Here is a 115077-nt window from a genome sequence, read left to right as displayed (position 1 = left end):
CCTTCGGAGAAGCGGCTGTAGCGGTAGGTGGCAGTGGGTGACCAGGGCAGTTCGGAGAAGGTCCAGTTGCCCTCCAGGTACCAGGCATTTTCGCGCCCGCCGGTCTTGTCCTGGGTCACGTACTCGGCAGCCAGCTCGAGGTCTTTCACGCCCAGGTTGCCGCGCCCGCGCAGGCTGGCGGTGTCCATGCCGTCGCGGTGCTCCAGGCCCATGATCTGCGCGTAGCGCTGGTCCACGTCCAGGCCGCGGATCCAGCTGAGGCCAACGGTACCGGCGTCGGCAACGTGTTCCAGGTTGGCCACCGCCAGCGAGGTGTCGGCCTGGTAGTGGTTGTCGGACTTCAACCACATCAGGTCGCCGCGCCAGCCCTGTTTGCCGCCCAGGCGCAGCACGGCGGTGCGGTCGAAGGCCTTGCGGGCAGCCAGGTAGTAGGCGCCGCCGCGGTCGAAATTGGCGCCCAGGTCGACCTTGCCCAGGTTCACCGGGTCGCCCTGGATCAGGAAGCCGTCACCCAGCGTCACCACCTGGCGGCCGCCGGAAATATCCACGCCGTCTTCGCCCAGCGCCGGGAACAGGTTGGCTGAGCGCCAGCCCAGGTACAAATCTTCGATGGCGGTGCGGCGCTCATCGCCCAGGGTCAGGCCGGCGGCGTCGCCATCGCCCCAGGTGGCGGAGCTGAGCAGGTTGAAGGCGCCGTAGAGGGCGCCGCTGTCGGCCAGGACCTGGCTGGCGCTGAGGCCGTATTTGACGTAACCCTCCTGCCAGGCGGTGCTGCCGGGTTGGCGGTTGCCGGCCTGGTTGAAGCTTTCGTCGCTGTGGAAGACACCGAACAGGGCTTCGAGGTCGGCGTTGAGAGTGGTGCCGTTCTGGTTGTACAGCTCAAAGGCCTGGCTGGCGGGTGCGGCGAGCAGCAGGGCCAAAGTGCAGGCGAGTGTGTGCCTCATGGGGTGCTCCATGGTTTTTTTAATTGTTGTTTTTGAGTTGCCTGGGCCGGCCTCTTCGCGGGCTTGCCCGCTCCCACAGGTTTTCCTCAGGTCGTCAGAGGAGTGCAATATCTGTGGGAGCGGGCGAGCCCGCGAAGAGGCCGGTGCAGGTAAATGATCAGAGCTTGATCAGCACCGACTTGAGCTCGGTGTAGTGCTCGATGGCAGCAGCGCCCATCTCGCGGCCAACGCCAGACATCTTGTAGCCACCAAACGGCAGCGCCGGGTCCAGCGCGCTGTGGCAGTTGACCCACACCGACCCCGACTTGATACGCGGGATCATCCGGTGCACGGCGGCCAGGTCGTTGGACCAGATGCTCGCGCCCAGGCCATAGGGGTTGTCGTTGGCCATGCCGATTACTTCGTCCAGGTCATCGAACGGCATCGCCACCAGCACCGGCCCGAAGATTTCTTCCTGCACCAGGCGGTGGCGCTGGTCGACATCGACGATCACCGTCGGCTTGACGAAGTAACCCGGCCCAAAGCCTTCGCCGCCGCAGGCGATGGTCGCACCCAGTTCGCGGCCAAGCTCGATATAGCCGGTGACGCGGTCCTGCTGCTTGGCCGAAATCAACGGGCCCATCTGCACGGCCGGGTCCAGCCCGTTACCCAGTTTCATGCCGTTGGCGATGCTGGCGATGTCGGCCACCACGTTGTCGAAGTGCTTGCGGTGTACGTACAGCCGCGAGCCTGCGCAGCACACCTGGCCCTGATTGAAGAAGATCGCCGTGGCGGCGCCGGCAGCGGCTTCCTGCAGGTTGGCGTCGGGCATGACGATGGTCGGCGATTTGCCGCCCAGCTCCAGGGTGACGCGGGTCATGTTGTCCATGGCCGCCTTGCCGATCAGCTTGCCCACTTCGGTGGAGCCGGTGAAGGTCAGCTTGTCGACGCCGGGGTGGCGGCTGAGCGCGGCGCCGGCATTCAGGCCGGTGCCGGTGACCACGTTGAACACACCTGCCGGGTAGCCGGCTTCGTCTACCAGTTCAGCCAGCTTCAGCACGCTCAGCGGGGTTTCATCGGCGGGCTTGAGCACGATGGTGCAGCCGGTGGCCAGGGCCGGGCCGAGCTTCCAGCAGGCCAGCAGCAGCGGGAAGTTCCAGGCGACGATGGCGCCGACCACGCCGATGGCCTCACGGCGCACAAAGCCGTGGAACTGGTCGTTGGGCATCAACGGCATGGAGGCTTCGACGGTGCTACCCTCGATCTTGGTGGCCCAGCCCGCCATGTAGCGCAGGAAGTCGATGGCCAGTTGCACGTCCATCACCTGGGCCACGGCGGCGCTCTTGCCGTTGTTCAGGCATTCCAGCTCGGCCAGCTGGCGGGCGTCACGCTCCATCAGGTCGGCCAGGCGCCACAGCAGGTTTTGCCGTTCGCGCGGGCGCAGGCGGCTCCACGGCGAATCGTCGAAGGCCTGGCGTGCGGCGCGCACGGCGCGGTCGACATCCTCGGCGTCGGCGGCGGGCACCTCGCCCAGCACTTCGCCCGTGGCCGGGTTGCGGAACGACAGGGTGCGACCGCTGGTGGCGTCCTGCCAGTCGGCGCCGATGCGCATCTTCAGCTTGCGTTCGAGAAAGGCGCGGGTGGCGGGCAGGATGGGCAGTTCGGAAAGCATGGGGCTGTGCCTCTTGTCATTGGGTGTGACAGGGACAGGCGCAATGGGCGTGCCAAAGTGGGCAGATGGCCGCAAGGCTTTGAAGGCGTTAGGTTTTGCCTGGGTGCAAGGTTGTGATTGCAGACGTGCGCTGTTGCACATTGAGACGGTGTGAGACGGTGGTGCAACAGTGGCAGTAGCGGCCTCTTCGCGGGCACGCCCGCTCCCACAGGTAACGCACAGACTTGATGCCGGGAGAATTCCTGTGGGAGCGGGCAAGCCCGCGAAGGCCTGCATGGCAGGCCCTTGTCTCAGGATGAAACACCCAGTCGCGAAATGGCACGCTGCAAGTGGCCATCCTGGCTGCTGGCCAAGCCCCGGAAACCCCCTAAAAGGTTGAATGGCAACACTTTTACGTCAACTGGCACAGTTCCTGTATCACAACTGTCACATGCACACCTGCTGTACCAAAGCGTGCGAAAAACGATAAGAACAACAACCGTGGAGGTCTGACCTTGAAGACGACTCGACTCCGGCGGCATGCGGGCAAACTGGCGCTGGTCGCCGCCGCGCTGCTGAGCACCCAGGCCATGGCGGCCGAGCAGGGCCCGAGCCTGTTGCAGAACAAGTGCATGGGGTGCCATATCCCCGAAGGCACCGATACCTACAGCCGCATCAGCCACCAGCGTAAAACCCCGGAAGGCTGGCTGATGAGCATCGCCCGCATGCAGGTGATGCACGGCCTGCAGATCAGCGACGACGACCGTCGCACGCTGGTCAAGTACCTGGCCGACAAGCAGGGCCTGGCGCCCAGCGAAACCGATGGCGTGCGCTACGCCATGGAGCGCCGGCTGAACACGGTCGAGCATTTCGACACCCAGCTCAGCGAAACCTGTGGCCGTTGCCACTCCGGTGCTCGCGTCGCCTTGCAGCGCCGCCCGGCCAAGGAGTGGGAGCACCTGGTCAACTTCCACCTCGGCCAGTGGCCGTCCCTCGAATACCAGGCCCAGGCGCGGGACCGCGACTGGTTGCCGATTGCCCTGCAACAGGTGGTGCCGGAACTTGCCAAGCGCTACCCGCTGGACAACCCGGCCTGGGCTGAATGGCAGCAGGCAAAACCAAAAGCTGACGTGCTGCCGGGGCAGTGGGCGTTCAGCGGCCACATGCTGGCCAAGGGTGACGTGCGCGGTGTGATGAGCGTTTCGGCCGGGGAGGGCGACACCTTCAAGGTCGAGGTCAAGGGCGCCTATGCCGACGGTACGCCGTTCAACGGCAGCGGCACGGCGATCCTGTACAACGGCTATGAATGGCGCGGCAACGTCAAGGTTGGCGACACCAACCTGCGCCAGGTGTTTGCGGCGCTGGATGGCGAAATGAAAGGCCGCATGTTCGAGGCCGAACACGACGAGCGTGGCCTGGACTTCACGGCTGCCAAGGAAGGCAAGGCGCGCCTGCTGGCGGTGCAACCGGCATTCATCAAGGCCGGTGGCGAAAGCGAGATTACCCTGGTGGGCAGCGGCCTGGACGGCAAACCCGACCTGGGTGCCGGGGTAGAAGTGACCGACGTGCTGGAGCAGACCCCGACCCTGGTACGGGTCAAGGCCCGCGCTGCAGCCGACGCCAAGCCTGGCCAGCGCGAAGTGGCGGTGGGTGCGCTCAAGGGCGTGAACCTGGTGGTGTACGACAAGGTCGAGGAAGTGAAAGTGGTGCCGGCGTTCTCCATTGCCCGCATCGGCGAAAACGGTGCTTCGGTGCCGAAGGTGCAGGGCCGCTTCGAGGCCGAAGCCTGGGGCAAGGATGCCAGTGGCCAGCCGCTGCGCATCGGCTACCTGCCGGCCACCTGGAAGGTCGAGCCGTTCAATGAGCGTGCGGTCGAGGACGAAGACGTCAAGTTCGCCGGGCAGATGCAGGCCGATGGCGTGTTCGTGCCAGGCGGTGCCGGCCCTAACCCGGAACGCAAGATGATGACCAACAACGCCGGCAACCTGAAGGTTATCGCCACGCTGGCCGACGGTGGCCAGACCGGCGAAGGGCACATGATCGTCACCGTTCAGCGCTGGAACAACCCGCCGCTGCCGTAACGGCAGGGTGCAACGGTTTTCCAACGAATCGATTACCGGGAGGTCGCCATGGGCGCACTACTGAACCTCGTCGAACGCAACCTGCATGAAGTGCAGGTAGACGCCGACCGCATGCTGTTCCATATCCCCAGCAGTTCGCTGTTCACCGCCGACGCGGTGACCGGGGGCATCATCGACACCTTGCGCCAGCAAGGCTGTTCGGCCGAGGAGCTGATGCAGCGCCTGGGCCAGCAGTTTGCCGGCAACGATATCCAGGACACCCTGCGCGAGCTGATCGCGCTGGAGCTGGTCAGCGACGGCTCGCCGCTGACCCCGGAAATCGGCGTCAAGCGGGTCGAGCGCACCGCACTGAATACCGTGGTGCTCAACGTCAACACCGGTTGCAACCTCAGCTGCACCTATTGCTACAAGGAAGACCTGGACAAGCCGTCCGCCGGCAAGAAAATGAGCACCGCCACCGCCGAAGCCTCGGTGGAAATGCTGCTCACGGAATCGCCCGACGAAGAACGCTACAGCGTGGTGTTCTTCGGCGGCGAGCCGTTGTCCAACCGGCCGCTGATCGAGCACATGGTGGCCTACTGCGAGCGGCGTTTCGCCGAGGTGGGCAAGCAGGTGGAGTTCATCATGACCACCAATGCCACGTTGCTGACCGAAGAGATTGTCGACTGGCTCAATGCCCACCGTTTCGGCCTGTCGATCAGCATCGACGGCCCCAAGACCGTGCACGACCGCAACCGCATCACCGTGGGCGGGCAGGGCACCTATGACGTGGTGCGGCGCAAGGCCGACATGCTGCTGTCGCGTTACAACAGCCGCCCGGTGGGGGCGCGGGTGACCTTGACCCGCGGCATCACCGACATCGAGACCATCTGGAACCACCTGTTCAACGAAATGGGCTTTGCCGAAGTCGGCTTTGCCCCGGTCACCTCCGGCGACATGTCGGCCTTCAACCTCACTGGCGAAGAACTGGTTGAGGTCTTCGCCAACATGAAGGCGCTGGGCCGCCGTTACCTGGACGCAGCGCTGGAGCACCGCAACATCGGGTTCTCCAACCTGCACCAGTTGATCACCGACATCCACGAGGGCCACAAGAAGGCCCTGCCATGCGGTGCCGGGCTGAAAATGCTGGCGGTGGACCATGAAGGCGAGCTGAACCTGTGCCACCGTTTCACCGGCTCCAGCCTGCCGACCTTCGGCAACGTGCACCAGGGTGTGAAGCAGGTGGAGCTCAACGACTTCCTGTCGCAGCGCCTGGACCGCAGCAACACCGGCTGCGAGAGCTGCCGCATCCGCAACCTGTGCTCCGGCGGCTGCTACCACGAAAGCTACGCCCGCTACGGCGACCCGCAACACCCGACCTACCACTACTGCGAACTGATGCGCGACTGGGTCGACTTCGGCATCGAAGTCTACAGCCGCATCATGGCCGCCAACCCGGCCTTCATCGACCGCTACATCACCCCGCGGAAGGCGCACTGACATGAAGCACTTGAAGCCCCTGAACAACAAGGCGCGCATCCTTGAGCAGGCCGCTGCCGAAGACCGCATCGAAGAAGTCATGGCCATGAGTGCGGTGGCCGGTTGCACGGCCACCACGGATCCGGGTTGGGAAGTAGATGCCTTTGGCGGCGTGAGCTCGCTGTGCCAGCCGATGGAGGCCGACCTGTATGGCTGCTCCGACCCTTGCTGGTGGCCGGCCCAGGTGCCGGACATGATGAGCACCTATCAGGACTGGAACGCCCAGGCGACCAACTCGGCGGATGACTGGCGCAACCTCGGCACTGTGTTCCCGAAAGACAAGTGACCGGCCCAACAAGAACGACAAGGGGAAACCGCATGAAAGCTGGACGCTGCGCGCAAATCGCGCTCACCATCGCCGCCACGGCCTGCGCCGGGCTGGCTCAGGCTGACGACACCGGGCCTGCGCTGAAGGCCGGCCACGAATACATGATCGTGACCAACTACCCGAACAACCTGCATGTGGTCGATGTGGCCAGTGACACGGTGTACAAAAGCTGCCAGATGCCCGACAAGTTCGGCCCTGGCACCGCGATGATGGCGCCGGACAACCGTACCGCCTACGTGCTCAACAACCATTACGGCGACATTTACGGCATCGACCTGGACACCTGCAAGAACACCTTCCGGGCCAACCTGTCGAGCGTGGCGGGTGAAGTGGGCAGGGCGATGTACTCGTTCGCCATCAGCCCGGACGGCAAGGAAGTGTACGCCACGGTCAACCCGACCCAGATGCTGAACGACCACTACGTGGTCAAGCCACCACGGCTGGAGGTGTTCAGCACCACCGATGGCCTGCAGGCCAAGCCGGTGCGCACCTTCCCGATGCCGCGCCAGGTGTACCTGATGCGTGCCGCCGACGATGGCAGCCTGTTTGTCGCAGGGCCGGACATCTACAAGATGGATGTGAAGACCGGCAAGTACACGGTGGCCTTGCCGCTGCGCAACTGGAACCGCAAAGGCTACAGCGCCCCGGACGTGCTGTACTTCTGGCCGCACCAGAGCCCGCGTCACGAGTTCACCATGCTGTACACCATTGCCAGGTTCAAGGACGACAAGCAGGACCCGGCCACCGCCGAGCCGCTGTATGGCTACCTGAGCGTCGACCTGAAGACCGGCAAGACCCACACCCAGGAGTTTGCCGACCTGACCGAGCTGTACTTCACCGGCCTGCGCTCGCCTAAAGACCCGAACCAGATCTACGGCGTGCTCAACCGCCTGGCCAAGTACGACATCAAGCAGCGCAAGCTGATCAAGGCGGCTAACCTGGAGCACACCTACTACTGCGTCACCTTCGACAAGAAAGGCGACAAGTTGTACCTGGGCGGCACCTTCAACGACCTGGCGGTGTTCAACCCGGATACGCTGGAGAAGGTGAAGAACATCAAGCTGCCGGGTGGGGACATGTCCACCACTACGCCGCAGGTGTTTATCCGCTAGATCTGTGTTGCCTTCTTCGCGGGCTCGCCCGCTCCCACAGGGATCTGCGCCGTATTCAGATCCTGTGGAAGTCCTTGTGGGAGCGGGCAAGCCCGCGAAGAGGCCGGTACAAACAGAACAAGAACAACAAGAGAACACCCATGCCCCAGCCAAGCTACTCCCAGGGCAACCAGGACAAAGCCCTGCTTACCCAATGCATCGGCGATGCCTTCGACGCTACCGTCGCCCGCTTCCCCGACCGCGAAGCCCTTGTTGTGCGCCATCAGGCCCTGCGCTACACCTGGCAGCAACTGTCCGAGGCCGTCGACCAGCACGCCCGCGCGCTGATGGCACTGGGCGTGCAACCCGGTGACCGGCTGGGTATCTGGGCGCCCAACTGCGCCGAGTGGTGCATCACCCAGTTCGCCAGCGCCAAGGTGGGCGCGATCCTGGTCAACATCAACCCGGCCTACCGCTCCAGCGAACTGGATTACGCCCTTGGCCAGTCCGGCTGCCGCTGGGTGATCTGTGCCGACGCGTTCAAGACCTCCGATTACCACGCCATGCTGCAGAGCCTGGTCCCTGGCCTGGCCAGCGGGCAACCTGGCGCGCTGATCTGCGAGCGCTTCCCCGAACTGCGCGGCGTGGTCAGCCTGGCCGTCTCGCCGCCACCGGGCTTTCTGGCCTGGCATGCGTTGCAGGACCGTGCCGAGGCTGTCAGCCGCGAGGCCCTGGCCGAGCGCCAGGCGCAACTGCGCTGCGACGACCCGATCAACATCCAGTACACCTCGGGCACAACCGGTTTCCCCAAGGGCGCCACCCTCAGCCACAGCAACATCCTCAACAACGGTTACATGGTCGGCGAAAGCCTGGGCCTCACCGAGCACGACCGGCTGGTGGTGCCGGTGCCGCTGTATCACTGTTTCGGCATGGTCATGGCCAACCTTGGCTGCATGACCCACGGCAGCACCCTGATCTACCCCAACGATGCCTTCGACCCGCTGGCCACACTGCGTGCGGTGGCGGAGGAAAAGGCGACCGCGCTGTACGGTGTGCCGACCATGTTCATCGCCGAACTGGATCACCCGCAACGCGGCGAGTTCGACCTGTCGAGCCTGCGCACCGGGATCATGGCCGGCGCCACCTGCCCGATCGAGGTGATGCGCCGGGTGATCGGCGAAATGCACATGGCCGAGGTGCAGATTGCCTATGGCATGACCGAGACCAGCCCGGTGTCATTGCAGACCGGGCCCGACGATGACCTGGAGCGCCGGGTTACCAGTGTTGGCCGTACCCAGCCACGGCTGGAGAACAAGGTGGTGGGCGCCGACGGCAACACCGTGCCGCGCGGCGAGATCGGTGAGCTGTGCACCCGTGGCTACAGCGTGATGCTCGGTTACTGGAACAACCCCAAGGCCACGGCCGAAAGCATCGATGCCGAGGGCTGGATGCACACCGGCGACCTGGCGGTAATGGACGAGCAGGGGTATGTGCGCATCGTCGGGCGCAGCAAGGACATGATCATTCGTGGCGGCGAGAACATTTACCCGCGCGAGCTGGAAGAGTTCTTCTTCACCCACCCGGCGGTGGCGGATGTGCAGGTGATTGGCGTGCCGTGCAGCAAGTACGGCGAAGAGATCGTGGCTTGGGTGCGGCTGCACCCGGGGCATACCACCAGCGAAGAAGCGCTGCGTGAGTGGGCGAAGGCGCGGATTGCGCACTTCAAGGTGCCCCGGTACTTCCGCTTTGTCGACGAGTTCCCGATGACAGTGACCGGCAAGGTGCAGAAGTTCAGGATGCGCGAGATCAGTGTTGAGGAATTGTCTGCCCGGTGATGCATTGCCTGTAATGGCCTCTTCGCGGGTAAACCCGCTCCCACAAGGGCATCAAAGGTCTGAAGGGCAGTGGAGAACCTGTGGGAGCGGGTTTACCCGCGAAGAGGCCGGCACAGGCAGCAGAGGATCTTAGCCTTGCAGCAACTCCGGGCTGTTGAAGTTGCTCAACCGGTGATCATCATCGGCACACTCCAGCCCCTGCACCGCCTCTTGCAGCAAGGCCTTCTGCAAGCTCCGCTCGCCCGCCGCCCAGGCCTGCTCCAGCATTGGCAGTAACCGCCGTGGCAGCACGCTGAACATCGGCTGCCAATACCCACCCTGACGCACCATTGCCGCACTGTCACTGGCCACCGCCAGCCGCAGCAGGCCCTCGATCAAATCGCGGTCAACCCGTGGTGCATCGCAAGCCAGCACCACCACCCACTCATGCCGTGCCACCCTGAGCCCGGCAATCACCCCCGCCAACGGCCCGGGAAAGTCTGCCTCGGCATCGCCCACCAGCTGGTCTGCGTACGCACGGTAAGCCTCCTGGTTACGGTTGCAGGAAATCACCAGGTCATCGCTTAGCGGCCGCACTACACGATGAATGTGCGCAATCAGTGGCTCGCCTTTCCAGCAGATAAGGCCCTTGTCACGGCCGCCCATGCGCTGTCCGCGGCCCCCGGCGAGAATCAGGGCTGAGTTGGCAGGCAAGGATTTGGGCATGATTTCAACTCCAGGCTATGGCAGATGGCAACCCTCCCACGGCCTGTAACAGTTGTCCAGAAGGCCTTGGCCCGATGTGCCCAGACCTGACATTTTTGCCAGTTGTGCCGGTCGCGACCCTTCCCTTAAATAAGCGTGCACACCTGGTATCGCGATGATGCCGAGGACGATAAAGAGGAGAGGTCTCTTGAACAAATCGGAACTGGTAGCTGATGTGGCGCAACGCGCGGACTTGAACAAGGCAACCGCACAGAAAGTGGTTGACGCGTTTATCGATGCAATCAAGGCATCACTCAGTGAGCGCAAGGAGGTCGCCCTGGTGGGCTTTGGGACCTTCAAAACCGAGGAAAGAGAAGCGCGGATCGGGCGAAATCCGCAAACTGGCGAAAAGTTGCAGATTGCTGCAGCGACTAAAGCCAAGTTCGTCCCCGGCAAAAATTTGAGAGAGAACGTCAATTTCAGCGAGTAACCCGGCCAGAAGGCCTAGCCACGCAAGTGACCGGAAAGGGGGCCGAGGCCCCCTTGCTCATGCCATTCAATGCCCGCTGGGCAGAGACTCACTTGCGGATTCGACTTTGTCCTTGCCCTTGCCCGCGAGGCGCATCACCACCACGAAGAACACCGGCACAAACACCACCGCCAACGTGGCGCTGAGCATGCCGCCGATCACCCCGGTGCCGATGGCCTGCTGGCTGGCCGAGCTGGCGCCGCTGGCGATGGCCAGAGGGACAACGCCGAGGATGAACGCCAGCGACGTCATCACGATCGGCCGCAGGCGCAGGCGGGCGGCCTGCACGGCGGCGTCTGCGGCGTCCACCCCCTGGTCGACCAGGTGTTTGGCGAACTCGATGATCAGGATGGCGTTCTTTGCCGACAGGCCGATCAGGGTAATCAGGCCAACCTTGAAGAACACGTCGTTGGGCATACCGCGCAGGGTCACGGCCAGTACCGCACCGAGCATACCGAGCGGCACCACCAGCAACACGGCGGTCGGGATCGACCAGCTCTCGTACAGCGCTGCCAGGCACAGGAACACGATCAGCAACGACAATGCCATCAGCATCGGTGCCTGGCTGCCGGACAAGCGCTCCTGCAGCGAGAGGCCGGTCCACTCCAGGCCGGCGCCGGGCGGCAGCTGAGCCACCAGGCGTTCGATTTCGGCCATGGCTTCGCCCGAACTGTGGCCGGCTGCCGGCTCACCGGAAATCGACACCGCCGGGTAACCGTTGTAGCGGGTCAACTGCACCGGGCCACTGACCCACTTGGCTTGCACGAATGCGCCCAGTGGCACCATCTTGCCGCTGTTGTTGCGCACGTGGATTTTCAGCAGGTCTTCGACCTGGCTGCGCTGGTCGCCTTCGGCCTGCACCACCACCCGCTGCATGCGGCCCTGGTTGGGGAAGTCGTTGACGTAGCTGGAGCCCACCGCCACGTCCAGTACCGAGCCGATGTCGGCAAACGACACGCCCAGGGCATTGGCCTGGCGGCGGTCGATCTCCAGTTGCACCTGCGGGCTTTCGGCCAGCGAGGCTTCGCGCACGTTGGTCAGCACCTTGCTTTTGCCGGCGCTGGCCAGCAGCGTGTCGCGGGCGGCCATCAGCTCGGCGTGGCCCATGCCGCCACGGTCCTGCAGGCGGAACTCGAAGCCGGTCGACTCGCCCAGGCCGTCGATAGGCGGTGGCAGCACCGAAAACGCCACGGCGTCCTTGAGCTGCGAGAACGCCGCGCTGGCGCGGTCGGCAATCGATTGGGCGCTGTCGTCGGCACCGCGCTCGGACCAGTCCTTGAGGGTGGTGAAGGTCAGCGCCGCGTTTTGCCCGCTACCAGAGAAGCTGAAGCCGAGGATCACGGTGGTGTTGCCCACGCCGGGCTCTTCAGCGTTGTGTGCCTCGATTTGCGCGGCGACCTGCTCGGTGCGCATGCGGCTGGCCCCCGGCGGCAGCTGGGTGTCGGTGATGGTGTAGCCCTGGTCTTCGGTGGGCAAGAATGCCGTGGGCAACTGGCTGAAGCCATAGCCCAGCACCGCCAGCAGCACCGCGTACACCAGCAGGTAGCGGCCGCTGCGCTTGAGCGCCTGCACCACCCAGCGCTGATAGCCGTTGCTCATGCTTTCGAAGCGCCGGTTGAACCAGCCGAAGAAGCCTTTGCGCTCATGGTGCTCGCCCTTGGCCACCGGTTTCAGCAACGTGGCGCAAAGCGCCGGGGTGAGGCTGAGGGCCAGGAATGCCGAGAACAGGATCGACACCGCCATCGACAGCGAGAACTGCTGGTAGATCACCCCCACCGAGCCTTGCATGAAGGCCATGGGCAGGAACACCGCCACCAGCACCAGGGTGATGCCGACGATGGCACCGCTGATCTGGCCCATGGCTTTGCGCGTTGCTTCTTTGGGCGGCAGGCCTTCCTCGGCCATGATGCGCTCGACGTTTTCCACCACCACGATGGCATCGTCGACCAGGATGCCGATGGCCAGCACCATGCCGAACAGGGTCAGCACGTTGACCGAGAAGCCCAAGGCCAGCATGACGGCGAAGGTGCCCATCAGCGCCACCGGCACCACCAGGGTGGGGATCAGGGTATAGCGCAGGTTCTGCAGGAACAGGAACATCACCGCGAACACCAGCAACATGGCTTCGAACAGGGTGGTGATGACCTGCTCGATCGACACCTTGACGAACGGCGAGGTGTCGTAAGGGATGTCGTACTTGACACCTTCCGGGAAGTAACGCGCCAAGTCCTGCATTTTTGCCCGCACCAGGGTGGCGGTTTCCATGGCGTTGGCACCCGGCGACAGCTGCACGCTGAACGCGGTGGCCGGTTTGCCATTCAGGCGCGTGCCGTACTGGTATTCCTGGGCGCCGATCTCGACCCGGGCGACATCACCGACGGTGACCGTGGAGCCATCCAGGTTGGCGCGCAGCACAATGGCGGCGAATTCCTCGGGGGTGCTCAACTGGCCCTTGACCACCACGTTGGCGGTGATTTCCTGGGTGTCGCGGCTGGGCAGGTCGCCGATGCTGCCAGGGGCGACCTGGGCGTTCTGCGCCGCAATGGCTTCGGCCACGTCGTTGGGCGTGAGGTTGAAGCCGATCAGCTTGCTCGGGTCGATCCAGATGCGCATGGCGCGCTCCGAGCCGTACAGCTGGGCCTTGCCGACGCCCTTGAGGCGGCGGATTTCGTTCATCACGTTGCGCGCGAGGATGTCCGACAGTGCGGTTTCGTCGAGCTTGCCGTCTTCAGAGGTGAGTGTGCCCAGCAGCAGGAAGCCGGTGGACACCTTTTCCACTTGCAGGCCCTGCTGGGTGACCGGGCGCGGCAGGCGCGACTCCACCACCTTCAGGCGGTTCTGCACGTCGACCTGGGCCAGGTCCGGGTTGGTGCCCGGAGCGAAGGTGGCGGTGATGGTGGCGCTGCCCAGGCTGCTCTGCGACTCGAAGTACAGCAGGTTGTCGGCGCCGTTGAGTTCCTGCTCGATCAGGCTCACCACGCTTTCGTCCATGGTCGCCGCCGAGGCGCCCGGGTACACGGCGTAGATTTCTACCTGCGGTGGTGCCACGTTGGGGTACTGGGCCACCGGCAGTTGCGGGATGGCCAACGCACCGGCCAGCAGGATGAACAGCGCGACCACCCAGGCGAACACCGGGCGGTCGATGAAGAATTGCGGCATGAATCAGGCCCTCACTGGCCGGTGTGCTGTGCGATGGGCGGCGCCCCGGATGCGTTGTCGACCTGCACCTGGTCACCGGCCTTGACGTGTTGCAGCCCCTCGACCACTACCTGCTCGCCGGGGGCCAGGCCTTCGCTGACCACCCAGCGGTCGCCCTGGGCGCTGCCCAGTACCACCTGGCGGTCGCTGACTCGGGCCTGCTGGTCGACCACCAGTACCTTGGGCACGCCGGCACTGTCGCGCAGGATGGCGCGCTGCGGCACGCTCAGGCCTTTGGGTTGCACGGCTTGCTCCAGGCGTACGCGCACGTAGCTGCCGGGCAGCAGGTCGAGGTCCGGGTTGGGGAACTCGCTGCGCAGGGTGATCTGGTTGGTGGTGGGGTCGACACTGATGTCGGAGAACAGCAGCTTGCCTGGCAGCGGGTAGGCGCTGCCGTCGTCCTGGATCAGCGTGGCGCGGGCCTGGCCGTCGCCCACCTGCTGCAATTCGCCTGCGCGCAAGGCGCGGCGCAGGGCGTTGAGCTCGCGGGTAGACTGGGTAACGTCGGCGTGGATCGGGTCCAGCTGCTGGATGGTCGCCAGCGGCGTGGTCTCGTTCTGGCCGACCAGTGCGCCTTCGGTAACCAGGGCACGGCCGATACGGCCGGAAATCGGCGCCGTCACGGTGGCGTAGCCGAGGTTCAGGCGGGTGCGTTCCAGGGCAGCCTTGGCGGCGGCCACTTCGGCGTCGGCCTGCAGGAAGCTGGCCTTGGCGTTGTCGTATTCCTGGCGGCTGACAGCCTTGTCGTCGACCAGTTCGCGGTAGCGCTGCTCCTGCAAGCGCGCCTGGTACAAGGTGGCCTCGGCCTTGGCCAGGGTGGCGCGGGCGCTGTCATGGTCGGCCTTGAACGGCGCCGGGTCGATCAGGAACAGCACATCGCCCTGTTTGACGTCACTGCCTTCGCGGTACACCCGCTTGAGCACCACGCCCGCGACGCGCGCCCGCACTTCGGCGGTGCGCGGCGCCAGGATGCGGCCGCTGAGTTCGCTGCTGATGGCCAGTGGCTGCAGTTGCAGGGTTTCTACCCGCACTTGCGGGGTAGGCGCTTTTTCGTCTTGCTCGCCGCTGTCGCCACAGCCGGCCAGGGACAGGCTAAGAAACGCCATGAGCGCCAATGGGCGCAGGCGAGGGGGGAGGGTAGTAGGCATACGGATCTTCCGATGATGACCGCACCTATGGTACGGCAGCCGTTGGCCGTGCGGCTGTTAATACCTGTAGGGCGAGTGTGAAAAAGTGTGAAGAACAATCCTTTCGTGCGGCTGGGTTCTATATTCTGCGTATGCCTGTGCTGGCCTCTTCGCGGGCTTGCCCGCTCCCACAGGTATTGCGCAGGTTTCAGATTCTGTGCGGCCCCTGTGGGAGCGGGCAAGCCCGCGAAGAGGCCAGTGAGGTCTACCACAACCTAGATCCCAAGCACCTATGCCGAATATTTTCCTGGTCGAAGACGACAGCGCCCTGTCCGAGCTGATCGCCAGCTACCTGCAACGCAACGACTTCCATGTCCAGGTGATCGCCCGGGGCGATCATGTGCTGGACGAATATCGCCGGCAAAAACCTGACCTGGTTATCCTCGACCTGATGCTGCCGGGTATCGATGGCCTGCAACTGTGCCGCCTGCTGCGCCAGGAGTCGCAAACCCTGCCGATCCTGATGCTGACCGCCCGCGACGACAGCCATGACCAGGTATTGGGCCTGGAAATGGGCGCCGACGACTACGTGACCAAGCCCTGCGAGCCCCGCGTGTTGCTGGCCCGTGTGCGTACCCTGCTGCGCCGCAGCAGCGTCAACGAGCCGCGGCTGGATAACGACCTGATCCTGATCGGAGGCCTGCGCATCGACCTGGCCGAGCGCACGGTCAGCTGGCGCGGCGAAGAGGTGGAGCTGTCCAGCGGCGAGTACAACCTGCTGGTGGTACTGGCGCGCAATGCCGGCGAAGTGCTGAACCGCGACCGCATTTTGCAGCAGCTGCGCGGCATCGAGTTCAACGGTACCGACCGTTCGGTGGACGTGGCCATCTCCAAGCTGCGGCGCAAGTTCGACGATAACGCCGGCGAAGCGCGCAAGATCAAGACCGTGTGGGGCAAAGGCTACCTGTTCAGCCGCGTCGAGTGGGAGTGCTGACCGGCCATGCTCAAGATCCTGGTGCGGTTGTACCTGGTGATCATCGTCGCTTACGCCGGTGCCCTGCTGTTCATTCCCGACACCATCGTCGGCCTGTTCCAGGAACGCTTCATGGCCTACAACCTGGACCAGGCCAAAGGCGTGCAGTCGTTGATCGTGCGCCAGTTCCACCAGGCCCCGCGCGAGCAGTGGCCAGCCGTGGAGCAAGACCTGGCCAGTGCGTTCGCCCCGCTGGAAGTGAAGCTGCTGCGCATGGACCAGGCCGAACTCAGCGCAGATGAGCAGGCGCGCCTGGAGCACGGCCAGTACGCCGTGCGAATTGCCGAGTGGGGCTACTACGAAACGGTGCTGGCACCGCTGGACAAGGAGTGGCTGGTGCGCCTGCACGCACCGCCAGACCCACTGGACATCAATGTGCTGTCGTGGGGCGTGACCGTGCTGATCGGTGCGGCCATGCTCGGGTGCTTGCTGTTATGGGTGTGGCCGCACTGGCGCGACCTGGAGCGGCTGAAGGAAACCGCCCGGCGCCTGGGCCAGGGGCAGATGGCCGAGCGCACGCACATTTCGCCGCATTCCAACATCGGTGAGTTGGCCGGGGTGTTCGACACCATGGCCAGTGACCTGGAACGTCACGTCAACCAGCAGCGCGAGCTGCTCAATGCGGTGTCCCATGAGCTGCGCACACCGCTGACCCGCCTGGACTTCGGCCTGGTGCTGTTGTTCGACGAAGTGCCGCCGGCCAGCCGCAAGCGCCTGCTGGAACTGGTGGGGCATGTGCGCGAGCTGGATGAGCTGGTGCTGGAACTGCTGTCTTACAGCCGCCTGTACAACGCCGATCAGGCCCGCGAGCGGGTCGAGGTGTCGTTGCTGGAACTGGTCGACAGCGTACTCGGCGGTTTTGCCGAAGAGCTCGATGGCCGGGGTATCGAGTGGGAAGTGCGGGCCGAGGGCAATTTGCCCCGGTTTGTGCTGGACCCACGGCTGACGGCGCGGGCGGTGCAGAACCTGGTGCGCAACGCCATGCGCTATTGCGATGAAAGCCTGTTGCTGCGCTTGCGCCTGGAGGACGATGGCGCCTGCCTGCTGACGGTGGAGGATGACGGGATCGGCATACCGGTAGAGGAGCGGGAACGGATTTTCCAGCCGTTCTACCGGCTGGACCGCAGCCGCGACCGCAACACCGGCGGGTTTGGCCTGGGGCTGGCGATCAGTCGGCGGGCGATCGAGGGGCAGGGCGGCACCTTGACGGTGGCACAGTCAGCATTGGGTGGGGCGCAGTTCCGCATTCGGTTGCCTGCGGGGTGATGGATGCCTGTGCCGGCCTCTTCGCGGGCTCGCCCGCTCCCACAGGGACCGCACAGATCTCAAGCACTGTGTAGGGCCTGTGGGAGCGGGCAAGCCCGCGAAGAGGCCGGGCCAGTCAACTCTGGTCTGTAAGTTGGCTTGACCACAACACAAACCGGTCCTTGCCGGTGTGCTTGGCTTCATACAACGCCTGGTCGGCGCGGACCAGCGCCGTGGTCAGGCTGTCACCCCGGTCCACCCGTGCCAGGCCGATGCTGATGGTCACCGGGTGCTCGCCAATGTCCTCGCGCACCCGCTTGCACAGCGCCGCCACCTGCTGCTCGGCCCCCTGCTGGTCCACCCCTTGCAGAAAGATGGCGAACTCTTCACCGCCCAGCCGGGCAAACTCATGGCCGGCCATGCTCGCCTTGATATGCAGGGCCACGCGCTTGAGCACTTCATCGCCCACGTCATGGCCGAAGCGGTCATTGACCCGCTTGAAATTGTCGATATCGATCATCGCCAGGTACTGCCCGGGTGTGGCCATGTGCAGCAGGCGGCCGGCCTGGGCCATGAACGATCGGCGGTTGGGGATTTCGGTCAGGGCGTCGACATAGGCCTGCTCCAGCAGCACCTTGGACAGGTAGAAGTTGTGCAGCTTGGTCTTGCGGATCTGCAGGTAGCTGTAGCTGACCAGGCCGCTGAGGAACACGGCGTAGCTGATCAGCATGGCCCCTTCGAGTGCGTCGGGCTCGATGCGGGTGTGGTAGAACGGGTTGAGCATCACCCAGGTGATGACCATGGCGCAGAAAAACGACCAGCGCCGCACCGGCAGCACCGATACGGCATACAGTACCGCGGAAACCCCAAGCACCAGCCACACCGGCCGCAGGGTGACCGGGATGCCCTCGATCAGCAGGCGCATGCCCAAGGTGATGATGGCAATGAACAACAGGTTGAGCACGTCGAAGTGATGGCTGCGGCGGGTAAAGTTCAGCACGACGGCCAGGCAGCCGAGCAGCGAGATGAACAGGTAGGACAGCCAGGTGAAGCCCTGGCCTGCGAGGAAACTGACGATCAGGTCGAAGACCAGCCAGATCAGGATGCTGACGCAGATTACCAGCAGGCAGAACGGGCGCATGGACTCGAATTCGTGCTGGCGGAACTCGGCGCGCAGGGCGGCGGGGGCGACCTGCTTGCGTACGTGTTCCTCGATGGTTTTGAACATGGGTGAACTCCTGGGAGTACTGCTTTGCCAGGTCCGGCCCTTTCGCAGCACAAGGCTGCTCCTACAGGAGACGTGCGATACCTGTAGGAGCAGCCTTGTGCTGCGAAGAGGCCGGGCCTGGCGACTCAATTCTGTGGCAGAACCTTCTGGGCCCAAGGCCGGTAGCGCAAGGCAAACACTGCCTCGGCATGGCACCCGCTGGCCAGCTTCGGTTCGGCAGGTTCAGCCCTGAATGCCTGACCTGGCGCACTCACCTGGCGGAACGCCTCGCGCACCACACCTATCCGGCACGGCAAGGCCTGTTCGTAACCCTGGCGAACCAACGGCGGCAATCGACCAGTCCCGGCGCCATCCTGCCACCACACACTCAAGCCCAGGCCTGCCAGTTGATCCAGCCAGGCGGCATTGACCCGGGGCGACAGCTTGCCTGCGCTGAAGGCACTGATGTGCAGAGGCTTGTCCAGTTGGCGGTTGAAGGCCTGTAACTGGCTGAACAGCGCTTCGCGCCGCGCGGGGTCGCGAAAATGCTGGTCGTCCAGCTCCATGGGAAGGTACCAGCCCTCCACCGGCAATTGCCAGGCTTGGCGCAGTTGCTGGTACTGGGTGAGTGAGCGCCCCAGTTGCGCTTTCCAATAGCTGTTCAGGCCCTCGCCGTCCAGTTCTTCCAGGCGCTGGTAGTAGGCGGGGTCCATGTACAGCCCCAGCACCACCTGCAGGCCTTGGGCACGTGCGCTGCGCAGGCTGTTGGCCAGCCAGCCCTGGGCGCCGCCGAAGTCGCTGTCGCCATAGGCGCTCCATTGCACGATCAGGGTTTTCCCCCCCTGGGCCACGGTGGCATGCCACAGTTGTTGCCACTGGGCGGGGGTGACTTTGGCGTCGCGGTTGAGGGGTTGGTAGAACAGGCGCTGGTCGGCTGTGGCGGGCAGGCACAGGGCAAGCAGGCAGAAGGCGAGGATCGCACGCATCAGAAGGTCATCTCCGCACCGACCAGCACGCCGTTGGCGCGCTCGTAAAGATTGCCGCCCAGCGACTGCTGGTACTCGGCACGTACTTTCAGCGAGCCGCGATAGGCGTTGTAGCGGTCGTCATCGAACCACCATTGCCAGCGCACGCCAACCCCCGCCCGGGCGTCCTGGCGCCAGTCGTTGCTCGGGTCCTGGCTGGAGAACTCGACAAAGCCATAGGGCATGAGGGTTTGCGGCGAGCTGCCGGGTAGTTTCCAGGCATGGCCTTGCTGGTAGCGCGACAGCCAGGCGTGGTCGCCGGCGCGGGTCCACCAGGCAGCGTCAAGGTAGAGGAAGCGCTCGTTCCAGTTGTCTTCATCCACACGCCAGTCATTGCGCCAGTCGCCTTGATCAAGGAACGAGGCGGTGGCGCGCAACAGCAGGTCGTTGCTCGATTCGGCGTGGTGGCGCAGGTCGCCCCAGTTGCCGCCGACCTTGGCCGGGCTCAGCAACTGGCCAAGGCTCAGGGCGCGGTAATGGGCTTCGTCGATCTGCCGCTGGTGGTACAGCTCGGCGTACAGGTTGAGGTTGGCCTGGCCGAGCGGCTTGTAACGCAGGCCGACCCCGGTACCCATGCTTTGCGCATAGTCGGTTCGGCTCTGGCCACCGAACAGCACCCGGCCATACACCGACAGGGTGCTGCCGTTGCGGCTGGGTTCTTCGCCCAGGGCATGGTCCCACATGGCCAGTTGCACGTTCTGCGACTGGGCGCGGCGGGAGCTGCCACTGCGCTGGCCGTTGTCGAGGAACTTGTCGTTGGTCGAGGTGCCGGCGGGTGACCAGGTACTGGCCAAGGTGATGGTGTCACGCCGTGACAGGCTTTCGTGGGCACGGCGCTGGCGGTATTTGCGGGCTTCCAGGCTGCCGTATTCGTCGTCACCGTCGACCAGGTTCTGCTCCACATCGAGGATGCGGCGCAGTTCGCGGCGTGCCGAGGCGCTGTCTTCGGCTTCGTCGTAGCGCAAGGCCAGGGTTTCGCCGAGGCGATAATCCTCGGGGAAGTCGTGGGTGGCACGCTCCAGGTAGGGGATCGACTGGCGGCGCTGGGTTTTGTCTGTCGAGCCAGCCAGGCGCATGCCGTAATCGGCGCGGTAGCGCGGCTGATCGGGGGCCAGGCGCACGGCGTCGGCGAGCCAGGTCATGCTCTGCGCACTGTCGCCGGCCAGTTGCGCGGTGCTGGCGGCCGCGTAGTAGTGGTCGGCCCGTGGGCTGCTTGCCAAGGCTTGGCGCTGGAAACCCAAGGCCGCCTGGTAATCGCCCTGGCGCTGGGCAATGGCCGCGCCCAGTGCCCAGTCATCGGCGCTGTGGTGCGCGGCGGCGTCCCAATAGCGGCGGGCCGCATAAGCGTCGCCTGCGTTCAGCGCGCCCCCGGCGGCCGTGAGGCGGGCGTTGTCGGTCCAGGCGCTGTCCGGCAGGCTGCGCCAGATGGGCAGTGCGGCTTCGGAATCGCCGGCTGCTTCAAGTGCATAGGCCAACGGCAGGCGGTTGCCGGCGTCGCCCAGGCGCTCGGCGGCCTGGTAGTAGACCACCGCTTCACCGGGTTGGTCGGGCATGGCGCAGCGGCCCAGGGCGCGGTACTGGCCGGGCTCGCGGGGTGTGGCCGGTACCGCCTGGCGCACGGCGTCGCACTGGCCTGCCTCGGCCAGGCGGCCGAGCAACTGGGCACGGGTATTGGCATCGACTCGGGGGATCAGGCCGAGCATGCGGTGGCTGTCCAGCGGCCCGTCGTTGCGGGCATACAGGTTGCCCAGGCGCTGCAGCAGCGATGGGCTGAGGCGGCCCTGACGGCGGTCGTAGGCCTGTTCCAGCAGTTGCCGGGCGTGTCCGGTCTGGCCCTGTTCCACCAGCAGGAAGGTGGATTGATCCAGTGCGGCCAGGTCGCCACTTTGCCGGTAGCGGTTTTCCCATTCGCTGGCTGTGCGCGGTTGTGGGGGTTGCGGCGGGTCGCCATACAGGCGTTGCTTGAGCACGGCGTAGGCGCGTGCGTCGGTAGTGGGTGTGCAGCCTTTGAACTGTTCGCGGGCCAGGTCCGGGTCATGGCGTGACAACCAGTCGACGGTGTCCAGGCAGGGGCGTTGCAGGTCGTTGCTCAGGCGGCGCACCAGCGCTGCATCGTCGCCTTTGCGGGCCAGCTCCCACAGTTGCTGGCGCTGGTCAGGTTGATTCAGCTGATCGGGCGGCAGCGACTGCAACCAGCGCTGGGCTTGCTGGTTGTGGCCCACGGCGATGGCGCGGTTGGCCATGGCCAGGCGCGCCTGGTCAGCTGCTTGAGGGGAGGGCGCGCTGGCCAGCAGTTTGTTCAACCCTTTTTCATCCACCTGCTGGACATAGGCATTGGCCAGGCGTTGCCAGTCTTCGGCGGGCAACTGGCCCTTGTCGGCGAGCGGTTGCAGTTGCTCGATGGTTTCTTTCCAGTTGCGCAGTTGTTCGGCGAAGTTGGCCCGGACCAGGCGCAATACCTGGCCGTCATCCCTGGGCGGCAACTGGCTGAGCCAGTCCAGCGCCTTGCCCGCACCGCCGAATTTGGCCAGGCTCAGGCTGTAGGCCTGCCACAGGCGCACGCGTTGATTACCCTCACTGGCGGCCAGCCATTGTTCCACTTGGCTGGCCGGCGGTGGGTCCTGTTCGATCCAGGTCAGGCGCAGTTCGAGCAGGGCGTCTGCGTATTCGGGGCTGCCGTCGAGTTGCCCGGCCAGCGCTTCGGCTTCCTTGTAGCGGCGTTGATGGGCAAGGGCTTCTACCAGCAGTGCGCGGGCCTCGTCGTTGTTCGGCACCCGGCCCAGCACGTGGCGGGTCAGGCGCTCAACCTCGGCCCAGTTGTCTTTCTTGGCCTCACGGTAGCCGCGGTCCATGAACGGGAAGCTGGTGAACCGCTGAAAGTCGGTCATCGGCGCCGAGGCGGCGGCAGGCAGCGCGGCGGAGCACAGCAACAGGCCAGCGAAAGTGAGGGAAAAGCGCGGCTTCATGCCACCTCCCGGATCAGATCAAGGGCGGCCTGCTGCTCGCTGGCCTGCTCAACGAGCGCCTGTTGCAACACCTGTTCGGTGATGATGCCGCGGGCGATCAGGTGCTCGCCCAGGCTCTGGCGCTCGGGGTCGAAGTCGATCAGTGCCTGGTTGAACAGGGTGACCGGGACCATGCCGCGCACCTGCAACAGGGTGCCGAGCATGACCTGGTGGTGGCTGACACGCTCCAGCAGCGCTTCATCGTCCTGATGGCGTTCGAGGATGGCCAGCATGTCGCGGGTTTCAGGCTTCTGCCAGGGGCTTGGGTAGTGGTAGCGCAGCCCCAGGGTTACCCGGCCCTGAGGCGCCAGGCGCACGCGGACCGGGCGTTTCAGGTAGCGGCTGATCACCCCCAGCGACACCTGGCTGACCGGGCTTTCGCTGGCTAGAATCAGCGTGTCGCCGTCTTCGGCAACGGGCAGCACGCCATAGTGCGTCGCCAGTTTGCGTGGCAGCGTGGCAATCAGTTGTGGGTCGAGCTTGAACGGGTTCAGCGGTGCCCAGGGCAGGTCCAGCTGCTCGGCCAGGGTCGCCACCAGCTGTTCGCTGTTCACCCAGCCGCGCAGCAGCAGTTCGCGGCCCAGGCGCCGGCGTACCGGGCTGGTGATTGCCTGTTGCAGTTGCTCGTCACTGATCAGCCCTTTGGCCACCAGGCGCTGGCCCAGCGGCGTGCGGGCAGGGGCGGCGATGGCGGGGAATTCATGGGTGGTCTTGTCCCAGGCCACGCGCCGCGAGTCGCCCATTTCCATCACCTGGCGCAGGGCACGCAGGTTGGCGAAGAAGTTGACGAAGTTGCTCCACATCATCCGCGGTGCCGACAGCAGGCCTTCGCCGATGCCATAGAAACGGGTGACGAACCAGCCGCGCTGGAACAGGCGATTGAACAGCATCAGCCCGTTCAGCCACAGCAGGGTAGACAGCAGCCAGCTGTCGCTGAGGATCGACATGAAGCGCCACGAGTTCGGCGCAATCACCGTGACCAGCCACATGGCCAGCAACACCAGCAGCAACAAGTTGACCAAGAAGCTCAGCAGGTAGGCGAACAGCCCGCGGCGGTCGCGCCAGAGGAAGTAGTTGAGTGCGCCCTTGCGACTCCAGCCGAGGTTGCTGGTGCCCTGGAACACGATACCGACGATCCACCGTGACTTCTGCCGGATGGCATGCTGCCAGTCACGCGGGAAGTGCTCGCGCACGCAGATCACCTGGGAGAATTCCCGGCTCATGCCCGGGCGCCATTCCTGCTTCAGGGTCAGCGCCGGGTCGGTGATGGAATAGCGGGCGAATATGCACTTCATGCCCTTTTGCTTCAGGCGAAAGCCAATGTCGTAGTCCTCGGTGAGGCTCTGTACGTCAAAGGCAATGCCGTCGCCGTCCTCCAGCAGCGCGCTGATGGCGCGGCGGCTGAAGCAGGTGCCGACACCTGCACTGGGCACCTGGCCGGTCAGCGCTTCGCGGACGATGACGTCCTTGCCGTGGTTTTCGGCAAATTCGTCGACATAGTGGCCGGCGGTGAAACCTTTCCATTCCGGTGCGTAGGGGTAAACCGGGATCTGGATCATGTCCTTGTTCGGCAGCAGGTAGTTGAACAGGCGCAATTCCATGGGCGAGATCACGTCTTCGGCGTCATGCAGGATGAAACCGGCGAACTCGATGCCAGCATCCTGCTGGAAGCGCAGCAGGGCGTCGATGATGTTGTTCAGGCAGTCGGCCTTGCTGGTGGGGCCAGGGCGTGCACACACCACCTTGTGCACGTTGGGGTAGTGCAGGCACACCGCGTCGACGTCGGCCTGGGTTTGCGGGTCGTTGGGGTAGGTGCCGACGAAAATCTGGTAGTTCTCGTAGTCGATGGTGGAGGCCGCCAGGCGCGCCATTTCGCCGACCACGCCCACTTCGTTCCAGGCCGGGACCATGATGGCCAGGGGTTTTTCCGGGACTTCGTACAGGCGCTTCTCGTCGGCCTTCTCGTACTTGTCATACACGCGAAAGCGCCGGATCAGCTTGCGGCCCCAGTAGCACAGGTCGATGAACAGGTCGTCCAGGCCCAGCAGGAACATCAGCGAGGCGAGGGTGATGGCCAGTATCTTCAGGCCGAACAGCACATAGGTGAGAAAATCGATGAATGCCAGGCTCATGCAGCAGTCACCGGCAGGGGGCAGTGGAGCATCGTCTTATCCTCGCTCGGTTCCCTCGACCAAGTTGTACGAGATGTCGCTGTTTGTACGGGATAGATACAAGCAGCCGAACGCGCCGTTGTCCAAATTTCGGCTTTTTCTTGTGTGCGACATATTGTAGCTTTACGGGTCGTCTACCCAGGGAACTGAACATGCAAGGCAAGGCCCGCAAGATCGTCCAGGCCATTCTTTACGAAGCCATCGCCGTCGCCTGCGTGGCGCCTGTGCTAGAGCTGGCGTTTGGCGCCGGCATGGCGCAGTCGGCCATCTTGTCGGTGCTGATGTCGGGCATCGCGATGAGCTGGAACATGGGCTACAACTGGGTGTTCGAGCGCTGGGAAGCACGCCAGCACAAACGTGAGCGCACCTTCCTGCGGCGCTTGCTGCATGCCTTGGGCTTCGAGGGCGGGCTGGTGGTGATCTTGCTGCCACTGGTGGCGTACTGGCTGGATGTGAGCCTGTGGGCGGCACTGCTGACCAACCTGGCGTTGTTCGTGTTCTTCTTTGTTTACGCCTTTGCCTTCCAGTGGGGGTTCGACAAGGTGTTCGATGTGCCGCTTTCGGCGCAGCAGGCCAAGTGTTGACTTTGTGCCGCACTAACGGCTAAGTTCCTACCCCATGAATACATTCCCGCATGTGAACGCCATTATTATTACCGCCATTATCAGCTTGGCGGGCTAGCGCGTACGTGCACCTAACCCGCCCTGGAGGCGGGTTTTTTCTCTCTGACTCCTGGGCAACATAAAAAAGCCAAGGAGTCATCGATGACCAGCTTCAGCGTCCCTCGTACCACCGTCACCCCCCAGCAACTGCTGTCGGAGCAGGTGCGGCGCATTCTGGCCGCGCCGGTGTACGACCTGGCCATCGAAACGCCGCTGCAAGCCGCGCCTGCACTGTCGGCCAGCCTGGGTAACCAGGTGTTGCTCAAGCGCGAAGACCTGCAGCCCACCTTCTCGTTCAAGATCCGCGGCGCCTATACCCGTCTGTCACGCCTGAGTGCTGTGCAACGCGAGCGTGGGGTGATCACCGCCTCGGCGGGCAACCATGCCCAGGGCGTGGCCCTGGCGGCGTCACACCTGGGCCTGAAGGCCACCATCGTCATGCCGACCACCACGCCGTCACTGAAGGTGGAAGGGGTGCGTTCGCGCGGCGGGCATGTGGTGCTGCACGGTGAGAGCTTCCCGCATGCCCTGGCCCACGCGCTGAAGCTGGCAGACAGCGAAGGCGCCACCTTTGTACCGCCGTTCGATGACCCGGACGTGATCGCCGGGCAGGGCACCGTGGCCATGGAAATCCTGCGTCAGCGCCCGGGCGCGCTGGACGCTATCTTCGTACCGGTGGGCGGCGGCGGGCTGATCGCCGGCATCGCCGCGTACGTGAAGTACCTGCGCCCCGAGGTGAAGGTGATCGGCGTCGAACCGGAGGACTCCAACTGCCTGCAGGCCGCCATGGCTGCCGGTGAGCGGGTGATCCTGCCCCAGGTCGGCACCTTCGCCGACGGTGTGGCGGTGGCGCAGATCGGCGCCCACTGTTTCGAGCTGTGCCGGCATTTTGTCGATGAAGTGGTGACCGTCAGCAGTGACGAGCTGTGCGCGGCGATCAAGGACATCTACGACGATACCCGCTCTATCACCGAGCCGTCCGGTGCCCTGGCCGTGGCCGGGATCAAGAAGTACGTGGCACGCGATGGCGTGCAGGGGCAGACCCTGGTAGCCATTGATTCCGGGGCAAACGTCAATTTTGACCGACTGCGCCATGTGGCCGAGCGAGCCGAACTGGGCGAGCAGCGCGAGGCGATCATCGCCGTGACCATCCCCGAGCAGCCGGGCAGCTTCCGCGCCTTCTGCCAGGCGCTGGGCAAGCGGCAGATCACCGAATTCAACTACCGCTATTACCCGGGCAAGGAAGCGCGACTGTTCGTCGGGGTGCAGACTCACCCTGTGCACGACCCGCGTGACCAGTTGCTGGCCAACCTGCGCGAGCAGGGTTACAGCGTGCTGGACCTGACCGACAACGAGCTGGCCAAACTGCATGTGCGCCATACCGTGGGTGGCCACGCTGCGCCGGGTGCTGATGAGCGGGTGCTGCGCTTCGAGTTCCCCGAGCGCCCAGGGGCATTGCTGGGCTTCCTGGAACGGTTGGGCAAGCGCTGGAACATCAGCCTGTTCCATTACCGCAACCACGGTGCGGCGGAGGCTCGGGTGTTTGCCGCGCTGGAGGTGCCGGGGGATGAGTTGGCGGGCTTGCCGTTGGCGCTGGACGAGATGGGGTATCGGTATTGGGATGAGACTGACAACCCGGCGTACAAGCTGTTCCTGGGCTGACAGTTAATAATCTGAATCGACACCGGGGGCCGCTGTGCGGCCCCTCGCTGCTCCTGCAGGGATCGCGCGGGCGCCTGTATTTGGAGCGCCCACGATCACCCCACTTCACTTCGCTTGTTCAACTGTTCGCACTGCACCTGCGCATCGGTCCTGCTTGGGTAGCTCGGCTTGAGCCGCTCCTTCGCCTGGTTGTCGTAAATGTCGAACCCACCGCACACGGTAGCGGCGTAGTAGCGGCTGCCTACGCGGAACGAATCCTTTTCGATAGGCACTGCGGGAACGATAACGAATCTTGTTTGCATGTTTCGTGCCTCCCCAGGCAGAGACCTAAGTATTAGTCTCGCCAGTGATAAGCATCAAGCTGGCTCATGAATAAAACCGCGTTTGATCAAGCGCCGGTGGCCCGTTTGTCACCTCGTGGGCGTTAATCGGTATTCCTGATCCACAGTGGGGGAACAAGCCTGGGCTCAGGTGGTCTGCTGTGACGGCGTCAGCCGGACCAGGCGGCATTGAACATGTACCGTTTGAGCGCTGTGCAGCCCCTCGTAACCCGCCACTCAGGGACATGGCGGGCGATTAAGTTCAGGTAGGTAAAGTTAGGTAAAAGCGGCCACGGCATATACACGGATCAGTATTGTGGTTTGTACTGTCCAGTTAAAGATGCCATTGATGAACACACTTCCGTCGCAGCCAAGCGCTGAACGCGGGGCGTTCTCCAGTTTCGAGGCGTGTCGCAACACCCAACAGGGCCCCGTGGTGATCCTTGCCTCCGGCGCGTCTGCCAAGCATTTTCCGCTTGGTGATTTCGCGCATTTGCCCATCATCGCCATGAACGGCTCGGTCGCGATGACCGCCGAACACGGCATCAAACCCTTCTTCTACGTGTGCACCGACAAAAGCTTTGGCCAGCAACAGCCGGCCTTGTTCGCCACTGCCTTGCGCGACAGCGAGCGCCTGGCGCTCTGGCCCGAGCAATATGCCGGTGCCGATGTGCCAGCCGGCACGGAGTGTTATGGCTTGCACAAAGCCGACACGCCAGGCCTGCTTGACGGTTTGCGTGGCCATGGTGACAGTTGCGTGTGCAACCGTGCACTGTGGAGCAAGCGCAGCCGCTCGATTGCCTTCAGCAAAGACTTGGCCCATGGTTTCTTCGATGCCCGCACAGTGGCCTATGTGGCCTTGCAGCTGGCCTATCACCTGGGCTTTGAAGAAGTGTTGCTGGTAGGGGTAGACCTGGATCAGAGCGTCGGGCGCTTCTATGAGAACGGCCAGGGGCAGTGTTCGCCGTGTGGGCTCGACCAGCACTGGGACAGCCGCATCCTGCCGTCGTTGACGCTGATGGCCAGGGAGGTGGTGAACGAGCACTTCCATGTTTACAACCTGTCGCCGATCTCGCGCATTCCGGCCGAGCTGATTCCCAAGGTCAACCTCAGGGAAGCGCGCCGGATTGCCGGTTGTGCAATTACCTGAGCAAGAAAGCGGGTGCGTGCTGGGCTGTGGATGCGTACAGTGCCCCGAACGCAAACAGGCAGGAACCCGCTCATGTCCAGCGCATTCACCCTAATGCAGTCGCCCGTCGGCACCCTGACCCTGGTCGCCCGCGGCGAGTGCCTGGCAGCCGTACTGTGGGAAGAAGAACGGGAAAACCGCGTGCGCCTCGGTGCCTTGCACCGTGACGACCGGTGCCCGGTGTTACTGGACACCGCGCGGCAGCTTGGCGAGTACTTCGCTGGCAAACGCCAGCGCTTCGAGCTGGCGCTGGATTTTGCCGGTACCGAGTTCCAGCGCCAGGTGTGGGCCGCGCTGCTGGCGATACCCTTTGGTGAAACCCGCAGCTACGGCGACATCGCCCGGCAGATCGGCAACCCCAGCGCGGTGCGAGCGGTAGGCGCCGCCAATGGCCGCAACCCGATCTCGATCATCGCCCCGTGCCACCGCGTGATCGGTGCTTCGGGCAGCCTCACCGGCTTTGCCGGTGGCCTGGCGGCCAAGCAGTACCTGCTGGCGCTGGAGGGCCGGCAAAGCCTGGCGCTGGACCTGTAGGCGTCAGCTGAACCAGCTGGCGACCAGGCAGGCCAGTAGCGCCAGCCCCGAGCCGGCCATCAGGGTGTACTGCCGATGGGCCCGGCGGGCATGGGCCTTGACCGCGCGCAGGTATTCGCCGGGTGTCGGTGCATCGGGCCGATGGCGCAAACCCTCGGCCACATCGGCAAGCTGGCCCTGGATCAGCAAGCCGACCAGGTAATAGGTGCAGCTGTAACTCAGCAACGCCAGAAACAGATAGATCATGCCGGGTGTGGGTCCAAGGGTAGGGCGATTGCGCTGGCGTTGCCAGTGTCCAGCATGATCAGCCCTTCACTGTGGTCATCCAGGCTGGCCAGCAAGCGCCCCTGGCTGTCCCACGCTGCCGAACCGCCGGCACCGATGAAGGTGTCGGCAGGCCCCACGCAGTTGGCCATCAATACCGGCATACCCAGTTCACGTGCCACCTCCGGGTAATGCGCGTATCCCTCGCGGATGCCCTTGGCGGTTTTCGCCACGCTGACCAGATACAGGTCGGCGCCGTGCTCGCGGGCGGCGGCCGCGTGGGCCATGAACATTGATTCGTAGCAGATCGCCGGTGCCACCCGATGGTCGCCTACCTGCAGCAGCAGTGCCTGGTCGCCTGGGGTGAAATAGGGCAGCTCGTCATCATGCAGGCGCCGTTTGGCATAGGCCTGGCGCGGTGCGCCGGGGCTGAAGATGGGCATGCCGATGCGAATACCGTCGGGTGTCGGCAACGGCAGGCCAACGGCTGCGGTGATACCCAGGCGGTCACAGGCTGCCTGCAGCGGGCCCAGTTGCGCGGAGTGGACCGGCAAGGCGGCCTGGCGCGCAAGGCTTGGCTCGTAGCCGGTCAGCGACAGCTCGGGGAACACCACCAGTTCGGCGCCAAGCGCCGCGGCTTGCTCGATGCAGACCAGATGACGCTGGAGGTTGCCTGGCAAATCGCCCTTGAGCGACGCCAGTTGCACGGCGCACAGTTTCATGAAATACCCTTCCCTGGTACAGGTTGAAAGGCCGAGCATACTCTCGGCACCAACGCCTGTACCAGTGAAGCCTTTTTCAGGTTGCCGGGTGCGTCGCGAAGCGCTGGCGGAACCAGTCGTCGAGCATGGCCTTCTCGGCATACAGGCGGTCGCTGCTGCTGGCGACCCGGCCGGGGCGGCTGAGGTACATCTTGTCGCTGACCCGTTCCTCGGCCTGCTGGTTGGGTTTACCCGGCTGGCTGAGGGTGTAGGTGAGGTCGATGGTCGGCCAGGTGATCTCGCGCATGAAGCGCACATCGTAGGCCTGGCTGTGCCAGGGCTCGAAGCGCCCGGCCAGGTCGATATCGCGGATGTCGATGACCAGTTGCTGGCCCGGTTGCAGGTAACGCTGACCGAGCTTTTGCAGGTACTGGGTAAGGGATTTCATCACATAGTCGTCGGCGCCACGCTCATAACCGTGGCTTTTCAGGCTGGCGTCGCGGAATTGTTCCGGGTGGTCGAAACGCACCTCGACCTGCGCGGCCGGGGCGCCTTGTGCCATGCTGTTCAGTGACAGCGCCATGAGCACGGCACACACGAGGGCGGTACGCATGATGCACCTCCGGGGTAGATGGGGGGTGTCTCCATTTTACGCCCGCCCTGGCAGCACCTGCAGAGGAAGATTGTAATGGGACGGTTTCGGCGGCTGCTCGCCAATATCCGGGGACGTGACCTGGCGGTGGGCGATATCCATGGTCACTTCCAGCGCCTGGAACAGTGCCTGGAGGCGGTGGGGTTCGACCCGGCCGTAGACCGCCTGTTCAGTGTGGGTGACCTGGTCGACCGGGGGCCGCACAGCGAGTCCGTGCTGGAGTGGCTCGCGCGGCCTTGGTTCCATGCGGTGCAAGGTAACCATGAGGCGCTGGCGATCACTCGCGTGCGAGGGGGGCGGCTTGACCTGGACATGTACCGCGCAGCGGGTGGAAGCTGGTTCCTGGACCTGCCGCGGAGCGCGCAATTGCGCTTCGTGGAGCGCTTCGAGCAATTGCCGATTGCCATCGAAGTGGAAAGCGCAGCCGGCCTGGTCGGGTTGCTGCATGCAGACAGCCCGTTTGCTGATTGGGCAGTGCTGCGTTCCTGGCTGGAGCTGGAGCTGGATGACGACCCTAAGGTACGCGAGGTATGCCAGTGGTCGCGGCGACGCCTGAAGGAAGGCGATACCCAACCGGTGCAGGGCCTGCGTGCCTTGCTGGTCGGCCACACGCCGGTGCTGGAGGCAAAGCTGCTGGGCAATGTCTGGCACCTGGACACGGGGGGCTGGGCTAGCGGCCATTTCACCTTGATGGACATGCGCACCCTGCAACTGGTCAGCCCCGGGCCAGATGTAGCAGCAACGCCACCGCCAATATCACCAGCATGACCCCTGAGGCCCGCTCCAGCCACGGCAGGCTGCGAGCGAAGCGCCGCAGTACCCGCTGGTTGCCGATGGCCACGGCCACCAGCAGGTCCCAGAGCAGGACGATGCTGAACATCCACACGGCGTAGGCCGATTTCCACTCGGTGCTGGCGCTGGCGACCATGCTGGCCAGGCTGGCATAGAAGAGTGCGTTCTTGGGGTTGAGGATGCCGGACAAGAAGCCCATGCCCAGATTGTGCCACCAGCCTTGAACCCGCTGGTTGCCAGCGACTGAGCGCAGGCTGGTTTGCCCGGCATGGCGCAGGAACAGCACGCCGATGTACAGCAGGTAGCTGGCGCCGGCCAGTTGCAGGGTGGTGAACAGCAGGCTGCCTTCCTGCAACACCGACAGGCCGGTGAAGGCCATGGCGATGAATGCGCCATTGGCCAGGGCAATGCCCAGGCAGGCGCCGCTGGCGATGCGCCAGCCGCTGTTGATCGAGCTGCGTGCGACCAGGAAGAAGTCCGGGCCAGGTGAGAGCAGGGCGAGGAAGTGGGCGAGGGCGATGATCAGGAACTGTTGCATGGGCGGGGCGGCTCTGCGGGAAAACCGCAGTCTGCTGCCGGGCCTGTCACAGCGTATTGAACAATATTGCAAACCTGAGCGGTAGGCACGGTCCCCTTGTAGGAGCGGCCTTGTGTCGCGATGGGCTGCGCAGCAGCCCCCGACAATCTCCGCTGCGAAGCTGAAAATCTGGGGCTGCTGCGCACCCCGTCGCGACACAAGGCCGCTCCTACAACGGGATCGTGCAGGCCTTTAATGGCCCCGATACTGCCCCGGTGTCACCCCCACATGGGCCTTGAACACCCGCTGGAAATGGCTCTGGTCGGCAAACCCGAGCTGGTAAGCCACCTCCGCCAGTGCCAGCCCATCCCCCAACAACTGCCGCCCGCGATTGACCCGGGCATTGAGCACATAGGCGTGCGGCGTCAATCCGGTGGCAGTGCGGAACGCACGGATAAGCTGGTAGCGCCCAAGGCCGGCCTCCCGGGCCAGTACCTCCAGGCTCAGTTGCGCAGGGTCCTGGCCTTCGAGGCGCGCGATCAGTCCGCTAAGCGCAGTAGCCCCCAAAGCGGGGGCCGCTGCCAGAGGGGCCTGGGCGGAAACGTCCAGGTCGCCCACAAAGGCAATCAGCGCCGCATCCTTCTCACTGTTGCTGGCGCTGGAGAACAGCAACCTGTTCAGTTCGCAGAACTGCCCATACACCGCCGGCACCCGGCAGATACGTGCCGGCTCACCGGGGCCGGCACCGCCAAGCCCCGACTCCAGGCGCAGCTGCATGAGCCAGTCGGCATCCACATGCAGCATCTGGTAGCTCCAGGCGTGCCCGGGCTGGGGGTTGCAGGCATGTACGCGGTGGGCTGGCACCAGCACCAGCGTACCGGGTGTCAGGCGTTCCTGCCCATTCGCGGCGCCGCTGAAATGGCTGTGGCCGGCATCCACCGCCCCGATGGAAAACGTCGGGTGACTGTGGGCCTTGTAACAGGCCCGGCTATGACAGGCGCGGCGGCTTTCCACATGCGGGAGTGCCGGGTCGCGCCACAGCGCGGCGTGGGAGCGGGGCATCACAAGGTCCTCGGTTTCGCCGGCAGCGTAACAGCTGCCGTGTACCCGTACAGTTTTTATCGCTGGCTGTAGCTTGACCGCAAGGCCCGGCACACGCCGAAATAGACGCCTGTTGCCAAAGGAAAACAACAATGGACCTTTCAAGCCTGCTGCTTTTCATCCCCGCCTGCTTTGCCCTGAACATGGCGCCGGGGCCGAACAACCTGCTGTCGCTGCACAACGCCAGCCGCTACGGCCTGCGCACGGCCTGCGTGGCCGGTGGTGGTCGCATCGTCGCCTTCAGCGGCATGATCGCCCTGGCAGCCATGGGCCTGGCCGTGGTGCTGCACACCAGTGAATACCTGTTCCTGGCCATCAAGGTAGTGGGGGCGGCGTACCTGTTCTACATCGCCTGGCAGCTGTGGCGTGCACCGGTAGGCGAGGCGGTGGTGGCAGCTGACCATCCGCGTGGCACCTGGCGCCTGACGCGCCAGGAATTTTGGGTGGCGGCCGGCAACCCCAAGGCCATCCTGATCTTCACTGCCTTCCTGCCGCAGTTCGTTACGGTCGGCAGCGCCACCCCGGTAGGCGAGCAGTTCCTGTGGCTGGGCGCGTTGTTCCTGCTGCTGGAATGGGCAGCCATTGCCCTTTACGCAGGCCTGGGCGCCTACATGCAGCGCTGGTTCAGCCAGCCCGGCCCGCGCCGCGTGTTCAACCGGGTCAGCGCCTCCCTGCTGGGCTGCGCCGGCCTCGGCTTGCTGGCGGCGCGCCGCTAGAACTGCCAGCGTACCCCCAGGTTGACGCCGCTGGCTTCCTGCTGGCGGCTGTCCAGGTTGGCGGTGTACTGCACGCCGCCATGCAGGCTCAGCGCTTCGCTGACCTGCGCCACCACGCCGCTTTCCAGTTGCACGGAGGTATAGCGGTAGTCGGTCTTGATCTTGTCGACATCATCGAAGGTCAAGGTGTCGCGGCCACCGTCGCCGTGCCACAGGTTGACCTGCGCATAGGGCTGTAGCAGGCGCCCGCTGCTTCCCGTGAACGCACCTTCCAGGCGCACGCCCAAGCGGCCGGTCAGCTCGACCTGGGCGTCATGGCTGATGCGCGAGACACTATCGCTTGCACTGTCGAGCGACACTTTTTGTGCAATCAGCTGGGCTTGCGGCTCCAGCGTCCAGCGTTCGGACAGGGCGATGGGGTAGCCGGACTCCAGCGAAGCGGTCCAGGCATGGCCGTCGATGTTTAGCTTGTCGCCGCGGTCCGAGCGGGCTCGCCCATCGAGACGGGTGTACTGCAAGACTGCATCCAGGTACGCGCCTTGCGGCCCAATCAGCGTCCAGTAAGTGCCGACGCTGTCACCATCGAGTTGCAGGTCACCGACGCTGCGGTCCTCCACGGCCAAGGCGAAACCTTTGACGTCGGCGTCCAGGCGGCTGTGGCTGACGTAGATACCGACATGCTGGCGGTAACCGTTGTCGCCGACCTTGGCATACAGGTCCTGGCCCACCTTGAAGCCATACAGATCGCCATCCAGGCTCGGGCTGACCGTACCACTCCATTGCTGGCGCAGCGTGCCACCGTAGGCCTGCCCCCAACTGGCAGGCAGGGCGCCTTCGCCTTTGAGCAACTGCTGGTCGCCCTGGCGCTGATGGAAGGTGCCCAGGGCCTGGCGGGCGATAATCGCAGCGCCTCTTGGGGCCGCAGCGTAAACCGGGACCTCCGGGCGATACAGCGGCAGGCTTTCGCCTTGCACGGGGGCGGGCAGGTCGACCTGGCCGGGTGCCGGTGCGGCAACAGGTGGCGTCAGGGCAGGTGCTATCACGGGCGGCTCACCCGGTTCCGATGGTTGTGTCGGTTGTTCGGGCTCGGGCACCGGTGCGGGAGCAGGTGGCGCGACCAGCGTCGAGCGCAGGTACCAGCTGTTTTCGCTGCCAGCGGTCACACCACCTTTGAACAGGCGGTAGTCATAGGCCCCCACCGTTAGCGTTTGCGTCTGCACGAATGCTGTGGCAGTGCTGGTTGCGCCGTCACGGGCCTCGACCACCTGGATGCCGTTCTGTGCGGTCGCTGCCCCTGCGCCATTGAGGTTGTTGACGAGCAACCGCGTGGAGCCGCTGATAGCGCCACGGCTGACCACCAGGCGGTCGGAGGCAGCGTCATCGCCTGCCAGGACGCTATTCAGGCGCAGGGTGCCGTTGTTGCCGGTGTAATCGCCCTGGATGGTGAGGCGGCCCTGGGCGTCGTTGCCGCGACTCAGGTCGAGGGTGCCGGCGTTGATTACCGATGCCTTGCTGCCACTCTGGATGCTGACGATGCTGCCCTGGCGGCTGATCAGCGAGCTGCTGGCGTCAATTTGCAGGGTGCCGGTCCCGGTGGCGGGGATCACGCGTGGCTGATCGCTGCCAAGGTCTCCCAGCGTGAGGGTGTCGTTGAGGGTCAGCTGGCTGCCTTGCTTGAGGTGGATGGACTCCCAGTTGTTGTACAGCGCCCCTTGGCCGACCTGGCTCTGCTCGAACGTCAGTGTGTCCGTGCCGGTGCCGCCGTCCAGGATTACGGCCGAGTTGCCGAGGTCGAGGGCGCGGACGGTGGCAGTGTCATCGTCACTTTCCAGGATGACCCGTTTACCGATCTGGCCACCCGTCCAGGTGAATTCATCCTTGCCGTTGCCGGTGCGTATCTCGCCTTTGAGCGTGCCGCCGCTGATGGTTATCTTGTCAACGCCGCTACTGGTGCTGATATCACCGCCGATGGTGCCGCCCGTCATGATGATCGTGTCGTTGCCGAGCCCACTGACGACGTTGCCGACAACAACCGTTTCGACCCCGAGCCCCTGGGACATCTCGAGGAAGTTGTCAGCGAGCTTGAGGTCGATTCGGCCAATGCTGCCGCCTTTGAACCACGCGGTGTCGCCATCTTCGAATGCGCCCGTGATGGTGCCGCCGGTCATGGTGAACGTGTCCATGTCGCCGCCCTGGTTCAACGACCCTAGCGTGCCGCCAGACATGGTGAAGGCGTCCAGGCCATTGCCTTGTTGCAATGACTGCACCGAGCCGCCGCTGATGTTGAATTCATCAGCAGCATCGGTTTGCACGAGGGCGCCAAGGTTTTCACCGGGCGTCACCGTCAGGGATTGGGCATGAGCCAGCAACGGCAGTGCCAGCAGGGGAAATGCAACAGGCAGCAGCAAGCGGGGGCATCGCATAGGCAGGTCTCCGGGTCCATTGAAGGGTCCACTACCTGAAGCGACGCCAGCGGGGCGGCTTCGGCCCTGCCTGAGTTGTATGTAATGTGCGGTAACGGGGCAACTGGCAAAAATGTCAGGTGGCCCGCTGCCATCAATCGCGGTAGAACGTTTGCACCAGGTGGTAGCCGAACTTGCTCTTGATCGGCCCGTGCACCACACGCAAAGGTTTCTTGAAAATCACCTGGTCGATAGCCCCGACCATCTGGCCTGGGCGGACTTCGCCCAGGTCGCCGCCGCGCTTGCCAGAAGGGCAGATAGAGAACTTTTTGGCGAGCACGTCGAAAGCCTCGCCGTTGGCGATGCGCTGTTTGAGCTTTTCGGCTTCGTCAGCGGTTTTGACCAGGATGTGGCGGGCTTGGGCTTTCATGGGGTACCTGTGCTTCGTGGCGCAAAAAAAGGGGCGCATTATGCCTGATAGATTCGCATTGAAGCGATTGCGTGCTCTTTGTAGGAGCGGCCTTGTGTCGCGATGGGCCGCAAAGCGGCCCCGGCAATCTGTACTGCGAAGCTGAGATCTGGGGCCGCTTTGCGGCCCATCGCGACGCAAGGCCGCTCCTACAGGGACCGCGTAGGCTTCGAGCTTACTCGGCTTTGGCCTTTTTCACGTCCTGGGACGCCGACCAGATGCGGTAGCGCACCTCGACATCCTTGGGCACATACACCACCACCGGCAGCTTGCTGTTGTAGCGCAGCAGGAGGCCGTCACCAACCACTGGCACGAAGGCCTTGGTCTTCTTGCCATCCGGGCAGGCCATCAGGGTGCTGGCCGGGCCGCTGACTTTGTCCAGGCGGTAGTAGTTGTAGCCCCAGCCTTCCAGGGTGCGTTCTTCCAGGCTGCCGCCCAGGCGCTGGCGGTTGCAGTCCACCTGCAAGGTCTTGCCGGCGAGGATTTCCAGTTTGTAAGCCGATTCATCGGCCTGTGCCGGCAGGTGGATGACCTGCCGGGTAAAGCCTTTTTCCGCTTCGGGGTAAGGCGCGACGTCCTTCAGGCTAGCCGCCATCGCAGGCGCGGCGGCAGCCAGGGTGAGGGCCAGAATTGCAGTCATCGGGGTAGGGCGCATAGGGCCTCCTTGCAGATAAACGAATGCGAACCCGCCGCCAGGCCCAGGCCGCCCGTCACTGGGCCAACCAGCCACCATCGACGTTCCAGGCGGCGCCGCGAACCTGGCTTGCGGCCTCGCTGCACAGGAATAGTACCAGCTCACCCAGGTGCTCGGGGGTGACAAACGCCAGCGACGGTTGCTTCTCGGCCAGCAGATCATGCTGTGCTTGCAGCGGATCGCCACCATTGGCAGCACGATCGTCGATCTGCTTTTGCACCAGCGGGGTCAGCACCCAGCCGGGGCAGATGGCGTTGCAGGTGACATTGCTGGTGGCGGTTTCAAGGCCCACCACCTTGGTCAGGCCGACTACGCCATGCTTGGCCGCCACGTAGGCCGCCTTGCCGGTCGAGCCGACCAGGCCATGCACCGAGGCAATGTTGATGATGCGCCCCCAGTTGCGCGTGCGCATGCCCGGCAGCGCCAGGCGGGTGCCATGGAACACGGCTGACAGGTTCAGGGCGATGATCTTGTCCCAGCTTTCCAGCGGGAACTGCTCCACCGGCGCTACATGCTGGATGCCGGCATTGTTGACCAGGATGTCGACGCCACCGAATTCGCGCTCGGCCAGGGCGAACAACGCTTCAATCTGGTCGACCTCCGACAGATCGGCCGGGTGGTGGACAGCCTTCACCCCATGCCGGGTGATCTCGGCCAGCGCCGGTGCCGGGTCGCCAAAGCCGTTGAGTACGATATTGGCGCCAGCGCGGGCCAGCACCTGGGCGATACCCAGGCCGATGCCGCTGGTGGAACCGGTGACGAGTGCAGTCTTGCCTGTGAGGGTCATGCAAAGCTCCTTGTCATGTAAAAGCAGGTCTGGCCTCTTCGCGGGTAAACCCGCTCCCACAGTACCCCGAAAGATTCAGCTTCTGTGGGGCCCCTGTGGGAGCGGGTTTACCCGCGAAGAGGCCGGGGGTGAAAACTCATCCTCGGGGATCAAACGCTTCGCGCAAGGCATCCCCGATAAACACCAGCAGCGACAAGATCACCGCCAGCGCAAAAAACGCCGTAAAGCCCAGCCACGGCGCTTCCAGATGTTGCTTGCCCTGGGTCACCAGCTCACCCAGCGATGCACTCCCGGCCGGCATGCCGAAGCCCAGAAAATCCAGTGCGGTCAGGGTGGTGATCGCCCCGGTCAGCATGAACGGCACATAGGTCAGCGTGGCGTTCATGGCATTGGGCAAGATATGCCGCAGCATCACCTCGCTGTCCGGCAACCCCAGCGCGCGAGCGGCTTTCACGTACTCCAGGTTGCGCCCACGCAGGAACTCGGCGCGCACCACATCGACCAGGGCAAGCCAGGAGAACAGCGCCATGATGCCCAAAAGCCACCAGAAATCCGGCTCGACAAAGCCGCTGAGGATGATCAGCAGGTAGAGCACCGGCAACCCCGACCACACCTCCAGCAGGCGCTGGCCGAGCAGGTCGACCCAGCCGCCGTGGTAGCCCTGCAACGCGCCGGCCACCACGCCGATGAACACGCTGACCACGGTCAGGGCAAAAGCGAACAGCAGCGACACCCGCGTGCCATACAGCACCCGTGCCAGCACGTCGCGGCCCTGGTCGTCGGTGCCTAGCCAGTTGCTCGCGCTGGGCGGGCTGGGGGTGGGTACCAGCAGGTCGTAGTTAGGCGTATCGGCGCTGAACGGGATGGGCGCGAACAGCATCCAGCCGCCTTGGTCCGCGATCAGTTGCCGTACATAGGCACTGCGATAGTCGGGCTGGAATGGCAGCTGGCCGCCGAATTCCTGCTCGCTATAGCGCTTGAGCGCCGGCACATACAGCTCGCCCTTGTAGCCCAGCAGCAGCGGCTTGTCGTTGGCCACCAGCTCAGCACCCAGGCACAGCAGCAGAAGGCCGGCGAACAGCCACAGCGAAACCCAACCCAGGCGGTTGCGGCGAAAGCGTTGCAGGCGGCGGCGCGAGACGGGCGACAGCATCAGCGTGCCCTCGTGTCGAAGTCGATACGCGGGTCGAGCAGGGTGTACGACAAGTCACCGATCAGGCGGATCAACAGGCCTGCCAAGGTGAAGATGAACAGGGTGCCGAATACCACCGGGTAATCTCGCGATACGGCGGCCTCGTAACTCAGGCGGCCCAGGCCATCGAGCGAGAAGATCACCTCGATCAGCAACGAGCCGGCGAAGAACACCGTGATCAGTGCCTGCGGCAAGCCGGCCACCACCAGCAGCATGGCATTGCGCAGGACATGGCCATACAGCACCCGGCGCTCACTCAGGCCCTTGGCCCGGGCGGTGACCACGTACTGGCGGGAAATCTCGTCGAGGAAGGCGTTCTTGGTCAGCAGTGTAAGGGTTGCGAAACCGCCGATCACCAGGGCCCCGACCGGCAGCACCAGGTGCCAGAAGTAGTCGGCGACCTTGCCCAACAGGCTGAGCTCGTCGAAGTTTTCCGAGACCAGGCCGCGTACCGGGAACCAGTTCAGCGAGGTGCCACCGGCGAACAGCACGATCAGCAGCAAGGCGAACAGGAACGAGGGCAGGGCGTAGCCGATCACGATCAGTGCGCTGCTCCAGGCATCGAAACGGCTGCCGTGGCGCACCGCCTTGCGGATGCCCAGCGGGATCGACACCAGGTAGGTGATCAGGGTGGCCCAGAAACCCAGCGACAGGGTGACCGGCAGCTTGTCGAGGATCAGGTCGGTGACTTTGGCACCACGGAAGAAGCTGCTGCCAAAGTCCAGCCGGGCATACTGGCCGAGCATCAACCACAGGCGTTCGGGGGCGGACTTGTCAAAGCCGTACTGGCGCTTGATCTCTTCGATCAGTTTCGGGTCCAGGCCACGGGTGGCACGCGACTCGCTGTGCACCACTTCGGCCCGGGCGCCCGGTGCGCCGCCACCGAGGCCTTGCAGACGCGCCACGGCCTGTTCCACCGGGCCACCCGGCGCGGCCTGGACGATGGCGAAATTCACCAGCAGGATCGCCAGCAGCGTCGGGATGATCAGCAACAGTCGGCGCAGGATGTAGGTGGTCATGGCGAGGCCTTCCGGCGTTCGGCCATTTGCGCGTTGGTCAGCGGGGTGGGGCTTACTTCCCACCAGGTGTCCAGGCCCTCGTCATAGGTGGCCTGGACCTTGGGCAGGCCGAAGCGGTTCCACCAGGCGGTGGAGCTGCCCGGCGGGTAATAGTTGGGGATCCAGTAGTAGTTCCATTGCAGCACCCGGTCCAGGGCATGGGCGTGGTGCAGCATGTCGGCCTGGGTGTCGGCGCGCACCAGGCCGTCGATCAGCTGGTCCACGGCCGGGTCCTGCAACACCATCAGGTTGTTCGAACCCGGGTCGTGGGCGGCTGCCGAGCCAAAGTAGTTGTACAGCTCGGCACCGGGCGACAGGGTGACCGGGTAGCCGGTGACGATCATGTCGTAGTCACGTGCCATCAGGCGGTTGACGTACTGGGCCGAATCGACGTTGCGGATGTTCAGGGTGACGCCGATCTGTGCCAGGTTGCGCTTCCACGGCAGCAGCAGGCGCTCCAGGCCTGACTGGCCGTTGAGGAAGGTGAACGCCAGCGGTGTGCCCTGGCTGTTCACCAGGCGGTCACCTTCGGGGTGCCAGCCGGCTTGTTCAAGCAGGTCCAGTGCCTGCAACTGCTGCTTGCGGATAATCCCCGAACCATCGGTGACCGGGGCGGTGAACACGGTGGTGAAGACTTCGTCCGGTACTTTGCCACGCAGTGGTTCAAGCAGCTTCAGCTCGCCGGCATCCGGCAGCTTGCGGGCCGCCAGCGGAGTGTTGGCGAACACGCTTTGCTGGCGGATGTACAGGTTGCGCATCATCTGCCGGTTACTCCACTCGTAGTCCCACAGCATGCCCAGCGCCTGGCGCACGCGCCTGTCCTTGAACTGCGGCTGGTCGAGGTTGAACACGAACCCTTGCGCAACCTGCGGTTTGGCCGGCCCCAGGTGGGCGCGTTGCAGGCGGCCGTCGTCCAGTTGCGCGCCGTTGTAGCCCAGGGTGTAGGCGGTGGCGGAGAACTCACGGTTGTAGTCGTAGCCACCACCTTTGAGCACCTGCCGCGCGACTTCGGTGTCGCCGAAGTACTCGATGCGCAGCTGGTCGAAATTGTAGCGGCCACGGCTGGCCGGCAGGTTGCGCGCCCACCAGGTAGGGTCGCGTTCGAAGGTGATGCTGCGGCCGTTGTCGATGCGCCCGATGCGGTACGGCCCGCTGCCGACCGGCTTGTCGAAGCCGGCACCATTGGCGAAGTCGCGCTGCTGCCAGTCATGTTCGGGCAGTACCGGCAGGCTGGCGAGGTCCAGCGCCAGGGTGCGGCCGTGGTCGGGCTTGAAGTCGAAGCGCACGTGCTGCGGGCCTTCCACGGTCACGCCGGTCACGTCGGCGAACTGGGTGCGGTACTTGAGGCTGCCCTTGCTCATCAACAGCTCGAAGGTGAACCGTACGTCCTCGGCGCGCACCGGCTTGCCATCGGCGAAGGTGGCGCGCGGGTCTATCTCGAATCGCAGCCAGGCATCGTCCGGGCCACGCTCCATGTTTCGGGCGATCAGGCCATAGACGGTGTAGGGTTCATCGAACGAGCGGACCGCCAGGGGCGCGTACAGCAGGCCGTCGACCTCGCTGACGCCGATGCCCTTGTCGATGTACGGCAGGATATGGTCGAACTGGCCGATCTCGATGGCCGAGCGGCGCAGGATGCCGCCCTTGGGGGCGTCGGGGTTTACGTAGTCGAAATGCGGGAAGTTGGGGGTGTAGCGGGGGGCTTCGTCGTAGACGGTGAGGGCGTGGCTGGGTGCGGCCTGGGTGCTGAATGCAAGACAAAGCAGGAACAGGCTGCACAAACCCTGTGGGAGCGGGTTTACCCGCGAATGCGTCGGAGCAGGCAACGAGGTTGTCTGGTCTGGCCTCTTCGCGGGCACGCCCGCTCCCACAGGGGGTCTGATCACCGGGAGGGGGGAATCAGTCCTGGCGGCTGGTCACTTCCAGCAGGTGGTAGCCGAACTGGGTCTTCACCGGGCCTTGCACGGTGTTGACCGGGGCGCTGAACACCACGGTGTCGAATTCCTTGACCATCTGGCCTGGGCCGAACGAGCCCAGGTCACCGCCCTGACGGCTGGACGGGCAGGTGGAGTTGGCTTTGGCGATTTCAGCGAAGTCGGCGCCTGCTTCGATCTGGGCTTTCAGTTCGTTGCATTTGTCTTCGCTGCTGACCAGGATGTGGCGGGCGGTTGCACGGGCCATGGGTACTGCTCCTTGGGGTAAAAACGCAAGCCTAGCGCACTTGCTTGGGGTATGTCTCGCCAGGCTCGCAACCTCTGCTTACAGTTTTTGTGCCGCCTCACGCAACAGGGTTTCAGTCGAGGCCCAGCCCAGGCAGCCGTCGGTGATCGACACACCGTACTTCAGTGCACCCTTGCCCAGCGCCTGGCAGCCATCGAACAGGTGCCCCTCGATCATCACGCCAACGATCGAGCGGTCACCGGCCAGGCGTTGCTCCAGCACATCGTTGAACACTGCTGGCTGGCGTGCCGGGTCCTTGCCACTGTTGGCGTGGCTGCAATCGACCATGATCCGCGCCTGCAACCCTACCTTGGCCAGGGCCTGGCGGGCCATGGCGATGCTGTTGGCATCGTAGTTGGGGCCTTTGTGGCCACCGCGCAGTACCAGGTGTGTATCGGGGTTGCCCAGGGTTTCGATGATCGCCGGGTGGCCCTGCGCATCCATGCCGAAGTGGCGGTGCGGGTGGGCAGCGCTGCGCATGGCGTCGCTGGCGATGGCGATGCCGCCGTCGGTGCCGTTCTTGAAGCCGACCGGCAGCTCCAGGCCACTGACCATTTCGCGGTGAATCTGCGATTCGGTGGTGCGTGCGCCAATTGCGGCCCAGGCCAGCAGGTCGTCGAAGTAGCCGGCGGCCATCGGTTGCAGCAGCTCGGTGGCGACCGGCAGGCCGCGTTCGATCATGCTCAGCATCAGCCCGCGGGACAAGGCGATACCCGAGTGCATGTCGTCGCTGCCATCAAGGTGCGGGTCGTAGGCCAGGCCTTTCCAGCCCACGGTAGTACGCGGTTTTTCGACGTAGGCGCGCATCACCAGCAGCAGCTTGTCATCGACTTCGCGGCTGAGGGCGGCCAGGCGGTCGGCGTATTCCAGGGCCGAGCGGGGGTCGTGGATCGAGCAGGGGCCGACAATGACCAGCAGGCGCTCGTCGCGGCCTTCGAGAATGTTGCGGATGGCCTGGCGGTGGGCCTGGACTTGCTGGGCCAGCTCACTGGACAGCGGCATCTGCTGTTTGAGCAGGTGTGGGCTGGGCAGGCGCTTGCTGACGGTGGTGTTGGCTGCTTGCGGCTGGGTCAGGGGCAGGGCGAGGTTGGAAGCGTGCATGGCGTTTTTCCCTGGGCGGACGGCGGGTTCTGGCCCGCGTGGTCGGCCCTATCGAGGTGTTCGACAGATCGTTGAATTCGTATTGGCTGCTGCATTGCCACCTGTAGAAGACCGATCGGAGGCGGCAGGCTGGCCCGAGCGGGATTGGCTAAATCGCCAGGCATAGGTGCTTGCGTAGTAATAAGTGGCGTAGTTCATGAATCTGTCCTCAATAGGAATCGGTGTTGTTCAAAGGCCTGAAAAGCAAAACCCCCGGTCGGGGAGCCGACCGGGGGTTTGAGTATTCTCATGTTCGGCGGCCCCTCGAAGGTGGGCGCCGTGTGGGTATCGGCGCCTAGTGGCTAAACCAATACCCAAAGTAATAGCTGGCAGGTGCCGCGCAGCCGGCAACGGCCAGCACAGGGCGCAGGTTGCGACCGGTGTGGTTGGCGTGGTTGCGGGTGTGTTTTGGCATGTTGCTCTCCAGTGAATGAGCCCGAGCTTACTTCAGTTTCGCCGGGCCATTCAATGGATAAATGCTATGGGGCCAATCATTTATTTTTGTACTGGTTGGTTCAATGGCCGTAACGCCCGACCAGGCTCTGCGCCCCCAAGGAATGGCCTTGCAGCAACTGCAGCAGGCCACTGCGGTCCAGGCCTTCGGGCAGTGTGCCTAATGGCAGGTCGGTGGCGATCAGGGTCAATGCGTAATGGTGCGGGTTGTCGCCAGCGGGTGGGCAGGGGCCCCGGTAGCTGAGGGTGCCACGCGAGTTGCGCCCGACTGTCACGTATTGCCCACTCAGCCCGGCCGAGCCTTCCTTGAGGCCATCGTGTTCCGGGTCGATGTTGTAGGCGACCCAGTGCACCACGCCGATACCCTTGCCGCCGTCCGGATCGAACATGATCAGCGCCAGTGACCGGGTACCTGCGGGCAGGTTCTCCCAGCTCAGTTGCGGGGTACGCTCCTCGCCGGCGCCGCAGGCCGGGTCTGGCCCGACCTGCTGAAGGGCGATCACGCCACCATCGGTGAACGACGAAGAGCTGATCGACAGCGCGCCTTGGTTGCTGCTGTTGGCCAAGGCCGTGCAGGGCAGCAGCGCTGCGAGTAGCCAGGGTTTGACGTTCATGGCGAATCCTTGGCAGGGCTTTGGGGCGCAGTGTAGCCGAGGCTTGCCTTAGTAGCTGTCCTGGTCCTCGGCGGTGCCGCCGGTGTGCCCGGCGCCAGAGCCCGTCGCCTCGCCCGTGCTGTTGGAGCCGCCCGCGGCGCCGTCGGCGGCATCGCTGTTGCTGCCAGTGTCGCTGCTGTCGTTATCCTGGCCACTGCCGGGGCTGTTGACGCTGCTGTCTTCACCGGCGGTCTTACCGCCAGACTGATCGGTTTGCGGGCGGCTGTCGGTGTTGGTGTCGGTGGCAGCGAAGGTGGTGCCGGTGAGGCTGGCCAGCGCGAGCGCCAGGCACAGGGAGAGGGAGCGAATGCGGATCATGGAGAGTCTCCTGGGCGGATGATCTGTCATTCGTTTGGCCGGGTGCGGCGGGCGGGGTGCCGTCTGGGCGACGGGTGGTCATTTCCGGGGCTGCTTTGCAGCCCAATCGCGACGCAAGGCCGCTCCCACAGGTACTGCATAAACCTGAAGCCCGCGCGGTCCCTGTGGGAGCGGGCATGCCCGCGAAGAACCCAGTGCGGTGGATGGCACCGGCTTCGCCGGTGTTCGCGGGCACGCCCGCTCCCACAAGGAAATGCGATTTCCTGTGAGAGCGGCCCTGGAATCAGTGAGATTCCGAGCGCTGTGCTGGGAGCGGGTTTTCGACCGGCTCCAGCGGCGGATGCTCCTGCGCCGCATGCATCAGGTCTTCGGTCACCCGCAGCTCGGCGCCGGTTGGCGAGAAGGTGGTCGACGCGGTGAACGGTGCCGGGTGCTCTGCGGCCGGGCGCTTGCCGCGGCGCCACATGAAGAAGCACACCATGGCCAGGTTGACCACGGCAAAGGCCCAGAACAACCCGGCCTCGCCAAACTCGGTCATCATCGGCGAAATCGCCACCGGTGCCATGGCCGAGCCCAGCGAGTTGATCAGCAGCAAGCCTTGAATCATCGGTACCAGTGCATCGGACGGCGCCCGGTCGGCCGCATGGCTGACCGCCACCGGGTACAGGGTGAACACGCCGCCACCCAGCAGAAACAGCATGGCCGGCAGCAGGAACGAGTCCGACGGCAGGAACACCGTGATCAGCGAAAGCACCACGCACAGCGCGGCCAGGGCGATCAGTACATCCTGACGGTCCTTGCGGTCGGACCAGCGGCCCACCGGGTATTGCAGCAGCATGGCGCCGAGGATCACCCAGGCCATCATGTTGCCGACCTCGCCCACCTCCAGGCCGATGCGCTGCAGGTACAGCGGCAGCAGGGCATAGATGCCGGCAATCGCCACGCCTGAACCGAAGCAGCCAACCAGGCCCGACGGTGCCACACCCAGCAATTGGCGGGGCTTGAGGGGTTCGACCTGGTCCAGCAGCGGCGATACCCGCGGCAGGATCACGATGGGCAGTACCGACAGGGCAGCCAGCACACCCGCCAACATGAAGGGTGCGGTGTCGCCAAGCTGGGTGATTTCGCCAAGGCCCGCCTGGGCAATTACCCCGGCACCGTAGAAGGCAATCATGTACAGCGCCAGCAGGCGGCCGCGAATCTTCGCGTCGCCGGCAAGCAGCAGCCAGCTTTCGATCACCAGGAACACGCCGACTGCCGCCCAGCCGTTGATCAGGCGCAGTACCGACCACCAGGTGACGTCGTAGAACAGCCCCTGCAGCAGGATGGTCGCGGCGATCAGCGAAGCGAAGCTTGTGTAGGCGCGGATATGGCCGATGCGCAAGATCAGCCGGTCATTGAAGATGGCACCCAGGGTCAGGCCGATGAAGTAGGTCGACGAGACGACACCGATGGTGGTGGCCGATTCACCGGCAGCGCCCAGGCGCAGGGTAGTCAGGGAAGACATGAAGCCGTTGCCCAGGGCAATGATGAACAACCCGAGCAGGGGCGCCAGCGCCATGGCCAGCAAACGCGGAGACATACGAACCTCTAGTTGGATGAGCGGAATGAGCGCCTTCTCGGACGCGCACGCCGGCTCGACCCGACAAGGGGGCGAGTGGCTACACGGATGCGACCTGGGCAAGACTCAACCGCTGGGCCTGTCGGGAACAGGGCTGCGCGGGGAGGGTTGAGCCTATTTCACATGTGCGTTCATGTGTTCAGGCACGGACTCTGTCATTGCTGCGGGTTGCCACCGTTCAAGGCGACGGGCGAAAAGGAAGCGCGATTCTACGGGCTTGGAAGCTTTTGCCCAAGGGGCAACCGTATGCGACGAGACGCCGCAGTCCAAGGGCGACATGAAAGTGTCTTGGGCAGACATTTTTGATGACTGCTCTGGATTTTTGTAGGAGCAGCCTTGCGCTGCGAAAGCGCCGGTAAGCCTTGAGGTTGTTTGTGGCTGAAATGGCCTCTTCGCAGCACAAGGCTGCTCCTACAAGAAATGGGGTCGCCTGGGCAATTGTGCAGACTGCTGCATAATGCTGAACCCACACCAAGGAAGGCCCACCATGTTCGCGTCGCTGTTCGCAGTCCTGGCCCCGGTTTTCATCGTTGCCGGCATCGGTTTTGCCTGGGCCCGCAAGGGCCTGGACTACCCCACCGACTTCATCGCCCGGGTGGTGATGACCGTCGGCACCCCGTCGCTGGTGCTGTCCACCCTCAGCCGCACCGAGCTGAACCCGAATGCCTTCACCAGCATGGCCATCGCCTGCTTGCTGTGCACCCTGGGTATGGCACTGGCCGCGTTGCTGGTGTGTCGCGCTTCTGGCATGCATTGGCGCGTGCTGCTGCCGGCGTTCATGTTCCCCAACACCGGCAACATGGGCCTGCCGATCAGCCTGTACGCCTTCGGCGAGCACGGCCTGGCCTTGGCCGTGGCGTTTTTCCTGACCCTGTCGATCGTGCAGTTCACGATCGGCATGGCCATCTCCGGGACGGCGGCTTCGCTCAAGGCGCTGCTGCGCAACCCGATCGTCATCAGCCTGGCGGGCGCCATGCCCATCATCTTTCTCGATTTCGAACTGCCGCGCTGGCTGGCCAACACCGCAGACCTGCTGGGCGGCATGACCATCCCGCTGATGCTGCTGACCCTGGGGGTATCGCTGGCCAGTATTCGCCTGCGTCACGTGGGCAGTGGCCTGTTGCTGGGCGGTTTGCGCATTGGCCTGGGGGCTGCGATGGGTTGGGCAGTGGGGGCGGCGCTGGGCATGGACAACCTTGAGCGCGCGGTGCTGGTGGTGCAGTCGACGATGCCGGTGGCGGTGTTCAACTACCTGATGGCGGTGCGCGCCAACCGCGAGCCGGAGCAGGTGGCGAACCTGGTGATGTGTTCGACGGTGCTGTCGTTTGCCTGGTTGCCGGTGGTGTTGGCCTGGTGGATGTAAGCCAGTTCCGGCTTCAGCGGGTGTCGATACTGACCACCACCGACATCCCCGGCCGCAGTTGCCTGGCCGCCGCCTGGTCGGCATCCACGGTAATGCGCACCGGGATACGCTGGGCAATCTTGACGAAGTTACCGGTGGCATTGTCCGCCTGCAGCAGGGCGAACTCGGAGCCTGCAGCCGGTGAAATCTGCTGCACGTGCCCCTGCAGCTTGAGGTGGTTGAGCGCATCCACGGTGAAGCTCACCGGTTGGCCGATGCGTACATTGGCCATCTGGGTTTCCTTCATGTTGGCAATCACCCACAAGGTATCGGGCACCAGCGCCATCAATTGCGCGCCGGAATTCACATAAGCCCCCAGGCGTGTACCGATCTGCCCAAGCTGGCCGTCGCGCGGGGCGGTAACCCGGGTGTTGTCGAGGTCGATGCGCGCCAGCTCCACAGCCGCCTTGGCATTCTCCACCGAGGCCTGCAGCGCCGCCCGGTTGACCACCACCGTTTCGCGGTCCTGGCGGGCGATTTCCAGCGCCGCTTTGGCCTGGGCCAGGCTGGCGACGGCAGCGGCTTCACTGGCCCGGGCCAGGTCCAGGTCACGGCGCGACACCGAGCCGTCATTGACCAGCGCCTGGTTGCGGCCAAGGTCGGCTTTGGCCTTGGCAGCCTGGGCCGCCGCATCGCCGATGGCTGCCTGGCGCTGGGCAATGGTGGCTTCGGCGCTGTTACGCTGCTGCAGGTTGTTGGCCAGGGCCGCCTGCTGTTGCTGTAGCTGGGCGATGGCCTGGGCCAGGCGCTGCTTGTAGATGCGGTCGTCCAGCTGCACCAGCAGGTCGCCGGCCTTGACGAACTGGAAGTCGTGCACCGGCACGTCGACGATGTAGCCACTGAGTTGCGGGCCGATGATGGTCACCTGGCCGCGTATCAGGGCATTTTCGGTACTTTCGATAGCGCTGCCGAATGGCGGCAGGCGCCAGGCATACAGCACCAGCAGGATGCCGGCCAGGGCCACGCAGGCGAAGCTGATCGTTGACAAAATGCGCACCCGCCGCGAGCGCACCGGGCTGGTCGGCTCGCTGGGCGGGGTGGCGCCTTCCGGGGTTTCGGCGATGGCGGTGGTGGTCGTGGTGCGGGTGTCGTCGGTCATCGGTTGGGCGCGCCGGGGGTGGAGTCGGTGGAGGAGGTCTGGCGCCTTGCGTACCAGAGCCAGGTGCTACGGATGCAGATCCAGATCATGGTCAGGATAGCGATGCTGCCGATCAGCACGAACACATCGTTATAGGCCATGACATTCGCTTCGCGGGTGGCGGCATTGGCCAGCACACGCATGCCGGCCTCGTTGCGCAGGGCCGGGTCGGCGAAGATGCCACCGTAACCGGCGCCGCCGCTTTGTACCCGGGCGGTAACCAACGGTTCGAGGAAGCTGAGGCGATCCATCAGGTGGCTGGAGTGGAATTTTTCGCGCCAGGTCTGGAAGGTGCCCAGCAGCGCCGCGCCAATCAGGCCGCCGAGGTTGTTGCAGATGCCGAACAACACCGAAAAACTCACCAGGTTGCGCGGGTTGGCGCGCACATGGCTGATGCCCAGGGCCATCGACGGGCCGAGGAAAAAGGTGCTGCCAAACGCCAGCAGAAACTGGCTGAAGTACATCTGTGCCGGGCGTGTGAGGTTGCTTGAGCTGCTGTCCATGAACGCGCCTGTGGCCATGGCCAGTAGCGAGACCAGCAGCGGGATCACCAGGTGGTTGGGGTTGATGGTCAGGGCACTGCTGGCCAGGCCCGCCACCGCACCCAGCAGCATGATCCAGTACAGCGTGCGCATCTGCTCGCTGCCCATGTTCAGTGCCTGCAGAAAACCGACCGCGCCGGTGGACTGTTCAGAGGTAACCATGCGGATCAGCACCACACACAGGGCCAGGCGAATGATTGCACCGCTGCCCAGCCAGTGGGTCATCAGCAACGGGTTGCGCCGGTTGTGCTCGATGGCCAGGCCAGTGAAGATCAGCGCGATCGAGGCCGCCAGTGCAACGCCGATCCACGGCGCCTCCAGCCACCAGTCGATGCGCCCCAGCGACAGTGCGGCGCAGAGCAGGGCGGTGCCACTGGCCATTAGGGTGAAGGTCAGGAAGTCCAGTGGCTCGAATGTCTTGAAGCGGTCGCCGGGCGGCAGCTTGAGCATCAGTACGCAACCCAGCGCCGCCAGCGCCAGGCCCAGTTCGAACAGGTACAGGCCACGCCATTCGGCGATCTGCAGCAGGTCTTCGGAAAAGATCCGCGCCAGCGGCAGCGCCAGCTGCGAGGCGCCCAAACCGAGAACCATGGCCTTCAGCCGCCATTGCGCGGGGAACGCCTGGATCATGTAGTACAGCCCCAGCGAACTGAGCGCTGCGCCGACCATGCCGTGGGCTGCACGCACGGCGATGGCCGAATTGAGGTCGTTGACCAGCAGGTGGGCGAAGGTGACCAAGGCATACAGCACCAGGAACACTTCGGTGAACGCGCGCAGGCCGAACTGCTGGCGGAACTTCACCAGCAGCAGGTTGATGGACACGTTGGTCATGACGTAGGCGGCGGGCAGCCAGGCCATTTCTGCGGTGGTTGCACCCAGGGCGCCCTGCAGGAACACCAGGTTGGCGGTGACCAGCGCGTTGCCCAGGCCACCGGTAATGGCTACCAGCAGCCCGACCACCCCGTAGGCCAAGCGTTTCGCTGGCGAATGCAGGGGCGTGGAGGGCGAGCCCGGCAGGCTGGGTTTTTCGTGGGGGAGCCACTGGCGGGGGGCGTATTTGTCCATGGGGCAGACTGTACTTGAGCGGCAACTGCAAAGAAAACAGTTACAGCCTGTTCCGGCCTCTTCGCAGCACAAGGCTGCTCCTACAGGTACTGCATCGCACCTGTAGGAGCAGCCTTGTGCTGCGAATGGGGCGCAACGCGCCCCTCAGGCTCAGAAATCAACACTGGCCGACAAGCGCAGCACGCGTGGCGTACCTTGGGTCAGGTAGTTGTTCGAGGTCGACGCCGATGCCCAGTACGCCTTGTTCGCCACGTTCTCCACATTGGCACGCAACGTCACCTGCTTGTCATCGACCTTGAAGCGGTAGCGGCCGCCCAGGTCTACCCGGGTCCAGGCCGGGATGCTCAGGCTGTTGGCCGCATTCACATACTGGCCGCCGGTACGCAACACCCGGGCGCTGAGTGCGGCGCCCTGGATGCCTGGCACGTCCCAGTCGGCCCCCAGGTTGTACTGGAAGCGTGGTACGCCGGCAGCACGGTTGCCGTCGTTGCTGCCATTGGCGGTGTTCTTCTGCTCGGTGTGCATGAACACGGCGCCGGTCAACAGGCGCAGGCCGTCCACCGGTTCACCGAACAGGTTCAGCTCCACACCCTTGTTGACCTGCTCGCCGTCCATGCTGAAGGTGTCCAGCGTTGCGCCGGGTGCACGGTAGGTGACGCTGTTGGGTTGTTCGATGCGGTACACACCCAAGGTGGCGCCGAAACTGTTCCAATCCAGCTTCACCCCAGCCTCGACCTGCTTGCTGCGCTTGGGCGGGAACACCTCGTTGGCGTTACTGACGCTGGAGGGCGCAGTCGGGCCCTGGGCCAGGCCTTCGATGCGGTTGGCATAGAACGACACATGCTCCCAGGGTTTGATGACCAGGCCATACACCGGGGTAGTGATGGACTCGTCGTACGGCGTGTTGCGCGCACCGGTGGCGGTCGCCCAGCTGTCCACGCTGATCGACTGGCGGCGCACGCCCACGGTCAACAGCACGCGGTCATCGAAAAAGCCCAGGGTGTCTGACAACGCCACGCTCTTGTTGCGGTTCTTGCCGACAATGCGCGGGTCGTGCAGGTCGCTGCCGAAATAGGTATCGGTCGGGCGCGGCACCTTCACCGGGTTGTACAGGTTGCTGTCGTAGCGCTTGGCCACAGCCAGTGCTTCATAGGCCGAGCGCTGCTCACCCCACATGCCCGACAGGCCGAAATTGAAGCGGTGGCTGACCGGCCCGGTGGCGAAGCGGCCATTCAGCCCGGCGACGGCGCTCTTGTTGTCCTCGTCGTGGGGCGAGTAGAGGAAACCACCGCGCGCGGTGCCGTTGTCGTCGCTGACGTACAGCGAGGAGTACTCGCCATTTTCGCGGGTGTGCTTGGCGCCAGCGCCGGCGTACAGCATCCAGTTGTCGTTGAGGTCGTACTCGGCGTTGAGCATGCCGTAGGTATCTTCGAGCTGCGACCAGGTCCAGTCCTGCGAGTAGTTGTCGCGTGCCGACGGGGCATGGGGCACTTTGCTGCCGTTGGGGTAGATCACCGCCCGGCCCTGGTTGATGCGCTCTTTCTGGTAACCCAGGTCGGTGGACAGGCGCAGGCGTTCGCCACGGTAGTCCAGGGCCACGGCAACCAGGGTGGAATGCTGGGCTTCGTCGTCGACGCCGGTGCCGCCGTCATGCTGGGCCAGGTTGATGCGTGCGCCGAAGCGGTTGTCTTCACCAAAGCGCTTGCCCAGGTCCAGGTGGCCGCCGATGTTGTCGCCGGTGGCATAGTCGAGGGTGATATGGCGAGTGGAAGTGTCTTCGGCGCGCTTGGGCACCAGGTTGATGGCACCGCCAATGCCGCTGCCCTGCGGGGCGACACCATTGAGAAACGCGTTGGAGCCCTTGAACACCTCGACCCGCTCAAGGGCTTCGGTGGTGACGATCTGCCGCGGCAGCACCCCGTACAGGCCGTTGTAGCTGATGTCATCGGTGTTCAACGGCAGGCCGCGGATGGTGAACACTTGCGAGAAGTTGCCGAAGCCGGCCGACTGGCGCACCGAGGCGTCGTTGAGCAGCACGTCACCCAGGGTACGGGCTTGCTGGTCGGCGATGGTTTTGGCGGTGTAGCTGGTAACGCTGAACGGCACGTCGCTGATTGCCTGGTCGCCGAGCACGCCCAGGCGGGCGCTGCGGGCAACCTGGCCGCCTTGCCAGGTGTTGCTGTTGGCGGCCAGGTCGCTGTTGATGGTGGTCGCCCCCAGTTCCAGGGCATTGCCCAGGTCGACCGTCGGTGCCAGGGTGTAGCCGCCACTGTCGGTGGTTATCAGGCTGTAGCCACTGCCAGCCAGCAAGCGGGCGAAGCCTTCCGGCACGCTGTAGCTGCCCTCCAGCCCCTGGCTTTGTGCGCCCTTGAGCAGCGCGGGGTCGAACGACAGCGGTACCCCGGCGCTGGCGGCAAAGCGCGCCAGGACGTCGGCCAGTGGCCCGGCAGCCAGGTGGTAGGTGCGCGGGGTGGCGTCGGTGGCCATCGCTGTGGGGGCCAGGGTGGCCATGGCGATGGCAAGGCTCAGAGCCTTTAATGGCAAGCGGTACGTCTGGCGAGGCGTCATGCGAGGGTCCTGTGGGTGCAGAAAATGAAGGTTCTGCACTCATCACCGGACGACGCAGGAAAAGGTATCACCGAAATGTTCACGGCCCCTGTAGGAGCGGCCTTGCGTCGCGATGGGCCGCAAAGCGGCCCCGGCAATCTTGCAAGAAGGCACATGATCTGGGGCCGCTTTGCGGCCCATCGCGACACAAGGCCGCTCCTACAAGGACCGCGTTAGCTGAGGGGTTCTACGGTCACCCAATAGCGGGTCAGGCCCTGGAGGGTCACCGGCAGCGTGTCGCTCAGCAGTCGCAGGCTGGCATCGGTGTCGGCCAGCGGGAAGGCGCCGGACACCTTCAGCTCGCGCACTGCCGGGTGGCAGCGCAGCACGCCGGGGCGATAGCGGGCCAACGCCTGCAGCAGGTCGGCCAGGCGCATTTCACGGGCCAGCAGCATGCCGTGCTCCCAGGCCAGGTCACCGGTTTCCAGCGCAGAGGCGGGCAGTACCCGGTCGGCATCGAAAGCGCTGCGCTCGCCGGCCCTGAGCAGCAGGCCGCTGGTGGCGTGCACCGGTCGGGCCTCGACCGCGCCTTCCAGCACGGCTACCCGGGTCAACGGGCCATCGAGGTGCACGCTGAAACGGGTGCCCAGCGCAGTGGCCTGGCCATGCAGGGTACGCACCAGCAGTGGCCGCGCCGGGGTGGCAGGGTCCTTGGCGCTGGTAAGCAGGATTTCGCCCGCCAGCAGGTCGATGCGGCGCTGTCGGGCGTCGAAGGTGATATCGATGGCTGTGTCGGTGTTCAGCAGCACCTGGCTGCCGTCGGCAAGCGTCAACGCGCGTTGCTCGCCGACCGCAGTGCGGGCATCGGCGGCCCATTGCTGCCAGGGTGCTTCACGCCAGGCCAGCCACGCCGCCGGTGCTGCCAGCAGCCAAAGCCCCAGGCGATGCAAGGCCTGGCGGCGGCTGACTGCGCCGTTGCGGCTGAGCCGGCGCAGGGTTTCACCGGTAACAGGGGTGGGCAGGCGGCGGAAATCACCGAGAATCGCCTCTGCACGCTGCCAGGCCTGGGCGTGCTGGGCGCTGCGCTGGCACCAGGCCTGCACGGCGTGGTGATCGTCCTCGGTAGCGGTGCCCGATTGCAGGTGCACCAGCCAGTCAGCGGCTTCGCCAAGGATCAGCGGGTCGATACGCGCTGTCATCAGTCGATGCTCAGGCAGGCGAGGAAGGCCGTGCGCATGTCACGCTTGATGGTGATCAGAGACAACTGCAGCTGTTCGGCGATTTGCGCATAGGTCAGCCCGTCCAGTTGCGACAGCAGGAACACCTGACGTACACGGGCTGGCATGTCGCGCAGCATGGCGTCTATGCGGTACAGGGTTTCCAGGATCAGCCAGCGTGTTTCCGGCGAGGGCACCTCGGGTTGCGGCAAGTGGGCGATGGCCTCCAGGTAGGCACGTTCGACATCCTGGCGGCGCCAGCGGTCGACCACCAGGCCCTTGGCGATGTGGGTAAGCAAGGCCCGGGGTTCACTGCCGAAGTAGCTATTGCCCTGGCGGCTGAGCAGGCGCACGAACGTGTCGTGGGCCAGGTCGGCTGCATCGCAGGCATTGCCCAGTTTGCGCCCCAGCCAGCCCTGGAGCCAGCCATGGTGCTCGGTGTACAGCGTCTGGACCTGCAGGTTGAGCGTAGGGTCGGCGGGCGGCATGGCGTGCGCAAGGTTCCGGGAGAAGGGGTGCAATTAAGAATTGATCGCATTCTAAACGGCATCCCGCGAACCTGGCAATGTACTGGCATCAGCCTCGTGTTGCCTTTATCGGCCTCATCGCCGGCAAGCCAGCTCCCACCTTGACCGCATTGACCTTAAGTCATGTGCAGTCCCTGTGGGCGCTGGCTTGCCGGCGATGGGCCCTTACAGGCTACAGCGCTTTGGCCAGAAACGCCGCTGTGTGGCTGTCGGTGCACCCAGCCACCGCCTGCGGCGTGCCACTGACCACCACCTTGCCCCCGGCATCCCCGGCCCCTGGCCCGATATCGATCACCCAGTCGCTTTGCGCCACCACGCGCATGTCATGCTCGACCACCACCACGCTGTGCCCGCCCTCGACCAGGCGGTTCAACTGCACCAGCAGCCGGTCGATGTCCTGTGGGTGCAAGCCGTTGGTAGGCTCATCCAGCACATACAGGGTTGCCCCGCGGGCCTGGCGTTGCAGTTCGGTCGCCAGCTTGATCCGCTGCGCTTCGCCACCGGACAGCTCGGTGGCCGGTTGGCCCAGGCGCAGGTAGCCCAGGCCGATATCCTGCAGCACTTGCAGGCAACGGCGCGCCGGTGGCTGTTCGGCAAATACCTGCAGGGCCTGGTCGACCGTCAGTTGCAGCACCTGGGCGATGTTCATGCCTTGCCAGCTGACAGCCAGGGTTTCGGGGTTGTAGCGGGCGCCATGGCAGGTCGGGCAGGGCGCGTAGACGCTGGGCATGAACAGCAACTCGACGCTGACAAACCCTTCACCTTCACAATTGGCGCAACGGCCCTTGGCGACGTTGAAGGAAAAGCGCCCGGCGTCGAAACCCTGGGCCTTGGCCTGTTCGGTGGCGGCGAACAGCTTGCGCACATGGTCGAACAGGCCGGTGTAGGTGGCCAGGTTGGAGCGAGGCGTGCGGCCGATCGGCTTCTGGTCGACTTGTACCAGGCGCTTGATGCTATCCAGGCCGGCGCTGACCTGCCCCCTGCTGGTTTGCTCGGGTTCGTCCTCCAGGCTCTGCTCTTCGGGTTCGCTACGCTGCTCGGCGTGGCCCAGGTGCGCGCCCACCAGTTCCAGCAGGGCCTGGCTGACCAGGCTGGACTTGCCCGAGCCGGAAATACCGGTAACGGCGGTAAAGCAGCCCAGCGGAAACTCGGCGCTGAGGTTATCGAGGTTGTTGCGGGTGATGCCTTCGAGCTTCAACCAGTCGCGAGCCTGGCGTGGCGCACGTGCAGCCTGGGCCGGTGCACCGAACAGGTAGGCGCGGGTGCACGACTGCTCGACCCCGGCCAGCCCTGCGGGCGGCCCACTGTAGAGGATGGTGCCACCGTGCTCACCGGCAGCGGGCCCCACATCCACCAGCCAGTCGGCGCGGCGCATGGTGTCCAGGTCATGCTCGACCACGTACACCGAGTTGCCTGCGTGCTTCAGGCGCTGCAGGGCCTCGTACAGCGCTTCGCTGTCGGCCGGGTGCAAACCGGCCGATGGCTCGTCGAGCACGTAGATCACGCCGAACAGCTGCGAATTCAGCTGGGTGGCCAGGCGCAGGCGTTGCAGCTCTCCGGAGGACAAGGTCGGGGTGCTGCGCTCCAGGGCCAGGTAACCGAGGCCAAGGTCGAGCAGGGTGTGGATGCGCTCCAGCAACTCGTTGGCGATCCGTTGGGCGGCCAGGCGCTTTTCAAGGGTCAGGTCGTCCTGCTGTTGTGTCAGGTAGTCCGCTGCCGCCACCTTGCGGAACACCTCGGCCAGCGCCTGCAATGACAGGTGTGACAGCTCGGCGATGTCCAGGCCGGCGAAGGTCACGCCCAGCGCTTCGCGCTTCAGGCGCTTGCCCTGGCACTGCGGGCAGGGGCTGGGGCGCATGTACTGGGCCACGCGCTTGCGCATCTGCGCGCTTTGCGAATGCATGAAGGTGTGCAGCACATAGCGGCGGGCGCCCATGAAGGTGCCCTGATAGCTGGGCTCCTGCTTGCGCTTGAGTGCGGCGCGGGTCTGCGCCGGGGTAAGGCCGGCATACACGGGGGCGGTAGGGGTTTCTTCGGTGAACAGAATCCAGTCGCGTTGCGCTTGGGGCAGGTCGCGCCAGGGAATGTCGACGTCATAGCCCAGGGTTACCAGAATGTCGCGCTGGTTTTGCCCCTGCCAGGCCATTGGCCACGACGCCACCGCGCGCTCGCGGATGGTCAGCGACGGGTCGGGGACCATGGTCGCTTCGGTCACCTCGTAGACCCGGCCCATGCCGTGGCACTCCGGGCAGGCACCTTGCGGCGTGTTCGGCGAAAAATCCTCGGCATACAGCATGCCTTGCCCGGCCGGGTAATGCCCGGCGCGGGAGTAGAGCATGCGGATCGAGCTGGAAAAGGTGGTCACGCTACCGACCGAAGAGCGGGCACTCGGCGTACCGCGTTGCTGCTGCAAGGCCACCGCCGGCGGCAGGCCTTCGATGGCATCCACGTCCGGCACGCCCACCTGGTCGATCAGGCGCCTGGCATAAGGCGCTACCGACTCGAAGTAACGGCGCTGGGCTTCGGCATACAGGGTGGAAAAGGCCAGCGAAGACTTGCCCGAGCCAGACACGCCTGTAAACACCACCAAAGCGTCGCGGGGGATATCGACATCGATGTTCTTCAGGTTGTGCTCGCGAGCACCTCGCACGCGGACGAAGCCGTTCGGGGTGGTTTGGCGTGGGGGCATGACGCAGTCCTTGGCTGTGGCTCAACAATGCGCCCACGGTAACAGTATTACTGCTGTCGTGCCTGCAGCGTTGTCACCCCATGGAACTGCGAGTTTCCGAGGCTTTGGCAGATGATTAGTGTGGCCTTGAGAACACCATTATCCAGAGTCTCAATCATGCAAATTTCGGAACTACAGGCGTTAGACAAACAAGCCTCCACTGCGCCGGGTAACAACTTCGAAGCCCGAACCTATTCACCTTATGGCTTTTATGTGCCCCAGTCAGCCCCGTTACTGGCCTTCGCCGGTGAATTAGGTGGGGCACCGCCGCGCCGGTACCTGCTTGGCAACGGTAAACGGGCCTATGACACAGGACTGATGCGTTTTCACAGTCCCGATGCAGTGAGTCCTTTTGGCCGCGGAGGTCTCAATGCATATGCTTATTGTCAGGGCGATCCGGTCAACAATGTGGACCGTGATGGTCATTCACCCACACGTATAGCCGGGCAAGGCACGGGGTTGGTCTGGGGAACCGTTGGCATGCTGTCTTCGCTCAACAAGGCTTCGAGAACAATTGTCAAGCGCTCGGTTGCCAAGGCCAATGGGCAGCTTGTACCCAATGAGTTCGACGCCGCGAGCCGCACCAACAATGCAATGATTTTCAACGGTGGCCTTGCCAGTACCCTGACCAAAGTGCCGGGTGTGGCGATGGCTTTCGGTTATCCAACTGTCGGATTGGCGAGTGAAGTGGTCTGCGTATTAGGGATGGGGGCAGCCTCAGTTGCCGGTGTGGGAAAAATGAGGCAGCTGGTTACCGATATCAAAGCCACACTGGTAGAAGCCAGGACGAACAGAATTCCATTGGGCAAACTCGCAATAGAATCGCTAAAGGAAGCCACTGGATGGAATCGGTTACTGGGCCAGGAATCGGCCATTCTCCAGCCTGTGCCGGAAAAAGTACTGTTGGTGCGCTGGACCACCCCGTAAACCATGCTTGGCAGCACAATCGAAATCTGGTTTCACACGGTGGAACCAGATTCGATTGTGCTTTCAGCCTCCCCGCGTTTATCTGTCGCCAAGCACGACCTGCCCTACCCGTCGTGACCTCAAGGCAAACAACAAGAACGGGAAACCACCCGCGCGAGGAGACTCTACATGTCCCGACATCAGCACATCCTGGCCTGGCTCGACGACGTGGCCAGCGACCTGCACGCGATCCGTCACGATATCCACGCTCACCCCGAACTGGGCTTTGAAGAAAGCCGCACCTCGGCGCTGGTCGCCCGGCTGCTGGAGGCGTGGGGCTATGAAGTACACACCGGCATCGGCAAGACCGGCGTAGTCGGCGTGCTGCGCAATGGCAGCAGCCCACGCCGCCTGGGCCTGCGTGCCGATATGGACGCGCTACCCATTCATGAAGCGACCGGCGCTGCCTACAGCAGCCAGCACCAGGGGTGCATGCATGCCTGCGGCCATGACGGTCACACCACCATGCTGCTGGGCGCCGCCCGCTACCTGGCGGCAACCCGGCAGTTCGACGGTACGCTGACGCTGATCTTCCAGCCGGCCGAGGAGGGCCAAGGCGGCGCCGAGGCGATGCTGGCTGATGGCTTGCTGGAGCGCTTCCCTTGCGATGCGCTGTTTGGCATGCACAACATGCCCGGCTTGCCGGCCGGGCACCTGGGTTTTCGCGAGGGGCCGATGATGGCTTCGCAAGACCTGCTGACGGTGACCCTCGACGGGGTTGGCGGGCATGGTTCGATGCCGCACCTGACCGTCGACCCGCTGGTGGCGGCGGCCAGTGTGGTGATGGCGCTGCAAACCGTGGTGGCGCGCAACATTGATGCACAGGAAGCTGCGGTGGTGACCGTCGGCGCCTTGCAGGCCGGTGAAGCGGCCAATGTGATCCCACAACAGGCACTGTTGCGCCTGAGCCTGCGCGCGCTCAACGCTGAGGTACGGGCGCAGACCCTGGAGAGGGTGCGGGCGATCATCGTCAGCCAGGCCGAAAGCTTTGGCTGCCGCGTCAGCATCGAACACCGCCCGGCCTACCCGGTGCTGGTCAATCATGCTGCAGAAAACGCCTTTGCCACGCAGGTAGGGGTCGAGTTGCTCGGTGCCGAGGCGGTGGATGGCAACACCCGCAAGCTGATGGGCAGCGAAGACTTCGCCTGGATGCTGCAACGCTGCCCGGGGGCCTACCTGTTCATCGGCAATGGTGTATCGCGGCCGATGGTGCACAACCCGGCCTACGACTTCAACGACGACATCCTGCTGACCGGCGCCGCCTACTGGGGCGCGCTGGCAGAGCGCTGGCTCGCGCCCGCCTGACCTTCCCTTTTTGACGACTGCCGCTGGAACCCGGGCGCGACCGCGCCTGGGCGATCACCCAATCATTGTGTGGAGTGTTCCCTATGCAGACTTCGAGCACCGGCGTGTCGCGTACCCGGCAAGTGGTCGCCGCCGTTATCGGCAACGCCCTGGAGTGGTACGACTTTATTGTTTACGGCTTTCTGGCCAGTATCATTGCCCGGCAGTTTTTCCCGTCCGATGACGAATACGCCTCGCTGCTGATGGCCCTGGCCACCTTTGGCGTCGGCTTTTTCATGCGCCCGGTGGGCGGCGTGTTGCTGGGCATGTACTCCGATCGCAAGGGCCGAAAGGCGGCGATGCAGTTGATCATCCGCCTGATGACCGTGTCGATCGCGATGATCGCTTTTGCTCCCGACTACCTGGCCATTGGCATGGCTGCGCCGCTGTTGATCGTGGTAGCGCGCATGCTGCAGGGCTTTGCCACCGGTGGCGAGTACGCCAGTGCCACGGCGTTTCTGGTGGAAAGCGCGCCGGCCCACCGCAAGGGCCTGTACGGTTCGTGGCAACTGGTGGGGCAGTGCCTGGCGGTGTTTTCCGGGGCGGCGATGGTGGCCCTGGTGACGCACTTGTGTTCGCCAGAGGCGCTGGACAGCTGGGGCTGGCGCATCCCGTTCGTGCTCGGCCTGCTGATCGGCCCGGTCGGGTTGTGGATACGCAAGCACATGGAAGAACCCGAGGAGTTCGTCGAGGCGCGCCGCCAGGCAAAGGGCCAGTCGCCTACCCTGTGGCAGGTATTGCGTGAACATCGGCGCAGCCTGCTGGTATCGATGGGCCTGGCCTGTGGCGCGACGGTGTCGTTCTACGTGGTGCTGGTGAACATGCCGACCTTTGCCCACAAGAGCCTCGGGCTACCGCTGGACCAGGTGCTGCTGGTGCAGATGCTGGCCGTGGGGCTGATGACCGTGGTCATTCCACTGGCCGGAGCGTTGTCTGACCGGGTGGGGCGGCGCCCGGTGCTGATGGCCTTCACCCTGGCCTTTTTCGTGATGGTGTACCCGCTGTATGTGTGGGTGGCCGCCGCGCCTTCGCTGGAGCGCCTGCTGGTGATGCAACTGCTGCTGTGCACGGCCATTGGCGGCTTCTTCGGGCCGGCACCTACTGCCCTGGCCGAACAGTTCCCGGTGGAGGTGCGGTCCACCGGTGTCTCGGTGGCCTACAACGTGGCGGTGATGGTGTTCGGCGGCTTTGCCCCGTTGATCGTCACCTGGCTTACCAAGGCACTCGGCACCCCGGTAGCACCGTCGTTCTACGTGCTGTTCGCCTGCCTGCTGACGCTGCTGGGTACCTATTGCCTGAAAGAAGCACCCCGGGCGGGCAAGCCTGCCACTTTCAACCTTGGAGTAAAACCGTGAAGCCGCTAGCCATCGACCCCATCGTTGCCCTCGATGCCGAAGCATTGTCCCAGGCCATCCATGCCCGCCAGGTATCGTGCCGGGAGGTGATGCAGGCCTACCTGGCGCACATCGACCGCTGCAACCCGCAGGTCAACGCCCTGGTGTCGCTGCGCCCGGCCGAGGCGGTGTTGGCCGAGGCCGACGCGCGTGACCGCGAGCTGAAGCGGGGCCATTCCCGCGGCTGGATGCACGGCATGCCCCAGGCGATCAAGGACCTGGCTGCCACTGCCGGGCTGCGCACCACCCTGGGCTCGCCGTTGTTCGCCGAACAGGTACCTGAGCATGACGCAATCAGCGTGGCGCGGGTGCGGGCGAGCGGGGCGCTGATCGTGGGTAAAAGCAACGTGCCCGAGTTCGGCCTCGGCTCGCAAACCTACAACACCCTGTTCGGTACCACCACCAATGCCTACGACCCGCAGCGGGTGGCCGGCGGCAGCAGTGGCGGGGCGGCAGCGGCGCTGGCCATGCGCCTGCTGCCAGTGGCTGACGGCAGCGACATGATGGGTTCGCTGCGCAACCCGGCGGCGTTCAACAATGTGTTCGGCCTGCGCCCGTCGCAGGGCCGGGTACCCCATGGCCCGGCGCCCGAACTGTTCGTGCAGCAGCTGGCGACCGAAGGGCCGATGGGGCGCAGCGTGGTGGATGTGGCGCGGCTGTTGTCGACCCAGGCGGGCGTTGATGCGCGGGTGCCGCTGTCGCTGAACGAGGGCCAGCGCGATTTCGCCGCCGGGCTGCAGCGCGACTTTCGTGGCGTGCGGGTTGGCTGGCTGGGTGACTACAACGGCTACCTGCCGATGGATGACGGGGTGATGGGCCTGTGCGAGGCGGCGTTGGCCGATTTCGCCGAACTGGGCTGCCGGGTCGAGGCTTGCCAACCGGCATTCGACCCCGCGCGCTTATGGCAATGCTGGCTCACCCACCGCCACTTCCTGGTGCACGGCAACCTCGGCGCGGCCTATGCCGACCCCGCCAGGCGCGCCTTGCTCAAGCCCGAAGCACAGTGGGAGGTGGAGGGTGCCTTGCAGCTGAGCGCGGCAGCGCTGTACCAGGCGTCGTTGGACCGCAGCGACTGGTACCGCGCCTTGGCCAACCTGTTCGAACGTTACGACTACCTGCTGTTGCCGTCTGCCCAGGTGTTCCCTTTCGATGCAAAACTGGCGTGGCCGACGGTGGTCGGGGGGCGGGCGATGGACACCTACCATCGCTGGATGGAGGTGGTGATCGGGCCGACCCTGGCGGGCTTGCCGAGCATCAGCGTACCGGTCGGCTTCAACAGCGCTGGTTTGCCCACGGGCCTGCAGATCATAGGCCCGGCCCAGGCCGACCATGCGGTGTTGCAACTGGCGTACGCCCATGAACAGCTCACCCGTTGGGTAGAACGGCGCCCGCCACCGTGCCTGCAGGGCTGATGAAAGCACTGGGCAGGCGCGGTTCTTGCTGGCTATGCTGACCATCCAGCTACAGGGAGGTCATACCCATGGGCATTACGGCAGACAGTGGCGGCGTGCGGTCGGTGGAGCGTGCGCTGGCCATCGTCGACCTGCTGGGCGAGCACCAGGCACTGGGCCTGGAAGAACTGCATTACCTCACAGGCCTGCCCAAGGCCACGGCGTCGCGCATGCTGGCCACCTTGCAGGAGCAGGGCTGGGTCTACCGTGGCCTTAGCGACCGGCGTTATCGGCTGTGCGCGCGGCGGCTGTTCGGCGACCGGCAGATGCGCTTCAAGCGGCGCCTGGTGGAAAGTGCCGCACCGATGCTGCTGGACCTGAGCGAGCGCACCGGGCTGGTGGTGGACCTGTCGTGTTTCGACGGCGAGCGGCTGGAGGTGATGGAAAGCGCCATCCCCCAGGTATTGCGCAAGCGGTACCCGCATACCTGCCAGATCGTCGGGCAGCATGCCAGCCTTTTTCACTCGGCAATGGGGCGGGCCTGCCTGGGTGAGCTGGCGGTCGATGAGGTCCAGCGCCTGGCGGCCCATGAGCGGCTGCGCGATGAAAAGGTGCTGCGCAATATCGAAGAAGACGCACACAAGGGCTTTGGCCAGCGGACCGAAGGGTACTGGGAGTATCCGGTGCGCTTGCCCTTCCTGATCCGCGCCATTGCTTTGCCGGTGCATGCCGATGGGCGCCTGGCCGGGAGCATTGCCTTGCACTGGCCGCTGGATCAGGCACCGGTGGAGCGGGTGTTGAATTTGCACCTGAGCAGCCTGGCGACCACAGTAGGCGATGTGCAGCGGGCCTTGGCGGTCTAGTGCTGACCTGTACCGGCCTCTTCGCAGCACAAGGCTGCTCCTACAGGTATAGCGTGCTCCAGTAGGAGCAGCCTTGTGCTGCGAAGAGGCCCGTGCAGGCCACAGCAAAATCCTGCAGGTGTTATTGGCCCTCGCGAAACCCGCTAGGGCTCACCCCCGCATGCTTGCGGAAGAACCGGCTGAAATACCCCACATCGGCAAACCCCAGCTCATGGGCGATCTCTTTCACACTCAGGCTCGAATGCCCCAGCATGCGCTTGGCCTCCAGCACCAGCCGGGCATTGATCACGTTCATGGGCGTCATGCCCAGGTGCTCCTGACACAACCGCCCCAGCGTAGCCAGGGTCATGCCGAGCTCGGCGGCGTAGTCCGCCAGTGGCCAATGGGCGCGGTAATGCATGTCCACCAACTCACGAAAAGCGGTCAGTTGCTGGCTGCGCCTTGACACTGGGCGCTGCTCGCCGTGGGGCAGGTGCGGTTCATGGCGCAGCACCTGGATGAGCAGCGTCAGCAACAGGGCCATGCTGCTGGCCACATGCTCACGGGCGCGATTGTGGTACTCCTCGCGCAAAGCCATGAACAGCGGCAGCAACGGGTCTTCGTCGGCTGCCCACGACGGCAGGGCGATCACCTGTGGTTTGCGCACCTGCACCAGCAGGTTGGGTGCCAGCACCTGGGCAATGCTTTCCAGCGGGTGCTGGGCGGCGGTGATCACCTGGCCCTCGACCTGACCGGCCCAGTGGAAACCATGCACCACTTGCGCCGGCACATACACCACGCAGGGGGCCTGCACCTGGAGCCGGTCACTGTCGAACAGCACTTCACCGCCGCCGCTTTGCAGGTACAGCAACTGCAGCAAGCCTTCATGACGGTGCGCGGCAATTTCCCAGTTGTGTGCGCCAGACCGCTGGGAGATCTGCTCCACATGCAGGGCTTCGTGCCACACCGGTTGTGCGGTTTCACCGTACAGGGCGTAGTTGGGGATCTTGTTCATGGTGTTGTAATTGTTCTGTTCGGTACCTGGCTACTGTGCCACAGCTGCCTGCAGGCTTGAGGCGGCAGGGCGAAAATTGTCGGGAATGTGGGGCTGGTTGCAGGTTTTGTCCATTCTGCCGGTGTGCCTGCCGGCCCTAGGCTGTGGCCCAGATGAAGCGACACTCTGGAGAGCAGCATGCACAACAACAAGATCCCCTCTCAATGGCTGGGCCTGGACTCGGCCGTATGCGTGGTCACCGGCGCCGCCGGTGGTATTGGCGCGGCGTTGGCCGGCGCCCTGGTCGAGCAGCACGCCCATGTGGTGCTGCTCGACCGTGACCTGGACAAATGCCGTGAACTGGCTGCCACCCTGGGTGAACACAGTGTCGGTGAGGTCAGCGCCCTGGGCTGCGACATCGCCGACCCGGCCAGCGTGGAGCAGGCTGCTGCCCAGGTTCAGGCGCTGCATGGGCGCTGCGATGTACTGGTCAACAATGCCAGCGTGCTGCGCCCCGGTGCGCTGGAAGTGCTGACCCTGGAGCAATGGAACCAGGTGCTGGCGGTCAACCTCACGGGTTACCTGCTGTGTGCCCAGGCCTTCGGCCGTTCGATGCTGGCCCGGGGCGAGGGCCGTATCGTGCACGTGGCCTCGATCGCCGCCCACTACCCGCAACCCAACAGCGGTGCCTACAGTGCGGCCAAGGCCGGGGTCAGCATGCTGTCGCGGCAGATTGCCGTGGAATGGGGGCCGCGAGGTGTGCGCAGCAACGCAGTGTGCCCAGGGTTGATCCGCACACCGTTGTCCGCAGCGTTTTATGCCGACCCGCAAATCGAACGCCAGCGCAGCGCCATGACCGCCAACCAGCGCATCGGTGAACCACAGGATATCGCCGAAGCCGTGCTGTTTCTGGCCAGCCGGCGCGCCGACTACATCAACGGCGCAGAGCTGACCGTGGATGGCGGGCTCGAAAGCATGCCCATGGCGCTGATCCCACGCCCAGGCTTTGAGGGGGCACGCTCATGACCACACGTAACTGCGATGTGCTGGTGGTCGGCGCGGGCGCCGGTGGCCTGGCGACGGCGATTACAGCGAAGAAGCATGGCCTTGACGTGATCGTCATCGAAAAAGACGACTGTTTTGGCGGTACCACGGCGTTTTCCGGCGGTGTGCTGTGGGTGCCTGGCAACAGGCACGGGGCCAACGACAGCCCGGAGGCGGCCATGACTTACCTGCGCAACGAAACCGGTGCCTGTTTTGATGCGGCGGGGGTCGAGGCGTTCTTGCGCTACGGACCGCAAATGGTGGAGTTTTTCGAGCGGGAAACCGCCGTCAAGTTCGTGCCTACGCTGTACCCCGACTATCACCCGCAAGTTGAGGGTGGCGTCGATGTCGGCCGCTCGATACTGGCCGCACCTTACGACATCCGTGGCCTCGGGCCGGACATGGCACGCCTGCGCCCACCGCTGAAAACCATCACCTTCATCGGCATGATGTTCAACTCGTCGAATGCCGACCTCAAGCACTTCTTCAATGTTACCCGCTCGTTGACGTCGTTCGTGTATGTGGCCAGGCGCCTGCTGACCCACCTGAAGGAGCTGGCCCTGTATCGCCGCGGCACCCAGGTCACTAGCGGCAATGCCTTGGCGGCGCGCCTGGTGCGCTCGGCGTTGGACCTGGGCATCCCGATCCTCACCGGCACCCCGGCGCGGCAGCTGCTGCGCGACGGTGTTCGGGTGGTGGGGGCATTGGCCGGGCAAGGCGACAGCGAACTGCGCATTCAGGCCCGTCGCGGGGTGGTGCTGGCCTGTGGTGGGTTCTCCCATGACCTGCAACGGTTGCGCCAGGCCTACCCGCATGTGCGTCGAGGTGGTGAGCATTTTTCACCGGTGCCAGCGGGTAATACCGGCGATGGTGCGCGCATGGCCGAGGCGCTGGGGGCCAAGGTCGATATCCGCCTGCAAGCGCCAGCAGCCTGGATGCCCGTGTCGAAGGTGCCGGTGGGTGCCGGGCGTTACATCGCCTTTCCGCATCTGCTCGACCGCTACAAGCCGGGTGTGATCGGGGTGCTGCGTTCGGGCCAGCGTTTCACCAACGAGTCCAACGCCTACCACGACGTGGGTGCCGCGTTGATCGAGGCTTGCGCCGGGCAGGCGGAAACCGCCATGTGGCTGGTGTGCGACCGCCGCACCCTGGCCAAGTACGGCCTGGGTTTCGCCAAGCCTGCACCGATGCCGACGGGCCCCTTGTTGCGTAACGGCTACCTGCTCAAGGGCAAGACCCTGGCCGAGCTGGCAGGCAAGGCCGGGATCGATGCGCAAGGGCTGGAACGGACCGTGCGCGACTACAACCTTGGCGCAGTGCACGGCGAGGACCGCCAGTTCGGCCGCGGCAGTACCAGCTTCAACCGCTACCTGGCCGACCCACAGCAACAGCCCAACCCCTGCGTGGCGCCGGTGGGCGAGGGGCCGTACTTTGCCGTGAAGGTGGTCATGGGCGACCTGGGCACCTTCGACGGGCTGCGCACCAGCGTGGTCGGTGAAGTGCTGGCCGCCGGCGGGCAGGCCATCGAAGGGCTGTATGCGGTGGGTAACGACCGCGCCAGCATCATGGGCGGCAACTACCCTGGTGCCGGCATTACCCTGGGGCCGATCATGACCTTTGGCTACATCACCGGGCGCCACCTGGGCGGTGTCGAGCAGGGGCTGGCGGCGGCGGGCAATGCGCGGGAGGTGGCGTGATGGACAAGGCTGTGGTCGATCACCGCATCTACACCATCCGCCCGCGCTGCATGGCGGCCTTTCTCGAAGCCTTCGACCAGTTGGCGATGCCGATCCTGCTGCGCCACCTCGGCGCACCGCTGGCGTTCTACACCAGCAGCATCGGGCCGCTGAACCAGGTGGTGCACCTGTGGGGTTATGACAGCCTCGATGACTTTGAAAAGCGTAGTGCGGCGCGGGATGCCGACCCGGACTTTGCCGCGTATCTGCACGCCACCCGTGACCTGGTGGTGGCACAGGAAACACGGATCATCCGGCCGGTGCGCTTACCCAGCCTGGTAATCAGGTGACAGTCCTTACAGCGTACTTGTGGGAGCAACTGTCTTGATCAAAATCTAAAAGTTTGCGCGATCACTGTGGGAGCGGGCTTGCCCGCGAACACGGGCGAAGCCCGTGCCATCCAACGCGTGGCCTGCTTCGCGGGCAAGCCCGCTCCCACAGAGACCCCGAAACACCGTCATAAAAACAACAACAGGTGATACCCATGAACAACACGCTCGACGTGCGCCAACTGATCGACCAGCAACCCATCGGCCGCTACCAGAAATGGGTGGTGTTCCTCGGCTTCCTGATCATTGCCCTGGACGGCCTGGACGTGGCCATCATCGGCTTCATTGCCCCGCAACTGAAAAGCGACTGGGGCCTGGATGCGCAAAGCCTGGGCCCGGTATTGAGCGCCGCGCTGATTGGCCTGGCCCTTGGCGCCCTGATTGCCGGCCCACTGGCTGACCGCTACGGGCGCAAGGCGGTATTGCTGTGCAGCGTGCTGCTGTTCGGCACCTGGACCCTGGCCTCGGCCTTTTCCCCAAACCTGGAAACCCTGGTCGCGCTGCGCTTTCTTACCGGCCTGGGCCTGGGTGCTGCCATGCCCAATGCCAGCACGCTGGTCAGCGAATACGCCCCTGCGCGCAGCCGCTCGCTGCTGATCACCCTGGCGTTCTGCGGGTTCTCCCTGGGGGCAGCGATGGGTGGTTTCGTCAGCGCCTGGATGATTCCCAACCTGGGTTGGCGCAGTGTGCTGGTGCTGGGCGGGGTGTTGCCACTGCTGGTCCTGCCACTGCTGTATTGGCGGCTGCCGGAATCGGTCACTTTTTTGGTCAGCAAAGGCGCAGACCGCCAGCGCATTCTGGCCATTGTCCGCCGCCTGGCCCCTGAGCATGTCAACGGCGACAGTACCTTCGTCATGCCCGCCAAACCCCAAGGCACTGGCGGCGCGATTGGCACTATCCTCTCGCCGCGCTACCGCTTCGGTACTTGCATGCTCTGGGCTGGCTATGTGCTGGCGCTGTTTCTGGTGTACCTGTTCAGCGGCTGGTTGCCGACGCTGGTGAAGGAGGGCGGTGGTTTTTCGGTGTCCGAAGCCGCCATTGTCACGGCCTGTTTTCAGATTGGCGGCCCGGCAGGGGCGATTTCAACAGGCTGGGCCATGGACCGCTGTAACCCGCAGCGCGTACTGATGCTGACGTTTCTGTTCAGCGGCGCGGTTATCTTCACGATTGGCCAGGTGGCGGGGGATTTCGCCTGGCTGTGCGCCATTGCCTGCGCCGTGGGCTTTGGGCTGAATGGCGCGAGCGTTGGCATGAATGCACTGGCGGCGGCCTTTTACCCCACTGAAGCCCGGGCGACCGGGGCCAGCTGGATGAGCGGCATCGGGCGCATTGGCGCCGTGCTCAGCGCCTTTGCCGGGGCCCAGATGCTGGCGCTGGGCTGGAGCTTTGCCCAAGTGTTCGCATCATTGCTGATTCCTGCCGGCCTGGCGGCGTTGGCGGTTTTGCTGCAAGGGTGGCACGCGAGCAGGGCTTCGCTTGTCGCCAATGCGTGGAGGGCCCCCTGAACCTGCGCTGGCCAGTAGTGGCGCAGGTTCAGTTATCCCGGCTGTACATCCGGCACTCTGCAAGGAGTGCCAGCAAGTTGGGCTCCCGCTCCCGCGCTTTCAGAAACACCACGCCAATGTGCTGCTGCAAGCGGTATTGCGGCTTCAAGGCAATCAGCCTGACGCGGTTTTCGTACACCGCCGCGATGCGCCCGGGCAGCAGGGCAAAGCCCACACCCGAACTGACCATGCTCAGCAGGGTGAAGATGTCGTTCACCTGCATGGCTACCTTGGGCTCGAAGCCGGCCTGCTGGAACACCCGCGCGCCATCGCGGTGGGTGGCGAAGCCTTGGGTCAGGGTGATGAAGGTGGAGTCGGCGAGGTCGGCCAGGTCCACCTCGGCCTGTTCGGCGAAGGGCGAGTCGGTGGGGACAGCAAGGAAGATGTCGTCGGAGAACAGCGCCAGCTGCTCGCAGGCCGGGTCGCTGACGCTTTCGTCGAGTGACACCAGGATAGCTTCCAGCTCGTGGTTTTTCAGGCGCTGCAGCAAGTCGACGTTGGAACCCAGGGTGAGGTCGATGTTCAGCTCGCTGCGGCGCAGTTTCAGGCCCATGACCAGTTTGGGCACGGTTTTTACCGTCAGCGAATAGAGCGCACCCAGGCGGAAGCGCTCGGCGTAGAACCCCGCGGCCTCACGGGTGTGGCGCACCATCTGCTCGGCGTCCTGAATCAGCTGCCGGGCTTTCTTTTCCAGCACGTAGGCGCTTTCCAGCGGGATCAGCTGGCGGCCTTCGTGCTTGAACAACGGGCAGCGCAGGGCGCTTTCCAGCGAGTGGATGGCGCGGTGCACGCTGACGGCGCTGGTGGACAACTCGGCAGCCGCGCGGCCGAGGTTGCCGGTGCGCATGAAGGCGAGAAAGGTTTCCAGCTTTTTGAGCGTCAGTTCTTCGTCGATGAGCATGGGGGCCTGGGTGAGTATGGCTATAGAGTTATGGGGTGTTTGAGATCGAGCGCCGCCCGCGCGGCGCTTCGCAGCACAAGGCTGCTCCTACATTTGTTTCGGGCCAGTAACACCTGGGCCAACGCGCGCGACCGCCTGGTTTGCCCGACACGATATCGAGGTGAACACCAAGGGGCCGCGCACCTCTGCCTCAGGAATAATTGGCCCGAAACAGATGTAGGAGCAGCCTTGTGCTGCGAAGCGCCGCGCGGGCGGCGCTCGATCTGAAACACACCCCACACCTCAAGCCATACGCTCGATAAATGCCCACAATGCCGGGTCATTGAAGTCATTCACAACCAGCTTGGCACCCGCTTCCAACAACCGCTCCGGCGTCTGCGTCGTAGCCACGCCCACGGTAAAGATCCCCGCGCCACTGGCTGCCGCCACCCCCGGCAATGAATCCTCGAAGGCCAGCGCCTGCCCGGCCTCGGCGCCCAGCCGCTGCAGGCCGGTGAGGTAAGGCAGCGGGTCTGGCTTGGGCCGCGCCAGCTCCTCGGCCACCAGCACATGCTCGAACCACTGGCCAAGGCCCATGGCGTTCAGCATGTGTTCGGCGTTCAGCCGCGGTGCGTTGGTTACCACGCACATGCCCATGTCATGGGCCTGGGCATGGTCCAGCAGGCGCAACAGGCCTGGCATCGGCGCAAGAGATGGCGACATGTCGCGGAACAGCGCTTCCTTGCGGTCGGCCAGCGCCTGGCACTGCTCGACGCTCGCGCCGCTGAACAGCTCGGCGAACAGCTCGCCATTGGCGCGGCCGCTGACCTGGGCATCGAACTGCGCCTGGCTCAGTTCGCGGCCGTCATGTTCACGCAGCAGTTGGCGAAAGGCCTGCAGGTGCAGGGTGTCGGTGTCGGTGAGGGTTCCGTCGAGGTCGAACAGCAGGGCGGTCAGCATGGGATATCCAGAGCAAAGTCACAAACGCGAGGATGATATCGAAAATCCCGGGAGCTGGACTCAATTGATTCGTTGGCTATCAGGTCACCTCGCACGCCTGAGGAGCGCGATCAACTGGTCTGATGCTTCTGTAAAATGCCTAACGTGGCTAGAATGGTACCAACCACGTCCATCCCTCTGAGGAGAAAGGTATGCGGAAAAAAAATAGTCTCACTGAAAAAGAGATTCGGTACCTTGAAGGCGAGATACCAGCAGTTGCTGAAGGTGCGACCCGCAGTGCCTATGTCCGTGCGCTTGCAGCCGGACACACGGTGATAAGGGTGCAGGGCAATTGCCTGGTCGAATCCAAGGCCGATGGTTCGGCGACGGTAGTCGGCGAGGCCAAGCCGCGTCGAAAGGTGAACGTTGGCCGACCTATCCAGGTTCAGCGAGTCAGCGCCAGTGCCGGTGCCTAGACTACGCATGTTTGCGGGGCCAAATGGGTCGGGTAAAAGCACCATAAAAGAGCAGGTCCCGGCTGGCCTGATAAATACCTATGTAAACGCGGACGAAATCGAGAAAGCAGCGAAAGCAGAAGGGTTTGTCGACCTCGCCTCGTTCAATGTCCAGGCAACTACTGACGAGTTCAGTGCTTTCTTCGCTGCACACGGTCTTATTCAGAAAGAGCAGCTGCAAGAGCAGGCTGGCTTGTTTGACATCGACGGGTTTCATCTCGATGTTCGTCGCATCGACTTCAATTCATACCACGCTTCGGTGATCGCTGATTTCATCAGGCATAAACTCCTGGACAATCGCGTCAGCTTTACGTTCGAGACGGTGATGTCGTCGTACGATAAGGTCGCATTCATGCTTCAGGCTCAGGAAAAGGGCTATCGCACGTACCTTTATTTCGTGGCTACCGACACGCCGAAAATCAATATTAACCGAGTGGCTAACCGTGCTGATGACGGTGGTCACAACGTTCCGGTCGACAAGATAGTTCAGCGTTACCATCGGTCACTCAAGCTGTTGCCTGAGGCAGTCGCTGCCTCCAACCGAGCCTATATATTCGACAACTCGGGGGAAAGCTCTATCTGGCTGGCTGAGATCACTGACGGTACATCCCTCGTGTACAAGACTGAAGACCAACCTGATTGGTTTATGGAAGCCTACGTCGACAAGGTCACCGACAGCCCTTCGGCTTAGCTTGAAAGGATTGTCGAAAAGCCGCCAGTATGCGGCTTTTTTACGTTACAGACCGGGTTAGCGAGGGTGGGGGCGCGATAGCTGCACAGTGATTTTTGGGCGCCCAGGTCAAGGCGCCGGAACCCGCTGAGCGCCATCTCAAAGCCATGAGTGTGCAAATACATCCAGCCAACGTGGTCAGGACGAGATCTGACGACGAAGGGGGCTGTTCAGCGTGCTCCGAAAAGAGTACAAATGTGCTCCATGGACAATCTTACCCCCAAACGCCGCGCCATTTTCGAATTCATCCGCGAGCGCATTGCCGACCAAGGGCAGCCACCGAGCCTGGCCGATATCGCCACGCGCTTCGGTTTTGCTTCGCGCAGCGTTGCGCGCAAGCACATCACTGCCCTGTGCCAGGCCGGTTACATTGATGTCACGCCGAACCAGGCGCGGGGCATTCGCCTGGCCGAACCGCTGCGTCGGCCGGAAATCCTTGAAGTGCCGGTGCTGGGCCAGGTGGCGGCGGGTGCACCCATCGGCCCGGACCTCGATATCCACGAACAGTTGCTGCTCGACCCCAGCATGTTCCGTCGTACCCCTGACTACCTGCTTAAAGTGCGTGGCGATTCGATGGTCGACGACGGCATCTTCGACGGTGACCTGGTCGGCATCCTTCAACAGGCCGACGCCCGTGATGGCCAGATCGTGGTTGCGCGCCTGGACGGCGAAGTGACCATCAAGCGCCTGCAACGCCAGGGCAGCGGTTACCGGCTGTTGCCACGCAACCCGGCCTATGCACCCATCGATGTGCAGCCTGAACAGGAATTTTTCATCGAAGGCGTGTTCTGCGGCCTGCTGAGGCGTGACTGATGGGCGCGGTGGTCGACCTCGACAGGCTGCTCGACCAGCGCCGTGTCTGGCGCGGCCGGCAGGCCCAGGCACGGCCACTCGGCTTGCAGCCGACCGGCCATGCTGCCCTTGACGAGCGCCTGCCTGAGGGCGGCTGGCCGGCGGCGGCTCTCAGCGAATTGCTACTGGCCAGCCCCGGTTGCGGCGAACTGCAACTGCTGTGGCCCACACTGGCGCGGCTGAGTGCTGAAGGCAGCCGGGTAGTACTGGTGGCGCCGCCGTTCATTCCTTACGCACCGGCCTGGCAGGCAGCGGGGGTAGACCTGCGCTGGCTGGTGCAGGTGGATGCCGCCCCTGCCGATGCCCTGTGGGCCGCCGAGCAGTGCCTGCGCTCGGGCAGTTGCGCGGCTGTGCTGTGCTGGCCTGAACGTGCCGATGACCGGGCCCTGCGGCGTTTGCAGGTGGCCGCAGAAACCGGCCAGGCGCTGGCATTCGCCTGCCGGCCGCACCAGGCAGCACACAACCCGTCGCCAGCAGCGCTGCGGGTTGCCGTCGACACCCGTCCGGCGCAGTGGCGTGTGCTGAAAAGCCGGGGCGGCATGCCACCGGCGCTGCCCATCGCCTGCCCGGGGCGGGGCTGATGCACCATGCTCTGGGCCTGCATCCTGCTCCCGCAGCTGGCGCTGGACACGGTCCTGCGTGAGCGTGACGACCCCGACACACCGTTGGTGCTGCTTGGCGGGCCTACCCAGCGCCGGGTATTGCAAGCGGTCAGCCCGGCAGCGGCCGCACTCGGGTTGCGTGCAGGGCAGACCCTGACGGCGGCACGTGCCCTGGCGGAGGGTTTCACCTGCGTTGAAGCCGACCCCAGGCGTATCGAACAGGTGCAGCAATTGCTGGCGGCCTGGGCCTATCGCTTCAGTGCCCAGGTCAGCCTGCATTACCCGCGGGCGTTGCTACTGGAAGTAGGCTCCAGCCTGCAACTGTTCGGCCCCTGGCCCTTGTTCGAGGCACGTCTGCGCCAGGAGCTGGCAGATCTGGGCCTGCGCCAACGCATCGTTCTGGCCAGCAACCCGGTGGCGGCGCGCATGCTTGCCAATGGTCATGACGGTTTGGCCGTGGGCGATGCCGACGCCACCCGTGCGGCCCTGCTAGGCCTGCCCATCACGCGTGTCGGCTTGCCGGCAGACGCCGCCGAAGCCTTTGCCCGCATGGGCCTGCGCCAACTGGGCCAGGTACTGTCCTTGCCGCGCGATACATTGGCCAAGCGTTTTGCGGCCCAGGTGCAGTTGCACCTCGACCAGCTGCTTGGCCTGCGCAATCTGGGCCTGGACTTCTACCAGCCACCGGACCGTTTCGAAACCCGGCTGGAACTGAACTTCGACGTCGAGTCGCACCAGGCGCTGCTGTTCCCGCTGCGGCGCATGCTCAACGACCTTGCCGCATTCCTCGCCGGGCGCGACTGTGGCGTGCAGCGCTTTTGCCTACACCTGGAACATGCCGAAGGGCCGGACACCCTGCTCAAGGTAGGCCTGCTGGCTGCCGAACGCGATGCCGCCATGCTGTTCGAACTGGCCCGTGGGCGCCTGGAGCCGCTGCGCATTCCTGCCCCCGTGCGCAACCTGCGGCTGGTTGCCGAGGACCTGCCACCCTTCGTGCCGCAGCACCAGGCGTTGTTCGACCCCCGTGCGCAGCAGGCACAACCCTGGGAACAATTGCGCGAACGGCTGCGCGCTCGTCTGGGGGATGAGGCCGTTAAGGGGCTGAGCGCTGCAGCCGATCACCGCCCCGAATGCGCCTGGCAGCTGACCGAGCAAGGCGTCCAAGGCAGCATGCCGGTTGCCCCAGGCAGTCGCCCGGGCTGGCTGCTGTCGGCCCCAATGGCGCTGGACGACGCCAGCTACCAGGTACAGGGCCAGGCCGAACGCATCGAGTCGGGCTGGTGGGATGGCGGCGACGTGCGCCGCGACTATTACCGCATCGAAACTCGTGACGGCCTGCGCGGCTGGGCCTACCGCGACCTGGGCCAGGCCGGCCCGCTGTGGCTGCAGGGCTGGTTCGCATGAGCACGCCGGGGTATGCCGAGCTGCATTGCCTGTCCAACTTCAGCTTCCAGCGCGGGGCGTCGAGCGCCGACGAGCTGTTTCGGCGCGCGCGTGAGCAGGGCTACCAGGCCCTGGCGATCACTGACGAATGCACCCTGGCCGGAATCGTTCGGGCCTGGCAGGCTGCCAAGGCGCATCAGTTGCGGCTGATCGTGGGCAGTGAGGTGCATCTGCAGGACGGCCCCAAGCTGGTGCTGCTGGTAGAGAACCTGGCCGGTTACCAGAGTTTGTGCGCGCTGATCACGCGGGCCCGGCGGCGGGCGCAAAAGGGTGAGTACCAGCTGTTTCGCGACGACCTGCAGCAGCACCATCAAGGGCTGCTGGCGCTATGGGTGGCCGACGACTGCGCCGACATGGCCACGGGTGAGTGGTTACGCAGTGTGTTCGGCGAACGCCTGTGGCTGGCCGTGCACCTGCACCGAGGCAGTGACGATGCCCTGCGCCTGCAACGCTTGCGAGGCCTTGCGGCTGAAGTGGGTATCCGCGCCGTGGCCTGTGGCGATGTGCACATGCATGTGCGCGGTCGCCGTGCGTTGCAGGACTGCATGACCGCCATCCGCCAGCATTGCCAGGTGGCCGAGGCCGGGCGCTTTCTGTTTGCCAATGGTGAGCGGCACCTGCGCAGCCAGGCACAATTGGGCGAACTCTATCCTGCCGACCTGCTGGCCGAGACCTTGGCCATTGCCGAGCGCTGCCAATTTGACCTGAGCGAGTTGAAATACCAGTACCCGCGCGAACTCGTGCCCCAGGGCCATACCCCGGCAAGCTGGTTGCGTGAACTGTGCGAGCAAGGCTTGCCACTACGCTGGCCAGGCGGTCCGAGTGACAAGGTGCGTGACGTACTGGCCAGGGAGTTGGCGCTGATCGAGGAACTTGGTTACGAAAGCTACTTCCTGACCGTGCACGACATCGTTGCCTTCGCCCGCAGCCAACGCATCTTGTGCCAGGGCCGCGGTTCGGCGGCCAACTCGGTGGTGTGTTTCGTGCTGGGCATTACCGAGCTCGACCCCATGCAGCATCGCCTGCTGTTCGAGCGCTTCCTGTCGCGTGAACGCAACGAGCCGCCTGATATCGACGTGGACTTCGAGCACAACCGGCGCGAAGAGGTGATCCAGTATGTGTTTCGCCGCTATGGCCGACACCGTGCGGCGCTGACGGCGGTGGTCAACACCTACCACGCCGCAGGTGCGGTGCGCGATGTGGCGCGGGTATTGGGTTTGCCGGTGGACCAGGTAGATGCGCTGGCCAAATGCTGTGGTCGCTGGAGCGACCGCATTCCCGATGACCAGCGCCTGGCCGAGGCCGGCTTTGAGGCCGGCAGCCCTTCACTGCGGCGGGTACTGGTGCTGGCTGGCGAGCTGATCGGCTTCCCTCGGCACCTGTCGCAGCACCCGGGCGGCTTTGTCATCTCCCAGCAGCCACTCGACCAGTTGGTGCCGGTGGAGAATGCCGCGATGGCGGAGCGCACGGTGATCCAGTGGGACAAGGACGACCTGGACATGCTCGGCCTGCTCAAGGTCGACGTGCTGGCATTGGGTATGCTCAGTGCCTTGCGCCGCTGCTTTGACCTGCTGCAGCACCATCGCGGCCAGCAACTGACCCTGGCCACCATCCCCGGCGAAGACCCGGCCACCTACGCGATGATCAGCCGCGCCGAGACCATGGGGGTGTTCCAGATCGAGTCGCGTGCGCAGATGGCCATGCTGCCCCGGCTGCGGCCCAACACGTTCTATGACCTGGTCATCGAAGTGGCGATTGTCCGCCCTGGGCCGATCCAGGGCGACATGGTGCACCCGTACCTGCGCCGGCGCCTGAAGCAGGAACCGGTAACCTACCCATCGCCGCAGCTCAAGGAAGTGTTCGAGCGCACCTTGGGCGTACCGCTGTTCCAGGAGCAGGTGATGGAGCTGGCCATGGTAGCCGCTGATTACACGCCGGGCGAGGCCGACCAGCTACGCCGCAGCATGGCGGCCTGGAAGCGCCACGGTGGCCTGGAGCCGCACCGTGAGCGGCTGGTGCAAGGCATGCTGCGCAATGGTTACGACCTGGCGTTTGCCGAGCGCATCTTCGAGCAGATCAAGGGTTTTGGCAGCTATGGCTTCCCGGAATCGCACGCAGCCAGCTTTGCCTTGCTGTGTTATGCCAGCAGCTGGCTGAAGTGCCATGAACCGGCAATCTTTACCTGCGCGTTGGTCAACAGCTGGCCCATGGGCTTCTATAGCCCTGACCAGTTGTTGCAAGAGGCTCGGCGCCAAGGTATCGAAGTACGGCCGGTCGATGTCTGCCACAGCGAGTGGGACTGCACCCTCGAGCCTGATGCCGAAGGCACATTGGCTATTCGCATGGGCTTGCGCCTGGTGCGCGGTTTGGCCGAGGCCGATGCCAGGCGCCTGGAGCAGGCAAGGGCGCAACGGCCATGGCGCGATGTCGAAGACCTTTGCCTGCGTGCAGGGCTCGACTCAAGGGCCCGAGCCCGCCTGGCCGATGGCGGGGCCCTGCGTGCCTTGGCCAGTGACCGGCATCAGGCACGCTGGCAGGTGGCGGCGGTGCAGCCGCAGCTGCCCCTGTTCGCCGAGGTGCAAGCGGTGCCTGAAACGCCAGTGGATTTGCCTGCGCCAACCGTAGGTGAAGACCTGATGGCCGATTACCAGGCCCTGGGCACCACGCTGGGGCCGCATCCGCTGGCCTTGTTGCGCTCACGCCTGAGGGCGCTGGGGTGTCGCAGTTCGAGTGAGCTGCAAGGCGTCGAGCATGGCGACAACATTTCCGTGGCGGGGCTGGTAGTAGGCCGCCAACGGCCACAGACCGCCAGCGGAGTGACCTTTGTCACCCTGGAAGATGAGCACGGGATGGTCAACGTGGTGGTATGGCGGGACATTGCCGAACGGCAGCGTCGGGCGCTGGTGGGGTCGAAGTTGCTCAAGGTCAGTGGGCGGCTGGAGCAGGAGAATGGCGTGCGGCACTTGATTGCCCGGCGGCTGGAAGATGTGAGCCCGTTGCTGCAAGGGCTGGATGTGCGCAGCCGGGATTTTCACTAACCCCCGGCGCCGCAATTATGCGAACAGGCGGTGTGCTCAAATCTTGGGCCTTGCAAGGATCCTTGTGGGAGCGGGCGTGCCCGCGAAGCAGCCACCGCGTTGCATGGCACCGGCGTTGCCGGTGTTCGCGGGCGTGCCCGCTCCCACAGGGATCGCGTCCTGGCCCGGATTGCGCTCGCCCTACACCATCGCCAACCGCTGCTTGCGCGTCGGCGCCGGGAACGCCCGGTCGATCGCCCGCAGGTCTTCGCTGTTCAAGGTCAGTGCCCCTGCGGCTGCATTCAGCCGCACATGCTCGGGCGCCACGGCCTTGGGGATGGCGATCACCCCATCACTGCGGGTCACCCAGGCCAGGCTGACCTGGGCCGGTGTGGCGCCATGCCGCTCGGCGATTTCTGCCAGCACCGGGTGCTGCAACAAGCGCCCGGCCTGGGCCAGCGGGCAGTAGGCCATGGTCGGCAGCGCGCGCTTTTCGCACCATGGCAGCAGGTCGAACTCGATGCCACGCTGGGCCGGATTGTACAACACCTGGTTGGTTGCGCATTCAGGGTTGTGAAGTTCGCGCAGGTCGTCGACGTCGAAGTTGGACACGCCCCAGCGCCTGATCTTGCCTTGCTCGCGCAAACGCTCGAAGGCTTCGACGGTTTCCTCCAGCGGGTGTTGGCCACGCCAATGCAGCAGGTACAGGTCGATGCAGTTGGTACCCAGGCGGGTGAGGCTGCGCTCGCAGGCGGCCGCCATACCGCGTCGGCTGGCATTGTGCGGGTACACCTTGCTGACCAGAAATACCTGGTCGCGGCGCCCGGCAATGGCCTGGCCAACCACTTCTTCCGCGCCGCCTTCGGCATACATCTCGGCGGTGTCGATCAGGGTCAGGCCCAACTCGATACCCTGTTGCAGGGCTGCTACCTCGGCAGCCTTGCGGCCGGGGTCTTCACCCATGTACCAGGTGCCCTGGCCAATGGCCGGAACGCTCGAACCTGCCAGTTTCACGTAACGCATGTCACCTCCGGGATGCGGGTATTGGAAAGCAGAACCTCAAGCAGCGCTTGCGCTGCAGTGGAAAGCTTGTGTTCGCTGAGGGCAATCACGCCGATGCGCCGCTCGACCGTTGGCTCTACCAGGGTGATGCAGCGGGCGCCGAGTTCCTGCATCTGGTTGATGCACAGCGCCGGCACGGCACTGACCCCCAGGCCGCTGGCGACCATGCGGCCAATGGTTGCCAACTGGTGGCTCTCGAATGCCACGGCCAGTTTGCCGTGGTGGGCGGCCACATTCTGCTCCATCAGCAGGCGCACCGCCGAAGGGCGTTGCAGGGCCACGAAGTCTTCGGCCATCAGCTGTGCCCAGCTTACCTGGGGCAGCAGCGCCAAGGGCGAGTCGGCCGGGACCACCGCGACGAAGCGGTCCAGGTACAACGGGTGGAAGTCCAGCCCGTCGATGTTGTCCGGCTCGAAGCCGATGCCCAGTTCGACGCGGCGATGGCGTACCAGTTCCAGCACCTGTTCGTTGATCACGTCATGCACCGTGACGTTGACCTTGGGGTAGCGTTGGCGAAACACCTTGAGCGAGTGGGGCAGGAGGTTGCCGGCAAAGGCGGGCATGGCCGCCACCGACACCCGGCCCAGTTGCAGGGTGAAGCGTTGGCGCAGCATCTCTTCAGTGTCGTCCCAGTCTGCCAGCAGGCGCCGTGCCAGCGGTAGCAACACCTCGCCCTCGGCAGTCAGGCTGACGCTGCGGGTGGTGCGGCTGAGCAGGGCGCCGCCGAGGTTTTCTTCCAGGGCCTTGATGGTCAGGCTCAGGGCGGGCTGCGAGATATGCAGGTGCTCACCGGCCTGGGCGAAGCTCTGGTACTTGGCCACGGCGACAAAGGCACGCAGTTGCTTGACGTTCATGGCAGGCCTATTGTTTGTTTTGTAAAAGTTATCAATCGATGACGAAAACAAAATTAACAAATCAGTCGCGTGCGGTGAAGATGTCTGCACACGCTCACCGACAGCCTCGTCGGTTCTACAACTACAAAAGGCGGATCAGCATGGCCGGACTGGACAAGCGCGTTGCAACCTACGAACAGGCCCTCGAAGGCCTGACCGACAACATGACAGTGCTGGCCGGTGGTTTCGGCCTGTGCGGCATCCCGGAAAACCTTATCAGCGAAATCAAGCGACGCGGCGTCAAGGGCCTGACCGTAGTGTCGAACAACTGCGGCGTCGACGGCTTCGGCCTGGGCGTGTTGCTGGAAGACCGGCAGATTCGCAAGATGATCGCCTCCTATGTGGGCGAAAACGCCGAATTCGAACGCCAACTGCTTAGCGGTGAGCTGGATGTGGAGCTGACCCCTCAGGGCACCCTGGCCGAGAAGATGCGCGCCGGCGGTGCCGGAATCCCGGCGTTCTTCACCGCTACCGGCTACGGCACCCCGGTTGCCGAGGGCAAGGAAGTGCGCGAATTCAATGGCCGTAAGTACATCCTTGAAGAATCCATCACCGGTGACTTCGCCATTGTCAAAGGCTGGAAGGCCGACCACTACGGCAACGTGGTGTACCGCAACACCGCGCAAAACTTCAACCCGCTGGCGGCCACAGCCGGCAAGATCACCGTGGTCGAAGTGGAAGAGATCGTCGAACCCGGCGTGCTGTTGCCCAGCGAAATCCACACCCCGGGCATCTACGTGGACCGTGTCATCGTCGGCACCTTCGAAAAGCGTATCGAGAAGCGCACCGTCAAGGCCTGAGCGGCCTCTACCAGAACAACAAAGAGATCCTGACCATGGCACTGACCCGCGAACAGATGGCGCAACGCGTCGCACGTGAACTGAAAGACGGCTACTACGTCAACCTGGGCATCGGCATTCCGACCCTGGTGGCCAACTACGTACCCGCCGACATGGATGTGATGCTGCAATCGGAAAACGGCCTGCTCGGCATGGGCGAGTTCCCGACTGAAAGCACCCTCGATGCCGACATGATCAACGCCGGCAAACAAACCGTCACCGCTCGCCGCGGCGCCTCGATTTTCGATTCGGCACAATCGTTTGCCATGATCCGTGGTGGCCACGTCGACCTGACCGTGCTGGGTGCCTTTGAAGTGGACGTACAAGGCAACATCGCCTCGTGGATGATCCCCGGCAAGCTGGTCAAGGGCATGGGCGGTGCCATGGACCTGGTGGCTGGCGCCGAGAACATCATCGTCACCATGACCCACGCCTCCAAGGACGGTGAGTCCAAGTTGCTGGCGCAATGCAGCCTGCCGCTGACCGGCGCCGGCTGCATCCGCAAGGTGCTGACCGACCTGGCCTACCTGGAGATCGAAGACGGCGCCTTCATCCTGCGCGAAACCGCGCCGGGGGTAAGCGTTGAAGAGATCATCGCGAAAACCGCCGGCAAGCTGATCGTGCCGGATGATGTGAAGGAAATGACCTTCTGATTCAAAGGGTTTCACACATTCCCCTGTAGGAGCAGCCTTGTGCTGCGAAGGGGCCAGTGCAGGCATTCACATAATGTTTGTCTGTACTGGCCCCTTCGCAGCACAAGGCTGCTCCTACAGGGGTTTTGTGTTTTTGCTGATTTATCCGATAAAACCAATAAAAGGAATTCGACTGTGGCCGCTGAAATCCAAGACAGCCGTTCCGCGCGCTTCGCCTTGCGTTGTTCCAACTGGGCCGAACGCTGGTTCCCCGACTCCTGGGTGTTCGCCGCCCTTGCTGTGCTGCTGGTGTGTATCGGTGCTTTGGCCATGGGTGCGAAGCCGACCGACACCGCCAAGGCCTTTGGTGACGGCTTCTGGAGCCTGATCCCGTTCACCATGCAGATGGCCTTCGTGGTCATTGGCGGTTACGTGGTGGCCAGCTCGCCACCCGCCGCGCGGCTGATCGATCGCCTGGCGCGTATCCCCGGCAATGGTCGCTCGGCCGTGTGCTGGGTAGCACTGATCTCGATGCTGGCCTCCTTGCTCAACTGGGGCCTGTCGCTGGTGTTCGGTGGCCTGCTGGTACGCGCACTGGCGCGGCGCACCGACCTGAAGATGGACTACCGCGCCGCCGGCGCGGCCGCCTACCTGGGCCTGGGCGCGGTGTGGGCGCTGGGTTTGTCATCGTCGGCGGCGCAGCTGCAGGCCAACCCGGCCAGCCTGCCACCTTCGATCCTGTCGATTACCGGGGTGATCCCGTTCACTGAAACCATCTTCCTCTGGCAGTCCGGCGTCCTGTTGGCGGCGCTGGTGGTGGTTTCGCTATTAATCGCCTACGCCACGGCCCCGGGCCCGAACAGCGCGCGCAGTGCCGAAGACTGCGGCGTCGACCCCAGCTTCACCGCACCACCTGCACCGCAGCGCACCCGCCCGGGTGAGTGGCTGGAGCACAGCCCCATCCTGATCCTGCTGCTGGTGGCCCTGGCCGCTGGCTGGCTCTACCAGGAGTTCGCCACCAAGCCTGCGATTACCGCGATCTCCGGGCTGAATACCTACAACCTGCTGTTCATCATGCTCGGCGCCTTGCTGCACTGGCGCCCGCGCAGCTTTCTTGACGCAGTGGCGCGCGCCGTACCGACTACCACGGGTGTGCTGATCCAGTTCCCGCTGTACGGTTCCATCGCGGCCATTCTCACCCAGGTTAAGGGCGTTGATGAACAGACCCTGGCCCACCATATTTCGCTGTTCTTCACCCAGATTGCCACCCATGACACCTATGCCGTGCTGATGGGGGTGTATTCGGCGGTGCTGGGCTTCTTCATCCCTTCGGGCGGTGGCAAGTGGATCATCGAGGCACCATACGTGATGCTGGTGGCCAACGACCTGCAGTACCACCTGGGCTGGGCGGTGCAGATCTACAACGCGGCCGAAGCCCTGCCGAACCTGATCAACCCGTTCTACATGCTGCCGCTGCTGGGTGTGCTGGGGCTCAAGGCGCGTGACCTGATCGGCTTCTCGTTCGTGCAGTTGCTGGTGCACGTGCCGTTGGTGCTGGTGCTGCTGTGGGCGCTGGGGACGACGCTGCAGTACGTACCGCCTGTGATGCCATGAAGGCAGGGCCGCTGTGCGGCCCATCGCCGGCAAGCCAGCTCCCACAGGTACGGCGCATGCCTCGAAAGTGATGCTGTGTTTGTGGGAGCCTGGCTTGCCGGCGATGGGCTGCAAAGCAGCCCCAGCATTTCCTGGGCAGTTTACGTATCATTGCCGAGCTGCCTCAGCCTGGGAAACCCGCGTCACATGTCTATCCGATTGAAACTGCTGCGTAAGAAACTGGGAATGACCCTGGAAATGCTGGCCGAGAAGACCGGCATGACCAAAAGCTACCTGTCCAAGGTCGAGCGCGGCCTGAATACACCCTCGATTGCCGCCGCGCTAAAGCTCGCACGGGCGTTGAACGTCAATGTCGAAGAGCTGTTCGCCGAAGAACAGGTCGGCCAGAGCCGCTACAGCCTGGTGCGCCATGGCGAACGTCAGGCCCTGGTAGGCGATGGGCAAGGGCCGGGCTATGCGGCCCTCACCAGCCAGGTCGGGCAGCGCAGCCTGCTGCCGTTCCTGATCCAGCCGCCGTCCGAGTTCAGCGACCCCACGTTCAAGGAACACCTGGGCGAGGAGTTTCTGTTCGTGCACGCAGGCCAGGTGGAGGTGGATTTCATGAACGAACGGGTGCTGCTGGAGCAGGGCGATGCCTTGCATTTCAACGCCCAGACACCGCATCGACTACGCTCGGTAGGTGCCCAGCCGGCGCAATTGCTGGTCGTGGTTCACCACGCAGACGAATAAAACCACAGGGGGCAGGGCCCGCCCCCACGTGTTCTCATCCGTGAAACGCAGCCTCCCTTGCAGCCGCATTTCTTTGCATAAATTGCATGTCGATATTTTGACGAATGCGCCCATCGCCCATTGATTTTTATTATGGTGTCGGATCATTGACGTAGTGTCATTGTGCCCATAAGCTCAAGTCAACAGCGAAACAACTCCCGCCACACCGAGCAAATAACTAATTGATTTTCCTGTGTTTTTGGAGGGGCGTATGCGCACGACTCTGATTATCAAATCGATGTTCTTGCTGGTGTTGCTGAGTGGCGCTGCGCGTGCGGCAGATTCGTATGTAAACCAAAACAGTATCATTCCTGTTTCAACCGCCGGCTGGTTGTTGGCCTTCGCGGTTGTTGGCTTTGTGCTGGTGGCAAACAGAAGAAAAATCTGAGGCTGACCGGCTCCTTTCCAGAGCGGCCAGAGGTTGTTGCAAGCCCAGGGGCTGGCTTGTGAATTTCCCAACCGTTGCTATATTCCCAGTAGCCCTTGAAAGGCCTTGGTTGCAGAGCAAGGCAGCCTTCCTATAAAGCGTCAAGCTTGGGGCCTCCGGAAAGGCCGAGGCCATCGCGGCGGGTTCAGGCCGCGAAGCAGAGCGAGAGTTGGTGTGCTGTTCTCATTCAGTGCTCTTTTTCGGGCCATTTGGCCGGAGGGACCCTCATGATGCGTTCATTGATTGCCGCATTCTGCGTGCTGACGGTGTGGTCCGATGCCGGCAACGCCGATCAGAGCGGTGCGGCTTACCTGCTCAGCCCCGGTGATGTGGTGATGGTTTCGGTGTGGCAGGAAGACAGCCTGCGTCAAGAAGCCACCGTACTACCCGATGGCAGTATTACCTTCCCCTTGGCCGGGCGCATCAATGTTGCCGGGCTGGATGTAACGGCAGTTGAAAAACAGGTGGCTGCCAAACTCGAAAAATTCCTCCCCGACCCGAACGTCAGCGTTGTCGTCAAGAGCATCGCCGGCAACCTGGTCTATGTCCAAGGCAAAGTTATCAAGCCGGGGCCTGTGCAGATGGCGGGGCCTACCGCCGTGCTTCAGGCGCTGAGCATGTCGGGCGGCCTGGACAAGTTTGCTGACGAAAGCGATATCAAGGTGGTCCGCGGCACCGGCGCTTCCCAAAAGATCCTGCCCGTGCGATATAAGGACCTGGTGTCTGGGCGGGACATGTCCACCAACATCCAACTTCAGGCTGGCGACACGCTGGTCGTTCCTTGATCTTGCCTTTAATAAGAACACTTAATGCCTCTTCTTAGAACAACTAGCATTGCAACGGCAATCTTGGTCTTGCCGTTTACGGGGTCGGTCCTGGCGGCAAATTGGCAGTCTACGGTGGTGGTACCGACATCCGTCGAATATGACAGCAACCCTTTGTTGCTGACATCGGGGGAAAAGGGTGTAACGCGCACGATCATCGCGCCGGACTACACCCTGATCGGTACCTTCGACCAGGACGAATTGAGGTTGGGGCTGGGCATGCATGTGTTGCGCTCGTCCGACACGGATGTGGTCGATGACCGTGAAGACCCTGATATCAGCCTGGGCTGGCAGCGCACCACCGAGCGCGGGCGTTTCGGCCTGGTGGCGCGCTACAACGAAAGTTCGACACTGTCGGGGACAGTGCTGGATACCGGGGTAATTACCACCGACGGTACGCAAAAGCTCTACACCCTGAGCGGCAACTGGAGCCAGGCGGTTACCGAGCGCAGTACCTTGAGCAACGAAACCACCTTTAACCGTGCCCGTTATGACATCAGTACCCTGACGGGTTACGACGAACTGGCAAACGTATTTACCTGGACCTACGCCTGGAGCGAGCGGGCCGATGTGTATACCCGCTTCGGGGCCCGGCGCTATGAGCCCGAACAGGACCTTACCGCGACCGCCTCCAACAGCTACACCCCGGCAGTCGGCATCAAGTACCAGCTTGCCGAAGGCCTGAGCGCCGATGCCCACATTGGCGTCAACCAGGTGTCTGGCGACGACGGTGGCCGGCGCGGGGAGGGTGGGGTGGCGTTGCTGTACACCGGCACGCGTGCCGATGCCAGCCTGACCGCCGAGCGCAGCACGGTGGCCAGTGCCGAAGGCGGCTTCGCCGAGCTGGACCAGGTGCGTGGCGTGTGGAGTTACGCTGTCACCGAACTGTCCCGGGTGGGCGCTGACGCTGCCTGGCAAGACAGCAAAGGGCAGAGCCCGAATACATTGCAGACTTACAGCGTCTGGGCCAGCCGCCAGTTTTCGCCGTACTGGGACTTGCGCCTGTCGCTTATGTACAAGGAACGGCAACAGGACCAGGCGCCCGATGCAACCGCTACGATCGTTGGTTTGACGTTGACGTACAGGTACCCCGACATCTGAACTTCAGGCAGGTGGCCCCATGAAGTCTGACTACGAACTCTCCATCAGAGATTACATCGCCATTATCAAGGACAGGGCCCTGGTGTTAGGGGTGAGTGCCGTAGTCATTCTTGCCGCGACCGTGGCGGTCGCGTTGATGGTGCCGCCGCTCTACCAGTCGACCGGCACCATCCTTGTGGAATCACAGCAGATTTCGCCCGAGCTGGTGTCGACCAACACCACCAGCTTCGCCGATGAGCGCATCGAGGTGATTCGCCAGCGGGTGATGACCCGCGAGAACCTGCTGCGCATCATCGGCAAGTACGACCTGTTCGCCGACAAGCGCTTGAGCGAGTCCGACAAGATCGACCAGATGCGCAATGCCATCGTGGTCGAAACCCTCACCACGTTTGTGCGCGGGCGCGGCGAGGCGACGGTGGCGTTCAATGTGTCCTTCGAACACAAGCAGGCAGAAGTCGCCAAGGAAGTGGCCGACGAACTGGTCACCCTGTTCCTCAACGAAAACCTCAAGCAGCGCACCGAGCGAGCCAACGAAACCACCGAGTTCCTGACCCAGGAGGCCAACAAGCTGGGTGCCGAACTGGCCAGCCTGGAAAACCAGTTGGCCGACTTCAAACAGGCCCACGCCAATGCCTTGCCAGAGCACCAGACCCTGCGCATGAACATGCTCTCGCGTTCTGAGCTGGAGTTCCGCGAGGTCGACCGTGACTACAAGGCCGCCCAGGAAGAACTGCGTTACCTGGAGCTGGAGTTGTCTGCGGCCAATGCCGGCCTGGCCACCAAGGTTACCGAAGGCAGCAAGCCGACCAGTGCCGACCAGCCTCAGGACCTGCCAAGCCTGAAGGCCGAGTACGCCCGGTTGCTGACTCGCTACAAGGAGGCCCACCCGGATGTGGTGGCAGTCAAGCGCAAGATCCAGGCGCTCGAAGCCAGCGGTGGTCGCACGGCAACGGCCTCCACGGTGAGCCTCGACGTGGCGCGCGTTCGGGCCAAGATGAGTGCGGCGCAGGATCGTATCAGTTCGCTGGCCGATCAGAAGCGTGAGCTGACCCGGAAGATGGACGGCTACGAGGCCGAGATCCTCGAGGCGCCGCAGGTCGAGCGTGGCCTGGTGACCTTGATGCGTGACCACGATAACGCGCGCAAGAAGTACGAAGAAATCCGCGCCAAGGAAATGGGCGCGAAGATTACCGAAAGCCTGGAGCAGGAGAACAAGGCCGAGCGCTTTGTGCTGCTGGAGCCACCGCTGATGCCTGAAAAACCGATCAAGCCCAATCGCAAGAAGATCGCTGCGTTGGGCCTGGTGCTGGCACCGGCAGGCGGCGGCGCCCTGGTGATGCTGCTGGAAATGCTCAACCAACGCGTGCGCGGCGTCGGCGCTCTGGAAAACCTGCTGGGCAAACGGGTGCTGGTGGCAATCCCCTACATCGATACCAGGGCCGACGTGGCCAGGCGCAAACGCTGGCGTAACTGGCTGATCCTGGCGGCACTGGCGTTGGCGGCTATCATGGTAGTGCTGGTGCACGTCTTCTACATGCCACTGGATGTGCTGTTGTACAAAGTCATATCTCGGTTTGCATAGGGAAAGCAGTGATGGACAGGACCAAGCCGACTGTTGGCAATAATATTCACCAGGTTACCCCGGGTACCCCCCAGGCATTGTCACCCGCCCCCGGCACCGCGCTGGCGGAAGTGCCTGGCCAGTTCGATTATGTAAACACTAAAGTGGTGCCGCTGCGGGCGGACCATCTGGAGCGCCACCGCATCGTGGCGTACAACAAGAACTCCAACATGAACGGGCCGATCGACCTGCTGCGCACGCAGGTGCTCAGGGCCATGGAGGAGAACGGCTGGCGTACCCTGGCCATCACCTCGCCAACGCCTGAGGCGGGCAAGACGGTGCTGGCGATCAACCTGGCCATGAGTATTGCTCACCACACGACCAAGACTGCGTTGCTGGTGGACTTTGACCTGCGCCGGCCCAAGGTGGGCAGTACCCTGGGCCTGCCCATGGAGCAGGCGCTGAACGAGTACCTGACGGACAAGGCCGAGTTGCAGGAATGCCTGGTAAACCCGACGTTGCCGCGCTTTGTGGTGTTGCCGACGCGGGTGCCGGTGCCGATGTCGACCGAGATGCTGTCGTCGCCCAAGGTAAACAACCTGATCAGCGATTTACGCAACCGCTACGACTCGCGCATCTGCATTTTCGATTTGCCGCCGTTGCTCAGTTCTGACGATGCGATCACCGTCATACCCAAATTCGATTGTGTACTGCTGGTGGTGGCCAACGGGATGAACAACAAGAAGGAAATCGAGGACTGCCTGCATCACCTGGCCACGGTGAACCTGATCGGGACAGTGCTGAACAAGGCCGACGAGCAGCCGCGAACTTATTATTAAGCCTTCAGCTTGCCCGTAGCCCTATCGCGTACCCCTGTGGGAGCGGGCATGCCCGCGAAAAATTCAGCGCGGTGGCTGGCACCGGCTACGCCGGTGTTCGCGGGCATGCCCGCTCCCACAGGGGCGCAAAGCGCCCCCAAGGATCTCAGCCCTGGCGCAGGGCCCAGGGATACTGCAACTCCCACTGCCACGCATGCCGCACAATCTGCTCCAGCGAAGCAAACTCCGGCCGCCAGCCCAGCACCTGCAGCGCCTTGCTCGCATCGGCCACCAGCCGTGGCGGGTCGCCAGCGCGGCGTGGCGCGTCAAGGACATTGATCTGCCGCCCGGTCACCGCCCGGGCGGTATCGATCACCTGCTGCACCGAAAAGCCCAGGCCATTGCCCAGGTTGAACGCAGCGCGCTCGCCACCGGCCAACAGATAATCCACCGCCAACGCATGCGCCGTCGCCAGGTCGGCCACATGCACGTAGTCGCGGATACAGGTGCCATCCGGCGTATCGTAATCCCGGCCAAACACCGTCACCGCCTCGCGGCGGCCTGATGCGGCCTGCAGGATCAGCGGGATCAGGTGGGTTTCCGGTTCGTGGCGTTCACCCAGCTGGCCATCGGGGTCGGCACCGGCGGCATTGAAGTAACGCAGGCATACGGATTTCAAGCCATAAGCCCGGTCGAAGTCCTCGAGAATCTGCTCGACCATCCATTTGCTCAGCCCATAAGGGTTGATCGGCCCTTTGACATGCGCTTCATCGATCGGCACGTACTGCGGGTTACCGTAAACCGCGGCACTGGAAGAAAACACCAGGTGCTTGATGCCGGCATTCACCATGGCCTGCAGCAGGGCGAGGGTGGCAGCGACATTATTCTGGTAGTACTTACCGGGGGCACTGACCGACTCGCCCACCTGGATGAACGAGGCAAAGTGGAACACCGCATCGAAGTGGCAGACGCCGAACAGCACATCCAGGGCCGCTTCGTCGGCAATGTCGAGCCTGGCCCACTGGATGCCGGGGCCAGGTGAAACCAGGTCCGCCACCACCACCTCATGGCCGGCACCGATCAGGTGCTTGACCATGTGTGAGCCAATGTAGCCCGCACCACCCACTACCAGAAATTTCATCCGCACCTCCTGGAATCTGCTGTTTACAGACGCAGTGAACCGTCCCTGAAACGTGCAGGTGGGATGATCAGCTACAGGTGACCTGAGCGTAGATGGCCCAATACCCTATTTCAAGAACAGCCAGTTGGACATGTATTTGCCGTCGAACGTAATGCTGTACTGCCCATCCTTGTAGTCCACCGGCAAGGCCTTCAACTGTGCCTGTGCATCGCGGGCGAACAGTTTCAGACCGGCGGGTGCCTTGATGGTCAAGCTGCCTTCAAGCGGTTCGACGTTGAACGGTGTCTTGTCATCGGCCTTGGGCATGGCACGCGTGCCCAGCGACAACAGCAGCTCACGCGACTGGCCCAAGGGTTTGCCGTCCAGGCTTTGTACCGCGACGCTGGCGTAAGGCGTTTTCGCCTGTACCTGAACGGCACCCAGGCTGATCGCGCGGCCACCCAGCCAGCCGGTGGCGGCCTGGGTCAGTGGTGTGTCGATGGTGTAGATGCCTTGCTGCCAGTTGCGCTTGAGCTCGCCAGTGTCGGTCACCGACTCCGTGGCGTCGGTGGCCAGCAGCGATTGCCCCGGGTCCTGCAGCACTTGCGCGCCAGACGGGATGGCAGCGGGTTTCAGCCAGGGCAGTTCCGGTGTCGGCGGCAGGGCGATCTGCAATTGGCCCTTTTCCATGGCAGTGCGCAACAGTACCGAATTGCGCGGGGTGATCTCCTGGTTGTAGAGGGTGGCGGGCGTCGGTGCGAACACGTAGCGGGTCGTTGCCGGCTTGACGTCCGCACGGCGGTAGAGCAGGGCGGCCGCGGGCAGGGTGGCGATCATCGCCGGGTCGTTGTACGCGTGCCAGTTGTCCGCCGTGCGCCAGCCCGGGTTGAACCCTTGCTGGCTGTAGGCGTACTGCATCATGGCGTCCCAACCCTGGTGGCTGGCGGTGCCGGCCACGTACAGCGGCAACGAGTGGCGGTCGGGCAGCGGGAACGGTTCGGCGTTCCACTCGGTGACGGTCAGCGGTTTGCCGACCACCTGGGCGGCGGCGATCCAGTCGATCATGCCGTCGCTGGTCAACGGGTTTTTCTCCAGCTGGCCAATGGCGCCGTAGCTGTGGGCATCGACTACATCCCCTGCGGTCAGGGCCGGCAGTGCGCTCAGGCCATTGCCGCCCCAGGTGCTGGTGGTGGCAATCGGCACTTTCACGCCCAGGCCACGCAGGTGGGCGATCATGTCGGCGTTGAAGCGCTGCTCCAGGTCGTTGAGGAACAGCTTCGACGGGCCATGCTCCCAGGCACGCCAGGTAAGGTCGGCGGGCAGGTCATGCTGCCTTGCGAAGGCTTTGGCTGCCGCCATGTAGCGCTCGCTATGGCGCGGTACGTCCTTGTCCGGCAGCAGGGCGTTACCGTAGTGCTGGGTGAGGTCGTTTTCGTTGGTGATCAGCACGGCGGCGATGGCCGGGTCGTCCTTGTAGGCCAGGCCGGTGTATTCGTTCACATGGGTCAGGTACTGCTCGGCGAAGCGTTTCATCGCTTTCTGGATACTGTCGTTTACGTAGGCGTAACCCTTCAGGTCGACGCGACCTTCCTTCTCGGGCAACTCATCGAAGTCTTGAATGTTGTCGTTGGCGGTAAACGCACGTTGCACGTGCATGTCCAGCCAGATGTAGATGCCTTCGTCCTTGAGTGCCTTGATCCACAGGTCGAGCTTGCGCAGCGATTCGGCGCTGAGCTGCTGGGTATCGCGCACCAGGGCGCCGTCGCCAAACACGTTCGGGCTGACCCACGGCGAATCGTGGTGGTGCAGGCGCACCAGGTTGAAGCCCAGTGCCGACAGGCGCTTGGCCTGTTGGCGGATTTCTTCGTCGGGGCTCTTGAACAGCGAATAGGCAGACAGGTTGGTGCCCCAGAAGCGCACCGGGGTGTTGTCTGCAAACATCAACTGTTCGCCGACCGCCTTGACGAAGCCGCGCTTGCCGGCGGGCTTTTCCGCGGCGTTGAGGAACGACAGGTCCACCGGCGAGGTGCGCCAATCCAGCTGGTCATCGGGCCAGCTGGCGGGGTCGGCCAGGCCGAAACGCTCGGTGGGCGTGGGGCCCAGTTCGATGTCGCCGGTAACGTTGAGCACCGCCTTGAGCTGCTGCTGGCCGGCGTTGATCGGGTCTTTGTAGAGGAACGCACGCAGTTCGGACGGGTTGCCGCGCTCGAAATAGACCTTGGCCAGTGGCGGGTCGAAGCGCATCTCGACGCGCCGGCCCTGGTCGGCCTTGCCCCATGACCAGCCGCGGTTGTCGGGCAGCAGCTGCGGGGCGCCCATGTCGCCGGCGATTTGCGCCGGGTCGAACTGGAACACCATGCCGCCGCCCATCACCCCGGCCTGGCGGCTGTGGGCGGTAAGGTCGAAGGCCCAGCTCAGGGTTTGTGCCTGCTCCTTGCGGATATCCGCCTTCAGGTCGAAGTCCAGCTCCTTGTTCTTGCCCAGCAGCGTGTACTGGTAGGGGCCATTGACCTTGAAGTCGGTGTAAAAGCCGGTCCAGCTCCAGTTGGCCGCCCAGAAGTCGAACTTGGCTTTCATCACCGGCCCGCCGCCGTATGTCACCGTGGGCAGGCCATTCTGCTCATCGACACTGACCTGCCACTGCGAAGCCCAGCCGGCCAACGGCAGCAATGCCAGGCCAGCCATGGCCGAAGCCTGCACAAGGTGACGCAGGGTGAGCACATTCATGGACATTACCTGGGTTGAAGGCCTGCGTCGGCCAGCTCGGTGGCCTGGCTGTCGCCCAGCCGGCGGACCATCTGGATGTAGGCCACGCCAAGGCCTGCGATTGACCAGTACACCACCGGGATGAAGGTTATGCTGCTGACGGTGAAGATGATCACCAGAATGCCGATCAGCGTCGCCAGCAACACCCGCCCGAGCTGTCGTCGCTCGTCGTCCTTGTCGGCAAAGCTGCGCATGGCCTTGCGGATCCCCAGCAGCACCACGGCGAAAAACGCCACGAACAGGCCAAGCCCCACCAGCCCGACCCGCAGTGCGAGGTTGATGTAGGTGTTGACGATGTCGATGATGCCTTCGCCCTGGATCATCGACTGCATTTCCGGGGTATTACGGAAGTCGAACGAGCCAAACAGCGGGTTTTGCTGAATGACGATCCACGAATTGTCCATCAGCCGCTCGCGATAGGTGATGTTCTCTTTTTCCAGGTTGCCAATGAATGGCAGCAGGTCCAGCACCTTTTCGCCGCCGGGCACGATGGTCAGCAAGGGCAGGGCGAGCATGCCGGCAGCCGCCAGCAGTGTCAGGCGCTTGACGGCCCCTTTGCCCAGGGCGATGAACACCACCACGATGACCACGACGCCGATCCACGGGCCACGGGACAAGGGCGCGAACAGCCCGGCGGCCAGCAACAGCCCGCCCATCGCCCGCTGCAGGGGACTGCGAACATAACCCTGAACGAACAGGAACAGGCCTATGGCCACGCTCATCACATAGCCCAGGGCAATGGCCTGCCCGGTGGTGGCGCTGGCACGCAACGCGCCGCCACGGCTCAGGTAACCGGACATGCTCCACGGCACCCCCATGGCGTCCACCAGTGCGCTGTACAGCAGCCAGTGGCGCACATACTCGGCCACGGCGATCAATGCCAGTACGAAAGAGGCGAGCACGAAGGCCAGCAGGGTGTCCTTGAAATCGCTGATGTGGCGCAGGCCGCGGCTGGCGACGTAATACGGCAGGAATACGTCGACGTACAGGTACAGCGCCTGGCGCAGCGTGTCGGTAAGGGTGGTTTCGCGCAGGTACAGGACGCTCATCAGCACCAGACCGGCCGCCAGTAATTTGTCCGCCCAGGTTCGGCCAAAGCGCAGGGTGTCGCCTTGCCGGCGCAGCTCCAGCGCCGCAGGCAACAGCACGCACAGGGTCAGCAGGCGGATGTGGTTGAGGTCGACCAGGTAGTTGACCACGCCAAACCCGGGCACTTGTACCGACGCCGGCGGGATCAGGAACAGCAGCATGTAGAACAGCGCCATGGGGTTGTGCTCGCGGCGCCCGGCAATGAACAGGATGACAGCGCCCGCGCCCAGGTACAGCCAGAAGCTGTGCGAGACGAAGGCCAGCACGGTGAGCAGGAACCACAAGTTGCGCCGGCGCTTGAAGTCGCCCAGCGGGATCAGGTCGGTGGCAGGCCGCCGTGCCAGCAGAAACACCACGCTTGCCAGAAACAGAATGACGATCAACGCACGAAAATGTTCAGGCATCGGCTATGTACACCTTTCCCTCGGTGGGCAACGGCTAGCATCGTGGCTAATTGAAACTATAGTGACTTTTAGCCAATCAGTCAGAGATTGAAGTCATGCCGTCGATTGATGTGTCAGCCTCCGCAAGCCTGCGCCAGCGGGCCATGAGGGCCGGGTCATGGAACCTGGTATCGCAGGTGGCATCACAGGTCATGCGCCTTGGCGGCAACCTGATCATGGCTCGGCTGCTGCTGCCGGAAATGTTCGGGGTGATGGTCATCGCCACCACCGTTTCGGTACTCCTGCATTTGCTGTCGGACGTCGGGCTGCGCCAGAACATCATCCAGAGCCATCGGGGTGACGACCCGGACTTTCTCAATACCGCCTGGACCGTGCAGATCATTCGCGGCTTCCTGTTGTTCGGCCTGACCCTGTTGCTGGCCCTCGGCGCCTGGCTGGCCCAGCTGGCTGAGCTGTGGCCGGCAGACTCCACTTATGCCGCGCCTGTATTGCCAATGGTGCTGGCGGTTACCGGGCTGTCGGCGCTGATCTGGGGTTTCCAGTCCACCAAGATAGATGTGGCTGTACGAACTTTCCAACAAAAGCGCGTGGTGCTGGTAGACCTGGCGTCGCAATTGGCTGGCCTGGTGGTGATGCTGGTACTCGGTCTGCTCACTCACTCGATCTGGGCGCTGGTGATCGCCGGCCTGGTTTCGGCCGTGGCCTGGACCGTGCTGGGCCATACCGCCCTCGAGGGGCCGAATAACCACCTGCGTTGGGACCGCACGGCGCTGACCGAACTGATCGTGTTCGGCCGCTGGATCCTGTTGTCGTCGATGGTGGGCGTGCTGGCCATGTACGGCGACCGTATCCTGTTTGGCGCCAGTATGTCGGCGGCGCAGTTGGGTGTGTATTCGATTGCCGTGCTGATCCTTGGCGCGGTGCAGATGGCGCTGATGAAAATTGTCGGGGCCGTGGCGCTACCGGCCTTCAGCGAAGCGGCCCGGGCCGACGACAAGGAACGCCTGAAGGCGCTTTATCACCGCTTTCGGCTGCTGGTCGACCTGCTGGTGTTGTTCATCTGCGGCGGTTTTTTGACCGCCAGCCCTTTGCTGATCGGCTGGATGTACGACGAACGTTACAGTGAAGCTGGCCCGATGCTGGCAATTCTCTCGCTGTCGTTCCTCACATTGCGCTATACATTGGCACATCAGGTATGGATTGCGCTGGGCCTGACCAAATACCAGGCCATGGACAACATCATCCGCCTGGTCTCGCTGTGGGGGCTGCTGCCGCTGTTGCTGGCGATGGGCGGTGTGGATTGGGCGATCTGGGGGGTTGCCCTGCATACCGTGCCGACGCTGGTGCTGATCGTGTACGTGAATTGCAAGCTGGATATCTTCAGCCTCAAGCGTGAGCTGGTGGTGTTGCCGATGTTGCCCCTCGGGGCACTGTGCGGAGCATTGCTGACAAGCTTTTTCAACTGGCTGTGATACACCTGGTTGAATGAAACATTCATGGGGACAGGGCACGGAATCATGGGGAAGCTCACTTTTTGTTCTGGGCAGTTGGGGCGTAGAGGCTTTCTCCAGAGTTGTGTCTTGCTGGGCGTAGGCAGCGCCGTGTTCGGCGCTTCAACGGCTGTTGCGGGCAACCCTGCCGAAAAAACCGGGTACGTGGTGATCAACGGCTGGGTATTGCCGTCCCGCTACTTTCGGAACGAGCACGCATGATCAAGGACTATCAGCAGCACAAAGCGCTGCGCGACCACTATGACTTCTGCATCATTGGTGCAGGGCCGGCCGGGATCACCCTTGGCCTGCGCCTGGCCGCCGCCGGCTGGAGCGTATTGCTCGCCGAAGGCGGGGGGCGTGAGTATTCACCGCACTCGCAAGGCCTGTATGCCTGCGCCTCTACCGGCCTTGAGTTGTATGCAGAGGAAACCCGCCTGCGTTACCTGGGCGGCACATCGAACCACTGGGCAGGGCGCTGCCGGCCATTCACCCCCTCCGATTTCACCATCTCCCCCCCGGGTGGCTTGCCGGGCTGGCCGATCCCATATTCGGAGATCGAAGGCTACCTGCCGGCCGCCATGGACATTGTCGACCTGCCGCCCGGGTCGGACTTTCATGCGATGAACACTGGCCTCAATGGTGGCGATTTCGAGCCAGATCGCTTTCTGCTCAGCCCGCCCACGCGTTTTGCCCAGAAATACGCCACCGCACTGGAGCAGACCAAGGGCCTGGACGTGTTCATCAACTGCAACTGCGTGGACCTGGAGTTCGACAAGGCTTCCGGGCACCTGACCGCCGTGATCCTGTCCGACTATGAGCGCAATCACCAGCGTCTGGTTGCCCGGCAATTCATCCTGGCCACGGGGGCGATCGAGAATGCCCGGCAACTGCTGAACAGCGAGTCGTTGCGGGCAGCGGGCGTGGTGAGCGAGGACGGCCTGACCGGCGGGTGCTTCATGGAGCACCTGAACATCGACTTGGGCACGTTCATCCTCAAGTCCGGGGAGGACCCGGAGCCGCGCCAGTACTACACCACCGATGCCTTCGTCGACGAGTCCAAGGCGGGTAAAGGCAACGTCACGGCTGCCTTGCTGGCCGATGTGCAAACTTATGGACGCACTGCCGAGGTCAAGCACTTTCTCGAAAACCTGGCCTGTGACTGGGGCTTTGCCAGCAAGGTGGCGTTCGTGGCCAAGTTCAGTTGCCCCGGTGACGGCGTGATCAGCACCATGATCGAGCAGTTCCCCAACCTGCACAGCCGCATTTCACTGCTGGACGAGAAGGACGCGCTGGGCGTGGCCAAGGTCAATGTCAACTGGGCGCTGACCGCCGACGACCGGCACACCATCAAGTGCATTGGCAGCGAGTTGGCCAAGCAATTCGCCGACATGGACCTGGGTTTCGTCAAGCTGAACGACTTTGTCTATGACACGTCGGTACCGCTGAAGATGGCACCGCACGCACACCACATGGGCACCACGCGGATGGCCGCCTCGCCGCAGTTCGGCGTTGTCGATGCCAATTGCAAGGTGTTCGGTACCGAAAACCTGTACGTCGCCGGCAGCAGCATCTTTGCCAAGGGCGGCGCCTCCAACCCGACCATGCCGCTGTTGCAGTTTGCCGTACGGCTGGCCGACCACCTCAATGCCAAGATGACGGCGGCCAGCGGCGCCGTGGCGTGATGCATGTTGTACATGGGTGAGTGCGCTGCGGTCAGCCCTAAAAGAACGAGACCGGAACGCCTCAGGACACTTCAGATTGTTCAGATCGCGAGGCCAGGGAGTATGAAGGGATGGATACGCAAGGCAGTGGCGCACTATGCCCATTCAACCGGGCGAGGCGGCACGTTCTACAGGAGGTTCTGCAAGCCCTCAGGGCTTGAATGGGGCGCCTACCTCGCCCGCTGGGGCAACTTTCACTCGGTCGGCAGCAACTTCTTCGTCAATACGGGCTGCAAGTTTCTCGACCCGTCGCTGGTTCGCATCGGTAACAGCGTAGGCTTGTCCGACTGCACGCTGATCGGTCATGACGGGGTGGTACTGCTGATCGAGCACCGCTTCGGCAAGCACCTCGATTCGGTCGGCTTTATCGACATCAAGGACAACTGCTTCATCGGCCATGGTGCGATCGTGATGCCCCGCGTGACCATCGGGCCTGAATCCATCGTGGCCGCTGGGGCGGTGGTGACCAAGGACGTACCGCCAGGCACTGTCTATGGTGGCAACCCGGCCGTGTTCATCTGTACCACCGAACAGTTGATCCAACGGGTCGAGGCTCGTTGCGAATCCTACCCATGGATCGACCTGGTGAAGCAACGCAATGGCGCCTACGACCCGGCCGTGGAACCGCAGTTGATGGCCCAAAGGCGGCAGTACTTCTTCGGGGACAGCAAAAATGGCTAGCAAACCTGTGGATGTCATGGTGGTCAACTTCAATACCGCCGGGCTGCTGCAGCCAATGTTCGATGCCTTGCGCCGGGCCGACAGCGAGCGGCTGGCCAGTTACCTGGTGGTGGACAACGCCTCGCGCGATGACTCGGTGCAGCGCATGGGCCAGGTGTGCCCCGAGGCATTGCTGCTGAGCAACAAGCAGAACGTGGGCTTCGGCCGCGCCAATAACCAGTTGCTGGCGCACCTGCAGGGCAAGTACGCCTTGCTGCTGAATACCGATGCCTTCGTTGCCGCCGACTCCCTGCAAAAAACCCTCGACTACATGGACGCCCACCCGGAGTGCGGCGTGCTGGGGGTGCGCCTGGAAGGGCGCGACGGCGATCTGCAGCCCAGTTGCCGCTACTTCCCGACACCGCTCAACGTGTTTGTCGGGCGTACCGGGTTGGGGCGGTTTTTCCCGGGGTTGAAGATGGTCGATGAAATGACCTGGGACCACGCTTCGGTGCGCGAGTGCGACTGGTTGCCGGGTTGCTTCTACCTGGTGCGCCGTGAAGTGCTGGACAAGGTGGGCCTGTTCGACCCGCGCTACTTCCTTTATTACGAAGAGGTGGACCACTGCAAGCGGGTGAAGGAGGCGGGCTGGAAAGTGGTGTTCTACCCGCATACCACGGTGGTGCACATTGGGGGCGAAAGCTCCAAGTCGGTGGCGGAGCTGGAGGCGGCCAGCCGGCAGATCTCGTCCTACCAGATCGAAAGCGAACTGTTGTATTTCCGCAAGCATCACGGGGTGGCAGGGGTCGCCCTGCACATGCTGCTGGTCACCCTGGGCGACCTGGTGCTGGCACTCAAGGCGCTGTTGAAACGACGAGGCTGGGGGGCGATTCAGGCCTGCTGGCGTCATTGCCGGGCGACCTGGTCACTGTTGTTCAAGACCCGGTACGCCAGCCAACCGACAAGGTAGGTAGAGCCATGTTCGAGAATATTCGTGCCGACCTGCGGGCCCACGGCGGAGACTGGGGCGCCCAGGGTTTCTGGGTATTGCTGGTGTATCGCTTCGGCCGCTGGCGCTACACCGTGCGCCCGGCGCTGCTGCGCAAACTCTTCTCGCTGGTCTACAAGGTGCTGTTCAAGTTCGTGCAGATCATCACCGGTATCGAACTGCCGTGCGAAGTGGTGATTGGCCGCAACTTCGTCATCGACCATTTTGGCGGCATCGTCGTCAGTGGCTATGCCCGGTTTGGCGATGACTGCCGCATCCGCAACGGTGTGGTGGTGGGCCTGAAGAATGTCGACGAGCCGATTGCCCCGGTGTTTGGCAACAACGTCGATATCGGTACCGGCGCCAAGGTGCTGGGCAGCATCCGCATTGGCAACAACGTGATCATCGGCGCCAATGCCGTGGTGCTGGTGGATGTGCCGGACAATTGCCTGGCGGTAGGGGTGCCGGCCACCATCAAGGCCCGGCAGCCAGCCGCAACGGCGCCCGTCGAGTGAGGCCCATGGCGACAGCAATCGGTGTGGTGGTCATTGGCCGCAACGAGGGCCCGCGCCTGGAGCGCTGCCTGCGTTCGCTGGTACACGGTGCGGGCAAGGTCGTGTATGTCGACTCGGGCTCCACCGACGGTTCGCTGCAGCTAGCCCGCAGCCTGGGGGTGGAGTTGTTGGCGCTGGACATGGCCATCCCGTTCACCGCCGCGCGTGCGCGCAACGAAGGCTTCAGCGCCTTGCAGCAGGCACTGCCTTCGATGCAACTGGTGCAGTTTGTCGATGGCGATTGCGAGGTGGACGCCCGCTGGCTGGCCACGGCGCAGGTGTTTCTCGACCACCACCCCGAGGTGGCGGTGGTGTGTGGGCGCCGGCGGGAGCGCTTCCCGGAACGGTCGGTGTACAACCTGTTGTGCGACCTGGAATGGGACACCCCGATCGGTGAAGCCAAGGCGTGCGGTGGCGATGCGCTGATGCGGGCAGACGCTTTTGCCGCTGTCGGAGGCTTTCGCGCCGAGCTGATTGCAGGTGAGGAGCCTGAACTGTGCGTACGCTTGCGGGCCAAGGGCTGGAAGGTCTGGCGCCTGGCCGCCGAGATGACCCTGCACGACGCTGCCATGACCCGTTTCAGCCAGTGGTGGCGGCGCAGCCTGCGTGCCGGTCATGCCTATGCAGAAGGGGCCTACCTGCATGGCCAGCCGCCCGAGCAGCACTGGTTGCGCGAGTCGCGCCGCGCCTGGTTATGGGGCCTGGGCATACCCTTGGTGATCGTGCTGGCCTGCCTGCTGCTGGGTGGCTGGGGCCTGCTGTTGCTGTTGATCTACCCGCTGCAGGCCGTGCGCCTGGCTCGCCGCGGTGGCAAGTCGGCGCGCGAAAACTGGCTGCAGGCGGTGTTCCTGGTGTTGGGCAAGTTCCCGGAAATGCTCGGCCAACTGAAATTCTTGCGCCACCGCTTCGCGGCCGGCAAATCAGCGTTGATCGAGTACAAATGAGAGATGACCATGATGCTCGGCACCCTCGTGAAAAGCGTGTTTACCTTGCAACCGGGCTACTCGTTGCGGGCGTTGAACAACAAGTACAAGTTGACGCGGCAGATTGCCAGGCAATGGCCTGAACTGAATCGTTTCATGCAGCGCATGACGGCCGCGCTCGGCGAGCAAGGTCTGCAGCGGCTGGGCGTGGACTGCATCGGTGTCGTGCAGTGGCCTTACCTCAGCAAATGCTGGGAAGCCCCGCAGCGCCTGGCGGTGGTCGCTTCGCACTTTGAAGTGCTGGCCGGCCAGTTTCCGGCGCTGTTGCTGCTGGGGCGGGACGAAAGCCTGACGCTGTGCGATCTGTCCAGCCATTCGCCGGGCTGCCGCCTGGTGCTGGACCGGCCGATCTGGTTCAAACGCGAAGGCGAGTTGGTACTGAACCTGTTCCAGGGCGACCTGCGCGTGGCTTCACTGGCGTTCACGCTGTGCCGCAGCCAGGGTCAGCTGCACCTGTTCATCGGCGCCGTGCAGGGCATCCACAAAGGCATCGACAGCGAAACCTCGCTGGCCATCTACCGCGACCTGACCAAGGACTTCGAGGGCCTGCGCCCTCGCAGCCTGGTGCTCGAAGCGCTGAAGTGCCTGGCCCGCACGCTTGGCGTCACGCAACTGTACGCGGTCAGCGATGACTGCCGGCACCATCGGCATCCGTATTTTGGCAGCGACAAAGGCCAGGACCTTGCAGCCAACTATGACGTCATCTGGCAGGAACACGGCGCCAGCGCATCGAATTTTGCGGATTTCTTCACCCTGCCGCTGGACCCGGCGCAACGGGCAGAAAGCGACATCCCAGCGAAAAAACGGGCGATGTATCGCCGCCGCCAGGCGATGCTCGACGATGTTTTCGCGCGCTTGCAGGCCGCATTGCCAAGCAGCGGTCACAACCTTGGACTACAAGGAAAACAGGGGGATGCATTTGTTGTGAGTGCATCGGCAGTAGACAGACCGCCCGTAGTCGACAGCCTGAAGTGAAGGTTGGCAGGGGAGGTGGGTCATCAAGCGGGCTTGGATCTGGATTCGTATGCGCATCGCTTACTTCATCAATCAGTACCCGAAGGTCAGCCACAGTTTCATCCGCCGCGAGATACTGGCGCTGGAGCGCCAGGGCGTAGAGGTACAACGCATTGCTCTGCGGGGGTGGGACGCCGAGTTGCAGGACGCCGAAGACACGGACGAACGGGCCAAGACCCGTTATGTGTTGCAAGGCGGCGTCAAGGGGTTGCTGACGCCAACGTTGCAGGTGCTGCGTGCGCAACCGCGGCGCTTTTTCCAGGCCTTGCGGGTGGCCATGCGCCTTGGCCTGCGCGCCGACCGCGCGTGGCCCTACCACCTGGTGTACCTGGCCGAGGCCTGCCAGGTGTTGCAATGGCTGCAGGCCGGGGAGGCCAGACACGTGCATGCCCATTTTGGCACCAACTCTACCGAGGTGGTGATGCTGGCCAACTTGCTGGGCGGTCCGGCCTACAGCTTTACCGTGCATGGGCCGGAAGAATTCGACAAGCCGCAGTTCCTGCACATGGGCGAGAAGGTGCGGCGTGCCGCCTTTGTTGCTGCGGTGAGTTCTTACGGGCGCAGCCAGCTGTTTCGTTGGGTGGCGCACGAGCATTGGGCCAAGGTGAAAGTGGTGCATTGTGGCCTGGAGCGAGGCTTTCATGAGGTGGCGCCGGTCAGTGTGCCGGCGGTGCCGCGGCTGGTGTGCGTCGGGCGGCTCTGTGAACAGAAAGGCCAGCTGCTGTTGCTTGAGGCGGCGCGTCAGCTTGCGGCACAGTCGATCGCCTTCGAACTGGTCCTGGCAGGTGACGGTGAGATGCGCGAGCAGATCGAGGCCCTGATTACCCGGCACGGCTTGCAGCAGCAGGTGCGCATTACCGGCTGGATCAGCAGCGCACAGGTGCGCGAGGAGATCCTTGCCGCTCGCGCACTGGTATTGCCCAGCTTCGCCGAGGGCCTGCCGGTGGTGATCATGGAAGCCATGGCCTTGCGCCGGCCGGTGCTGACCACCTATGTGGCCGGTATCCCCGAGCTGGTGCGCCCGGGCGAGAACGGCTGGCTGTTCCCCGCTGGCGCCGTGGACGAACTGGCCCAGGCCATGGCCGAGTGCCTTGCGCAACCCGCCGAAGTGCTGCAGCGCATGGGCGAGGCGGCTTACCAGCGCGTGCTGCAACGGCATGATATCGACACCGAGGCGGCCAAGCTGGCCGGCTACTTCAAGGCATCCGCATGATGAGTGTATTGAGTTGGTTACTGGGCCTGCTGGCGGTGATCGCCCTTGTACCTGTGTCCGTGTTTTTCCTGCAGATGCTGCTGGCTTGCCTGCCGCCGCGCTCGCGGCCCTTGGGCATCAGCGTGCGCCCGCGGGTGGCTGTGTTGGTACCGGCCCATGATGAGGCTGCGATCATTCGTGCAACGCTGGCGAGCATTACCCCGCAGTTACTGGCAGGCGACCGCTTGCTGGTGGTGGCCGACAACTGCACGGACGACACGGCGCGGCTGGCCCGCGAGGCCGGTGCCGAGGTGGTGGAGCGCTTTGATACGGTGCTGCGTGGCAAAGGCTATGCCCTGGACTTCGGCGTACGGCACCTGGCCGTGCAGCCGCCCGAGGTGGTGATTGTGGTGGATGCCGACTGCCAGGTAGGCGAGGGGGCGATTGACTGCCTGGCGCGCCGTTATCACCAGGCCCAACGCCCGGTGCAGGCGCTGTACCTGATGCGCGCACCTGCCGGTAGCGGGCTGAAGGTGCAGGTGGCCGAGTTTGCCTGGCGGGTCAAGAACCTGGTGCGCCCGCGTGGTTGGGCGCGGCTGGGGCTGCCGTGCCAGCTGATGGGGGCAGGCATGGCATTCGGTTGGCACGACCTGGCCTTGATCAACCTGGCCAATGGGCACCTTGTGGAAGATGTGAAGCTGGGCCTGGACCTGTGCCAGCAGGGCAAGCCGCCGGTGTTTTGCCCTGAGGCATTGGTCACCAGCCAGTTTCCTGCCAGCCAGCAAGGCATGAACAGCCAGCGCACCCGCTGGGAGCATGGCCACCTGGGCTTGATGCTGGCCGATGCGCCCAAGCGTGCGCTGGCCGCCATCAGCCAGCGCAACGGCAGCCTGCTGGCCATGACTCTGGACCTGTTGGTCCCGCCCCTGGCGTTACTGGTGCTGGCCTTGCTCGGGCTCAACCTGGTGACCTGGCTGGCGTACCTGCTGTCAGGCCATGCGACGCCTGCGTGGATCGCACTTGCGGCGCTGGCCATGCTCGGCCTTGCCGTGGTGCTGGCGTGGGCGCGCTTCTGCCGAGAGCTGATCCCGTTTTCCGTGCTGCTGTACGCGCCTTTTTACGCCGCAAGGAAGATCCCCTTGTATTTGGGGTTCCTGATCAAGCGCCAGGTCGAATGGGTGCGCTCCAAACGGGATGATGACTGATGGCTCAGTGGCAATGGCAGAAGCGCTGGAAGCGCATTATCGACACGCTTGAGGTGGTGCCTGACAGCACGGCGGCGCAGCGCCTGCTCGACAGGCTTGCCGCCCCGGAATCTGCAACCGTGCTGGGCTTCGTCAATGCCCATGCAATGAACCTGGTGGTGCACGACGGTGAGTATTGTCAGGCGCTGTCGGCGGCCGATGTGCTGTTGCGCGACGGCTCTGGCATGGCGATTCTCTATCGCCGGCTGGGGCTGGAGCCTGGGCTCAACATGAATGGCACCGACTTCATACCCAGCCTCATGGAGGCATACCGCGGGCGCCGGGTTGCGTTCTGGGGCACGCAGCAACCGTACCTGAACCAGGCGGTGCAGCGCAGCGAAGCCTTGTTTGGCGTGGTGCCGGTGTCGGTGCACGATGGCTTTGCCAGCATCGACACCTACCTGCAGCTGGCAAAGGCACAGCAACCAGAACTGATCGTGCTGGGGATGGGCATGCCCAAGCAGGAAGCGGTGGCGGCCAGGTTGGCAGCCGTTGGCGGGCCGTGCCTGATCGTGTGCGGCGGGGCGATCCTGGATTTTCTCGGCGGCAAGGTCAGCCGGGCACCGCAGTGGCTGCGGCATTTGGGTGGCGAGTGGGCCTACCGGCTGTTGCGCGAGCCGAAACGTTTGTTCATGCGTTATGTGGTGGGCAATCCGTTGTTCTTGCTGCGCACCTTGCTGTGCCGCAAGGCAGCCGATTCGGCCAGGGGCACCGTATGAATCGGCCAAAATCCGCGCTGATGGCGGGTGGCTGCTACAGTGAGATCAGTGGCTTGGGGGCTGCACGATCCTGCTTCACTGGCGTTGAATAAGCTGTTTTCAAGACTTGATGTTTGATGGACGGCACTTGCTACGCTCAAATAGATGAGGTCTGAAATGGTTTTCGAACCGAGAAGCAGTCGTTCCTTACTCCAAAGAAGAAGCAGCGTAAGTAACGCCATTCAGGCGGGGCTCGATGGTATTGCAGTAACCGGTATTGCCTGGTACCTCATTTATGATCAGTTTGGTTACATTACGTCCGATTATGTAATCATGCTGCTGTTGCTCATTGGCGCGCTGGCCGTCATTTACGACCATTATGCAATCTACCGCACTAACGTCGGTCTTTCGATCAAGGCCTTTCGCCTGTTTAAAGCGTGGTCGGCAACATTCTGTTTTCTCGTGGTCATGGCCTTTCTGACCAAGCAGAGTGAAACCTATTCACGGTTGCTGGTCGTGCAGTTGTTTGTCATAGGTTACATTGCCCAGTTGTTCTTGCACTTTGCTGTGCGTGAACTGCAAAAACGGTTTACCGCGCATGCGCGTCTGGACAACGCCTTGATTATCGGCAACGGCGACCTGGCCAATTTCCTTTATCAGAAAATCAGCAACAACCCCTGGTTTGGCGAACGGGTACTGGGGTGTGTACTGACTGACAAGGCCGGCGAGCCGGTGTACGAAGGTGCCGAGGGCAAGCAGCGCCTGCCCGTGCTCGGGCACGTTGCAGATCTGGATGAAATCGTTGCCCGGCATGGCATTCGCACCGTGTACCTGGTGACCCCGCTGGGGGGCTCCGAGGTTATCAACGATGTGTACTTCAAGTTGCTCGACAAGTGCATTGCTGTGAACTGGGTGCCGGATATTTTCTCGTTGCGGCTGATCAACCACAGCGTGCGGGAAATTGCCGGTATTCCTGTGTTGACCTTGTCTGAAACACCGCTGACAGGCATGAGCCTGTTCCTGAAGAATATCGAGGACCGGGTGTTGGCGGCATTGATACTGCTGTGTGCATCGCCTGTGTTGATTGGCGTTGCACTGGCTATCAAATTTACCAGCCGCGGGCCCGTGTTCTTCCGCCAGGAACGCACGGGCTGGACTGGCGAGTCGTTCCGTATCTGGAAGTTCAGAAGCATGCATGTTCACCAGCCGGACAATGGCGTGGTCAAGCAGGCGCAGAAGAATGACCCCCGATTGACTAAAATTGGCGCCTTCATCCGCCGCACCAGCCTCGATGAACTGCCACAGTTGTTCAATGTGCTGACCGGGGAAATGTCACTGGTTGGGCCACGGCCACATGCGTTGCAACATGACACGTTATATTCACAGGACATCGTCGATTACTTTGCCCGCCACAACATCAAACCGGGCATGACCGGCCTGGCGCAAGTGCGCGGTTTCAGGGGGGAGACCAAGGACATTGAACAGATGATCCAGCGGGTGGACTCGGACATCGAGTACATCAACAACTGGTCGCTGTGGCTCGATTTCGTGATCCTGGTGCGCACCCTCAATGCCTTTACCGGCAAGCAGGCTTACTAGCCATCGAAAGCCCACGAGATGCCGTTGCGCTGCGCTGTCGCGCAGAGAACAAGGTTTCGGCAAGCGCCACTTTACCCCTGTGGGAGCGGGCGTGCCCGCGAAGAACGCGACGCGCTGCATGGCACCGGCTGCGCCGGTGTTCGCGGCGGTTCGACGCCTCGACGCGCCCGCTCCCACAGGGGCTGTGCTGAACCAGATAGTTATGTGTTGTTCCGTGAGAGCGTCGGGGTACAGGGTGGCTATTCCTTGTTCAGCGGATGCAACTCCCTGAACACCCGCGCTTCCTCCACCAACCAGTCATGCACCGCCCGCGCGCCTGGCTGGTTCAAGCCGCCTGGCGGGTAATGCACCACGTAGCGTTTGTGGTTGGCGATCGGCACGCCGAACGGCACGATCAGTGCTCCACGCTCCAGTTCGTCATTCAGCAAGGTGCGCCGGGCGATCGCTACGCCGATACCGGCGATGGCCGCCTCGATGGTCAGGTGGTTGCGGTTGAAGGTATGCCCGCGCCGCACATTCAGGCCGGCGGCGCCAATGCCCTCCAGGTAGAACTCCCATTCCGCATACTCCGAACTGCCACGCCAGGCCGTGATGTCATGCAGCAGCGGGTAATGTGCCAGGTCCGCCGGGCCATGCAGTGGCGGGCGCCCGCGCAGCAAGGTGGGTGAGCACACCGGAAAGATCTGTTCGTCCAGCAGCGGTGTCGAGAGCATGCCAGGGTAGCTGCCATCGTTCAGGTCGATAGCCAGGTCGAAGTCGCCCGGGGTCAATGCCTGGGCGCTGTCTTCGGCCACCAGGCGCAGCTCGATGTCCGGGTAACGCTGCTGAAAGCGCGGCAGGCGCGGGGTGAGCCATTTGGCCAGGAATGACGGAATCGAGCGTACGCGCAAAGTGCCGCGAATTTCACCGGCGTCCAGGCGCAACAATTCAGCCTCGATACTGCCGTAGGCTTCCGCCACCGTCTGGGCCAACCGTTGCCCTTCGGCGCTCAACTCCACACCGCGCGCCCGGCGCAGAAACAGCCGGTAACCCAGGCGTTCTTCCAGTTGGCGCATCTGCTGGCTGACCGCGCCTGGGGTGATGTGCAGCTCTTCGGCACAGCGGGTAAAGGACAGATGCCGGGCTGCACAGGCGAATACATGCAGCCAGACGAACATCTGGCCATTGAGTTGCCGTCGCATTGTTTAGTCCTGCTAAAGGCTTGCTTAGAAAGTTTCGTTGGTCATCCATGAGCCAGCGCGTCAGTATCGCGCAAAATCGCAATACCGCTCAATTTCTTCAGATAACCGTGCCGTGGATTCAAATCAGGGTACGGTCAGGCATTAGCATGGCTATCAGTGTTTTCGACCTTTTCAAAATCGGCATCGGGCCGTCCAGCTCCCACACCGTCGGCCCGATGCGGGCCGCGGCGACGTTTGCCCAGGCCCTGCGTGAGCAGGGGCTGCTGGCGCGGGTAACGCGCGTCGAAGTGCGCTTGTATGGCTCGCTGTCGGCCACCGGGGTTGGCCACGCCACCGATCGCGCCTGCCTGCTTGGCCTGATGGGCCAGTGGCCGGACCGCATCGACCCGGCCACCATCGAGTCGCGCATCGGCCAGGTACTGCAGGAGCATTGCCTGATGCTGGATGGCAGCCATCCGCTGGCCTTCGAGTATGGCCGTGACATGTTGCTGCTCGACGAGAACCTGCCTTACCACCCCAATGCCATGAGCCTGGAAGCGATGGGCGAGCAGGGCAGCCTGCTGTTGCAGACCTACTATTCGGTTGGCGGCGGTTTCATCGTCGAGCAGGCTGAAATTGATGCCCCGGCAGGCGAAAGCAACGCAATTGTTTTGCCTTATGAGTTCGACAGTGCCGCCCAGTTGCTGGACCTGTGCAAAGCCCACGGCTTGAGCGTGGCGCAATTGATGATGGCCAACGAACGTGCCTGGCGCCCGGAAGCGGAAGTACGTGAAGGCCTGCTGCGCATCTGGGCGGCCATGGGTGAGTGCGTTGATAACGGGCTGCGCAACGAAGGCATCCTGCCTGGCGGGCTGCACGTCAAGCGCCGCGCCGCGCGGCTGCACCGCAGCCTTCAGGAACTGGGCAAGCCCAACGTGATTGGTTCGACCCTCAGCGCCATGGAATGGGTCAACCTGTTCGCCCTGGCGGTGAATGAAGAAAATGCCGCCGGCGGGCGCATGGTCACCGCGCCCACCAACGGCGCGGCCGGTATTATCCCGGCGGTGTTGCACTATTACATGAAGTTCAACCCGGTCGCCTGCGATGCGGATGTGGTGGACTTCCTGCTGGCCGCAGCGGCCGTTGGCATCCTGTGCAAGAAAAACGCGTCAATTTCCGGTGCCGAGGTTGGCTGCCAGGGTGAGGTGGGCTCGGCGTGTTCGATGGCCGCTGCCGGCCTTGCGCAGGTGCTGAGCGCCACGCCGCCGCAGCTGGAGAACGCGGCCGAAATTGCGCTGGAACACAATCTGGGGCTGACGTGCGACCCGGTTGGCGGCCTGGTGCAGGTGCCGTGCATCGAGCGCAATGCGATTGCTGCGGTGAAGGCGATCAACGCCGTGCAGATGGCGTTGCGTGGCGATGGCGAGCACTTCATTTCGCTCGACCGGGTGATCCGCACCATGCGTGATACTGGGGCAGACATGCATGCCAACTACAAGGAGACCTCGCGGGGCGGTTTGGCAGTAGCGTTTGTCGAGTGCTGAACAAAACTACCGGCCAATGCGATCTTTTTGTGGGAGCGGCCTTGCCGGGGCGCCGGACCGGTCGGAAAGGGGGGCGAAGCGCCCCCAGGATTTCGGCATTGCTGCCTATATTGCTGGGGCCGCTTTGCGGCCCTTTCGCGACGCAAGGCCGCTCCCACAGGTACTGTGTAAGGCGGCCCTCAGCGGGCTTTCTGCTTGGCCTCAATGAAGCTGGCGCGCATGTCCTTGGCCCAACCATCCAGCACCGGCTTGACGTCATTCAGGGTCAGCTTCTGGGTATCGTTCTCCAGCTCCTGGCCCGCACCTTTGCGCACCACCTGGGCCAGCACTTTCTGGCTGCCACCGTCCAGGAACGCCGCCTCCACGCCCACATCCACGTCCTGATCACGCCCACCCATGGCGGTGTTCACGCCTGCCGAAATAAGCGCGATGGGGATCACTTCGTAAGGTTTGAGGCCTTCATTGCTGGTGGACACTGCCGTGATCGCCGGGCGCACCACGATCACACCCGGGCCTGGCCCTTGGGCCAAGGGCATAACGCTGCCGATTTCACGGCGTAGGGCTTCATTGAAGTAGCGGGTGATTTCCTGCAGCGTCTGTTGCGAGATCACTGCGGTCGGCTGCGGCTTGGGGTAGAACTGGCTGGGCTCGATGAACACCTGGCTGTACTGGTTGATATTGACCTTGGGGTCGATCCAGCGCATCACCGGGTCACCCGACGGGCTCTTGGCTTCTTGCAACCGGCTGTAGTCCTTGAGGAAGCCGGAATAATCCTTGGGGTCCACGCTATGGCTGGAGCAGGCGGCCACGGCAAGCAGTGCGGCGCACAACAGGGTAATGCGAGGCAGTGATTTCATGATGAAGGCGCATCCATGAGAGGTCGGCCAGAACAACGCTAGCAGGTGCGCGCCAGTTGGCCAGTGGGCGAGTTCAATCCTCTGTGGAAAGGGGAAGAAACCGGGGCTGTGATGCGCCGCGGAGGCGGCGCTCGATCTCTCTTGTACCGCATGGTTTGCGGCGAACTTAGCCCAGCGCTTCGCGTAAGCGATACCACAACATGCCCATTGCCAGCAGCGGCGAGCGCAGTGCCTTGCCGCCCGGGAAGGTCAAGTGGGGCACGGCGCTGAAAACGTCCAGGCCTTGGCTGTGGCCGAGGGCGATGCATTCGGCCAGCAGTTTCGCCGTCCAGTGCGTCACGTTCAGCCCGTGCCCGGAATAGCCCTGGGCGTAATAGACGTTCGGGTGCTGGCTCAGGCGCCCGACCTGGGGGAAGCGGTTGGCGGTGATGCCGATCATGCCGCCCCACTGGTAGTCGATGCGCACGTTGGCCAGTTGCGGGAACACCTTCAGCACCTTCGGGCGCATGTAGGCGGCGATGTCCTTGGGGTCGCGGCCGGAGTAGTGGCAGGCACCGCCGAACAGCAGGCGGCGGTCTGCGGTGAGGCGGTAGTAGTCCAGGCCGACCTTCTGGTCGCACAGCGCCATGTTCTGCGGGATCAGGGTAGCGGCCAGTGCTTCGGGCAAGGGTTCGGTGGCGACTACGTAACTGCCGGCCGGCAGCACCTTGCCGCTCAGTCGCGGTTCCAGTTCATCGAGGTGGGCGTTGCAGCCCAGCACCAGGCTGTCCGCCCGCACCTTGCCATGGGCCGTGTGCAGGGTCACGCGGGGGCCGTGCTCAATTCGCAGTACGGGGCTTTGTTCGAAGATGCGCACGCCCACGCTATGGGCGGCACGGGCTTCGCCCTGGACCAGGTCGAGCGGGTGCAGGTGGCCCGAGCCCATGTCTACCAGGCCGCCGGCGTACTGGTCGCTGGCGACGATTTCATGCAACTGCCCAGGGCCTACCAGACGGGTTTCGGGGCGATAGCCAAGCGCTGCCAGGTCATCCTGCTCGTCCTTGAAGGCGGCGAACTGGTCGGCTGTGTTGGCCAGTTCGCAGAACCCCCAGCGCAGGTCGCAGGCAATGCCGTACTGGGCGATGCGGCTGGCCACCAGCGCCACCGAATCGATGCCGGCCTGCTTCAGGTAGCGCACGCCATCCTGGCCGACATGCCGGGTAAAGCCGCTGACGTCATGGCCAATACCGCGAATCAGCTGGCCGCCATTGCGCCCGCTAGCTCCCCAGCCGATGCGCCGGCCTTCCAGCAGGACCACCGACAAGCCGCGTTCAGCCAGTTCCAGGGCGGTGTTGACGCCGGTCAGCCCGCCGCCGACCACGCACACATCGGCGGTCAATTCGTCGTCCAGGCTGGGGTAGGGCGCCGCGTTGCGTGCCGTGGCAGCGTAGTACGAAGCAGTGTGTTGGGAATCGAAAGACATGGGCTGTTCTCGGCTCAGCGGTTGGACTTGATCTTGCTCCAGGAGCGGGTCATGACGCGCATGATCTTCGGGCTCGGGGTGCTGGAGATGTACAGCTTGTCCAGTACGTCCTGGGGTGGGTAGATCTCGGGGTTGTGCACCAGCGATGCATCCATGTAGGCCTTGGCGTCCGGGTTGGCGTTGGCATAGCCGACCGTGGCACTGACTTTGGCGATCACTTTCGGGTCGAGCAGGTAATTGATGAAGGCCAGGGCCTGGTCGGGGTTGCTGGCGTCCTTGGGGATGGCCAGCAGGTCGAACCACAGGTTGCTGCCTTCCTTGGGAATGCTGTAGGCGATTTTTACGCCGTTCTTCGCCTCTACGGCACGGTTGGCGGCCTGGAACACGTCACCGGAATAGCCGAAGGCCACGCAGACGTCGCCATTGGCCAGGTCGGACACGTATTTGGATGAATGGAAGTAGGTGATGTAGGGGCGCAGTTCGAGCAGGCGTGCCTCAGCCTTGGCGTAGTCGGCTGGCTTTTCGCTGCGCGGGTCCATGCCCAGGTAGTTGAGAATCGCCGGGAACAGTTCGTCGGGCGAGTCCATGAACGCAACGCCGCACTGCTTGAGCTTTTTCAGGTTTTCGGGCTCGAACAACACCGCCCACGAGTCGATATGGTCGACGCCCAGTGCCGCTTTGACCTTGTCGACGTTGTAGCCGATGCCGTTGGTGCCCCACAGGTAGGGCACTGCGTACTGGTTGCCAGGGTCGTTCTGTTCAAGCTGCTTGAGCAGCTTGGGGTCCAGGTGTTGCCAGTTCGGCAGCTTGCTGCGGTCCAGCGGCAGGAAGGCGCCGGCCTGGGCCTGGCGGGCGAGGAAGTGGTTGGACGGCACCACCACGTCATAGCCGGTGCGCCCGGCCAGTAGCTTGCCTTCCAGGGTTTCGTTGGAGTCGAACACGTCATAGACCACCTTGATCCCGCTGCTGGCCTGGAAGTCAGCCAGGGTGGTGTCACCGATGTAGTCGGTCCAGTTGTACACACTGACCGAGGGCGTGGCCTGGGTGGTGGTGGCGAACAGCAGGGTGAACGCAGCGGGGATCAGGGCTTGCAGATGACGCATGGGGACACCTCGTTGGTCTTGTTCTTCGAGTTCGGTGTACTGGGGCGCAAAGCGCCCCCGCCTGGGTCGTCAGACGCTCATCATCAGGAACTCACGCTCCCACGAACTGATGACCCGCTTGTAGTTCTCATGCTCGGCACGTTTGACGGCCACATAGCCCTGCACGAACTGCTTGCCCAGGTACTGCTGCACGGTCTCGCAGTCTTCCATGTGCTGCAGGGCATCTTCGATGGTGATCGGCAGGCGCAGGTTGCGACGCTCGTAGGCACGGCCCTGCACGGGCGCACTGGGGTCAAGCTGCTCGACCATGCCCAGGTAGCCGCACAGCAGGCTGGCAGCGATGGCCAGGTACGGGTTGGCATCGGCGCCCGGCAGGCGGTTTTCCACGCGCATTGCCTCTGGGCTGGAGGTGGGCACACGCAGCCCGGCGGTGCGGTTTTCTTCACCCCACTCGACGTTCACCGGTGCCGAGGTGTCCGGCAGGAAGCGGCGGAACGAGTTGACGTTGGGCGCGAACATCGGCAGCAGCTTGGGGATGTACTTCTGCAAACCGCCGATGTGGTGCAGGAACAGCTGGCTCATGCTGCCGTCTTCATTGGCGAAGATCGGCTTGCCCGTGGCGATGTCGACCACGCTCTGGTGCAGGTGCATGGCACTGCCCGGTTCGTCGGTGATCGGCTTGGCCATGAAGGTGGCGGCCACGTTGTGCTTGAGCGCAGCTTCACGCATGGTGCGTTTGAATACGGTGATCTGGTCGGCCAGGTCCAGCGCGTCGCCATGGCGGAAGTTGATTTCCATTTGCGCCGGGCCGTCTTCGTGGATCAGCGTGTCCAGGTCCAGGCCCTGGATCTCGCACCAGTCGTAGACATCCTCGAACAGCGGGTCGAATTCGTTGGCGGCATCGATCGAGAACGACTGGCGGCCGCTTTCGGCACGGCCAGAACGGCCCAGCGGCACCTGCAATGGCAAGTCCGGGTCTTCACAGCGCTTGGTGAGGTAGAACTCCATCTCGGGCGCGACGATTGGCTGCCAGCCCTTGTCGGCGTAGAGCTTGAGCACCTTCTTCAGCACGTTGCGCGGGGACAGCTCGATGGGGTTGCCTTGCTTGTCGAAGGTGTCGTGGATCACGATCGCGGTTGGCTCGATCGCCCACGGGATCTGGTACACGGCGGAGGGGTCGGGGCGGCAGACCATGTCGATGTCGGCGGCATCGAGGAGGTTGTAGTAGATGTCATCGTCAACGTAGTCGCCGGTGACCGTCTGCAGCAGCACGCTTTCAGGCAGGCGCATGCCACGCTCGTGGAGGAACTTGGCGGTGGGCGCGATCTTGCCGCGGGCGATGCCGGTCAGGTCGCTGATCACGCATTCGACTTCGGTGATGCGGTGTTCTTTCAGCCAGGTGTACAGCTGATCGAAGGGGGCGTTCATACAGACCTCTTGGTTGGGTTTTAGTGTGGGAGCAACGCTTGCAAGGCATTGGGCTTCCCAGGTGACGCACTGGAGACTATCTTGGTCGCAGCCCCCGAGGCCGATCTATCCATTTTCTCCGGCAAGCAATGCACCAAAAGAGTGCACCTAGGATCTCGCGTGACAACGCCCAATGCGCTGCAAGTCCAGGCATTCCATACCACCGACGTCTCTGAGCAAGTGCGCGCTACCCCTGGCTGGCAGCAGCAGTACCGGCAGATGTCGCCGGGGCATTTCAGCGGTGAGCTGCGCTGGCTGGGGATGGATGGCGTGGAGGTGTACGAGGAGCGGTTGAACACCCGCGTGGAGCAGTTTTTCCGGGCACCGAGCGGTTCACTGGCGTTTTGCTTCGACCGCAGCGAAAACAGCCTGTACTTGCTGAACGAGCAAAGCCGCAACATCTGGATCACCCCGGAGAACTACCAGGAAGTGGCGGTGGTGTTCGACCAGGCCTTCCTGGCCCGCCATGGGCTGGACCCGCAACGCCTCGAAGGGTTGTTCATGGTGCCGCTGGGCAGTGGGCAGAACGCGTTGTTTGGCAGTTGGCTGAGTGCCACGCTGACCCGTCTCGGGCAGGCCGATTGCCCATTGCAAGGGCAAGCCCTGGCGGAGCAACTGCTGGAGGACTGCCTGTTTATCCTCGATAACGCCAGCCAGCGCCTGCAGGGCGTCGCCTTGGGGCGGCGTGACGAAGAGCGGGCGATCATGCGCCGGGTCAGCGAGTGGGCGGCAGATTGCCCCGAGGAGACGTTGAACCTGGTGGAACTGGCGGATGTTGCCGGGGTTTCGCTGCGCCAATTGCAGCAGGCGTTCAAGGCCTTTACCGGCATGCCGCCAGCACAGTGGCTGCGCTTGCGTCGGCTGAACGGCGCGCGGCGTGATCTGTTACGCGATGGCAGGGCGACCGTGGCTGAAGTCGCGATG

Annotated in this window: 97 protein-coding genes (2 of these 97 running past the window's edge); 51 read left to right on the top strand and 46 right to left on the bottom strand. The window is 63.8% G+C overall.

All coding sequences use genetic code 11. The features are described 5' to 3' along the window. Both AK81_RS05955 and AK81_RS05950 read right to left on the bottom strand, forming a co-directional pair. Positions 1–944, bottom strand: the 5' portion of a protein-coding gene (locus tag AK81_RS05955; protein WP_043197461.1) for a hypothetical protein. Its footprint begins 370 nt before the window's first position; the window shows 944 of its 1314 coding nt (coding positions 1–944); it begins with the start codon at positions 942–944; its stop codon lies off the left edge, out of view. Positions 945–1101: 157 nt separating this feature from the next. After that, a complete protein-coding gene (locus AK81_RS05950; protein WP_043197460.1) occupies positions 1102–2595 on the bottom strand; it encodes an aldehyde dehydrogenase family protein in 1494 nt (497 codons plus the stop codon). Positions 2596–3089: 494 nt separating this feature from the next. On the opposite strand from AK81_RS05950, the gene peaA reads away from it, so the two are divergent. The 5 genes from peaA (at position 3090) to AK81_RS05925 (ending at position 9427) form a co-directional block, all read left to right on the top strand. Then, positions 3090–4655 (top strand): quinohemoprotein amine dehydrogenase subunit alpha, encoded by a 1566-nt coding sequence (peaA, locus tag AK81_RS05945; protein WP_043197459.1) that lies wholly within the window; start codon positions 3090–3092, stop codon positions 4653–4655. 48 nt (positions 4656–4703) lie between these two features. Continuing rightward, entirely contained in the window at positions 4704–6134 is a 1431-nt protein-coding gene (peaB, locus tag AK81_RS05940; RefSeq protein ID WP_043197456.1) for a quinohemoprotein amine dehydrogenase maturation protein, read from the top strand. Position 6135: 1 nt separating this feature from the next. After that, positions 6136–6459, top strand: coding sequence for a quinohemoprotein amine dehydrogenase subunit gamma (qhpC, locus tag AK81_RS05935; RefSeq protein WP_016499473.1), 324 nt, complete (start codon positions 6136–6138; stop codon positions 6457–6459). A gap of 32 nt (positions 6460–6491) precedes the next feature. Continuing rightward, entirely contained in the window at positions 6492–7613 is a 1122-nt protein-coding gene (gene peaD / locus AK81_RS05930) for a quinohemoprotein amine dehydrogenase subunit beta (RefSeq protein WP_043197454.1), read from the top strand. A gap of 140 nt (positions 7614–7753) precedes the next feature. Further along, on the top strand, positions 7754–9427 hold the full coding sequence (locus AK81_RS05925; protein WP_043197451.1) for a fatty acid CoA ligase family protein: 1674 nt from the start codon (positions 7754–7756) through the stop codon (positions 9425–9427). A 129-nt stretch (positions 9428–9556) separates the two neighbouring features. Here AK81_RS05925 and mobA read toward each other — a convergent pair whose 3' ends face one another. Further along, the gene (mobA, locus tag AK81_RS05920; protein WP_043197450.1) at positions 9557–10132 is read right to left on the bottom strand and encodes a molybdenum cofactor guanylyltransferase MobA; all 576 of its coding nucleotides are present in this window, start codon (positions 10130–10132) and stop codon (positions 9557–9559) included. A gap of 154 nt (positions 10133–10286) precedes the next feature. On the opposite strand from mobA, the gene AK81_RS05915 reads away from it, so the two are divergent. After that, entirely contained in the window at positions 10287–10601 is a 315-nt protein-coding gene (locus AK81_RS05915) for an HU family DNA-binding protein (RefSeq protein ID WP_081042020.1), read from the top strand. A 66-nt stretch (positions 10602–10667) separates the two neighbouring features. On the opposite strand, the gene AK81_RS05910 is transcribed toward AK81_RS05915, so the two are convergent. Beyond that, positions 10668–13799, bottom strand: coding sequence for an efflux RND transporter permease subunit (locus tag AK81_RS05910; RefSeq protein WP_043197448.1), 3132 nt, complete (start codon positions 13797–13799; stop codon positions 10668–10670). Positions 13800–13810: 11 nt separating this feature from the next. Further along, the gene (locus AK81_RS05905) at positions 13811–14986 is read right to left on the bottom strand and encodes an efflux RND transporter periplasmic adaptor subunit (protein WP_043197447.1); all 1176 of its coding nucleotides are present in this window, start codon (positions 14984–14986) and stop codon (positions 13811–13813) included. Between the two features lie 271 nt (positions 14987–15257). On the opposite strand from AK81_RS05905, the gene AK81_RS05900 reads away from it, so the two are divergent. Together AK81_RS05900 and AK81_RS05895 are read left to right on the top strand one after the other, a co-directional pair. Then, positions 15258–15959, top strand: coding sequence for a response regulator transcription factor (locus tag AK81_RS05900; RefSeq protein ID WP_016499479.1), 702 nt, complete (start codon positions 15258–15260; stop codon positions 15957–15959). A 6-nt stretch (positions 15960–15965) separates the two neighbouring features. After that, complete coding sequence (locus AK81_RS05895) at positions 15966–17264, top strand: ATP-binding protein (RefSeq protein ID WP_043197445.1); 1299 nt, start codon at positions 15966–15968, stop codon at positions 17262–17264. A 115-nt stretch (positions 17265–17379) separates the two neighbouring features. Here the strand turns inward: AK81_RS05895 and AK81_RS05890 are convergent, their stop codons facing one another. The 4 genes from AK81_RS05890 to nrfB form a co-directional block, all read right to left on the bottom strand. Beyond that, positions 17380–18471, bottom strand: coding sequence for a GGDEF domain-containing protein (locus AK81_RS05890; protein ID WP_043197444.1), 1092 nt, complete (start codon positions 18469–18471; stop codon positions 17380–17382). 125 nt (positions 18472–18596) lie between these two features. Next, entirely contained in the window at positions 18597–19436 is an 840-nt protein-coding gene (locus AK81_RS05885; protein WP_043197442.1) for a DUF4434 family protein, read from the bottom strand. Further along, positions 19436–22441, bottom strand: coding sequence for a phage receptor (locus AK81_RS05880; protein ID WP_043197440.1), 3006 nt, complete (start codon positions 22439–22441; stop codon positions 19436–19438). Before AK81_RS05880 ends, AK81_RS05885 begins: the two co-directional genes overlap by 1 nt. Next, positions 22438–24612 (bottom strand): cyclic di-3',5'-guanylate-activated glycosyltransferase NrfB, encoded by a 2175-nt coding sequence (nrfB, locus tag AK81_RS05875; protein WP_043197438.1) that lies wholly within the window; start codon positions 24610–24612, stop codon positions 22438–22440. Before nrfB ends, AK81_RS05880 begins: the two co-directional genes overlap by 4 nt. 191 nt (positions 24613–24803) lie before the next feature. Here nrfB and AK81_RS05870 point away from each other — a divergent pair, with 191 nt between their 5' ends. Then, positions 24804–25235 carry a PACE efflux transporter gene (locus tag AK81_RS05870; protein WP_043197436.1) on the top strand — a complete coding sequence of 144 codons (432 nt, stop codon included), beginning with the start codon at positions 24804–24806 and terminating at the stop codon, positions 25233–25235. A gap of 180 nt (positions 25236–25415) precedes the next feature. Continuing rightward, a complete protein-coding gene (gene ilvA, locus AK81_RS05865; protein WP_081042019.1) occupies positions 25416–26975 on the top strand; it encodes a threonine ammonia-lyase, biosynthetic in 1560 nt (519 codons plus the stop codon). A gap of 95 nt (positions 26976–27070) precedes the next feature. On the opposite strand, the gene AK81_RS05860 is transcribed toward ilvA, so the two are convergent. Next, entirely contained in the window at positions 27071–27277 is a 207-nt protein-coding gene (locus tag AK81_RS05860) for a hypothetical protein (RefSeq protein ID WP_043197434.1), read from the bottom strand. 367 nt (positions 27278–27644) lie between these two features. Between AK81_RS05860 and AK81_RS05855 the strand changes: the two genes are divergently transcribed. Beyond that, positions 27645–28445, top strand: a complete 801-nt coding sequence (locus AK81_RS05855; RefSeq protein WP_043197432.1) for an LPS biosynthesis protein — start codon at positions 27645–27647, stop codon at positions 28443–28445. Positions 28446–28517: 72 nt separating this feature from the next. Then, positions 28518–29018: a methylated-DNA--[protein]-cysteine S-methyltransferase gene (locus tag AK81_RS05850; protein WP_043197431.1), complete on the top strand. Its 501-nt coding sequence runs from the start codon at positions 28518–28520 to the stop codon at positions 29016–29018. 3 nt (positions 29019–29021) lie between these two features. Here AK81_RS05850 and AK81_RS05845 read toward each other — a convergent pair whose 3' ends face one another. From AK81_RS05845 to AK81_RS05835, 3 genes are all read right to left on the bottom strand, one after another. Next, complete coding sequence (locus AK81_RS05845; RefSeq protein ID WP_043197429.1) at positions 29022–29264, bottom strand: hypothetical protein; 243 nt, start codon at positions 29262–29264, stop codon at positions 29022–29024. Next, entirely contained in the window at positions 29261–30004 is a 744-nt protein-coding gene (locus tag AK81_RS05840) for a carbon-nitrogen hydrolase family protein (protein WP_043197427.1), read from the bottom strand. The genes AK81_RS05845 and AK81_RS05840 overlap by 4 nt, the downstream gene beginning before the upstream one ends. A 76-nt stretch (positions 30005–30080) precedes the next feature. Continuing rightward, positions 30081–30596 (bottom strand): DUF3016 domain-containing protein, encoded by a 516-nt coding sequence (locus AK81_RS05835; protein ID WP_043197425.1) that lies wholly within the window; start codon positions 30594–30596, stop codon positions 30081–30083. A gap of 75 nt (positions 30597–30671) precedes the next feature. Here AK81_RS05835 and AK81_RS05830 point away from each other — a divergent pair, with 75 nt between their 5' ends. Then, positions 30672–31403 carry a metallophosphoesterase gene (locus AK81_RS05830; RefSeq protein ID WP_043197424.1) on the top strand — a complete coding sequence of 244 codons (732 nt, stop codon included), beginning with the start codon at positions 30672–30674 and terminating at the stop codon, positions 31401–31403. On the opposite strand, the gene AK81_RS05825 is transcribed toward AK81_RS05830, so the two are convergent. Beyond that, positions 31351–31965: a LysE family translocator gene (locus AK81_RS05825; protein WP_043197422.1), complete on the bottom strand. Its 615-nt coding sequence runs from the start codon at positions 31963–31965 to the stop codon at positions 31351–31353. The two genes, AK81_RS05830 and AK81_RS05825, sit on opposite strands and share 53 nt — an antisense overlap. A 231-nt stretch (positions 31966–32196) precedes the next feature. Continuing rightward, positions 32197–33006 (bottom strand): helix-turn-helix transcriptional regulator, encoded by an 810-nt coding sequence (locus tag AK81_RS05820; protein WP_043197421.1) that lies wholly within the window; start codon positions 33004–33006, stop codon positions 32197–32199. 131 nt (positions 33007–33137) lie between these two features. Between AK81_RS05820 and AK81_RS05815 the strand changes: the two genes are divergently transcribed. Then, positions 33138–33761 carry a LysE family translocator gene (locus AK81_RS05815; protein WP_043197420.1) on the top strand — a complete coding sequence of 208 codons (624 nt, stop codon included), beginning with the start codon at positions 33138–33140 and terminating at the stop codon, positions 33759–33761. On the opposite strand, the gene AK81_RS05810 is transcribed toward AK81_RS05815, so the two are convergent. From AK81_RS05810 to AK81_RS05755, 12 genes are all read right to left on the bottom strand, one after another. Beyond that, positions 33758–36184 (bottom strand): autotransporter outer membrane beta-barrel domain-containing protein, encoded by a 2427-nt coding sequence (locus AK81_RS05810; protein WP_043197419.1) that lies wholly within the window; start codon positions 36182–36184, stop codon positions 33758–33760. The two genes, AK81_RS05815 and AK81_RS05810, sit on opposite strands and share 4 nt — an antisense overlap. A 133-nt stretch (positions 36185–36317) precedes the next feature. After that, a complete protein-coding gene (locus tag AK81_RS05805; RefSeq protein WP_016499499.1) occupies positions 36318–36593 on the bottom strand; it encodes a peptidylprolyl isomerase in 276 nt (91 codons plus the stop codon). Between the two features lie 214 nt (positions 36594–36807). Beyond that, positions 36808–37287, bottom strand: a complete 480-nt coding sequence (eco, locus tag AK81_RS05800; protein WP_043197417.1) for a serine protease inhibitor ecotin — start codon at positions 37285–37287, stop codon at positions 36808–36810. A 55-nt stretch (positions 37288–37342) separates the two neighbouring features. Beyond that, a complete protein-coding gene (hbdH, locus tag AK81_RS05795; RefSeq protein WP_043197416.1) occupies positions 37343–38113 on the bottom strand; it encodes a 3-hydroxybutyrate dehydrogenase in 771 nt (256 codons plus the stop codon). A gap of 136 nt (positions 38114–38249) precedes the next feature. Next, on the bottom strand, positions 38250–39266 hold the full coding sequence (locus AK81_RS05790) for an ABC transporter permease (protein WP_043197414.1): 1017 nt from the start codon (positions 39264–39266) through the stop codon (positions 38250–38252). Further along, positions 39266–40324: a microcin C ABC transporter permease YejB gene (locus AK81_RS05785; RefSeq protein WP_043197412.1), complete on the bottom strand. Its 1059-nt coding sequence runs from the start codon at positions 40322–40324 to the stop codon at positions 39266–39268. The genes AK81_RS05790 and AK81_RS05785 overlap by 1 nt, the downstream gene beginning before the upstream one ends. Further along, positions 40321–42249, bottom strand: a complete 1929-nt coding sequence (locus AK81_RS05780) for an extracellular solute-binding protein (RefSeq protein ID WP_043197411.1) — start codon at positions 42247–42249, stop codon at positions 40321–40323. Before AK81_RS05780 ends, AK81_RS05785 begins: the two co-directional genes overlap by 4 nt. 13 nt (positions 42250–42262) lie before the next feature. After that, positions 42263–42544 carry a peptidylprolyl isomerase gene (locus AK81_RS05775; protein ID WP_003248318.1) on the bottom strand — a complete coding sequence of 94 codons (282 nt, stop codon included), beginning with the start codon at positions 42542–42544 and terminating at the stop codon, positions 42263–42265. Between the two features lie 78 nt (positions 42545–42622). After that, positions 42623–43684, bottom strand: coding sequence for a 3-deoxy-7-phosphoheptulonate synthase (locus AK81_RS05770; protein ID WP_043197409.1), 1062 nt, complete (start codon positions 43682–43684; stop codon positions 42623–42625). Positions 43685–44238: 554 nt separating this feature from the next. Beyond that, complete coding sequence (locus AK81_RS05765; RefSeq protein WP_043197408.1) at positions 44239–44790, bottom strand: YbhB/YbcL family Raf kinase inhibitor-like protein; 552 nt, start codon at positions 44788–44790, stop codon at positions 44239–44241. Positions 44791–44838: 48 nt separating this feature from the next. Beyond that, positions 44839–45147 carry a hypothetical protein gene (locus AK81_RS05760; RefSeq protein ID WP_043197407.1) on the bottom strand — a complete coding sequence of 103 codons (309 nt, stop codon included), beginning with the start codon at positions 45145–45147 and terminating at the stop codon, positions 44839–44841. Positions 45148–45430: 283 nt separating this feature from the next. Beyond that, positions 45431–46729: an MFS transporter gene (locus tag AK81_RS05755; RefSeq protein WP_043197405.1), complete on the bottom strand. Its 1299-nt coding sequence runs from the start codon at positions 46727–46729 to the stop codon at positions 45431–45433. A gap of 526 nt (positions 46730–47255) precedes the next feature. On the opposite strand from AK81_RS05755, the gene AK81_RS05750 reads away from it, so the two are divergent. Further along, entirely contained in the window at positions 47256–48131 is an 876-nt protein-coding gene (locus AK81_RS05750) for an AEC family transporter (protein ID WP_043197404.1), read from the top strand. 13 nt (positions 48132–48144) lie between these two features. On the opposite strand, the gene AK81_RS05745 is transcribed toward AK81_RS05750, so the two are convergent. The 6 genes from AK81_RS05745 to AK81_RS05720 all read right to left on the bottom strand — a co-directional run bounded on the left by AK81_RS05745 (position 48145) and on the right by AK81_RS05720 (position 57895). After that, on the bottom strand, positions 48145–49269 hold the full coding sequence (locus tag AK81_RS05745) for an HlyD family secretion protein (protein ID WP_043197402.1): 1125 nt from the start codon (positions 49267–49269) through the stop codon (positions 48145–48147). Next, complete coding sequence (locus AK81_RS05740) at positions 49266–50915, bottom strand: MFS transporter (protein ID WP_043197399.1); 1650 nt, start codon at positions 50913–50915, stop codon at positions 49266–49268. Before AK81_RS05740 ends, AK81_RS05745 begins: the two co-directional genes overlap by 4 nt. A gap of 150 nt (positions 50916–51065) precedes the next feature. Next, complete coding sequence (locus AK81_RS05735) at positions 51066–53483, bottom strand: TonB-dependent receptor (protein WP_043197398.1); 2418 nt, start codon at positions 53481–53483, stop codon at positions 51066–51068. A 212-nt stretch (positions 53484–53695) separates the two neighbouring features. Next, positions 53696–54661 carry a FecR domain-containing protein gene (locus AK81_RS05730; protein ID WP_043197397.1) on the bottom strand — a complete coding sequence of 322 codons (966 nt, stop codon included), beginning with the start codon at positions 54659–54661 and terminating at the stop codon, positions 53696–53698. Continuing rightward, positions 54661–55167: a sigma-70 family RNA polymerase sigma factor gene (locus tag AK81_RS05725; protein ID WP_043197396.1), complete on the bottom strand. Its 507-nt coding sequence runs from the start codon at positions 55165–55167 to the stop codon at positions 54661–54663. Before AK81_RS05725 ends, AK81_RS05730 begins: the two co-directional genes overlap by 1 nt. A gap of 211 nt (positions 55168–55378) precedes the next feature. Further along, positions 55379–57895, bottom strand: a complete 2517-nt coding sequence (locus tag AK81_RS05720) for an excinuclease ABC subunit UvrA (RefSeq protein ID WP_043197395.1) — start codon at positions 57893–57895, stop codon at positions 55379–55381. Positions 57896–58051: 156 nt separating this feature from the next. Between AK81_RS05720 and AK81_RS27920 the strand changes: the two genes are divergently transcribed. The 5 genes from AK81_RS27920 (at position 58052) to AK81_RS05695 (ending at position 63892) form a co-directional block, all read left to right on the top strand. Beyond that, positions 58052–58861 carry an RHS repeat-associated core domain-containing protein gene (locus AK81_RS27920; RefSeq protein ID WP_081042018.1) on the top strand — a complete coding sequence of 270 codons (810 nt, stop codon included), beginning with the start codon at positions 58052–58054 and terminating at the stop codon, positions 58859–58861. A 168-nt stretch (positions 58862–59029) separates the two neighbouring features. Next, the gene (locus AK81_RS05710) at positions 59030–60205 is read left to right on the top strand and encodes a M20 aminoacylase family protein (RefSeq protein ID WP_043197393.1); all 1176 of its coding nucleotides are present in this window, start codon (positions 59030–59032) and stop codon (positions 60203–60205) included. Between the two features lie 83 nt (positions 60206–60288). Next, the gene (locus tag AK81_RS05705) at positions 60289–61599 is read left to right on the top strand and encodes a citrate-proton symporter (protein ID WP_043197392.1); all 1311 of its coding nucleotides are present in this window, start codon (positions 60289–60291) and stop codon (positions 61597–61599) included. Continuing rightward, a complete protein-coding gene (locus tag AK81_RS05700) occupies positions 61596–63050 on the top strand; it encodes an amidase (RefSeq protein ID WP_043197390.1) in 1455 nt (484 codons plus the stop codon). Before AK81_RS05705 ends, AK81_RS05700 begins: the two co-directional genes overlap by 4 nt. Positions 63051–63118: 68 nt before the next feature. Beyond that, positions 63119–63892, top strand: a complete 774-nt coding sequence (locus AK81_RS05695) for an IclR family transcriptional regulator (RefSeq protein ID WP_043197388.1) — start codon at positions 63119–63121, stop codon at positions 63890–63892. A gap of 121 nt (positions 63893–64013) precedes the next feature. Here AK81_RS05695 and AK81_RS05690 read toward each other — a convergent pair whose 3' ends face one another. Continuing rightward, a complete protein-coding gene (locus tag AK81_RS05690) occupies positions 64014–64886 on the bottom strand; it encodes a helix-turn-helix domain-containing protein (RefSeq protein ID WP_043197387.1) in 873 nt (290 codons plus the stop codon). 177 nt (positions 64887–65063) lie between these two features. Here AK81_RS05690 and AK81_RS05685 point away from each other — a divergent pair, with 177 nt between their 5' ends. From AK81_RS05685 to AK81_RS05670, 4 genes are all read left to right on the top strand, one after another. Beyond that, positions 65064–65891, top strand: coding sequence for an SDR family NAD(P)-dependent oxidoreductase (locus AK81_RS05685; RefSeq protein WP_043197386.1), 828 nt, complete (start codon positions 65064–65066; stop codon positions 65889–65891). Beyond that, positions 65888–67606 (top strand): FAD-dependent oxidoreductase, encoded by a 1719-nt coding sequence (locus AK81_RS05680; protein ID WP_043197384.1) that lies wholly within the window; start codon positions 65888–65890, stop codon positions 67604–67606. The genes AK81_RS05685 and AK81_RS05680 overlap by 4 nt, the downstream gene beginning before the upstream one ends. After that, positions 67606–67935, top strand: coding sequence for an NIPSNAP family protein (locus AK81_RS05675; protein ID WP_043197383.1), 330 nt, complete (start codon positions 67606–67608; stop codon positions 67933–67935). Before AK81_RS05680 ends, AK81_RS05675 begins: the two co-directional genes overlap by 1 nt. 194 nt (positions 67936–68129) lie before the next feature. Beyond that, entirely contained in the window at positions 68130–69479 is a 1350-nt protein-coding gene (locus AK81_RS05670; protein WP_043197382.1) for an MFS transporter, read from the top strand. Between the two features lie 28 nt (positions 69480–69507). Here the strand turns inward: AK81_RS05670 and AK81_RS05665 are convergent, their stop codons facing one another. Both AK81_RS05665 and AK81_RS05660 read right to left on the bottom strand, forming a co-directional pair. Then, positions 69508–70419, bottom strand: a complete 912-nt coding sequence (locus AK81_RS05665) for a LysR family transcriptional regulator (RefSeq protein WP_043197381.1) — start codon at positions 70417–70419, stop codon at positions 69508–69510. Positions 70420–70701: 282 nt separating this feature from the next. Beyond that, a complete protein-coding gene (locus AK81_RS05660) occupies positions 70702–71358 on the bottom strand; it encodes an HAD family hydrolase (protein ID WP_043197380.1) in 657 nt (218 codons plus the stop codon). Positions 71359–71799: 441 nt separating this feature from the next. On the opposite strand from AK81_RS05660, the gene AK81_RS05655 reads away from it, so the two are divergent. From AK81_RS05655 to AK81_RS05635, 5 genes are all read left to right on the top strand, one after another. Further along, entirely contained in the window at positions 71800–72543 is a 744-nt protein-coding gene (locus AK81_RS05655; protein WP_043197506.1) for a zeta toxin family protein, read from the top strand. Positions 72544–72777: 234 nt separating this feature from the next. Continuing rightward, positions 72778–73395: a transcriptional repressor LexA gene (gene lexA / locus AK81_RS05650; protein WP_043197379.1), complete on the top strand. Its 618-nt coding sequence runs from the start codon at positions 72778–72780 to the stop codon at positions 73393–73395. Next, positions 73395–74015 (top strand): translesion DNA synthesis-associated protein ImuA, encoded by a 621-nt coding sequence (gene imuA / locus AK81_RS05645; RefSeq protein ID WP_043197378.1) that lies wholly within the window; start codon positions 73395–73397, stop codon positions 74013–74015. The genes lexA and imuA overlap by 1 nt, the downstream gene beginning before the upstream one ends. A gap of 6 nt (positions 74016–74021) precedes the next feature. Beyond that, on the top strand, positions 74022–75440 hold the full coding sequence (locus tag AK81_RS05640) for a Y-family DNA polymerase (protein ID WP_043197377.1): 1419 nt from the start codon (positions 74022–74024) through the stop codon (positions 75438–75440). Further along, positions 75437–78517 carry an error-prone DNA polymerase gene (locus tag AK81_RS05635; protein ID WP_043197376.1) on the top strand — a complete coding sequence of 1027 codons (3081 nt, stop codon included), beginning with the start codon at positions 75437–75439 and terminating at the stop codon, positions 78515–78517. The genes AK81_RS05640 and AK81_RS05635 overlap by 4 nt, the downstream gene beginning before the upstream one ends. A 180-nt stretch (positions 78518–78697) precedes the next feature. Here AK81_RS05635 and AK81_RS05630 read toward each other — a convergent pair whose 3' ends face one another. Both AK81_RS05630 and AK81_RS05625 read right to left on the bottom strand, forming a co-directional pair. Then, a complete protein-coding gene (locus AK81_RS05630; protein ID WP_043197375.1) occupies positions 78698–79519 on the bottom strand; it encodes an aldo/keto reductase in 822 nt (273 codons plus the stop codon). Continuing rightward, on the bottom strand, positions 79507–80412 hold the full coding sequence (locus AK81_RS05625) for a LysR family transcriptional regulator (protein WP_043197373.1): 906 nt from the start codon (positions 80410–80412) through the stop codon (positions 79507–79509). The genes AK81_RS05630 and AK81_RS05625 overlap by 13 nt, the downstream gene beginning before the upstream one ends. Positions 80413–80552: 140 nt before the next feature. On the opposite strand from AK81_RS05625, the gene AK81_RS05620 reads away from it, so the two are divergent. From AK81_RS05620 to AK81_RS05585, 9 genes are all read left to right on the top strand, one after another. After that, complete coding sequence (locus AK81_RS05620; RefSeq protein ID WP_043197372.1) at positions 80553–81251, top strand: CoA transferase subunit A; 699 nt, start codon at positions 80553–80555, stop codon at positions 81249–81251. A 35-nt stretch (positions 81252–81286) separates the two neighbouring features. Beyond that, on the top strand, positions 81287–81943 hold the full coding sequence (locus AK81_RS05615; RefSeq protein WP_016499568.1) for a CoA transferase subunit B: 657 nt from the start codon (positions 81287–81289) through the stop codon (positions 81941–81943). Between the two features lie 174 nt (positions 81944–82117). Next, on the top strand, positions 82118–83536 hold the full coding sequence (locus AK81_RS05610) for a short-chain fatty acid transporter (RefSeq protein WP_043197371.1): 1419 nt from the start codon (positions 82118–82120) through the stop codon (positions 83534–83536). Positions 83537–83722: 186 nt separating this feature from the next. Beyond that, positions 83723–84265: a helix-turn-helix domain-containing protein gene (locus AK81_RS05605; protein WP_043197370.1), complete on the top strand. Its 543-nt coding sequence runs from the start codon at positions 83723–83725 to the stop codon at positions 84263–84265. Between the two features lie 250 nt (positions 84266–84515). After that, a complete protein-coding gene (gene eppA, locus AK81_RS30200) occupies positions 84516–84692 on the top strand; it encodes an EPS-associated small membrane protein EppA (RefSeq protein ID WP_016487266.1) in 177 nt (58 codons plus the stop codon). Positions 84693–84958: 266 nt separating this feature from the next. Next, entirely contained in the window at positions 84959–85516 is a 558-nt protein-coding gene (locus AK81_RS05600; protein WP_043197368.1) for a polysaccharide biosynthesis/export family protein, read from the top strand. Positions 85517–85540: 24 nt separating this feature from the next. Next, on the top strand, positions 85541–86656 hold the full coding sequence (locus AK81_RS05595; protein WP_043197367.1) for a hypothetical protein: 1116 nt from the start codon (positions 85541–85543) through the stop codon (positions 86654–86656). Positions 86657–86675: 19 nt separating this feature from the next. Then, positions 86676–88238 (top strand): GumC family protein, encoded by a 1563-nt coding sequence (locus AK81_RS05590; protein ID WP_043197366.1) that lies wholly within the window; start codon positions 86676–86678, stop codon positions 88236–88238. A gap of 11 nt (positions 88239–88249) precedes the next feature. Next, positions 88250–89056: a CpsD/CapB family tyrosine-protein kinase gene (locus tag AK81_RS05585; protein ID WP_043197365.1), complete on the top strand. Its 807-nt coding sequence runs from the start codon at positions 88250–88252 to the stop codon at positions 89054–89056. A 145-nt stretch (positions 89057–89201) separates the two neighbouring features. Here the strand turns inward: AK81_RS05585 and galE are convergent, their stop codons facing one another. The 3 genes from galE to AK81_RS05570 all read right to left on the bottom strand — a co-directional run bounded on the left by galE (position 89202) and on the right by AK81_RS05570 (position 94414). After that, positions 89202–90176, bottom strand: a complete 975-nt coding sequence (gene galE / locus AK81_RS05580; protein ID WP_043197363.1) for a UDP-glucose 4-epimerase GalE — start codon at positions 90174–90176, stop codon at positions 89202–89204. Between the two features lie 105 nt (positions 90177–90281). Beyond that, positions 90282–92882, bottom strand: coding sequence for a cellulase family glycosylhydrolase (locus AK81_RS05575; RefSeq protein WP_043197362.1), 2601 nt, complete (start codon positions 92880–92882; stop codon positions 90282–90284). Between the two features lie 5 nt (positions 92883–92887). Next, positions 92888–94414 (bottom strand): O-antigen ligase family protein, encoded by a 1527-nt coding sequence (locus tag AK81_RS05570; protein WP_043197360.1) that lies wholly within the window; start codon positions 94412–94414, stop codon positions 92888–92890. 95 nt (positions 94415–94509) lie between these two features. Here AK81_RS05570 and AK81_RS05565 point away from each other — a divergent pair, with 95 nt between their 5' ends. The 11 genes from AK81_RS05565 (at position 94510) to AK81_RS05510 (ending at position 106560) form a co-directional block, all read left to right on the top strand. Then, the gene (locus tag AK81_RS05565; RefSeq protein WP_043197358.1) at positions 94510–95886 is read left to right on the top strand and encodes an oligosaccharide flippase family protein; all 1377 of its coding nucleotides are present in this window, start codon (positions 94510–94512) and stop codon (positions 95884–95886) included. 236 nt (positions 95887–96122) lie between these two features. Continuing rightward, on the top strand, positions 96123–97589 hold the full coding sequence (locus AK81_RS05555) for an FAD-dependent oxidoreductase (RefSeq protein ID WP_043197355.1): 1467 nt from the start codon (positions 96123–96125) through the stop codon (positions 97587–97589). A 102-nt stretch (positions 97590–97691) separates the two neighbouring features. Further along, positions 97692–98309, top strand: a complete 618-nt coding sequence (locus AK81_RS05550) for an acyltransferase (RefSeq protein WP_043197353.1) — start codon at positions 97692–97694, stop codon at positions 98307–98309. After that, positions 98302–99258: a glycosyltransferase family 2 protein gene (locus AK81_RS05545; protein ID WP_043197351.1), complete on the top strand. Its 957-nt coding sequence runs from the start codon at positions 98302–98304 to the stop codon at positions 99256–99258. Before AK81_RS05550 ends, AK81_RS05545 begins: the two co-directional genes overlap by 8 nt. 8 nt (positions 99259–99266) lie before the next feature. Continuing rightward, positions 99267–99791 carry a serine O-acetyltransferase gene (locus AK81_RS05540; protein ID WP_043197349.1) on the top strand — a complete coding sequence of 175 codons (525 nt, stop codon included), beginning with the start codon at positions 99267–99269 and terminating at the stop codon, positions 99789–99791. Between the two features lie 5 nt (positions 99792–99796). Next, positions 99797–100774: a glycosyltransferase family 2 protein gene (locus tag AK81_RS05535; protein ID WP_043197347.1), complete on the top strand. Its 978-nt coding sequence runs from the start codon at positions 99797–99799 to the stop codon at positions 100772–100774. 9 nt (positions 100775–100783) lie between these two features. Next, entirely contained in the window at positions 100784–101788 is a 1005-nt protein-coding gene (locus tag AK81_RS05530; protein WP_043197346.1) for a VirK/YbjX family protein, read from the top strand. Between the two features lie 49 nt (positions 101789–101837). After that, positions 101838–103040 carry a glycosyltransferase gene (locus AK81_RS05525; RefSeq protein ID WP_043197343.1) on the top strand — a complete coding sequence of 401 codons (1203 nt, stop codon included), beginning with the start codon at positions 101838–101840 and terminating at the stop codon, positions 103038–103040. Further along, the gene (locus tag AK81_RS05520) at positions 103037–104224 is read left to right on the top strand and encodes a glycosyltransferase family 2 protein (RefSeq protein WP_043197341.1); all 1188 of its coding nucleotides are present in this window, start codon (positions 103037–103039) and stop codon (positions 104222–104224) included. The genes AK81_RS05525 and AK81_RS05520 overlap by 4 nt, the downstream gene beginning before the upstream one ends. Next, entirely contained in the window at positions 104224–104982 is a 759-nt protein-coding gene (locus AK81_RS05515; protein WP_043197339.1) for a WecB/TagA/CpsF family glycosyltransferase, read from the top strand. The genes AK81_RS05520 and AK81_RS05515 overlap by 1 nt, the downstream gene beginning before the upstream one ends. Positions 104983–105138: 156 nt before the next feature. Then, positions 105139–106560 (top strand): undecaprenyl-phosphate glucose phosphotransferase, encoded by a 1422-nt coding sequence (locus AK81_RS05510; protein WP_043197337.1) that lies wholly within the window; start codon positions 105139–105141, stop codon positions 106558–106560. A gap of 239 nt (positions 106561–106799) precedes the next feature. On the opposite strand, the gene AK81_RS05505 is transcribed toward AK81_RS05510, so the two are convergent. After that, the gene (locus AK81_RS05505; protein WP_043197335.1) at positions 106800–107741 is read right to left on the bottom strand and encodes a LysR substrate-binding domain-containing protein; all 942 of its coding nucleotides are present in this window, start codon (positions 107739–107741) and stop codon (positions 106800–106802) included. 146 nt (positions 107742–107887) lie between these two features. Here AK81_RS05505 and AK81_RS05500 point away from each other — a divergent pair, with 146 nt between their 5' ends. Then, positions 107888–109264 (top strand): L-serine ammonia-lyase, encoded by a 1377-nt coding sequence (locus AK81_RS05500; protein WP_043197333.1) that lies wholly within the window; start codon positions 107888–107890, stop codon positions 109262–109264. A 179-nt stretch (positions 109265–109443) separates the two neighbouring features. On the opposite strand, the gene AK81_RS05495 is transcribed toward AK81_RS05500, so the two are convergent. The 4 genes from AK81_RS05495 to AK81_RS05480 all read right to left on the bottom strand — a co-directional run bounded on the left by AK81_RS05495 (position 109444) and on the right by AK81_RS05480 (position 114114). After that, positions 109444–110121, bottom strand: a complete 678-nt coding sequence (locus AK81_RS05495) for a DUF3313 domain-containing protein (protein WP_043197331.1) — start codon at positions 110119–110121, stop codon at positions 109444–109446. A 166-nt stretch (positions 110122–110287) separates the two neighbouring features. Continuing rightward, the gene (locus AK81_RS05490) at positions 110288–111583 is read right to left on the bottom strand and encodes an NAD(P)/FAD-dependent oxidoreductase (RefSeq protein WP_043197329.1); all 1296 of its coding nucleotides are present in this window, start codon (positions 111581–111583) and stop codon (positions 110288–110290) included. A 14-nt stretch (positions 111584–111597) separates the two neighbouring features. Further along, on the bottom strand, positions 111598–112686 hold the full coding sequence (locus tag AK81_RS05485; protein WP_043197327.1) for a polyamine ABC transporter substrate-binding protein: 1089 nt from the start codon (positions 112684–112686) through the stop codon (positions 111598–111600). A gap of 69 nt (positions 112687–112755) precedes the next feature. Further along, complete coding sequence (locus tag AK81_RS05480; protein WP_016499593.1) at positions 112756–114114, bottom strand: glutamine synthetase family protein; 1359 nt, start codon at positions 114112–114114, stop codon at positions 112756–112758. A 159-nt stretch (positions 114115–114273) separates the two neighbouring features. On the opposite strand from AK81_RS05480, the gene AK81_RS05475 reads away from it, so the two are divergent. Further along, positions 114274–115077, top strand: the 5' portion of a protein-coding gene (locus AK81_RS05475) for a helix-turn-helix domain-containing protein (RefSeq protein ID WP_043197324.1). It continues 96 nt past the right edge of the window; 804 of the gene's 900 nt are visible here — the first part of the coding sequence; the start codon lies at positions 114274–114276; its stop codon lies off the right edge, out of view.

This window comes from Pseudomonas putida W15Oct28 (assembly GCF_000708715.2).
GTDB classification, from domain to species: domain Bacteria; phylum Pseudomonadota; class Gammaproteobacteria; order Pseudomonadales; family Pseudomonadaceae; genus Aquipseudomonas; species Aquipseudomonas putida_R.
Note: the sequence above shows the minus strand (reverse complement) of the source record. Positions and strands in the feature narration are given on the sequence as shown.

Excerpts from the sequence above, each read along its gene's own strand:
- AK81_RS05950 (WP_043197460.1), bottom strand. The coding sequence starts at position 2,595 with ATGCTTTCCGAACTGCCCATCCTGCCCGCCACCCGCGCCTTTCTCGAA.
- peaB (WP_043197456.1), top strand. The coding sequence starts at position 4,704 with ATGGGCGCACTACTGAACCTCGTCGAACGCAACCTGCATGAAGTGCAG.
- qhpC (WP_016499473.1), top strand. The coding sequence starts at position 6,136 with ATGAAGCACTTGAAGCCCCTGAACAACAAGGCGCGCATCCTTGAGCAG.
- peaD (WP_043197454.1), top strand. The coding sequence starts at position 6,492 with ATGAAAGCTGGACGCTGCGCGCAAATCGCGCTCACCATCGCCGCCACG.
- AK81_RS05925 (WP_043197451.1), top strand. The coding sequence starts at position 7,754 with ATGCCCCAGCCAAGCTACTCCCAGGGCAACCAGGACAAAGCCCTGCTT.
- mobA (WP_043197450.1), bottom strand. The coding sequence starts at position 10,132 with ATGCCCAAATCCTTGCCTGCCAACTCAGCCCTGATTCTCGCCGGGGGC.
- AK81_RS05915 (WP_081042020.1), top strand. The coding sequence starts at position 10,287 with ATGATGCCGAGGACGATAAAGAGGAGAGGTCTCTTGAACAAATCGGAA.
- AK81_RS05910 (WP_043197448.1), bottom strand. The coding sequence starts at position 13,799 with ATGCCGCAATTCTTCATCGACCGCCCGGTGTTCGCCTGGGTGGTCGCG.
- AK81_RS05905 (WP_043197447.1), bottom strand. The coding sequence starts at position 14,986 with ATGCCTACTACCCTCCCCCCTCGCCTGCGCCCATTGGCGCTCATGGCG.
- AK81_RS05900 (WP_016499479.1), top strand. The coding sequence starts at position 15,258 with ATGCCGAATATTTTCCTGGTCGAAGACGACAGCGCCCTGTCCGAGCTG.
- AK81_RS05895 (WP_043197445.1), top strand. The coding sequence starts at position 15,966 with ATGCTCAAGATCCTGGTGCGGTTGTACCTGGTGATCATCGTCGCTTAC.
- AK81_RS05890 (WP_043197444.1), bottom strand. The coding sequence starts at position 18,471 with ATGTTCAAAACCATCGAGGAACACGTACGCAAGCAGGTCGCCCCCGCC.
- AK81_RS05885 (WP_043197442.1), bottom strand. The coding sequence starts at position 19,436 with ATGCGTGCGATCCTCGCCTTCTGCCTGCTTGCCCTGTGCCTGCCCGCC.
- AK81_RS05880 (WP_043197440.1), bottom strand. The coding sequence starts at position 22,441 with ATGAAGCCGCGCTTTTCCCTCACTTTCGCTGGCCTGTTGCTGTGCTCC.
- nrfB (WP_043197438.1), bottom strand. The coding sequence starts at position 24,612 with ATGAGCCTGGCATTCATCGATTTTCTCACCTATGTGCTGTTCGGCCTG.
- AK81_RS05870 (WP_043197436.1), top strand. The coding sequence starts at position 24,804 with ATGCAAGGCAAGGCCCGCAAGATCGTCCAGGCCATTCTTTACGAAGCC.
- ilvA (WP_081042019.1), top strand. The coding sequence starts at position 25,416 with ATGACCAGCTTCAGCGTCCCTCGTACCACCGTCACCCCCCAGCAACTG.
- AK81_RS05860 (WP_043197434.1), bottom strand. The coding sequence starts at position 27,277 with ATGCAAACAAGATTCGTTATCGTTCCCGCAGTGCCTATCGAAAAGGAT.
- AK81_RS05855 (WP_043197432.1), top strand. The coding sequence starts at position 27,645 with ATGAACACACTTCCGTCGCAGCCAAGCGCTGAACGCGGGGCGTTCTCC.
- AK81_RS05850 (WP_043197431.1), top strand. The coding sequence starts at position 28,518 with ATGTCCAGCGCATTCACCCTAATGCAGTCGCCCGTCGGCACCCTGACC.
- AK81_RS05845 (WP_043197429.1), bottom strand. The coding sequence starts at position 29,264 with ATGATCTATCTGTTTCTGGCGTTGCTGAGTTACAGCTGCACCTATTAC.
- AK81_RS05840 (WP_043197427.1), bottom strand. The coding sequence starts at position 30,004 with ATGAAACTGTGCGCCGTGCAACTGGCGTCGCTCAAGGGCGATTTGCCA.
- AK81_RS05835 (WP_043197425.1), bottom strand. The coding sequence starts at position 30,596 with ATGCGTACCGCCCTCGTGTGTGCCGTGCTCATGGCGCTGTCACTGAAC.
- AK81_RS05830 (WP_043197424.1), top strand. The coding sequence starts at position 30,672 with ATGGGACGGTTTCGGCGGCTGCTCGCCAATATCCGGGGACGTGACCTG.
- AK81_RS05825 (WP_043197422.1), bottom strand. The coding sequence starts at position 31,965 with ATGCAACAGTTCCTGATCATCGCCCTCGCCCACTTCCTCGCCCTGCTC.
- AK81_RS05820 (WP_043197421.1), bottom strand. The coding sequence starts at position 33,006 with ATGCCCCGCTCCCACGCCGCGCTGTGGCGCGACCCGGCACTCCCGCAT.
- AK81_RS05815 (WP_043197420.1), top strand. The coding sequence starts at position 33,138 with ATGGACCTTTCAAGCCTGCTGCTTTTCATCCCCGCCTGCTTTGCCCTG.
- AK81_RS05810 (WP_043197419.1), bottom strand. The coding sequence starts at position 36,184 with ATGCGATGCCCCCGCTTGCTGCTGCCTGTTGCATTTCCCCTGCTGGCA.
- AK81_RS05805 (WP_016499499.1), bottom strand. The coding sequence starts at position 36,593 with ATGAAAGCCCAAGCCCGCCACATCCTGGTCAAAACCGCTGACGAAGCC.
- eco (WP_043197417.1), bottom strand. The coding sequence starts at position 37,287 with ATGCGCCCTACCCCGATGACTGCAATTCTGGCCCTCACCCTGGCTGCC.
- hbdH (WP_043197416.1), bottom strand. The coding sequence starts at position 38,113 with ATGACCCTCACAGGCAAGACTGCACTCGTCACCGGTTCCACCAGCGGC.
- AK81_RS05790 (WP_043197414.1), bottom strand. The coding sequence starts at position 39,266 with ATGCTGTCGCCCGTCTCGCGCCGCCGCCTGCAACGCTTTCGCCGCAAC.
- AK81_RS05785 (WP_043197412.1), bottom strand. The coding sequence starts at position 40,324 with ATGACCACCTACATCCTGCGCCGACTGTTGCTGATCATCCCGACGCTG.
- AK81_RS05775 (WP_003248318.1), bottom strand. The coding sequence starts at position 42,544 with ATGGCCCGTGCAACCGCCCGCCACATCCTGGTCAGCAGCGAAGACAAA.
- AK81_RS05770 (WP_043197409.1), bottom strand. The coding sequence starts at position 43,684 with ATGCACGCTTCCAACCTCGCCCTGCCCCTGACCCAGCCGCAAGCAGCC.
- AK81_RS05765 (WP_043197408.1), bottom strand. The coding sequence starts at position 44,790 with ATGAACGTCAAACCCTGGCTACTCGCAGCGCTGCTGCCCTGCACGGCC.
- AK81_RS05760 (WP_043197407.1), bottom strand. The coding sequence starts at position 45,147 with ATGATCCGCATTCGCTCCCTCTCCCTGTGCCTGGCGCTCGCGCTGGCC.
- AK81_RS05755 (WP_043197405.1), bottom strand. The coding sequence starts at position 46,729 with ATGTCTCCGCGTTTGCTGGCCATGGCGCTGGCGCCCCTGCTCGGGTTG.
- AK81_RS05750 (WP_043197404.1), top strand. The coding sequence starts at position 47,256 with ATGTTCGCGTCGCTGTTCGCAGTCCTGGCCCCGGTTTTCATCGTTGCC.
- AK81_RS05745 (WP_043197402.1), bottom strand. The coding sequence starts at position 49,269 with ATGACCGACGACACCCGCACCACGACCACCACCGCCATCGCCGAAACC.
- AK81_RS05740 (WP_043197399.1), bottom strand. The coding sequence starts at position 50,915 with ATGGACAAATACGCCCCCCGCCAGTGGCTCCCCCACGAAAAACCCAGC.
- AK81_RS05735 (WP_043197398.1), bottom strand. The coding sequence starts at position 53,483 with ATGACGCCTCGCCAGACGTACCGCTTGCCATTAAAGGCTCTGAGCCTT.
- AK81_RS05730 (WP_043197397.1), bottom strand. The coding sequence starts at position 54,661 with ATGACAGCGCGTATCGACCCGCTGATCCTTGGCGAAGCCGCTGACTGG.
- AK81_RS05725 (WP_043197396.1), bottom strand. The coding sequence starts at position 55,167 with ATGCCGCCCGCCGACCCTACGCTCAACCTGCAGGTCCAGACGCTGTAC.
- AK81_RS05720 (WP_043197395.1), bottom strand. The coding sequence starts at position 57,895 with ATGCCCCCACGCCAAACCACCCCGAACGGCTTCGTCCGCGTGCGAGGT.
- AK81_RS27920 (WP_081042018.1), top strand. The coding sequence starts at position 58,052 with ATGCAAATTTCGGAACTACAGGCGTTAGACAAACAAGCCTCCACTGCG.
- AK81_RS05710 (WP_043197393.1), top strand. The coding sequence starts at position 59,030 with ATGTCCCGACATCAGCACATCCTGGCCTGGCTCGACGACGTGGCCAGC.
- AK81_RS05705 (WP_043197392.1), top strand. The coding sequence starts at position 60,289 with ATGCAGACTTCGAGCACCGGCGTGTCGCGTACCCGGCAAGTGGTCGCC.
- AK81_RS05695 (WP_043197388.1), top strand. The coding sequence starts at position 63,119 with ATGGGCATTACGGCAGACAGTGGCGGCGTGCGGTCGGTGGAGCGTGCG.
- AK81_RS05690 (WP_043197387.1), bottom strand. The coding sequence starts at position 64,886 with ATGAACAAGATCCCCAACTACGCCCTGTACGGTGAAACCGCACAACCG.
- AK81_RS05685 (WP_043197386.1), top strand. The coding sequence starts at position 65,064 with ATGCACAACAACAAGATCCCCTCTCAATGGCTGGGCCTGGACTCGGCC.
- AK81_RS05680 (WP_043197384.1), top strand. The coding sequence starts at position 65,888 with ATGACCACACGTAACTGCGATGTGCTGGTGGTCGGCGCGGGCGCCGGT.
- AK81_RS05675 (WP_043197383.1), top strand. The coding sequence starts at position 67,606 with ATGGACAAGGCTGTGGTCGATCACCGCATCTACACCATCCGCCCGCGC.
- AK81_RS05670 (WP_043197382.1), top strand. The coding sequence starts at position 68,130 with ATGAACAACACGCTCGACGTGCGCCAACTGATCGACCAGCAACCCATC.
- AK81_RS05665 (WP_043197381.1), bottom strand. The coding sequence starts at position 70,419 with ATGCTCATCGACGAAGAACTGACGCTCAAAAAGCTGGAAACCTTTCTC.
- AK81_RS05660 (WP_043197380.1), bottom strand. The coding sequence starts at position 71,358 with ATGCTGACCGCCCTGCTGTTCGACCTCGACGGAACCCTCACCGACACC.
- lexA (WP_043197379.1), top strand. The coding sequence starts at position 72,778 with ATGTGCTCCATGGACAATCTTACCCCCAAACGCCGCGCCATTTTCGAA.
- imuA (WP_043197378.1), top strand. The coding sequence starts at position 73,395 with ATGGGCGCGGTGGTCGACCTCGACAGGCTGCTCGACCAGCGCCGTGTC.
- AK81_RS05640 (WP_043197377.1), top strand. The coding sequence starts at position 74,022 with ATGCTCTGGGCCTGCATCCTGCTCCCGCAGCTGGCGCTGGACACGGTC.
- AK81_RS05635 (WP_043197376.1), top strand. The coding sequence starts at position 75,437 with ATGAGCACGCCGGGGTATGCCGAGCTGCATTGCCTGTCCAACTTCAGC.
- AK81_RS05630 (WP_043197375.1), bottom strand. The coding sequence starts at position 79,519 with ATGCGTTACGTGAAACTGGCAGGTTCGAGCGTTCCGGCCATTGGCCAG.
- AK81_RS05625 (WP_043197373.1), bottom strand. The coding sequence starts at position 80,412 with ATGAACGTCAAGCAACTGCGTGCCTTTGTCGCCGTGGCCAAGTACCAG.
- AK81_RS05620 (WP_043197372.1), top strand. The coding sequence starts at position 80,553 with ATGGCCGGACTGGACAAGCGCGTTGCAACCTACGAACAGGCCCTCGAA.
- AK81_RS05615 (WP_016499568.1), top strand. The coding sequence starts at position 81,287 with ATGGCACTGACCCGCGAACAGATGGCGCAACGCGTCGCACGTGAACTG.
- AK81_RS05605 (WP_043197370.1), top strand. The coding sequence starts at position 83,723 with ATGTCTATCCGATTGAAACTGCTGCGTAAGAAACTGGGAATGACCCTG.
- eppA (WP_016487266.1), top strand. The coding sequence starts at position 84,516 with ATGCGCACGACTCTGATTATCAAATCGATGTTCTTGCTGGTGTTGCTG.
- AK81_RS05600 (WP_043197368.1), top strand. The coding sequence starts at position 84,959 with ATGATGCGTTCATTGATTGCCGCATTCTGCGTGCTGACGGTGTGGTCC.
- AK81_RS05595 (WP_043197367.1), top strand. The coding sequence starts at position 85,541 with ATGCCTCTTCTTAGAACAACTAGCATTGCAACGGCAATCTTGGTCTTG.
- AK81_RS05590 (WP_043197366.1), top strand. The coding sequence starts at position 86,676 with ATGAAGTCTGACTACGAACTCTCCATCAGAGATTACATCGCCATTATC.
- AK81_RS05585 (WP_043197365.1), top strand. The coding sequence starts at position 88,250 with ATGGACAGGACCAAGCCGACTGTTGGCAATAATATTCACCAGGTTACC.
- galE (WP_043197363.1), bottom strand. The coding sequence starts at position 90,176 with ATGAAATTTCTGGTAGTGGGTGGTGCGGGCTACATTGGCTCACACATG.
- AK81_RS05575 (WP_043197362.1), bottom strand. The coding sequence starts at position 92,882 with ATGAATGTGCTCACCCTGCGTCACCTTGTGCAGGCTTCGGCCATGGCT.
- AK81_RS05570 (WP_043197360.1), bottom strand. The coding sequence starts at position 94,414 with ATGCCTGAACATTTTCGTGCGTTGATCGTCATTCTGTTTCTGGCAAGC.
- AK81_RS05565 (WP_043197358.1), top strand. The coding sequence starts at position 94,510 with ATGCCGTCGATTGATGTGTCAGCCTCCGCAAGCCTGCGCCAGCGGGCC.
- AK81_RS05555 (WP_043197355.1), top strand. The coding sequence starts at position 96,123 with ATGATCAAGGACTATCAGCAGCACAAAGCGCTGCGCGACCACTATGAC.
- AK81_RS05550 (WP_043197353.1), top strand. The coding sequence starts at position 97,692 with ATGAAGGGATGGATACGCAAGGCAGTGGCGCACTATGCCCATTCAACC.
- AK81_RS05545 (WP_043197351.1), top strand. The coding sequence starts at position 98,302 with ATGGCTAGCAAACCTGTGGATGTCATGGTGGTCAACTTCAATACCGCC.
- AK81_RS05540 (WP_043197349.1), top strand. The coding sequence starts at position 99,267 with ATGTTCGAGAATATTCGTGCCGACCTGCGGGCCCACGGCGGAGACTGG.
- AK81_RS05535 (WP_043197347.1), top strand. The coding sequence starts at position 99,797 with ATGGCGACAGCAATCGGTGTGGTGGTCATTGGCCGCAACGAGGGCCCG.
- AK81_RS05530 (WP_043197346.1), top strand. The coding sequence starts at position 100,784 with ATGATGCTCGGCACCCTCGTGAAAAGCGTGTTTACCTTGCAACCGGGC.
- AK81_RS05525 (WP_043197343.1), top strand. The coding sequence starts at position 101,838 with ATGCGCATCGCTTACTTCATCAATCAGTACCCGAAGGTCAGCCACAGT.
- AK81_RS05520 (WP_043197341.1), top strand. The coding sequence starts at position 103,037 with ATGATGAGTGTATTGAGTTGGTTACTGGGCCTGCTGGCGGTGATCGCC.
- AK81_RS05515 (WP_043197339.1), top strand. The coding sequence starts at position 104,224 with ATGGCTCAGTGGCAATGGCAGAAGCGCTGGAAGCGCATTATCGACACG.
- AK81_RS05510 (WP_043197337.1), top strand. The coding sequence starts at position 105,139 with ATGGTTTTCGAACCGAGAAGCAGTCGTTCCTTACTCCAAAGAAGAAGC.
- AK81_RS05505 (WP_043197335.1), bottom strand. The coding sequence starts at position 107,741 with ATGCGACGGCAACTCAATGGCCAGATGTTCGTCTGGCTGCATGTATTC.
- AK81_RS05500 (WP_043197333.1), top strand. The coding sequence starts at position 107,888 with ATGGCTATCAGTGTTTTCGACCTTTTCAAAATCGGCATCGGGCCGTCC.
- AK81_RS05495 (WP_043197331.1), bottom strand. The coding sequence starts at position 110,121 with ATGAAATCACTGCCTCGCATTACCCTGTTGTGCGCCGCACTGCTTGCC.
- AK81_RS05490 (WP_043197329.1), bottom strand. The coding sequence starts at position 111,583 with ATGTCTTTCGATTCCCAACACACTGCTTCGTACTACGCTGCCACGGCA.
- AK81_RS05485 (WP_043197327.1), bottom strand. The coding sequence starts at position 112,686 with ATGCGTCATCTGCAAGCCCTGATCCCCGCTGCGTTCACCCTGCTGTTC.
- AK81_RS05480 (WP_016499593.1), bottom strand. The coding sequence starts at position 114,114 with ATGAACGCCCCCTTCGATCAGCTGTACACCTGGCTGAAAGAACACCGC.